We start from the raw sequence: 112,147 nt of genomic DNA on the forward strand, positions 1-112,147 counted from the left end.
GACCACTTCGTCGCCTCCCACAACGAGAACTGCCAGCCCTTTCGCTGGACCGCGACCGCCGACTCGATCCTCGAGAAGCTGCATCGACTTTGTTCACGTATTACTGGGACAGAACACTAGCCCGCCCATCGCCATGCCCCACGACATTCCCTACATCAAGCTCAGCATCGTCGCGGCCTTCGTCGCGAGCACGGTCTATGTGCACTTCCGGGGTCGGGTGCGCCTGGGATTCTGGCGCCAGCTGACGGACCACTCGACCTTCATGGCGCCGATCAACTGCCTGATGTATCTGTTCTCGAAGCTGCCGGCCAAGCCCTATCTGCCGGTGGCCGGCTTCCCTGAGCTGAAGCTGCTGCAGGACCACTGGCAGGACATCCGCGCCGAGGCCTTTCAACTGGCCGAGGCCGGCGAAATCAAGAAGAGCGACAGGTACGACGACGCCGGCTTCAACAGCTTCTTCAAGACCGGCTGGACGCGCTTCCACCTGAAGTGGTACGGCGACGCCCACCCGTCGGCGCGCGAGCTCTGCCCGGTGACGACCGGGCTGCTGCAGCGCATCCCGAGCGTGAAGGCCGCGATGTTCGCGGCGCTGCCGCCGGGCGGGCGCCTCGTGACCCACCGCGACCCCTTCGCCGGCTCGGTGCGCTACCACCTCGGCCTCGTCACCCCCAACGACGACCGCTGCTATATCTCGGTCGACGGCGAGCGCTATTCCTGGCGCGACGGCCAGGGCGTCATCTTCGACGAGACCTATCTGCACTATGCCGAGAACCAGTCCGGGCAGATGCGCATCATCCTGTTCTGCGACGTCGAGCGGCCGCTGAACAATCCGGTGGCACGCTGGTTCAACCACGTCATCAGCCACACGCTGATCCGCGCCGCGGCGGCGCCCAACGCCGACACCGACAAGACCGGCGGCATCAACAAGGCCTTCGCCTATGTGCAGCAGGTGCGTCTGTTCGGCAAGCGCATCAAGGCCAGGAGCCGCTTCGCCTACTACGGCCTGCAGTGGCTGATCTTCGGCGGCCTGTTCGCCTGGTGGTTGCTCGCGTAAACCCGATGTGACGAACGGGGCCGGCCGGCGGGCTGGCTACCCTCGGCGGTTTTGGCTCAACTCCAGAACCTTCCATGCTCCGTCCGATCGCCGCCCCTGCCCTGCTGCTGGCCGCCGCCCTGGCCGCCAATGCGCAAGACGCCGCCAAGCCCCCCGACTGGAACGTCAACACGCCGCCCGGCGTGGCCAGGACGGCGCAGATCGACGTGAAGACCGGCACCTGGATGAGCGTGGACGTCAGCCCCGACGGCAAGACCCTCGTCTTCGACCTGCTCGGCGACCTCTACACCCTGCCCATCGCCGGCGGCGAGGCCAAGGCGCTGACGCATTCCATCGCCTGGGAGCAGCAGGCGCGCTTCTCGCCGGACGGCAAGCAGATCGCCTTCCTCAGCGATGCCGGCGGCGCCGACAACCTGTGGGTCATGAACGCCGACGGCAGCCAGCCGCATGCGGTCACTCAGGAGGATTTCCGGCTGCTGAACAACCCGGTCTGGCACCCGAGCGGCCGCTTCCTGCTCGCGCGCAAGCACTACACCGGCACGCGCAGCGCCGGCTCGGGCGAGATCTGGCTCTATGCCGTCGACGCCGACGCAGCCAAGAACAAGGGCGTGCAGCTCAACGAGAAGCCTAATTGGCAGAAGGACCTGGGCGAGCCGGCCGTGTCGCCCGACGGCAAATACCTCTACTACAGCCAGGACACCACGCCCGGCCGCTTCTTCGAATACAACAAGGACGGCACGGGCGGCATCTACACCATCTTCCGCCAGGACCTGGCGGACGGCTCGGTCGAGCCTTTCGTGCAGGGCCCCGGCGGCGCGGTGCGGCCCACGCCCTCGCCCGACGGCAAATACCTGGCCTTCGTGCGCCGCGTGCGCAACCAGAGCACGCTGTTCCTGAAGGACCTCGCCACCGGCGCCGAGCGCCCGGCCTGGAGTGGCCTGTCGCGCGATCTGCAGGAAATCTGGGCAATGTGGGGCGTCTACCCCAGCTTCGCCTGGCTGCCCGGCAGCAAGGAGATGGTCGTCTGGGCCGAGGGCAGGATCTGGCGCGTCGACCCCTTCAAGGGCAGCGCCGCCGAGATCCCCTTCCATGTGAAGGACAGCCGCGAGCTGCGCGAGCCGATGCGCTTTGCGCAGAACGTGGCGCCCGACAAGTTCGCCGTGCACCAGCTGCGCGACGCCCAGGTGTCGCCGGACGGCCGCCGCGTCGTCTACTCGGCGCTGGGTTCGCTCTATGTGAAGGATCTGCAGGACGGCGCTCAGGGCCAGCCGCGCCGGCTGACGAAGCAGGACGAAGCCTTCGAGTTCGCGCCGAGCTGGGCGCGCGACGGCAAGTCCCTCGTCTACGCGACCTGGCGCGACGATACCCAGGGCACGGTCCGCCGCCTGGACATCGCGTCGGGCAAGGAGACCGTGCTCGTCAAGGAGCCGGGCAAATACCTGGAGCCGCGCCTGTCGCCGGACGGCCGGCAGCTCGTCTACCGCAAGATTCGCGGCGGCGGCCTGACCAGCCCCTGGCACGGCCTGGACACCGGCCTCTACCTCGCGCCGGCCGACGGCTCGGGCAAGCCCGAGCGCATCAGCAAGGACGGCAGCGGCGCGCAGTTCGGCGCCCGCAGCGACGAGCTCTTCTTCACGAAGGCCAGCAGCCCCAGCGAGGTCGACCAGCGCTTCTCGCTGATGCGCCTGAACCTGCGTGACCACGCCGAGACCGAAGTCGCGCGCAGCGATTTCGCCAGCGAGTACAGCGTGTCGCCCGACGGCCGGTGGCTGGGCTTCGTCGAGCGCTTCCACGCCTATGTGACGCCGCTGCCCAACGTGCAGGGCCAGTCCGGCAAGGCCATCAGCGTCGGCGCGAAGATGGACGCGCTGCCGGTGCGCCAGCTCGACATGGACGCCGGTTCCGCGCTGCACTGGAGCGGCGACAGCCGGCAGCTGCATTTCACGCTGGGCGACGAGCTGTTCACGGCCGGCGCCGAGGGCAAGGCCAAGGCGACGAGCCAGAAGATCGGCTTCGAGCAGGCCAGCGACAAGCCGAGCGGCCGGATCGCGCTGACCGGCGCGCGCATCGTCACGATGAAGGGCGATGAAGTCATCGACGGCGGCACCATCCTCATCGACGGCAACCGCATCGCCGCCGTCGGCAAGGACGTGGCCGTGCCCGCCGACGCCAGGCGCATCGACGCCAGCGGCAAGACCATCGTGCCCGGCTTCATCGACGCGCACTGGCATGGCTCGATGAGCGATTCGGGCCTGATCCCGCAGCAGAGCTGGGTCAACCTCGCGTCGCTGGCCTTCGGCGTGACGACGCTGCACGACCCGTCCAATGTCAACGCCACCGTCTTCACGCAAAGCGAGATGCAGCGCGCCGGCCTCGTGCTCGGCCCGCGCATCTACTCCACCGGCACCATCCTCTACGGCGCCCGCACGCCCTTCACGGCCGTCGTCAACAACCTCGACGACGCGCTGACCCATCTGCACCGCCAGAAGGCGGAGGGCGCCATCAGCGTGAAGAGCTACCAGCAGCCGCGCCGCGAGCAGCGCCAGCAGGTGCTGGAGGCCGCACGCCAGAGCGGCATGATGGTCGTGCCCGAGGGCGGCGCGCTGTTCCAGATGAACATGAGCATGGTCGTCGACGGCCACACCACCGTCGAGCATGCGCTGCCCATCGCCGAGGTCTGGGACGACGTCAAGCAGCTCTGGGGCCAGCAGGCCACCGGCTACACGCCGACGCTCAACGTCGGCTACGGCGGCCTGGACGGCGAGCACTACTGGTATGCCCGCACCGAGGTCTGGAAGCACCCGCTGCTGAGCCGCTATGTGCCGCGCAGCGTGCTCGAACCGCGCTCGGTGCGCCGCGAGACCGCACCCGAGGAGGACTACAACATCCTGCGCGTGGCCCGCACCGCCACGCAGCTGTCGCGCGCCGGCGTCAACACGATGATCGGCGCCCACGGCCAGCGCGAGGGCCTGGGCGCGCACTGGGAGATGTGGATGTTCGTGCTCGGCGGCATGACGCCGATGGAAGCCCTGCGCACGGCCACCATCAACCCGGCGCGCAACTTCGGCTTCGACAAGGACCTGGGCTCGCTGGAGCCCGGCAAGCTGGCCGACCTCGTCGTCATCGACGGCAACCCGCTGGCCGACATCCGCCAGAGCGACCGCATCGTGCAGGTCATGCAGAACGGTCGCCTCTACGACGCCGCGACGATGAACCAGCTCGCCCCGGCCGCCAAGGCCCGCAAGCCGCTGTTCTTCGAAGGCGCGGACGGCCGCAGCATGCCGGTGGAGCTGGAAAACGCGCACGGCGACGACTGAAACCGTCGCGACGCACGGGCGCGCTTGCAGCGCCCGGCTGGCGGCTAGAATGCCGCCCGTCAGGAGAGCGCCCCGTTGCAGTTGGGGGCCGCCGAAGGCGCAGGGTCCCGCGACTCGAACGCTCAGGCAAAAGGACTGACAAAACGTCATCGGTGGCAGACACTGGCGGCGTTCCTCACTGGAGAGAGGCCGGTCCCGAACCGGCCCACCGAAGGGGCAAGCCCGTGGCAAATCGTTGCGGGTCAATCTCTCAGGTACCAGGGACAGCGAGGACATCCAAACCCGAATTCCGTCGGAGCCCTTGATGTCCTCTCTGCTGCAAACACCCCTCCACGCCCTCCACGTCGAACTCGGCGCCAAGATGGTGCCCTTCGCCGGCTACGACATGCCGGTGCAATACCCCACCGGCGTGATGGCCGAGCACAAGCACACGCGCGCCAGCGCGGGCCTGTTCGACGTGTCGCACATGGGCCAGGTCCGCCTGGTCGGCGCCGATGCCGCCGCCGCGCTGGAAACCCTGGTGCCGGTCGACATCGTCGACCTGGGCGTGTTCAAGCAGCGCTATGCGCTGTTCACGAACGAGCAGGGCGGTCTGCTGGACGACCTGATGGTCTGCAAGCGGCCCGACGACCTGTTCGTCGTCGTCAACGCCGGCTGCAAGGACCAGGACATCGCCCACATGCAGAAGCATCTGGCCGGCCGTTGTGAGGTCATCCCCGTGCCCGAGCGCGCGCTGCTGGCCCTGCAGGGCCCCGAGGCCGTGACCGTGCTGAGCCGCCTGAACCCCGAGGTCGCCAAGCTGACCTTCATGACCGGCGGCTTCTTCAAGCTCGACGGCATCGACACCTTCCTGACCCGCTCCGGCTACACCGGCGAAGACGGCTACGAGATCTCCGTGCACGAGGACGACGCGGTCGCGCTGGCCCGCAAGCTGCTGGGCCACGCCGAGGTCAAGCCCATCGGCCTGGGTGCGCGCGACTCGCTGCGCCTGGAAGCCGGCCTGTGCCTGTACGGCCACGACATCAACGAGACGACCACGCCGGTCGCCGCGTCCATCACCTGGGCCATCCAGAAGATCCGCCGTGCGGGCGGCAGGCGTGCCGGCGGCTACCCGGGAGCGACCGTCATCGACGACCAGCTCGCCAACGGCGTCAAGCGCAAGCGCGTCGGCCTCGTCGGCAAGGAGCGCATGCCGGTGCGTGAAGGCGCCAAGATCGTGGCCGCCGATGGCGCCGAGATCGGCGTCGTCACCAGCGGCACGCTGGGCCCCACGGTCAACCAGCCGGTGGCCCTGGCCTATGTCGACACGGCCCATGCCGCCGTCGGCACCGAAGTCTTCGCCGTCGTGCGCGACAAGCGCACGCCGATGGTGGTCTCCTCCACCCCCTTCACCCCCAACCGCTACTACCGAGGTTAAGCATGTCCATCAAGTACACCCCCGACCACGAATGGATCGAAGTCCACGGCGACGGCACCGCCACGGTCGGCATCACCGTGCACGCCCAGGACGCACTCGGTGACGTGGTCTTCGTGGACCTGCCCGAAGTGGGCAAGACCTATGCCGAGAAGGACGTGGCCGGCGTCGTCGAATCCGTCAAGGCCGCGGCCGACGTCTATATGCCCGTGGACGGCGAGATCACCGAGGTCAACGAGGCGCTGCGCGACGACCCGGCGCTGGCCAACACCGATCCGCTGAAGGCCGGCTGGTTCTTCAAGGTCAAGCTGGCCAACCCGGCCCAGCTCGACCCGCTGATGGACGCCACCGCCTACGACGCTCTGCTCAAGACCCTGTAATCCCCGAAGCCAGACCTGCCATGCCGACGCCGCTCGCCATCCTCGAAGACGCATCCGAGTTCCATGCCCGCCACATCGGGCCCGATGCCGTCGATGAATCCCTGATGTGCGCGGCGGTCGGCGTGGCCAGCCGCAGCGCGCTGATCGACGCGGTCGTGCCCGCGTCCATCCGCCGCTCGGCAGGCATGCAGCTGCCCGCGCCCATCACCGAGGCCGGCGCGCTGGCCGAGCTGAAGGCCATCGCCGGCAAGAACAAGGTCTACAAGAGCTTCATCGGCCAGGGCTACTCCGGCACGCACACGCCGGGCGTCATCCTGCGCAACATCCTCGAGAACCCCGCCTGGTACACGGCCTACACGCCCTACCAGGCCGAGATCTCGCAGGGCCGCATGGAAGCCCTCGTGAACTTCCAGACCATGGTGGCCGACCTGACCGGCATGGACATCGCCAACGGCTCCATGCTGGACGAGGCCACCTCGGCCGCCGAGGCCGTCACGCTGACCAAGCGCTCGGTCAAGAGCAAGAGCAACACGCTGATCGTCGCCAGCGACGTGCACCCGCAGACCATCGAGGTCATCCAGACGCGCTGCGCGCCGCTGGGCATCTCGGTGCTGGTCGGCATGGCGCCCGCGCTGATGGCCGAGCACGACTACTTCGCGGTCGTCTGCCAGTACCCCAGCACCACCGGCCTCATCCACGACCTGAAGGCCTTCACCGAGCAGGCCCACGCCAAACAGGCCGCCTTCATCGTCTGCGCCGACCTGCTGGCGCTGACGCTGCTGGTCTCGCCCGGCGAGTTCGGCGCCGACATCGTCGTCGGCAACACGCAGCGCTTCGGCATGCCCATGGGCGCCGGCGGCCCGCACGCCGCCTTCCTGGCCTGCCGCGACGAGTTCAAGCGCTCCATGCCGGGCCGCCTCGTCGGCGTGTCCAAGGACGCGCAAGGCCACCCCGCCTACCGGCTGGCGCTGCAGACCCGCGAGCAGCACATCCGCCGCGAGAAGGCCACGTCCAACATCTGCACGGCCCAGGTGCTGCCGGCCGTCGTCGCCAGCATGTACGCCGTCTACCACGGCCCGCAGGGCCTCAAGCGCATCGCCGAGCGCGTGGCCAGCTACACGGCCATCCTGCACGCCGGCCTGGTGCGCATGGGCGTCAAGGTCGTCACGCCGCATGTGTTCGACACGCTGATGGTCGAGTGCGATGCGTCCCGGGTCATGACCAGGGCCGTGGCCGAACAGGCCAATCTGCGCCGGCATGGCGACAAGCACGTCGGCGTCGCGCTGGACGAGACCACGTCGCGCGCCGACATCGAGGCGCTGTGGCGCTGGTTCGCGCCCGCCGGCGCCGCGGTGCCGACGGTCGCCGAGTTCGCGGCCGGCGTCGAGAGCCTGATCCCGGCGCCGCTGCGCCGCACGAGCGCCTTCCTGACCCACCCGGTCTTCAACACGCATCACAGCGAAACCGAGATGCTGCGCTACATCCGCAGCCTGTCGGACAAGGACCTGGCGCTGGACCGCAGCATGATCCCACTCGGCTCCTGCACGATGAAGCTGAACGCCACGGCCGAGATGATCCCCATCACCTGGCCGGAGTTCGCGGGCGTCCACCCCTTCGCGCCGCAGGACCAGCTGGCCGGCTACGCCGAGCTGGACCAGCTGCTGCAGAACTGGCTGAGCGAGTGCACCGGCTACGCCGGCATCAGCCTGCAGCCCAACGCCGGTTCGCAGGGCGAATACGCGGGCCTGCTGGCCATCAAGGCCTGGCATGAGTCGCGCGGCGATGCGCAGCGCAATATCTGCCTGATCCCCGAGAGCGCCCACGGCACCAATCCCGCCTCGGCCGGCATGGTGGGCATGCAGGTCGTCGTGACCAAGTGCGACAAGGAAGGCAATATCGACCTCGTCGACCTGAAGGCCAAGTGCGAGCAGCATGCCGCCAGGCTGGCCGCGATCATGATCACCTACCCCTCCACCTATGGCGTGTTCGACACCCATGTGAAGGAGATCTGCGCCATGGTCAAGGCACACGGCGGCCGCGTCTACGTGGACGGCGCCAACATGAACGCGCTGGTCGGCGTGGCCGCGCCGGGCCAGTTCGGCGGCGACGTGAGCCACCTGAACCTGCACAAGACCTTCTGCATCCCGCACGGCGGTGGCGGCCCGGGCGTCGGCCCGGTCTGCGTCGTCGAAGACCTCGTGCCCTTCCTGCCGGCGCACCGCACGGCGGGCCTGGGCCAGGCCAGCAACATCGGCGCCGTGTCCGCCGCGCCGCTGGGCAATGCGGCCGTGCTGCCGATCTCGTGGATGTACATCCGCCTGATGGGCGCCGACGGCCTGAAGAAGGCCACCGAGATGGCCATCCTGAACGCCAACTACGTGGCGGCCCGCCTCAGCGACCACTACGACATCCACTTCAGCGGCGGCATTGCCGGCGTGAAGGGCGGCGGCGTGGCCCACGAGTGCATCCTGGACCTGCGCCCGCTGAAGGACAGCTCCGGCGTCGCCGCCGAAGACGTGGCCAAGCGCCTGATCGACTACGGCTTTCACGCGCCGACGCTGAGCTTCCCGGTCGCCGGCACGCTGATGGTCGAGCCGACCGAGAGCGAGAGCCGCGCCGAACTGGACCGCTTCATCGACGCGATGATCCAGATCCGCCACGAGATCGCCGACGTCGAGGCCGGCAAGCTCAGCCGTGAGGACAACCCGCTGGTGAATGCGCCGCACACGGCGATGGTGGCCAGCGCCACCGAGTGGGCGCACGGCTACAGCCGCGAGGTCGCCGTGTTCCCGCTGCCCAGCCTGCGCCGCCAGAAATACTGGTCGCCGGTGGGCCGCGTGGACAACGTCTATGGCGACCGCAATCTGTTCTGCTCCTGCGTGCCGCTGTCCGAATACGAGGAGGCCTGAGCCATGGCCGTGTCGGTCTTCGACCTCTTCAAGATCGGCATCGGCCCGAGCAGCTCGCACACGGTCGGGCCGATGCGCGCCGCGCGGCTGTTCGGCCTGCGGCTGCAGCATGAGGGCCTGCTCGACAAGGTGGCCCGCGTGCAGGTTGTGCTGTACGGCTCGCTCGGCGCCACCGGCAAGGGCCACGGCAGCGACAAGGCCGTGCTGCTGGGCCTGGCCGGGCATGAGCCGGACACGGTGGACGTGGAGGCCATCCCGGCGCTGCTCGACGGCATCCGGGCCGGCGACCTGAACCTCGTCGGCCAGCACCGCATCGCCTTCGACGAGGCCAAGGACCTGGTCTTCAAGCGCCGCGAGACGCTGCCCTTCCACACCAACGGGATGCGCTGCTTCGCCTTCGATGCCGAGGGCGGCGAGCTGGCGAACCGCATCTACTACTCCGTCGGCGGCGGCTTCATCGTCAGCGACGAGGTGGCGGCCGACGGCAGCAAGCAGAAGGTCATCGCACCCGATGTGACCGTGCTGCCCTACCCCTTCAAGACCGGCGACGAACTGCTGGCGCAGACGAAAAAATACGGCCTGTCCATCGCCGAGATCATGCGCCGCAACGAGGGCCATTGGCGGCCCGACGCCGAGACGCGCACCGGCCTCTTGAAGATCTGGGGCGTCATGCAGGCCTGCGTGCAGCGCGGTTGCAGGACGGAGGGCATCCTGCCCGGCGGCTTCAAGGTCAAGCGCCGAGCGCCCAGCCTGTACGCCAGCCTGACGTCCAACCCCGAGCAGGCGCTGCGCGACCCGCTGCAGGTGATGGACTGGGTCAACCTCTACGCGCTGGCCGTCAACGAGGAGAACGCCGCCGGCGGGCGCGTCGTCACGGCCCCCACCAACGGCGCGGCCGGCATCGTGCCGGCGGTGCTGCACTACTACAGCCGCTTCGTGCACGGCGCCAACGAGGACGGCGTCGTCGACTTCCTGCTCACGGCCGCGGCCATCGGCATCCTCTACAAGGAGAACGCCTCCATCTCCGGCGCCGAGGTCGGCTGCCAGGGCGAGGTCGGCGTGGCCTGCTCGATGGCCGCCGGGGCGCTGTGCGCCGTCATGGGCGGCACGCCCGAGCAGGTCGAGAACGCGGCCGAGATCGGCATGGAGCACCACCTGGGCCTGACCTGCGATCCCGTAGGCGGCCTCGTGCAGATTCCCTGCATCGAGCGCAACGCGATCGCGTCGGTCAAGGCCATCAACGCGGCGCGCATGGCGCTGCGCGGCGACGGCACCCACTTCGTCAGCCTGGACAAGGTCATCAAGACCATGCGCGACACCGGCGCCGACATGATGACCAAGTACAAGGAAACGGCCCGCGGCGGCCTGGCGGTCAATATCGTGGAGTGCTGAACCCTCTCGCGGCTGGGCACGCCGCCGAATGCGGCGTGCATCCGGTCGGCCTCGTTCAGCGCGGCGGGATGTCCTGCGGCAGCCAGCGCTTGTAGATGGCCTGGAAACTGCCGTCGCGCTTCATCGCATCGACCTCGCGCTGCCAGGCCGCCACCACGTGACGCGGCGTGCCCGGCGAGAAGGCGATATAGCCGTCGCTGCTGGCATAGGTGTAGACCTCCTCCAGCGCGCTCGGTTCGATGCCTGCGGCCGCGAGCGTTCCCGGCATGCTGATGCGCTCCGAGGCCAACAGCGGTGCACGGCCTGCCAGCAGCATGCGCAGCCCCTGCACGGGGTCGTTGACGTAGCGCAGGTTGCGAAAGCCCTCCGAGGCCAGTTGCTGGGCCGTATACCAGTCGCGCACGACCAGAACGTCGGCGGCGCGGCGCGCGTCGTCGAAGCGCTTGAGCCGGTCAGCACCGGCACGGGCGTAGAAGCTGCTGTAGAAGGTCACGATCGGGCCGACCCACTGGAACAGCCGCTCCCGCTCGGGAATGCGTGCGGCCGAGAACAATGCGACCGGCTCAGCGCCCTGCGCCTCGCGGTAGGCCCGTGCCCAGGGCAGGAATTCGACGGGCAGCGTCTGGCCCAGGCGGCGCAGCACGGCTTGCACGACTTCCACGGCCAGCCCGCTGGGACGGCCTTCCTCCGTGAAATTGATGGGCGGGAACTCCTCGCTGAGCAGCCTCAGCGTCGGCGGTTCTGCTGCCGATGCGCCCGACGCCGGCGCGCCGGCGAAGGACTTCAACGTCCAAGCAAGCCCCAACAGCCCGAGATGACGTCGCTGCACTGTGTTCTCCAGTGTCGTTGCCACGATGATAGGCGGCCGCCCCGCCTGTTGGCCGGCGGGCACCTCCCGAAAGACCCGAATCCACCATGTGCCTGGCCGCCTTCGCGCTGAACGCCCACCCGCGCTTCCCGCTGGTCATCGCCGCCAACCGCGACGAGTTCTTCAGCCGGCCTGCCGAGGCCATGGCCTGGTGGTCGGCCGACAGCGCCGAACTGCTGGCAGGCCGCGACCTCGATGCCGGCGGCACCTGGTTCGGCCTGACGCGTGCCGGGCGGCTTGCGCTGCTGACCAATGTGCGCGAACCGCAGCGCCACGTCGCCGACGCGCCGTCGCGCGGCACCCTCGTCGTGGACTGGCTGGCCAGCGGCCGGGATGCGCCCGGCTTTGTCGCCGGCCTGACCGCGGGCTACAACGGCTTCAACCTCGTCACCGCCGATCTGCGCCGCGGTGCCTGGCACTGGTTCAGCAACCGCGCTCCCGGCCCGGTGGCACTCGCATCCGGCATCCACGCGCTGTCCAACGCGGCGCTGGACACACCCTGGCCCAAGGCCCGCGGCCTGCAGGCGGCGATGGCGACGGCGCTGGACGCCGCGCGCTCATCGCGGCAACTGGCCGACGACCTCTTCGCCGCCCTCGCGGACACCTCGCCCGCGCCCGACGCCGAGCTGCCCGACACCGGCGTCGGCCTGGCGCGCGAGCGCCTGCTGTCGCCGCGCTTCGTGCGCATGCCCGACCCGGCACGGCCCGGCCTGGCCGGCTATGGCACGCGCTGCTCGACGCTGCTGATCCGCGAGGCCTCGGGCGCCACCCGCGTCATCGAGCGCAGCGTCACGGCCGACGGCCGCTGGCTGGCGCCGGTCCTGCACGAGCTGCCCGCATGGCCCTGACAATGCGCGCCGTGAAACCCACCGCCCACCTGCTCGCCATCGCCGGCCTGGCCTGGCTGCCCGGCCCCGCCCAGGCCGCCGCAGCGCCGGCCACGCCGCCCCCGGCACCCGCAAGCGCGGCCAGCGCCCCGGACCACCCGCACCGCGCCCGCGCCATCGAGATCCGTGCCGCCCGCGTTCGCGGCCTCGCCGAGCAGATGAACCAGCCGGCCGCCGACCTGAAGCAGGCCTGCCGCTTCGAGTCCGACATCACGACGCCCCCGCCGCCGGGCCTCGTCAGCCTCAGCTTCGACGACGGCCCGGAGCCCGGCGCCACCGAGGCCATCCTCGCGCTGCTCGACAAGCACCAGATCCCGGCCAGCTTCTTCCTCATCGCCGCCAAGGCCCAGCGCCATCCCGAGCTCGCCGCCCTCGTGAAGGCGCACCCGCTGGCGCTGGTGGGCAACCATTCCTGGTCCCACCCCAATTTCCACGACATCCCGGCGGCGAAGCAGTCCAGCGAGGTCGACCGCAGCGACACGGCGCTGGCCGCGCTGGAGGCGCCCAAGCTGTTCCGCTACCCCTACGGCAACTCCAGCTGCGAGACCAATGCCGAGCTTCAGCGGCGCGGTTACCGCATCGTCGGCTGGCATGTGGACAGCTGCGACTGGGCCTTCGACAAGACCGGCAGCATCGACGCCCACGAGGCCAAGATCTGCGGCGTGGACAAGGCCAACCGCGAGCACTTCGTCGACCACGTCGTGTCCGCCGTGAAGGCGCGCAAGGGCGGCATCGTGCTGATGCACGAGATCCACCCGAACACGCTGGCCAAGCTGGACACGCTGATCGAGCGCCTGCTGGCCGAGGGCTTCAGGTTCGCGCCGCTGACCGATCCGGCGTTCGAGGCCTCGCTGCGCTAGACCTCGAACCGGTTCAGCCCAGCTTGCCCTTCAGGAAGGAGACCAGGAAGGGCGTCGCAGCGGCGGCAATCGTCGCGGCCGCCGACGAATCCACGCCGGCCTTGTTGGCCACCGCTTCCGCGACGCGGGCCGAGATCACGCCCTCGCCGCCGTCCTCCAGCGAACCGAAGAAGCCGTCGCCCCGCACCAGCCCCGCGGCGAAGGCGGCAAAAAAGCTCTTGCCCGGGTGCGAGCCCAACAGGCCGGCATGCTGTTCCTCGACATGGGCCTGTGCGGCCTCCGTCGCATGGCCGAGCAGCTGCTGGGCGTCGGCGTCGGAATAGCCCTGGGCCGTCAACGCCTGCATGGCCTGGGCGCCATGTTCCGTGGAAAGAAATTCGGAGAGCAGTTCTTGGGCGTCCATCGTCGGGCTCCGTGTGAAGGAAGCCCGACTTTAAGGGCGTGCCCATGACGGCCGAATTGCAGGCCCGAGTCGGGCGCCGAGGCCGCACCGCACGACAGGCCAGCACGGCCGAGACACAATCCGGCCGCCGTGTCCGCCGCCGCCATCGCCGCCCTTCCCCGCCGCCCGCCGCCCGACCCCCGCCTGCTGCGGCGCTGCCTGCTGCTGGCCGTGCTGCTGCATGTCTGGCTGGTGCTGGTGTTCGGCAACGCGACGGGCAGCGCCGCGCCCGGCCTGGGCGTCTGGGGCAGCCTGACCGTCAAGCTGCTGGGCCGCAGCGGCGACGAGGCCGGCGCGCCGCCCGGCGACGGTGCCGCCGCCGGCGAGCGCAGCCCGGGCGAATCCGCCGGTGCCGCCCGGCAGGGCCGCTGGAACCCGCGCGAGCTGCCACCCGAGGCGGCAGCCACCGACGCGCCGCCGGACCGCACAACACTGGACCTGCCCGAGGGCTTCCGCCCGGTCGAGCGCGAGAACCTCTCGCCGCCACCGGCGCGCATCGCGCCGGCCGAGTCCACCGTGCTGCCGATGCAACGGGCCGACCTCGCCCGCGCCACCCCGGCTGCCGGGCTGCAGCCCCCCGGGGCGGAATTGCCCACCCCCGTCGGGCGGCTGGAAGCCAGGCCCGAGGCCGCCGCCACGGTGCTGGCCCCGGTCACGCGGCTGCGCCCGCCGGCCCCTGCCGTCGAGGCGCCGCCACTGTCCAGCGACCTGCCTGCGCCGGTGCAGCGGCTGGAACCCGCATCGCCGGCGGCCGCCGAAGCCGCCGCCGCATTGCCACGCCCGGCCGAGTTGCGCGCCGCGCCGGCGCCCGCCGCCGTCGCGCCAAGCACCGAACTGCCGCCACCCGTGCGCCGCCTCGAAGCGGCGGCCGAAAGCGGCGCCGCCCCGGCCCTGCCCCGTGCGACGGAACTGCGCCCGGCCGGCGCCGCACCGCCGCCGGCGATGGCCCTGCCCAACGCCCAGGATCTGCCCGCGGCCGTGCGCCGGCTGGAGTCGACCGAAGGCGCCGGCGCCGTCGCGCCGATGCAGCCCCCGGCCAATGCCCGCATGGACGCGGCGGCGCCGGCCGCCGCGCCGCTGTCCGACCTGTCAGGCGCCCTGCCCGGCCAGGTGTCGGCTCCGGCCGGCCCGGCCCGCGGCGATCCGAATACCAGCCCCTTTGCCGCGCCCAGGGCCTTGCCGGGTTCGCCCGACGGCGGCCCGCGCGCCGGCGCAGAGGCCGCCTTGCCGCCGGACGCCGCCGCCAGCGCGGCGCGGGCGCCGCTGAACCTGTCGCTGCCGCGCGGCGACATCGGTGCCCGCCGCGGCCCCGGCCTCGTCGAGCTGCTGCCGCAGCCGCCGGAGCGCAAGTCCAGGCTGGAGCAGTCCATCGAAGACGCCGCCAACAAGGACTGCCGCAAGGCCTACAGCAATGCCGGCATCCTGGCCGCCGTGCCCCTCGCCATCGATGCGGCGCGCGGCAAGGGCTGCAGGTGGTAGCCGGAATCCCGGCGCCGGACCCCAGTAAAAAGGGCCGGCCACTCGACGCGGCCGGCCCAAGCGCGGGAACCGCGCTCGAGGGGAACCCTTACTCCTTGTCCGCCGGCATCGCACCGGGCATGCCGTGCAGCGGCAGCGTCGTCGCCGCGCCCTGCTCGGCGGGCTTGGCGGCGGGCTTCCGGTCGCGCACGAGATAGCTGTAGAGCACCGGCACCACGACCAGCGTCAGCATCGTGGACGTGATGACGCCGCCGATGATGGCCCGGCCCATCGGCGCCTGGATCTCGCCGCCGTCGTTCAGCGCGATGGCCATCGGCAGCATGCCGAAGACCATGGCCGCCGTCGTCATGATGATGGGGCGCATGCGGATCAGCCCGGCCTCGCGCAGCGCCTCGGCCACCGTCGCGCCGGCCTTGCGAGCGTGGTTGGCGAAGTCGACGAGCAGGATCGCGTTCTTCGTCACGAGGCCCATCAGCATGACGAGGCCGATCATCGAGAACACGTTCAGCGTGGACCGCCACAGCAGCAGGGCCAGCATCACGCCGATGAGGGCCAGCGGCAGCGAGGCCATGATGGCGATGGGCTGCAGGAAGCTGCCGAACTGGCTGGCCAGCACGATGTAGATGAAGATGACCGCCAGGCCCATCGCGGCCAGCAGGCCGTTGAAGGCCTCGGCCTGCTGCTTGCCGGCGCCGTCCACCTTGAAGCTGACGCCCGGCGGCAGCTGGATGGTCTTGACGAGCTTCTGCACGTCGGCATTCACGTCGCCGCCCGGGCGGCCCTGCACGCCGGCGAACACGGCCTCGCGGCGCTGCAGGTTCTCGCGGCGGATGACCTCGGGGTTGAAGACCGGCTCGATGGTGGCGACCTGGTCCAGCGTGATCGGCGCGCCGTCCTTCGAGAACGCGACGGGCAGCTTGGCCATCTGCTCGATGCGCTCGCGCTGTTCGCGCGGCAGGCGCAGCAGCACCTCGACCTGGTTGCCGTCCGGCGTCGTCCAGTAGGTGGCGATGTCGCCGTTGACATAGGCGCGCAGGCTGGACGCCACCTGCGGCGCGGTCAGGCCGAGTTCGCGGATGGCCGAGTCCTTCAGGCGCACGGCGAAGGCCGGCAGGCCGGGCTTGACGGTCGTGTCGACGTCCACGGCGCCGGGCACCTTCTTGATCTTCTCGACCAGGTCCTTGGCGGTCTGGGTCAGCACCTCCGGGTCGGTGCCGAGGATGGTGATCCAGATCGGCCGGTCAAAGCCCACGCTGACCTCCACGCCAGGAATCTTCGCGATGTCGGCGCGGATCGCGTCCTCGATCTCCTTCTGCGTGCGCTTGCGCTCGCTGCGGTCGACGAGGGAGATGTTCAGCGCCGCCTGGTTGCGGCCCGTGGCCAGGCCCTCGCCGGTGCTGCCGATGACGGCCGAGACGGTCTTGATCTCGGGATAGTTCTTCAGGATCTCCTCGATCTGAGAGACCTTGGCGCTGCCGCGCTCGACGCTGGAGGCCACCGGCATGCGCAAATTGACCTGCGTGAAGCCGTTGTCCGTCTGCGGCACGAACTCGCTGCCGACCAGGGGCGCCAGCATCAGCGCCGCGACGAAGCTCGCGAACGCGCCCCACATGACCAGGCCGCGCGGCGTCAGCGTCGCGAAGCGCAGCACGCGCCTGGCGGCCTTGTCGCGCCTGCCGTCGGCGTCGAAGGGGTGGCCGTAGGCGGGGATGGGCGGCACGAAGACGCGGTAGCGGCGGCCGGAGAAGGCCCAGTCGATCAGGCGCGCATAGCGGTCGTGCAGATGCTCCATGCACCAGTCGGTCGCGCGGATCGCGTGGCCGACGACGGGCAGGCGCTTCACGCGCTCGTTGACCGGGTCGTGCCAGACCGAGGACAGCATCGGGTCGAGCGTGAAGCTGACGAAGAGGCTGACCAGCACCGCGACGGCGACGGTGATGCCGAAGGGGTAGAAGAACTTGCCGATGATGCCGCCCATGAAGGCGACGGGCACGAAGACCGCGCAGATCGCGAAGGTCGTGGCCATCACGGCCAGGCCGATCTCGTTGGTGCCGTCCGCGGCCGCCTGGTAATGGCTCTTGCCCATGCCGACGTGGCGCACGATGTTCTCGCGCACGACGATGGCGTCGTCGATCAGCAGGCCGATGCACAGGCTCAGCGCCATCATCGTCATGAAGTTCAGCGTGAAGCCGAAGGCATGCACGGCGATGAAGCTGGAGATGACGGCGATGGGCAGCGTCAGCCCGGTGATGATGGTCGAGCGCCAGCTGTGCAGGAACAGGAAGACGATGGCGACGGTCAGCAGCGCGCCTTCGATCAGCGTATGCCTGAGGCCGGTGAGGGAGCCCTTCACGAAGTCGCTGTTGGCATAGATCAGGCGCAGCTCGACGTCTTTGGGCAGCACCTTGCGCAGTTCCTCCATCGCGTCCTTCACGGCCTCGCCGGTCTGCACGATGTTGGCGTCCTGCTGCTTGAAGACGTTGAAGCTGACGGCCGGCTGGCCGTTGATGCGCGCGATGCTGTCGCGCTCGCGCTCACGCTCGACCAGGGTGCCCAGGTCGCTCAGCGTCAGCGCCAGGTTGCCGCGGCGCGCGACGACCATCTGGCCGAAGGCCTTGGGATCCTTCGCGCGGCCTTCGACGCGCAGGATGGCGTCGGCGTTGGCGTCGGTCAGCAGGCCCACCGGCTGGTCGGAGTTGGCGTCGGCCAGCGCCTTGGAGATCTCGGCCGGCGTCACGCCGTAGGCGCGCAGCCGCATCGGGTCGAGGTCGATGCGCACCTCGCGGGTCGTCATGCCGCCCACGTCGACCTTGGCCACGCCCTCCACGCGGCCCAGCCGCTTGGAGACGATGAGGTCGGCCATCATCGACAGCTCGCGCGAGCCGCGCGTGGAACTCAGCAGCGCCAGCACGACGATGGGCTGGGCGTTGTCGCCCTGGAAGCGCGACATCGACGGCGGCTTCACGTCCTTGGGGAAGGCCGCCTGGGCCGCGGCGACGCGGTCGCGCAGGTCCTGCATCGCGCGGTTCATGTCGGTGTCCAGCGTGAACTCGACGCTGGCCTGCACGCGGCCCTCGAAGCTGCGCGACTGGATGCGGTCGACGCCGGCGATGCTGTTCAGCGCCTCTTCCAGCGGCTTGGCGACCTCACGCTCCACGGCCTCGGGCGAGGCGCCGGGGTAGCGGATGTCGATCCAGGCGCCGGGCAGCGAGATGTCGGGCATCTGCTCGACGCCGAGCTTGGCATAGGAGAACAGGCCCAGCACGCACAGGGCCACCATCACCATGGTCGCGAAGACCGGGTTCTGGATGGAAACGCGGGTCATCCACATGGCCTGGCCCTCACTGCTGGATGGTGGCGGCGGAGGCGGCCGAGCTGGCCACCTTGGCCTTGGCGGCCACGACGCTGGCCTTGTCGCCTTCGCGCAGGTTGTCGAAGCGCGCGGCCAGCACCTGGGCCTCGGGCTTGAGCCCGTTCAGGATCTCGACGCGGCCTTCCAGCGCATCGCTGCGGCCCGTGGTCACGATGCGGCGCACCAGGGCGCCGTTCTCGATCATCCAGACCTGCTCCTGGCCCGAGTTGCGGCTGATCGCGGCCATGGGGACGGTCAGGCGCTGGGTGTCGTCCTGCAGCACGACCTTGGCGACCGCGTACTGGCCGGCCCGGTAGAGCTCCTTGGGGTTGTCCAGCACCAGGGTCACGCCGATGGAGCGCGTGCCCGGCTCGGCGGCCGGCGCGATGCGGGCGATCTTGGCCTGCACCGGCTGGTCCACACCCTCGACCTGCACCTGCACGCTCATGCCCGGCGACAGGCGGCTGACCTCGTGCGTGCCGACCAGGCCGGCCAGCTCCAGCCTGGACAGGTCGACGATGGTCAGGATCTGCTGCTCGGCCGCCAGCTTCTCGCCCGGCAGCGCGTGGCGCTTGGCGACGATGCCGTTGATCGGCGCGACGAGGGCGGCCTGGCGCATCGTCACCTGGCTGGTGTCGAGCTGGGCCTTGGCGGCGTTCCAGTTCGCGCGGGCCGACTCGTAGGCGGCGCGCGAGTTGTCCAGCGCCGTCTGCGCGATGAAGTTCTTCGCCGCCAGGCCCTCGTTGGCCTTGTAGCTGCGCTCGGCCTGCTCCATCTGCGCACGCATGGCCTCGACGCTGGCGCCGCGCTCAGCGATGCGATAGCGCAGCTCTTCCAGGTCGACCTGGCCGAGAGCCTGGCCCGCCCGCACGCGGCTGCCTTCGCCAACGGCGAGGTTGAGCAGCGTGCCGTTGGACTTGGCGCGCACGACGACCGTGCCCGGCGCCACCAGCGGGCCGCTGAACTCGATCTGGGCCGGCATGGCGGCCAGCGCCGGCTTGACGACTTCGCTGGGCACGAACTCCAGCACGGTCTGGGCTTTGTCCTCGCCCGGCTTCTTCGGGCCGTCGCCCTTGCTGGCCATCACGGCCACGCCGGCCCCGCCCACCAGCAGCACCACGGCCGCGATACCGCCCAACTTCCAAGACTTGCGCATGGTTCCCCCAGGACACTTTCCGATTCCGACCTTTGCAGTCTAGGAACCAGCGCGCCGGTGCGCAGCGGGCTTGTGACGAAACGCGGTTTGCGGGGGCTGAGCTGCACCCGCCGCAGACCAGGCCGGGCGCTCGGCCCGGCCCCGGGGTGGTCAGGGGTGACGGGCGCCGGCGATGGGGGCGATCGGCAGCACGACGTCCCCGCACTGTGCCCGGTGCCGCAGCGCGTGGTCCATCAGCACCAGGGCCAGCATGGCCTCGGCGATGGGCGTGGCGCGGATGCCCACGCAGGGGTCGTGGCGGCCGAAGGTCTCCACCGTGGCCGGGTTGCCGGCGCGGTCGATGCTGGCCTTGGGCGCGCGGATGGAGCTGGTGGGCTTGATCGCGATGCTGGCGACGATGTCCTGGCCGGTGGAGATGCCGCCCAGCATGCCGCCCGAGTTGTTGCTGGCGAAGCCCAGCGGCGTCAGCTCGTCGCCGTGCTCGGTGCCCCTCTGCGCGACGACGCCGAAGCCGGCGCCGATCTCGACGCCCTTGACCGCATTGATGCCCATCAGCGCGTAGGCGATGTCGGCATCCAGCTTGTCGAACAGCGGCTCGCCCAGGCCGACCGGCACGCCGGTCGCTTCCACGCGGATGCGCGCGCCGACCGAGTCGCCGGCGCGGCGCAGTTCGTCCATATAGACCTCCAGCGCGGCGATCTGGCTGAGGTTGGCGGCGAAGAAGGGGTTGTCGCCGACGTGCTGCCAGCCCTCGAACGGGATCTCGATCTCGCCGAGCTGGGTCATGCAGCCGCGGAACTCCGTGCCGTAGGCCTGCTTCAGCCATTTGCGGGCGACCGCGCCGGCGCCGACCATGGGCGCGGTCAGCCGCGCCGACGAGCGGCCGCCGCCGCGCGGGTCGCGCACGCCGTATTTGCGCCAGTAGGTGTAGTCGGCATGGCCGGGGCGGAAGGTGTCGAGGATGTTGCCGTAGTCCTTGCTGCGCTGGTCGGTGTTCTCGATCAGCAGGCAGATGGGCGTGCCGGTCGTGACGCCGTCGTAGACGCCGGACAGGATCCGAACCGCGTCGGGCTCGTTGCGCTGGGTGACGTGGCGGCTGGTGCCGGGGCGGCGGCGGTCCAGCTCGGGCTGGATGTCGGCCTCGCTGAGTTGCAGGCCCGGCGGGCAGCCGTCGATGACGCAGCCGATGGCCGGCCCGTGGCTTTCGCCGAAGTTGGTGACGCGGAAGAGTTCGCCGAAGGTGCTGCCTGACATATCGGCAAATTCTAGGCGGCCCTCCAAAGCAAAGGCGGCCTGTCAAGGCCGCCTTGCCGGGATGCGAACTTCAGAGTTTCGGCTCGGGCTCGGCCGCGTTCTCTTCCACCGGCCAGTCGCGGATATAGGCCTTGAGCATGCGGTTCTCGAAGTCCTGGCTGTCCACCACGGCCTTGGCCACGTCGTAGAAGGAGATCACGCCCATCAGCGTGCGGCCGTTCATGACGGGCATGTAGCGCGCGTGGCGGCCCAGCATCATGCGGCGCACCTCGTCGATCTCGGTCTCGGGCGTGCAGGTCAGCGGATGGTCGTCCATGACCGTGCGGACGATGGTGGCGCCGACCTCGCCGCCGTTCTTGACGACGGCCTGGATGACCTCGCGGAAGGTCAGCATGCCGACCAGTTCGCCATGCTCCATGACGACCAGGGAGCCGATGTCGCGCTCGGCCATGATGGCCAGCGACTCCTTCAGCGGCTCGTCCGGCGAAACGGTGAACAGGGTGCCGCCTTTGACACGCAGGATATCGACGACTTTCATAGGGGCCTCCGAGGGAAATACGCGTGGGCAACATAGCACACAATCCCCGCGCATCCACACCATAGAAAACACCATGCCAGGCTTCGACACCCTCGCCCTGCATGCCGGCGCCGAGCCCGATCCGGGCACCGGCGCGCGGGCCACGCCGCTGCACCTGTCCACGTCCTTCGTCTTCGAATCCAGCGAGCACGCGGCCTCGCTGTTCAACATGGAACGCTCCGGCCACGTCTACAGCCGGCTCTCCAACCCGACCACGGCCGTGTTCGAGGAACGCATGGCGGCCCTGGACGGCGGCATCGGCGCGATCGCGACGGCCAGCGGCCAGGCCGCCCTGCACCTGGCGATCGGCACGCTGATGGGCGCGGGCGGCCATGTCGTGGCCAGCACCGCGCTGTATGGCGGCAGCCACAACCTGTTGCACTACACGCTGCGCCGTTTCGGCATCGAGACGAGTTTCGTGAACCCGCGCGACCTGGATGCCTGGCGCGCGGCCATCCGGCCCGAGACGCGGCTGCTGTTCGGCGAGAGCCTGGGCAACCCGGGGCTGGACGTGCTGGACATCCCGGCCGTGAGCTCGATCGCCCACGAGGCCGGCCTGCCGCTGCTGGTGGACGCGACCTTCACGACGCCCTGGCTGCAGCGCCCGGCCGAGCTGGGCGCCGACCTCGTCTACCACTCGGCCACCAAGTTCCTGTGCGGCCACGGCACCGTCGTCGGCGGCGTGCTGGTGGACGCCGGCTCGTTCGATTGGCAGGCCGCCCACGACCGCCACGGCAGGTTCGCGACCTTGTGCGAGCCGTACGACGGCTTCCACGGCATGGTGTTCAGCGAGGAGAGCACCGTCGGCGCCTTCCTGCTGCGCGCCCGCCGCGAGGGCCTGCGCGACTTCGGCGCCTGCATGAGCCCGCACACGGCCTGGCTGATGCTGCAGGGGCTCGAAACGCTGCCGCTGCGCATGCAAAGGCATGTGGCCAACGCACAGGCCGTGGCCGAGTTCCTGGCCGCCCAGCCGCTGGTCGACAAGGTCGGCTACCCCGGCCTCGCGAGCCACCCCGACCACGCCCTCGCGCAGCAGCTGCTGCCGCGCGGCGCCGGCGCCGTGTTCTCCTTCGACCTGAAGGGCACGCGGGAGCAGGGCCGCACCTTCATCGAGGCGCTGAAGCTGTTCTCCCACCTCGCCAACGTCGGCGACGCCAAGTCCCTCGTCATCCACCCGGCCAGCACGACGCATTTCCGCATGGACGACGCCGCGCTGCGCCAGGCCGGCATCGGCCCCGGCACGATCCGCCTGTCCATCGGCCTGGAAGACCCGGCCGACCTCATCGACGACCTCAAGCGGGCACTCAAGGCAGCGGGCAAGGCATGAAGTTCCTCATCGACTCCCACGAGGCCTATGCCTACACCGGCGGCAAGGCCTTCGACCCCACCCTGCCCTGCGTCGTCTTCATCCACGGCGCGCTGAACGACCACAGCGTCTGGACTTTGCTCGCCCGCTGGTGCGCCCACCACGGTTATGCGGCGCTGGCGCCCGACCTGCCCGGCCACGGCCGCAGCGCTGGCCTGCCGCTGACCAGCGTCGAGGCCATCGCCGCCTGGCTGCACCGGCTGCTGGACGCGGCCGGCGTGGCCAAGGCCGCGCTGGTGGGTCACAGCATGGGCTCGCTGATCGCGCTGCAGGCCGCCGAGCGGGCCAGCACGCTGGTCATGGTCGGCACGGCCTACCCGATGAAGGTGTCCGAAGCCCTGCTGACGACGGCGCGCGACCAGCCCGAGGCCGCGATGGCCATGGTCAACGCGTTCTCGCATTCGCTGGCCAGCGCCAAGCCCGGCTACCCGGGCCCCGGCGCCTGGCTGCGCGGCGGCTCGCTGGCGCTGATGCGCCGGCTGCAGTCGCGTCAGACCGCGGTCAACCTGTTCGAGAACGATTTCCAGGTCTGCGACCGCTATGCCGGCGGCGAGGCGGCGGCGGCGCGCGTCGACTGCCCGGTGCACTTCATCCTCGGCGCGCTGGACCAGATGACGTCGCCGAAGCAGAACGCCGTGCTCGGCGGCCTGCTCAAGCCGCGCATCCACACCGTGCCGGCGGGCCATGCGCTGATGGCCGAGGCGCCGGATGCCGTGCTGGCGGCGCTGCGCGCGGCGCTTCAGCCCAGCTCGTAGGCGGCAGTGCTTATGGGGTTCATGTTGCCGAGGGCAAGTCCGGTTGCCGCCCTGGCCGGGCTTGCGCTCAAATGACCGCCATGAGCACCTCGCGCTACACCCGCTTCGCCGACTTCTATCCCTTCTACCTGGCCGAGCACAGCAACACCACCTGCCGGCGCCTGCACTTCGTCGGCTCGACGCTGGTGCTGGCCTGCCTGTTCAAGCTCGCGACGACGGGCTCCCTCGCCTGGCTGCTGTACGGCCTGCTGTGCGGTTATGGCTTTGCGTGGGTGGGGCATTTCTTTTTCGAGAAGAACCGGCCGGCGACCTTCAAATACCCGCTCTACAGCCTGATGGGCGACTGGGTCATGTACGCCGACATCTGGCGCGGCCGCATCAAGCTTTAGGAGGCTGTCGGGCTTGGGGCCGGGTGCACTCGGCCCCAAGCCCGACAGCCTCCTAATTCCGCCAGGCCAGGCCGATGGCGGCATGGCTGCCGTCGCGCTTCTCGACCAGCGGGCTGCGCGCCGCCGGGCCGAGCAGGCGGCTGGCACCGGCCGAGCCGAACACGAACCACTGCCTGGCGAAGGGGCGCGTGAAGCCGACGCCGACATGCAGGTCGCGCAGGCCCGCGCCGGGCGCATAGGCCGGCTTGCCGCTCGCCGCGACGGCCGATTCGGGCACGCCGAAATAGCTGCGCATGTTCTGCGCGTCGGCGGCGGAGATGCCGATGCCGCCGGTCCATTCCAGCGTCGCGCTGCGGTAGAAGCGCCAGCCCAGGTCGACGCCCGCGTTCAGGCCGCCCCCGTGGCCCAACAGATCCCGGGACAGCGCGGCGCCGAGGTTGAGGTCGGGCGCCAGGCTGTAGTTGGCGTAGAGGCGGGCGCGCAGCGTGCGCTTCACGTCGGGCAGGCCGCGCGTCGTGCTCGCGTCGTTGCTGCTGCGTCCGCCGTCCACGCGCAGCGCGAGGCCGAGGCGCAGCTTGTCGCTGTCGATGAGCTGGGTGCTGGCGCCCGCCCCCGCGCCTTCACGGCCGAAGCCGAGCAGCGCGCTGCCGCTCGCGGTGCTGAAGCGCCAGCGGCCGATCTTCAGCGCCCAAAGTGCGCTGAGCCGGGTCTGGCGCGCGCTGGCGCCGTCGTATTCGGGGTGGCTTGCGACCGAAGCACCGAGCAGATAGCGCACCGGCTGGCTCTCCTGATCCTGCTGCTGGGCCTGGGCGGGCGCGGCCATCGCGCACGCGGTCAGCATGAGGGAAGCGGCTTTCATGCCGCGAGCCTAGCAGCGCCCTGGGTCACCCAAGCTTCAGTTCGCGTGTCAGATTCAACAGCATGTCGTCGACCATCGCGTCGAGGTCGTAGCGCAGCCGCCAGCCCCAGTCGGCCTGGGCGGCGCCGTCGTCGATGCGCTGCGGCCAGCTGGCGGCGATGGCCTGGCGGAAGTCGGGCACGCAGTCCATCGTGAACCCGGGCAGACGGCGGCGGATGGAGGCGGCGATGCCTTCGGGCGTGAAGCTGACGCCGGCGAGGTTGTAGCTGCCACGCTGCTTGATCCCGTCGGCCGGCGCGTTCATCAGCTCGATGGTCGCGCGCAGCGCATCGGGCATATACATCATCGGCAGGGCCTGGCCGGCTTCGAGGAAGCAGGTGTAGCGGCCGTGTTGGAGCGCCGAGTGGAAGATCTCGACGGCGTAGTCCGTCGTGCCGCCGCCGGGCGGCGTCTTCCAGCTGATGAGGCCGGGGTAGCGCAGGCTGCGCACGTCGACGCCGTGCTTGGCGTGATACCAGTGGCACCAGCGTTCGCCGGCGAGCTTGGAGATGCCGTAGACGGTGGTCGGGTCCATCACGGTGGTCTGCGGCGTGTCGACGGCCGGCGTGCCGGGGCCGAAGGCGGCGATGGAGCTGGGCCAGAAGATCTTGTCCAGCTTCTCGTGCCGGGCCAGCTCCAGCACGTTGAGCAGGCCCTTCATGTTCAGGTCCCAGGCCCACATCGGATGCTTCTCGCCATTGGCCGACAGCGCGGCGGCGAGGTGGTAGATCTGCGTGATCTTGTGGCGCTTGACGATGGTGGTCAGCGCGCCGGCGTCGGTCACGTCCAGCATCTCGTGCTTGAGCGTGGGCACGCGGCCCTGCGGGCTCAGGTCGCTGGTGATGACGGCATCGTTGCCGTGCAGCTTGGCGAGTTCGCTGGCCAGTTCGGTGCCGATCTGGCCGTTGGCGCCAATGATGAGGATGCGAGGGGTGCTCATTTCAGGATGCCCAGTTCCTTGCCGGCTTGCGTGAAGGCGGCGACGGCCTTCTCCAGGTGCTCGCGCTCGTGCACAGCCGAAACCTGCACGCGGATTCGGGCCTGGCCCTTGGGCACGACGGGGAAGAAGAAGCCGACGGCGTAGATGCCCAGCTCCAGGATGCGCTTGGACAGCTCCTGCGCCTTCACCGCGTCGTAGACCATGATGGGCACGATGGGGTGGGTGCCGGGCTTGATCTCGAAGCCGGCGGCCTGGATGGCTTCACGGAACCAGGCGGTGTTGGCTTCCAGCTTGTCGCGCAGTGCCGTGGAGCCTTCCAGCAGGTCCAGCACGGCCAGCGACGCGCCGGCGATGGCCGGGGCCAGCGTGTTGCTGAACAGATAGGGGCGCGAGCGCTGGCGCAGCAGCTCGACGACTTCCTTGCGTGCGGCCGTGAAGCCGCCGCTCGCGCCACCCAGAGCCTTGCCGAAGGTGCCGGTGATGATGTCGATCTTGCCGAACACGCCGCGGTGCTCGGCCGTGCCGCGGCCGGTCTTGCCCATGAAGCCGCTGGCATGGCATTCGTCGATGCCGAGCAGCGCGTCGTAGCGGTCGCAGAGCGCGCGGATCTTGTCGAGCTGGGCAATGGTGCCGTCCATGCTGAACACACCATCGGTGAAGACCAGCGTGAAGCGGCCCCCCTTCTCCGTGGCTTCCTTCAGGCAGCGCTCCAGGTCTTCGAGGTTGTTGTGTTCGTAGCGCCAGCGCTGGGCCTTGCACAGGCGGATGCCGTCGATGATGGAAGCGTGGTTCAACGCGTCACTGATGATGGCGTCCTGCTCGCCCAGCAGCGGCTCGAACAGGCCGCCGTTGGCGTCGAAGGCGGCGGCGTAGAGGATGGCGTCCTCACAGCCGACGAAGCGGGCGATGCGCTGTTCGAGCTGCTTGTGCAGATCCTGCGTGCCGCAGATGAAGCGCACCGACGACAGGCCGAAGCCATGCGTGCGCAGCGCCTCCTGGGCCGCTTCGATCACCTGGGGGTGGGACGACAGCCCCAGGTAGTTGTTGGCGCAGAGGTTGATGACCTCGCGGCCATCGGTCGTCTTCACGACGGCGCCCTGGGGTGTCGTGATGATGCGCTCGGCCTTGAAGAGGCCGGCGGCGCGGATGCCGTCGAGTTCGGACTGCAGGTGTTGGTAGAAGGCTTGGCTCATGGCGCCGCTCCTGGTGCACAATTCAGTAAATTGAACTTGTTCGATATATCGAACTTTCGTGCAGTATCTGAAAAACGTCTATCCGCGTCAAGCATGACCATGGAAACCGAACCGCCCCGCGTGGGCGCTGCACTGCAGGCGCTGCGCGCAAGCCGCGGCCTGTCGCTGGATGACCTGTCCAAGCGGGCCGGCGTCAGCAAGTCGATGTTGTCGCAGATCGAGCGCAACCAGGCCAACCCCACGGTTGCCGTGGTCTGGCGGCTGGCGAATGCGCTGGGCGTGGACATGGGCGAACTGCTCGGCGGCGAGCGCAGCGCGGCGCCGGCCATCGAGACGGTGCCGGCCCACGCGACGCCGGGTCTGACCAGCCCGGACGGGCTGTGCAAGCTGCGCATCCTCGGCCCCATCGAGCTGGCCGGCCAGTTCGAGTGGTACGAGCTCAGCGTGCAGCCCGGCGGCGTGCTGGACAGTCAGGCCCACGAGCCCGGCTCGCGCGAGCACCTCAGCGTGCTGAGCGGCAGCGTCGAGGTCACGGCCCAGGGCGTGACGAGCCGGATCAAGGCCGGCGAGACGGCGCGTTATGCGGTCGACGGGCCGCATGCCATCCGCAATGCAGGCAAGTCGGCAGCGACGGCGCTGCTGGTCGTCCTTCATCCTTAGACTGCAGCCTCCGATCAAGGAGGCATGCATGCAGATCACCCGTCGCGCGACCCTGGCCGGCCTGGCCGCCCTGCCCTTCGCGGCCCAGGCCCAGGACAACAAGCCCATCCGCCTGCTCGTCGGCTTCCCCGCGGGCGGCGGCACCGACGCCATCGCACGGCTGCTGGCCGAGGCGCTGCAGGCCTCGCTCGGCACGACGGTCATCGTCGAGAACAAGGCCGGCGCCGGCGGCCAGATCGCGGCCCAGGCGCTGAAGGTGGCGGCGCCCGACGGCACGAGCTTCTTCGTCAGCCATGACCACACCATCTCCATCCTGCCGCTGGTGCTGAAGAACCCGGGCTTCGACCCGGCCAGGGACTTCGTGCCGGTGGCCGGCTTCGCGACCTTTGCGAATGCGCTGGCGCTGTCGGGCGGCACGCCGGCCACCAGCCTGCCGGAGTACGTGGCCTGGGTGAAGAAACAAGGCGGCCAGGGCAGCGTCGGCGTGCCGGCGCCGGCCTCGGTGCCGGAGTTCCTCGTCAGGCTGCTCGGCGAGCACAACGGGCTGAACCTGCTCAGCGTGCCCTACCGCGGCAGCGCGCCGATGATGGCCGACATGCTGGGCAACCAGATTGCCGCGGGCATCGGCTCGGTGCCCGACCTCATCGCCAACCACCAGCAGAAGAAGCTGCGCATCGTGGCCGTCATGGGCCAGCAGCGCCAGGGCCTGCTGCCCGAGGTGCCGACCTTCGCGGAGCTGGGCATCGCCGGCTTCGAGGACCTGCCCTACTACGGCGTGTTCGCGCCGGCCGGCACGCCGCGCGCGGCGCTGGAGCGCTTCTCGAACGCGCTGGCCGGCGTCATCGCCCAGGCTGACATGAAGGCGCGCCTGACCGAACTGGGGCTGTCGGTCGGCATGATGAGTTCCGCCCAGCTCGCGACCCGCGAGCGCGCCTACTCGGCGGCCTGGGCTCGCATCATCAAGGCCGGGGGCTTCCAGCCCCAGTAGTGAGCAGGCGGTCCAGCGTCAGCCGGGCCCAGTCGCCCTGGGTCCACAGATTGGCCAGCAGCCCCTGGCGCCGGGCCAGGAAGGCGGCGATCAAGGGCTCCGCAGAGACCTTCTCCGGCGCGCACAGCAGCACCAGGCGCTGGGCGCCCTCTTCTTCCAGCAGCCCGACCCAGTCCATGGCCTGCAGCTTGTCGAGCACGGGGCTGAGCTGCAGCGGGTCCACGCGCAGCACGGTCGCCAGCCCGAGGTGAGTCAGCCCGCTCTGACCCGCCTCGCGCACGCGCCACAGCTCGCGCAGCACCTCCAGCGCCAGGGCCGTGGGCTGGCCCGGCATGTCGGGGCGCAGGTGCAGGCGGCCGGTCAGCGCGGGCGCGTTGGCAGCCAGGATGGCGCCCAGCAGCACGATGACCCAGCCGAGGTAGACCCAGATCAGGAACACCGGCACGGTCGCGAAGGCGCCGTACAGCGTCGAATAGGTCGGCACCTGCTTCACATACCAGGCCAGCATGGACTTCGCGAGCGAGAAGCCGATGGACACGAAGGCGCCGCCGAGCAGCGCGTGGCGCCAGCGCACATGGGTGTTGGGCACATAGTGGAAGAGCCCGGCCATCGCGAGGCCGAACAGCAGCACGTCGGCGCTGCCCAGCGCCGCGGAGATGCTGGCCGGCATCGCGGTCAGCAAGCCCTGGCCGGCGCTGACGGCATAGCTCGTCAGCGTCAGGCTGCCGCCCAGCAGCAGCGGGCCCAGCGTCATCGCGGCCCAGTAGACGAGCACGCGCTGGGCCATGGGCCGCGGGCGCTGCACGCGCCAGATGGCGTTGAGCGTGCGGTCGATGGTCAGCATCAGCGTCAAGGCCGTAACGCCCAGGGCCACCAGGCCGACCGCGCCGAGCTTGCTGGCCTTGGCCGCGAACTGCGTCAGCGCGCCCAGCACCGGCTTGGCGATATTGGGCGGGATCAGGCTCTTCAGGAAATACTGCTCCAGCGCAGCCTGGAAGCTGGAGAAGATCGGGAAGGCCGTGAAGATGGCCAGCATCACCGTCAGCAGCGGCACCAGCGAGATCAGCGTCGTGAAGGTCAGGCTGCCGGCCGTGAGGCCGAGCTTCTCTTCGCGGAAACGCTGGCGGAAGGTGTGCAGGGTCTGCAGCCATGGCCAGGCCAGCAGCTCGGTGATGAAGTTGCCCGCGAAGGCGATGGGGTTGCGGGCGAGCGGCGCGTCGGGGTTGTCGGTTGGCGGGGGCGTCGTGGGCATGGCTTCTATGATGCCGCAGCTATGTCCCCTGCCCCCCAAAGAACCCAAGCGACGGCGTCGGAACGCCTGTCGCGCAACCTCGCGCTGGCGTCCGTGCTGGCCCTGATCCTGCTGTGCCTGGCCTGGGAGCTGTGGCTGGCGCCGACGGGCCGCGGCACGCTGGCCCTGAAGGTGCTGCCCCTGCTGCCCGCGCCGCTGGGCCTGTGGCGCTACCGCATGTACACCTACCGCTGGGTGGCGCTCTTCGTCTGGCTCTATGTGCTCGAAGGCCTGGTTCGCGCGACCAGCGAGGCCGGGCGCGGCCAATGGCTGGCGCTGGCCGAGGTGGGCCTGAGCCTCGTCGTCTTCACGGCCTGCACGGCCCAGATCCGCCAGCGCCTGGCGGCGGCGAAGGCGGCATGACGGCCTTTCTGTCGGCCCTGGGCGAGCGGCTGGGCGCGGCCGGGCTGCTGGTCGGCGGCGACCTGTCGGCCTACGAGCGCGACTGGCGCAAGCGCTACCCCGGTCGCGCGCTGGCCGTGGCCCGGCCGGCCTCGACCGACGAAGTGGCCGAGGTGCTCAGGCTCTGCCGGCAGCACCGCGTGCCCGTCGTGCCCCAGGGCGGCAACACCGGCCTGGTGGGCGGCTCGACGCCCGACGACAGCGGCACGCAGCTGGTGCTGAGCCTCGCGCGCATGAAGCGCGTGCGCGGCGTCGACGTCGCCAACGTCAGCCTCAGCGCCGAGGCCGGCTGCGCGCTGGCCGACGTGCAGGCGGCGGCCGCCGCGGCCGGCCTGCTGTTCCCGCTCAGCCTCGCGTCCGAGGGTTCGTGCACGCTCGGCGGCAACCTGGCGACGAATGCCGGCGGCACGCAGGTGCTGCGTTATGGCAATGCGCGCGAACTCTGCCTGGGGCTGGAGGTGGTCACCGCCGCCGGCGAGATCTGGCACGGGCTCTCGGGCCTGCGCAAGGACAACACGGGCTATGACCTGCGCGACCTCTTCATCGGCAGCGAGGGGACGCTCGGCGTCATCACCGCCGCGACGATGAAGCTCTACCCGCAGCCCAGGGACCGTCTGACCGCGCTGGCGGCCTGCGCGTCGCTGGACGCCGCCGTCGCGCTGCTGGGCCTGGCGCGCGAGCGCGCTGGCGATGCGCTGACCGGCTTCGAAGTCATGAGCCATGCCGCGCTGGCCCTGCTGGCGCGCGAGCTGCCCCAGCTGCAGCAGCCCACGGGCGCGGCGGCCTGGACCGTGCTGCTGGAGATCTCGGACGCCGAAAGCGAAGCGCATGCGCGCGCGGTCTTCGAGGGCCTGCTGGAGGCGGCCATCGAGCGCGGCTGCGTGCAGGATGCGGCCATCGCGCAGAACCTGCAGCAGGCACTGGCCTTCTGGCATCTGCGCGAATCCATCCCGCTGGCCCAGGCCCAGGCGGGCCTGAACATCAAGCACGACATCGCGCTGCCGGTGTCGGCCATCGCTCCCTTCGTCGCCGAGATGGACGCGGCGCTGATGGCCTATCTGCCCGGCATCGCGGTCATCAACTTCGGCCATCTGGGCGACGGCAATCTGCACTACAACGTGCAGGCGCCGGCCGGCGTCGCGCCGGCCGCGTTCCTGGCCGCCCACGAGACGGCCATCAATGAATTGGTCTACGACGCCGTGCAGCGGCGCGGCGGCTCGATCTCGGCCGAGCACGGCATCGGCCGGCTCAAGCGCGACGAGCTGGCCGCGCGCAAGGACCCGGTCGCGCTGGGCCTGATGCGGGCCATCAAAAAGGCCCTGGATCCCCAGGGCCTGCTCAATCCGGGCCGCTTGCTTTAGGAGCCCGCGGCCGCCCCGCCGACCTGCACCCGGCCGCCACGGCGGCCGATCCAGCGCAGCAGCGCGCGCAGCAGGCGGAACAGGAAGCGCAGCAGCGTCAGGAAGGCCAGCACCTCCAGGAAGCACAGCACGCCCGACACCAGCGAGCCCCAGCGCGCGGCGCGGCGCTGGAACTTCTGGCCCAGGTGGTCGCGCATGATCTCGATGCTGTCGTAGAAGCTGGGCACCATCAGCAGCGTCAGGAAGGTCGACGTGATCGTGCCGCCGATGATGGCCACGGCCATCGGGCGGTAGAACTCGCCGCCCTCGCCGATGCCGATGGCCACCGGCAGCATGCCGGCGATCAGCGCGAAGGTCGTCATCAGGATGGGCCGGAAGCGCTTGCGGCCCGCATGCATCAGCGCCTCCTCGCGCGGCACGCCGTTGGCCTCCTCCTGGCGCGCGGCGTCCAGCAGCAGGATGGCGTTCTTGGCCACAAGGCCGGCCAGCATGATGATGCCGATGAAGCTCATCAGGTTCAGCGTGCCCTTGGTCAGCAGCAGCGCGACGACGACGCCGATCAGCGACAGCGGCTGCGACAGCATGACGCCCAGCGGCGCCGTGAAGGAGTTGAACTGGATGACGAGGATCAGATACATCAGGCCGATGCCCGACACCAGCGCAATGCCCATCGCGCCGAACACTTCCTGCTGGCTCTTGGACGCGCCGGCCAGCTTGATGCCGTAGCCGGGCGGGAAGTTCATGCTCTGGGCCAGCTTCATCGCGTCGGACGAGACCTCGCCCGAGGAACGCCCCTGGGCATTGGCCGACACGGTGACGACGCGCTTGCCGTCCACGTGCTGGATGCTGGCCGGGCCCTTGCCCATGGTCACCGTGGCGATCTGCTCCAGCGGCACCATCTGGCCGGTGCCCGACACGGCGATGGGCAGGCGCTCGATGTTGCCGGCGTCGACGCGGTCCTCGGGATGCAGGCGCACCGACACGTCGCGGGTCTGGCCGGTCGGGTCGATCCAGTCGCCGACCTGGATGCCGGCGAAAGCGATGCGCAGCGCATTGGCCGCGTCGCCCACCGAGATGCCCATCGCATTGGCCAGGCCGCGGTGCAGCTCGATCTGCAGCTCGTCCTGCGTGTCCTGCTGCGACAGGCCGACGTCCACCGCGCCGGGCACCTTGCGCAACCGGGCCATGTAGTCCGCGGTCATCGCCATCAGCTGGCGCGTGTCGCTGCCGTAGAAGCGGATCTGCACCGGCTTCTGCGCGCCGTTGGCGAGGTCGTCGAGCACGACGTACTCGGCGCCGGTCAGCACCTTGAGGCGCTCGCGCAGATCGACCGCGACCTGCTGGGCACTGCGCTTGCGCTTCGTGCTCTTGCCGAGGTCGATGTAGAGCTTGCCGCCGGTCGTCTGCACGAAGCTGTCGGTGGCCTGGGTCTCGGGCAGCTGCTTGGCGATCAGCGCGACGGCCGCGAGCTTGCGCCGCGCGTATTCGAGGCTGGCGCTGGGCGGCGTGCGCACCTCGACCGCGATGGTGCCGAAGTCGGAATTGGGCAGGAAGCTGCTGCCGCCGACCGTGGCCTGCAGCGCGATCGCCGCGGCGAAGCTCAGGAAGGCGATGCCCGCCATCCAGCGGCGGTGGTGCAGCGCCCAGGCGATGACGAGGCCGTAGCGGTCGGCCTGGTGGTCGAACCAGACATTGAACTTCTGCAGCAGCTTGGAGATGCCGGTCTTGGGCGCCTCGTGGTGGCCCGGCGGGTCGCCCCAGAAGGCCGACAGCATCGGGTCGAGCGTGAACGAGATCAGCAGGCTCACCAACACCGAGGCGACGACGGTCAGCGCGAAGGGCCGGAACCATTCGCCGGCAACGCCCGCGATGAAGGCCACGGGCACGAAGACGGCGACGATGGAGAAGGTCGTCGCCGCGACGGCCAGGCCGATCTCGGCCGTGCCACGGAAGGCGGCCGTGCGCCGGTCGGCACCGCGCTCCATGTGCCGCACGATGTTCTCGCGCACGACGATGGCGTCGTCGATGAGCACACCGATGGCCAGCGACAGGCCCAGGAGGCTCATGAAGTTCAGCGAGAAGCCGAACAGCCAGACCGCGATGAAGGCCGCGATGACCGAGGTCGGCAGCGAGGTCGCGGTGATCAGCGTCGAGCGCCAGGAGTTCAGGAAGGCGTAGACGACGAAGATGGTCAGGCCGGCGCCGAACACCAGCGCGTGGATGACGTTGTCCAGGCTGTCCTGCGCGTCCTTGCCGCCGTCCTGGGTGACGGTGAGCTTGGTCCCCTCGGGCAGCATCTTGTTGGCCTCGTCGACGATCTTGCGCACCTCCGTGGCGACGCTGACCGTGGACGCGTCGCGCGCGCGGGTGATGGACAGGCCGACGTTGTTGCGGCCGTTGCGCACGCTCAGCGTCGTGCGCTCGGCGAAGCCGTCCGCCACGCTGGCCACCTGGGCCAGGCGCACCAGCTCGCCGCCGGTGCGCTTGACGACGATGCGGTCGAAGTCCGCCGGCGACGCGATGCGGCCGATCAGGCGGATGCTCTGGTCCTCGTACTCGCCACGCACCTTGCCGACCGGGGCCGACATGTTCTGGTTGCGCAGCGCGTTGACGACGTCGCTGACCGACACATTGAACTCGCGCAGCTTCTGGCCGTGCAGCAGCACGGAGAGTTCGCGGTTCAGCGAGCCGAACACCTCCACCTTGCCGACGCCGGGAACGGCGCGGAACTTGTCGGCGAGCTGGTCCTCGGCGATGCGCGACAGCTCGGCGTGGCTTAGCGTCTCGGACGCCAGCGACACCTGCATGATCGGCTGGGCCGACGGGTCGACCCGCTGCAGGATGGGCTCGCGCATCTCCTGCGGCAGGTTGTAGCGCACCGACGCGATCGCGTTGCGCACGTCGTCGGCGGCCTCGATGAGGTTCTTCTTGAAGTCGAACTCCATCACGAAGGTGGCCTGGCCCTCGCCGGCCGTGGCGCGCACCTCGGTGACCCCGGCGACGGCCAGCAGCGGGCGCTCGACGCGGTTGACGATCTCGCGCTCCGTGGTCTCGGGCGACGCTCCCGGGTAGGGAATGCTGACGACGAGGACCGGGATCTCGACGTCCGGGTTCTGGTTGACCTTGAGCTTGGACAGGGCCAGCAGGCCCATGGCCATGATGCCGATGATGCAGACGATGGTCGCGATCGGCTTCTTGATGGCGAAGTCTGAGATCAGCACATCAGCCTCCCGCGCTCGCCGACGAGGCGGGCTTGGCGGCCGGCGCGGCGGCCGCCATCTGCACGGCCGTGCCCTCGACCAGCGTGCGGCTGGGGTTGCGGATGATGACGTCGCCCGCGTTCAGCCCGGTCTTGACGACGTATTCGCCGCTGCGCTGGTCGCGCTCGCCCAGCACGATGGGCTGGCGCAGCAGCTTGCCGCCCTTGACGACCCAGGCGTAGGCGCGGTCGCCGTCGCGCTGCAGGTCGGCGTCGCCCAGCATCAGCGCGGTGACCGTCGACGTGCGCACATGGCCTTCCCCGTAAAGGCCGGCGACAGCGGCCTGCCTGGGGTCGACGAAGTCCACCAGCAGCGCGACCTGGCGCGTTACCGGGTCGGCCGCCACGTCGATGCGGCGGATACGCCCTTCGGCACGCGGGTTGGCGGCGCCATTGATGCGCAGGTCCACGGCCTGGCCCAGCTTCAGCTCGGCGCGCCGGTCGGCCGACACATAGCCCTCGAAGCGCATGCTGCTCGGGTCGATGACCTTGAGCAGGGCCTTGCCGACCTGGGCCGTGTCGCCGGGCGACACCTGGCGCTCGCTGACGACGCCATCGAAGGGCGCGCGCACCTCGGTGCGGCCCATCTGCTGGCGGGCGGCCACGAGGCGGGCCTCGGCCGCGACCTTCTCGCTCAGCGCGGCGGTGCGGCGGTTCTGCGCGTCCTCCAGTGCCTGCATCGACACCATGCCCTGGGCCTGCAACGTCTTCTGGCGCTGCATCTGGCGGTCGGACTGCTCGAAGGCCTCGGCCGCGGCGCGCGCGGCCTCCTGGGCCGAGGTCAGGCTGTCGCGGATGGAGGTGGGGTCGAGCCGCACCAGCACATCGCCCTTGTGCACGACCTCGCCGTTCTCCTTGACGACCTGCTGCACGATGGCCGAGACCTCGGCACGCAGGTCGGCGCGGCGCTCGGGCTGCACCGCACCGGTGATCAGCGGGCCGCTGCTGTGCTCGCTCCGGCCCAGGACCAGGCTGTCCTCCGCGCTGAGCTGCAGCGTCGGCGGCGTCTTGGCCTCGGCGGCGGCGCCTGGCTTCTGGCAGCCGGACAGCGCCAGCATTGCCGCCAGCGCGGCCAGGGACAGGAGACCGCGGGCGGTCGGAGTCTGCGAGTGGGGACGGTGAGTCATCCTGGGGACGGCTGGCGCCGGAAAATCGGTGGAGTGGTGGAGGGACACGGAGGGCGCCCCCCGGGAGGGCGCTGGCAGCGTTGTCGCCGCCCCGCCGGCAGCGCAGGCCACCGGCGATCCGTACACGGTACGAACCCAAAAACGGGCGAAGCATAACGACATCGCCCCAGGGTGCTGGAAGTCCTGCGACGGGCTGCGGATGACGGCGCTGAAGTGCGCCTGGGGCCGACGGGCGGCGGCCCCGTTAGCCGGCGCTCAGCGCGGCGCCTGCCAGGCCAGCGGCCAGGCGCCCTGGCGCCAGCGCTGCAGCCACAGCAGGCCGATCAGCGTCTTCGCATCGGTCAGTTCGCCGCGGGCGGCCAGCGCATCCAGCTCGGCCACCGTGTGCGTGACGAGTTCGAGGAACTCGCCTTCGTCGAGCTTCTGCTGGCCTTTCGTCAGGCCACGGGCGAAGTAGATGTGGATGCCCTCGTCCGAATAGGCGATGGCGTTGTGCAGCACGCCGGCGTAGGCCCATTCGGCCGCGTCGTAGCCGGTTTCCTCGAGCAGCTCGCGCCGGCCGCAGGCCAGCGGATCCTCGCCGGCATCGAGCTTGCCGGCCGGGAACTCCAGCATCACGCGGCCCATCGGGTAGCGGTACTGGCGCTCCATCAGCAGGCGTTCGCCGTCCAGCAGCGGCACGACCATCACGGCGCCCGGGTGGCGGATGTATTCGCGGTGGGCCGTGCCGCCGTCGGGCAGCGCGACGCGGTCGCGGCGCACGTCGAGGAAATGGCCGCGGTAGACCTGGGTGCTGTCGAGCGGCAGCTCGACGAGGTGATCGTCAGCCTCGGCCACGGCGCAGATACCTCCAGACGAAGCCGGGGAAGCCCAGCGTGATGAAGAGGCAGACCGCCGCGGCGTAGAACTGCCAGTCCTGCTGATGGCGCTGGCCGAGGCGGGCCTCCAGCATCGAGCCGAGGCCGAAGACGAGCACGGCCATCAGCGCCAGCTCCAGCAGCCGCCACCCGGCGGCCTTGGGCGCGCGGCGCGGGCCGACGAGCAGCAGGCGTTCGCTGAAATAAGGCAGGTTGGCCGCGACGACGGCCGCGGCCAGGACCAGCCAGACGGCCAGGGACTGGTCCATCGCAGCCGCGCCCTCAGGTCGTCAGCGCCTGGCGGATGGCGATCTTGCAGAGGTCGAGCAGGCCGCCGGGCAGCAGACCGAACACCAGCACCGCCGCGCCGTTCAGCGTCATCACGAGGCGCACATCCGTCGGCGCGGCGATGGCGGCCGCGTCGGTCGGTTCGTCGAAGAACATGACCTTGACGACGCGCAGGTAGTAGAACGCGCCGACCAGGGACACGACCACGGCGAACACGGCCAGCCAGAGGTAGAAAGGCACGTTCGTCGACACCAGGGCCTGCAGCACGGCCAGCTTGGCGTGGAAGCCCACCATCGGCGGCACGCCGGCCAGCGAGAACATGAACATCGTCATGACCAGTGCGAACCAGGGGCTGCGCTTGGCCAGGCCGGCCAGGTCCTTGATCTCCTCGGCCTCATGGCCCTGGCGCGACAGCAGGATGACCATGCCGAAGGTGCCCAGCGTCGTCAGCACATAGGTGACGGTGTAGAACATCGCCGAGCTGTAGGCGTTGGCGGCGGACAGCGTGTTGTTGTTGACGACGCCGGCCGTCATGCCCAGCAGCATGAAGCCCATGTTGGCGATGGTCGAGTAGGCCAGCATGCGCTTGAGGTTGCTCTGCGCGATGGCGGCGAGGTTGCCGATCAGCAGCGACAGCACGGACAGCACCACCAGCATCTGCTGCCAGTCCACGGCGAGGCCGATCATGCCTTCGACGAGCAGGCGCACCGTGATCGCGAACGCGGCGAGCTTGGGTGCCGCGCCGATCAGGAGCGTGACGGCCGTGGGCGCGCCCTGGTAGACGTCGGGCACCCACATGTGGAAAGGCGCGGCGCCGAGCTTGAAGGCCAGGCCGGCGACGACGAAGACGACGCCGAAGACCAGCACCGAGGCGTTGGGTACGCCCTGCGAGATCACGTCGAAGACCTGCGGGATGGAGAGCGAACCGGTCGCGCCGTACATCATCGACAGGCCGTAGAGCAGGAAGCCGCTGGCCAGCGCGCCGAGGACGAAATACTTCATCGCGGCCTCGGTGGCGATGGCGTTGTCGCGGCGCAGCGCGACCAGCGCGTACAGCGACAGGCTCATCAGCTCCAGGCCGAGGTAGACCACCAGGAAGTTGTTGGCCGACAGCATCACGTTGATGCCGAGCAGCGCGAACAGGCTGAGGATGAAGAGCTCGCCCTTCAGCATCTCGCGCACGCCGGCATAGGGGCGCGCATAGACCAGCGTGACCAGCGTGGCGATGCAGGCGAAGCCGGCCAGCAGATGGCCCATCGGGTCGGCGACGACCATGCCCTGCATGGCATAGGTGGTCAGGCCGGCATCGAAATAGCTGAAGTGCAGCCCGGCGACGATGGCCAGGGTCAGCTGGGTCAGCCAGTAGGTCGGGCGGCGCTGCTCATCGGTGACCCACAGGTCCACCAGGGCGACGACGCAGCCCATCGCCAGCAGCAGGATTTCGGGGTAGATCGCGAGCCAGTTCATGTCGTTCATTGTTTTGCCTTTGGCTCGTCGTCAACCCGGGATCTTGCTGAGCGCGACGTGCTGCAGCAGTTCGGTGACCGAGGCGTGCATCACGTCGGTGAAGGGCTTGGGATAGACGCCCATGTAGAGCGTGGCAATGGCCAGCAGGGCCAGCATGACGAACTCGCGGCGGTTGATGTCGCTCAGAGCGCGCACGTCGTCGTTGGCGATGTCGCCGAAGTAGACGCGCTTGACCATCCACAGCGTGTAGGCCGCGCCGAAGACCAGGGCCGTCGCCGCGATGCCGCCCACCCAGAAGTTGGCCTTCACGGTGCCGAGGATGACCATCCACTCGCCGACGAAGCCGGCCGTGGCGGGCAGGCCGCAGTTGGCCATGCCGAAGAAGACGGCGAAGGCGGCGAACTTGGGCATGGTGTTGACGACGCCGCCGTAGGACGCGATCTCGCGCGAGTGCACGCGGTCGTAGAGCACGCCGATGCTCAGGAACATCGCGCCCGACACGAAGCCGTGCGAAATCATCTGCACGAGTCCGCCGGACACGCCGAGCTCGTTGAAGATGAAGAAGCCCAGCGTGACGAAGCCCATGTGGGCGATGGACGAATAGGCCACCAGCTTCTTCATGTCCTTCTGCACCAGCGCGACGAGGCCGATGTAGACGACGGCGATCAGCGACATCGCGATGATGAGCCAGGACCACTGGTGGGCGGCGTCGGGCGTGATCGGCAACGAGAAACGCAGGAAGCCGTAGCAGCCCAGCTTCAGCATGATGGCCGCCAGCACGACGGAGCCGCCGGTGGGGGCCTCGACGTGGGCGTCCGGCAGCCAGGTGTGCACCGGCCACATCGGCACCTTGACCGAGAAGGCGGCCAGGAAGGCGAAGAACAGCCAGGTCTGGGCGCTGCCGGTGAGGGGCAGCTTGTGCCAGGTCAGGATGTCGAAGCTGCCGGCCGACTGGTAGTACAGATAGAGCAGCGCGACCAGCATCAGCAGCGAGCCGGCCAGCGTGTACAGGAAGAACTTGAAGGCCGCGTAGACGCGGTTCGGGCCGCCCCAGACGCCGATGATGATGTACATCGGGATCAGCGTGGCCTCGAAGAACACGTAGAACAGCATGCCGTCCAGCGCGCTGAACACGCCGACCATCAGGCCCGACAGGATCAGGAACGCGCCCATGTACTGGTTCACGCGGGTCTCGACGACCTCCCAGGCCGAGATGACGACGATGACCGTTATGAAGGCCGTCAGCGGTACGAACCACATCGAAATGCCGTCCACGCCGAGGTGGTAGCGGATGTTGAAGCGCTCGATCCAGGCCAGGTTCTCGACGAACTGCATCGCAGCCGTCGACGTGTCGAAACCGGTGACCAGCGGCAGCGTGACGAGGAAGCTCGCCAGCGCCGCGACGAGCGCCATCCAGCGCACCGCATTGGCCTGTTCGTCGCGCCCGAGCGCCAGCAGCAGTGCGCCGCAGACGATGGGCAGAAAAATCGCAAGACTCAGCATCATTCTTGTTCTCCGCCGTCTCGATCAGGCCCCGAGCAGGGACTTGAACTGGGGCTCGATAAAGGGCCAGAGCTTCCAGGTCATCAGACCCATGACGCCGAGGATCATGACGAGGGCGTACCAGTACAGATAGCCCGTCTGCACGCGCCGCACCAGGCCGGCGACGGCGCCGACCGTGCGGGCCGAGCCGTTGATGATCAGGCCGTCGATCAGGCCGGCGTCGCCGCCCTTCCACAGGCCGACGCCGATGGCGCGGGCCAGGCGGGCCAGCACGTTCTCGTTGAACCAGTCCATGAAGTACTTGTTCTCGAGGATGACCACGACGGGGCGCAGCAGCTTGGCGAGCGTCGCCGGGATGCTGGGCGCGACCATGTAGAACACATAGGCCGTGACGACACCGGACAGGGCCAGCCAGAACGGCAGCGAGCTCAGGCCGTGCAGGGCCATCGCGGCGGCGCCGTGGAACTCGTGAGCCAGCTCCTCCATGGCCGGATGGGCGTGCTCGTTGACGAAGATCGCGTCCTTGAAGAACTCGCCGAACAGCATCGGTTGGATGGTCATGAAGCCGATGACGACGGACGGGATGGCCAGCAGCACCAGCGGCGCGGTGACGACCCAGGGCGACTCGTGCGGCGTGTGATCCTCGTCGTGAGCGTGATGCGCGTCGTGCTCGGCCGCGTCCTCCTGCGGGAAGGGCTTGTGATGGAAGTTCTCCTTGCCGTGGAAGACGAGGAAGTACATCCGGAACGAGTAGAAGGCGGTCACGAACACGCCGATGATGACGGCTGCGTAGGCGAAATCCGCCGCCGGCAGATGGCTGGCGTGCACGGCCTCGATGATCGAGTCCTTGGAGTAGAAGCCCGCGAACAGCGGCGTGCCGATCAGCGCCAGCGAGCCCAGCAGCGATGTGATCCACGTGACGGGCATGTACTTGCGCAGGCCGCCCATGTTGCGGATGTCCTGGTCGTGGTGCATGCCGATGATGACGGAGCCCGCGCCGAGGAAGAGCAGCGCCTTGAAGAAGGCATGCGTCATCAGGTGGAAGACGGCGACCGAGTAGGCCGAGGCGCCCAGGGCCACGGTCATATAGCCGAGCTGGGACAGCGTCGAGTAGGCCACCACGCGCTTGATGTCGTTCTGGATGATGCCCAGGAAGCCCATGAACAGCGCCGTGATCGCGCCGATCACCATGACGAAGTTCAGCGCCGTGTCGGACAGCTCGAACAGCGGCGACATGCGCGCCACCATGAAGATGCCGGCCGTCACCATCGTCGCGGCGTGGATCAGCGCGGAGATGGGGGTCGGGCCTTCCATCGAGTCCGGCAGCCAGACGTGCAGCGGGAACTGGGCCGACTTGCCCATTGCGCCGATGAACAGGCAGATGCAGGCCACGGTCAGCAGCATCCAGTCGGTGCCGGGGAAGACCATCTTGGACAGGAGGTCCGCCTTGGCGAAGGTCTCGGCGTAGTTCAGCGAACCGCCGAAGGCCACCAGCAGGCCGATGCCGAGGATGAAGCCGAAGTCGCCGACCCGGTTCACCAGGAAGGCCTTCATGTTGGCGAAGATGGCCGTCGGTTTCTTGTACCAGAAGCCGATCAGCAGATAGGACACCAGGCCGACCGCTTCCCAGCCGAAGAACAGCTGGAGCATGTTGTTGCTCATGACCAGCATCAGCATGCTGAACGTGAACAGCGAGATGTAGGAGAAGAAGCGCTGGTAGCCGTCGTCCTCTTCCATGTAGCCGATGGTGTAGATGTGCACCATCAGCGACACGAAGCTCACGACGCACATCATCATGGCCGTCAGGCCGTCGATGAGGAAGCCGACCTCCATCTTCAGCGAGCCGAGCGTCATCCACTCGTAGACGGTGGCATTGAAGCGGGCACCGTCGACGGCGACGCTGTACAGCGTCATCGCCGAGATGATGAAGGCGACCAGGACGCCGAGGATGGTGACCGTGTGCGAGCCGCGGCGGCCCACCGTCTTGCCGAAGAAGCCGGCCACGATGGCCCCCGCGAGCGGCGCCAGCGGCACCGTCAGCAGCAGGTTCTGGGAGAGTTGTGCAGACATCTTTTTCGCCTGTGTCCTGTTTCGGTCAGCCCTTCAGCGCGTCGAGTTCCTCGACGTTGATGCTGGCGCGGTTGCGGAACAGCACGACCAGGATGGCCAGGCCGATGGCCGACTCGGCCGCCGCGACGGTCAGGATGAAGAACACGAAGACCTGGCCGCCCATGTCGCCGAGGTAGTGCGAGAAGGCGACGAAGTTCAGGTTGACCGCCAGCAGCATCAGCTCGATGGCCATCAGCAGCACGATCAGGTTCTTGCGGTTCAGGAAGATGCCGATCACCGACAGCGCGAACAGCATCGCGCCCAGCGTCAGGAAATGGCCCAGGGTCAGTCCAGCGGCGCCGATCATGCCTGGCCTCCTTCGGTGGGTGCAGCGGGTTGCGCAGGGTCGGCGACGGTCGGGGCCATCTTCACGATCTTCAGGCGCTGGGCCTTGGTGACCTTGACCTGCTCGGACGCGTCCATCGCGCGCGAGTCCTTGCGGCGGCGCAGCGTCAGCGCGATGGCCGCGACGATGGCGACCAGCAGCAGCACGGCCGCGATCTGCAGCGGGTAGAGATAGCTCGTGTAGATCTCGATGCCCAGCAGCTTGGTGTTGCCCTGCTGCAGTTGGGCGGCCGTGGCGGCCGGCGCGTCGGACAGCTGGAAGCCGCCCATCAGCACGATGCCCATCTCGAAGGCGATCAGCGCGCCGACCACGGCCGCCAGGGGCAGATGCTTCCAGAAGCCCTCACGCAGGCTGTCCGTGTTCAGGTCGAGCATCATGACGACGAACAGGAACAGCACCATGACGGCGCCGATATAGACGAGCACCAGCGCGATGGCCAGGAACTCGGCCTTCAGCAGCATCCAGATGCAGGATGCCGTGAAGAAGGACAGGATCAGGAACAGCGCGGCATGCACGGTGCTGCGCGCCGTGATGACACGGAACGACGACACCAGCAGGATGCCGGAAAAGACGTAGAAGAGGATGGTCGTGATGTCCATACGTATCCAGGCCAGCTGAGCTGGACCGCGGCGGCCGGTGGCCGGCCGGCGATCAGCGGTACTTGGCGTCCGCCTCCTTTTGCGCAGCGATTTGCGGCTCGTACTTGTCACCGACGGCCAGCAGCATGTCCTTCGTGAAGTACAGGTCGCCGCGCTTCTCGCCGTGGTATTCGAAGATGCTCGTCTCGACGATGGAGTCCACCGGGCAGCTCTCTTCGCAGAAGCCGCAGAAGATGCACTTGGTCAGGTCGATGTCGTAGCGCGTCGTGCGGCGGCTGCCGTCGGCGCGCACGTCGCTCTCGATGGTGATGGCCATCGCGGGGCAGACGGCCTCGCAGAGCTTGCAGGCGATGCAGCGCTCTTCGCCGTTCTCGTAGCGGCGCAGTGCGTGCAGGCCGCGGAAGCGCGGGCTCAGCGGCGTCTTTTCCTCGGGGAACTGCACCGTGATGTTGCGCGACAGGAAATGGCGGCCGGTGAGCTTCATCCCCTTGAGCAGTTCCCAGAGGAAGAAGGTCTTAGCGAAATTCGTGATTGCAGTCATGAGCGCCGCCTCACTTCCAGATGTTGAACGGGGTCTGCATCCAGGCACCGACAACGACCAGCCAGATCAGCGTGATGGGAATGAAGATCTTCCAGCCCAGACGCATGATCTGGTCGTAGCGGAAGCGGGGGAAGGTGGCGCGCACCCACAGGAACATCGTGACGACGACGAAGGTCTTGGCGAACAGCCAGAACCAGTTCCAGAAGGCCATCGTGTGCTGGATGAAGCCCGGCGTGTCCATGCCGAGCAGGTGCCAGGACACCGGCGCGCTCCAGCCGCCCAGGAACATGACGACGGCCAGGGCCGACACCAGGATCATGTTGGCGTATTCGGCCAGGAAGAACATCGCGAACGACATGCCCGAATACTCGATCATGTGGCCGGCGACGATTTCCGATTCGCCTTCGACGACGTCGAAGGGGTGGCGGTTGGTTTCGGCCAGGCCCGAGATGAAGTAGACGATGAAGATCGGGAACAGCGGCAGCCAGTTCCAGGACAGGAAGTTCACGCCGTAGCTGGCAAAGATGCCCTTTTCCTGCACCTGCACGACGGTGGTCATGTTCAGGCTGCCCGTCACCATCAGCACGACGACGAGGGCGAAGCCCATCGCGATCTCGTAGGAGACCATCTGGGCCGAGGCGCGCAGCGCACCCAGGAAGGCGTACTTCGAGTTGGACGCCCAGCCGGCGATGATGACGCCGTAGACCTCCAGCGACGTGATCGCCATCAGGAACAGCAGGCCGGCGTTGACGTTGGCCACGGCGGCGTCCGGGCCGAAGGGCACGACGGCCCAGGCGGCCAGCGCCGGCATGATGGTCATGACGGGGCCGAGGAAGAACAGGCCCTTGTTCGCGGCGGTCGGCTTGATGATCTCCTTGAAGATCAGCTTGACCGCGTCGGCGATGGGCGTCAGCAGGCCGTAGGGGCCGACGCGGTTCGGGCCCGGGCGGATCTGCGACCAGCCGATGGCCTTGCGCTCCCACAGCGTCAGATAGGCGACGCAGCCGAGCAGCGGCAGCAGGACCGCGACGATCTTCAGCAGGCTCCACACCAGGGGCCACAGGGCCCCCAGCAGCGTGGCGCCGTTTTGGTAGAGGGTGTCGATCATTCTGTGAGGCTCCCTCAGACCTTGCTGATGCTCAGCGTGCCGAAGGCGGCGCCGAGGCTGGCGGTTTGCGCGAGGCCGGCCGGCACGCGGGCCATGCCTTGCGGCAGGCCGGCTTCGAGGCGGGCGGGCAGCTGCGCGGCACCGCCGTCCTGCACGATGCGGACCTGGTCGCCGTCGGCGAGGCCGAGCTGTTGCCACAGGCCGCTGGGCAGGCCGACCGTGGCGGCTTCGCGGCCGTCGGTGCTCAGCTGCAGCGACGTGGCGTTGCGCACCAGCGCGTCGGTCGCGTAGATCGGCAGGTTGGCGAAGCGCTCGACGCCCTCGGCCTCGGCCGCGACTTGCGGCGTGGCCGAAGTGGCGTTGGACAGGCGGGCGCTGAAGTCGCCACCCAGGGCCTGTTCGCGGACCTGCTCGGAGCTGTCCTGGTCGAAGCCCGGCAGGCCCAGCAGATTGCCCAGCACGCGCAGCACCTTCCAGGCCGGGCGCGTCTCGGCCAGCGGGCGCACGACGCCCACGAAGCTCTGCAGCCGGCCCTCGGCGTTGACGAAGCTGCCCGAGGTCTCGGTGAAGGGGGAGATGGGCAGGACCACATCGGCGTATTCGAGGCCGCTCTTGAACGGGCTCAGCACGACGACCATCTCGGCCGCGTCCAGCGCCTTGGCGGCGGCGGCGGCGTTGGCGGAGTCCAGCACCGGGTCGGTGTTCAGCAGCAGTGCGGCCTTCAGCGACGTGCCATTCAGCATCTGGCCGGCGTTCAGGCCGTCGACCTGGGGCTGGGCCTTCACGAGCTGGGCGCCGACGGTGTTGGCGGCGGCCGTCAGGTAGCCGACGCTGGCGCCGGTCTGCTGGGCGATCCACTGCGCCAGCGCCAGCAGGCCGGCGGCCTGCGGGTGTTCGGCGGCGGCATTGCCGAGCAGGATGGCCTTGCGCTGGCCCGACTGCAGACTGGCGGCGATGGCCTTGGCTTCGTCGGTGGCCGTGCCGGACAGCGGTGCGCCGGCACCGAAGGCCGCGGTCACGTCAGCCAGGGCTTGCACCCAGCCCGACGGCGCGACGGACTGCGATGCGGCGAGGGGCATCAGCCAGTCGTCGCCGTTCACGCCGATGCGGTGCACGGCGGCGCCGCGGCGCGCCGCGTGGCGCAGGCGGGCGGCGAACAGCGGGTGGTCCTTGCGCAGGTTGGAGCCGATCACCAGCGCGCGGTCCAGTTCTGACAGGCTCGCGACGCTCGTGCCCAGCCAGCGGGCCTGGCCGGCCGAGGCAGCGTTGCCGAAGTCGCTGTGGCGCAGGCGGTGGTCGATGTTGTCGCTGCCGAGGCCGCGCACGACCTGCGCGAGCAGATGCAGTTCCTCGACGGTGCTGTGGGCCGAGCCCAGCGCGCCGATGGAGGCAGCACCATGGTCCGCCTTGATGGACTTCAGGCCGTTGGCGATGTATTCCAGCGCCACGGTCCAATCGACCTGCTTCCAGGCGCCGCCCTGCTTGATCATGGGCGCGGTCAGGCGCTGGTCGCCGTTCAGCGCTTCATAGCTGAAGCGGTCGCGGTCGGCGATCCAGCATTCGTTGACGTCTTCGTTCTCGAGCGGAACGACGCGCAGCACCTGGTGGTTCTTGACCTGCACGACGAGGTTGGCACCGGTCGAATCGTGCGGGCTGACGCTCTTGCGGCGCGACAGCTCCCAGGTTCGGGCGCTGTAGCGGAAGGGCTTGCTGGTGAGCGCGCCGACCGGGCAGATGTCGATCATGTTGCCCGACAGCTCGGAGTCCACGGTGCGGCCGACGAAGGTCTGGATCTCGCTGTGCTCGCCGCGGTGGGCCATGCCCAGCTCCATGACGCCGGCGATCTCCTGGCCGAAGCGCACGCAGCGGGTGCAGTGGATGCAGCGGCTCATCTCCTCCATCGAGATCAGCGGGCCGACGTTCTTGTGGAAGACGACGCGCTTCTCTTCGGTGTAGCGGCTCTTGCCGGCGCCGTAGCCGACGGCCAGATCCTGCAGCTGGCATTCGCCGCCCTGATCGCAGATGGGACAGTCCAGCGGGTGGTTGATCAGCAGGAATTCCATGACGCCCTGCTGGGCCTTGACCGCCTTGTCGCTCTTGGTGCGGACGATCATGCCCTGCGTGACCGGGGTCGCGCAGGCGGGCATGGGCTTGGGCGCCTTCTCCACGTCCACCAGGCACATGCGGCAGTTGGCCGCGATGCTGAGCTTCTTGTGGTAGCAGAAGTGCGGGATGTAGGTGCCGGCCTTCTCGGCGGCATGCATGACCATGCTGCCTTCCTGGACCGAGACCTTCTGACCGTCGAGTTCGATTTCAACCATGATGGTGTTTCCCTAGGCAGCTCAGGTCGGAGCCACCAGGGGCTTCTTGTGTTCAATCAGGTGCACGAACTCGTGCTTGAAGTGCTTGATCATGGCGCGCACGGGCATCGCGGCGGCGTCGCCCAGCGCGCAGATCGTGCGGCCCTGGATGTTGTCGGCCACCGAGTTCAGCAGGTCGATGTCTTCCGCCCTGCCCTCGCCGTGGTAGATGCGCTCCAGCACGCGGTGCATCCAGCCCGTGCCTTCGCGGCAGGGCGTGCACTGGCCGCAGGACTCGTGGGCATAGAAATAGGACAGGCGCAGCAGGCTCTGCACCATGCAGCGCGAGTCGTCGATGACGATGACGGCGCCCGAGCCCAGCATGGAGCCGGCCTTGGCGATGGAGTCATAGTCCATCGTGCAGTTCATCATCACCTCGGCCGGCAGCACCGGGGCGGACGAGCCGCCCGGGATGACGGCCTTGAGCTTGCGGCCCTTGCGGACACCGCCCGCCATCTCGAGCAGTACCGGGAACGGCGTGCCCAGCGGGATCTCGAAGTTGCCGGGCTTCTCGACGTCGCCCGACACCGAGAACAGCTTGGTGCCGCCGTTGTTGGGCTTGCCGATCTCGAGGTAGGCCTGGCCGCCGTTGCGGATGATCCAGGGCACCGCGGCGAAGGTCTCGGTGTTGTTGATGGTCGTCGGCTTGCCGTAGAGGCCGAAGCTGGCCGGGAACGGCGGCTTGAAGCGCGGCTGGCCCTTCTTGCCCTCCAGCGATTCCAGCAACGCGGTTTCCTCGCCGCAGATGTAGGCGCCGAAGCCATGGTGGGCATGCAGCTGGAAGCTGTAGCTGCTGCCCATGATGTTGTCGCCGAGGTAGCCGGCGGCGCGGGCTTCTTCCAGGGCCGCCTCGAAGCGCTCGTAGACCTCGAAGATCTCGCCGTGGATGTAGTTGTAGCCGACCGTGATGCCCATCGCGTAGGCGGCGATGGCCATGCCCTCGATGACCTGATGCGGGTTGAACATCAGGATGTCGCGGTCCTTGCAGGTGCCCGGCTCGCCTTCGTCGGAGTTGCAGACGAGGTATTTCTGGCCCGGGAACTGGCGCGGCATGAAGCTCCACTTCAGGCCGGTCGGGAAGCCGGCGCCGCCGCGACCGCGCAGGGCCGAGGTCTTGACCTCGGCGATGACCTGGTCGGGCGTCAGGCCTCCTTCGTTAGCAGGAATGCCGTCCTTGCCCAGGATCTTGCGCAGGGCCGCGTAGCCGCCACGGGCTTCGTAGTCCTTGATCGACCAGTTCCTGCCGTCCAGGTCCGCATAGATCTGCGGGCTGATGTGGCGGCCGTGGAAGCAGGTCTCGGCGCCGGTGCTTTGGAATTTGGAGAGGTCCAGCATCGTCTTTCTCAGGCCTTGGCAGCGTCAGCGCGCAGCACGTCGACGAGTTCGTCCAGGCGCTCGGTCGTCATGAAGCTGCACATCTGGCGGTCGTTGACGAGCATCACCGGCGAGTCGGCGCAGGCGCCCAGGCACTCGCTCTTCTGCACGGTGAACAGGCCGTCGGCAGTCGTGCCGCCCTGCTCGATGCCGAGCTTGTGGCACAGATGATCCAGCGCCTTCTGGCCGTCGCGCAGCTGGCAGGGCAGGTTGGCGCAGACGTTCAGCTTGAACTTGCCCACCGGCTTCTGGTTGTACATGTTGTAGAAGGTCGTCACCTCGTACACGGCGATGGGCGCCATGCCGAGGTGGGCGGCGATCGCGTCTTCCGCGCCGCGGGACACATGGCCCTCTTCCTGCTGCACGATGGCCAGACAGGCCATGACGGCGGACTGGCGCAGTTCGTAGGGGTACTTGGCGACCTCGCGGTCGAAGCGAGCGCGGGTGGCGTCAGAGAGTTGGTAGCTCATCGGTCGATCTCACCGAAAACAATGTCCATCGTGCCGATGATGGCCACGGCGTCCGCGATCATGTGGCCGCGGCCCATCTCGTCGAGGGCCGCGAGGTGGGGGAAGCCCGGCGCGCGGATCTTCAGGCGATAGGGCTTGTTCGCGCCATCGCTGACCATGTAGATGCCGAACTCGCCCTTGGGGTGCTCGACACCTGCATAGGCCTCGCCCTCGGGCACGTGGAAGCCTTCGGTGAAGAGCTTGAAATGGTGGATCAGCTCTTCCATGTTGGACTTCATGTCCACGCGTGCCGGCGGCGCCACCTTGTGGTTGTCGGTGATGACAGGGCCGGGGTTGGCCTTGAGCCAGGCCACGCACTGCTGAACGATGCGATTGGACTGACGCATTTCCTCGACGCGCACGCAATAGCGGTCGTAGGTGTCGCCATTCGTGCCGACCGGCACGTCGAAGTCCATCTTGGCGTAGACGTCGTAGGGCTGCTTCTTGCGCAGATCCCAGGCAATACCCGAGCCCCGCAGCATCGGGCCGCTGAAGCCGAGGTTGAGCGCGCGCTCGGGCGGCACGACGCCGATGCCGACCGTGCGCTGCTTCCAGATGCGGTTGTCGGTCAGCAGCGTCTCGTAGTCGTCGACGTTCTTCGGGAAGCGGCGGCAGAAGTCCTCGATGAAGTCCAGCAGCGAGCCCTGGCGGTTCTCGTTGAGCTGGGCGATGGTCTTCGCGTTCTTGATCTTGCTGACCTGGTACTGGGGCATGCTGTCCGGCAGGTCGCGGTAGACGCCGCCCGGACGGAAGTAGGCCGCGTGCATGCGCGCGCCCGACACCGCCTCGTACATGTCGAAGATGTCCTCACGCTCCCGGAAGCAGTAGATGAGGATGTTCATCGCACCGCAGTCGATGCCGTGCGCGCCCAGCCACAGCAGGTGGTTCAGGATGCGGGTCAGCTCGTCGAACATCACGCGGATGTACTGCGCGCGGATGGGCACCTCGATGCCCAGCATCTTCTCGATGGCCAGGCAGTAGGCGTGCTCGTTGGCCATCATCGACACGTAGTCGAGGCGGTCCATATAGGGCAGCGACTGGATGAAGGTCTTGCTCTCGGCCAGCTTCTCGGTCGCGCGGTGCAGCAGGCCGATGTGCGGGTCGGCGCGCTGGATGACTTCGCCGTCCAGTTCCAGCACCAGGCGCAGCACGCCGTGGGCGGCCGGGTGCTGGGGGCCGAAGTTCAGCGTGTAGTTCTTGATTTCTGCCATTACAGACCGCCGTACTTGTCTTCGCGGATGATGCGCGGCGTGATCTCGCGCGGCTCGATGGTCACCGGCTGGTAGACCACGCGCTTCTGCTCGGCGTCGTAGCGCATCTCGACATGGCCCGACACCGGGAAGTCCTTGCGCATCGGATGGCCGATGAAGCCGTAGTCCGTCAGGATGCGGCGCAGGTCGTCGTGGCCGTCGAAGATGACGCCATACATGTCGAAGGCCTCGCGCTCGAACCAGTTGGCCGAGTTCCACACCGGCGTGACCGAGGCCACGCAGGGGAAGTCGTCATCGGCGGCGAAGACCTTCAGGCGCAGGCGCCAGTTCTTCGTGATCGACAGCAGGTGGCTGACGGCCGCGTAGCGCGGGCCTTCGTGAGTGCCGTCGCGGTAGCTGCTGTAGTCGACGCCGCAAAGGTCGATCAGCTGCTCGAACTTGAGCTCGGGGTGGTCGCGCAGCGTGGTCGCGACATCGAGGTAGTCGGCAGCGCGCACGGTCAGCGTCAGCTCGCCGAGGGCGTGCTTCAGTTCGACGACGCGCTCGCCGAGGATGGCGCCAATCTGCTGGGCCAGGGTTTCCAGATTCAGGCTCATACCTTGGCGCTCAGCGGGCAATGGTGTTTTCGCGGCGGATCTTGGCCTGCAACTGCAGGATGCCGTAGAGCAGCGCCTCGGCCGTCGGCGGGCAGCCGGGCACATAGACATCCACCGGCACGATGCGGTCGCAGCCGCGCACGACGGAATAGCTGTAGTGGTAGTAGCCGCCGCCGTTGGCGCAGGAGCCCATCGAGAGCACCCAGCGCGGCTCGGCCATCTGGTCGTAGACCTTGCGCAGGGCCGGCGCCATCTTGTTGCACAGCGTGCCGGCCACGATCATCAGGTCGGACTGGCGCGGGCTGGGGCGGAACAGCATGCCGAAGCGGTCGATGTCGTAGCGCGCCGCACCGGCGTGCATCATCTCGACGGCGCAACAGGCCAGGCCGAACGTCATCGGCCACAGCGAGCCCGTCTTGGACCAGTTGATGAGCTTGTCGACCGACGTGGTGACGAAGCCCTCTTTCAAGACGCCTTCAATACCCATTTGGAATTCCCAGCTTGTGTCGGCAGACGCTTATTCCCAATCCAGGGCGCCTTTTTTCCATTCGTAGGCGAAGCCGACGACCAGAATGCCGAGGAAGATCATCATCGCCCAGAAGCCCGTCGCACCGATTTCCTTGAGCGCCACGGCCCAGGGGAACAGGAAGGCAATTTCCAGGTCGAAAAGAATGAACAGAATGGCGACGAGGTAGTAGCGCACGTCGAATTTCATGCGCGCGTCTTCAAACGCCTCGAAGCCGCATTCGTAGGGGGAGTTCTTGGCCTGATCCGGCCGATTGGGACCCAGCAGCGCGCCAAGCACCTGGGGTGCGATCCCGACCACTGCGCCGACCAAGATGAAGAGGATGACGGGCAGGTATTGGTCGAGATTCATTTGGGCCTTCTCGGGTCGTGTCTTCGTCCACAGGGCCTGCGCGAAGCCGGCCACAAAAGCAAACAGGCGCGCCACCAGCGAATCGAATGATTTCGCTCGCGGATCGCGCCCGCCTTGAACCTTGCATTGCTCGCCCCAACTCTGGATCGGGCCGACCTCTGCGACAGGCCGCTCCGGCCGACTCCCGCGCCAAGCGCAGCGGGAATGCTAGCCTATGTTCTGGTGCCGTCGGCGAGACTCGAACTCGCACAGCTTTCGCCACTACCCCCTCAAGATAGCGTGTCTACCAATTTCACCACGACGGCTGGTACTCGAATATGCCTGGCAACCGGGGAGGGTTTGCTTGCCAGACAGCCTCGCATTCTATACCGGATTCAAGTGACATCCGGCGAAGAAGCGCGGCTTTTGGTCGGGCCTCAGTTCGCGGCAGCCGAAGCTGCAGCGGATGCCGCCGGCGCAACGATGGCACCGGGAATCGCGGCGGCACCCGAAGCGGCCGGGGTCGGTGCGACGACCGCGGCGCGGTCCAGCACGCTGTCGGCACCATTCGATGCCGAGCTGCGGCCGTTGGACAGGAAGGCCAGGCCCAGCGTGCAGCCGAAGAACAGCGTGGCCGCGACGGCCGTGCTGCGCGACAGGAAGTTGGCGCTGCCGGTGGCGCCGAACAGGCTGCCCGAGGCGCCGCTGCCGAAGGAGGCACCCATGTCGGCGCCCTTGCCGTGCTGCACCAGCACCAGACCGATGATCGCCAGGGCCGAGAGCAACTGAACGATCAGCACCAGATTCGCGAAGAACTGCATTCCAAACACTCCATCAATACTCGGTGGCGCCCCGCCCCGCTGGCAGGCGCCGGGAAAACTCAGTGGGCCGCAGCCCGGCAGATCGCGGCGAAGTCGGCCGCCTTCAGCGAGGCGCCGCCGATCAGGCCGCCGTCGATGTCGGGCTGGCCGAACAGCTCGGCCGCGTTGTCGGCCTTGACGCTGCCGCCGTATAGGAGGCGCATGACGGCCGAGCGGTCGGTCGCCGCATGCAGCTGGGCGCGCAGCACCGCGTGCACGGCCTGCGCCTCGGCCGGCGTGGCGGTCAGGCCGGTGCCGATGGCCCAGACGGGCTCGTAGGCCACGACCATCTCGCCGCAGCAGTGGCCCAGCGTGTGGATGACGGCGGCCAGCTGGCGCTTGACGACGGCTTCGGTCTGGCCGGCCTCGCGCTCGGCGCGGGTCTCGCCCACGCAGACGATGGGCGTCACGCCATGGGCCAGCGCGGCCTTGGCCTTGTCGGCGACGAGCTGGTCGCTCTCCGCGTGATAGGCCCGGCGCTCGGAGTGGCCGACGATGGCGTAGCGGCAGCCGATGTCGTGCAGCATGGCCGACGACACCTCGCCCGTGTAGGCCCCCTGCTCGTGCGCGGAGCAGTCCTGCGAGCCGTAGGCGATGGCCGTGCCGGTCAGCGCGAGGGCCGTCTCGGCGATGTAGGGGAAAGGCACGCAGACGGCGACGTCGGCATTCCAGGGGCCGGCCTCCTTCAGGCCGGCGAGCAGTTGGGCATTGGCAGCGCGGCTGCCGTGCATCTTCCAGTTGCCCACGACGAGTTTCTTTCTCATCTCGACTCCGTCACCAGGTCAGCACGATCTTGCCGATGTGCTGGTTGGATTCCATCAGTGCGTGCGCCTCGGCCGCGTTGGCGGCGGGCAGCTCGCGGTAAATGACCGGCTTGATCCGGCCGGCCTCGATCAGCGGCCAGACCTTGTCGCGCAGCGACTGCGCCACGGCGGCCTTGAAGGCCGTCGAGCGCGGGCGCAGCGTCGAGCCGGTGATCGTCAGCCGCTTGCGCAGCACGAGGCCGGCATCGACCTCCGACTTCACGCCGCCCTGCACGGCGATCAGCGCCAGGCGGCCATCCTCGGCCAGCACCTGCACGCCGCGGCCGATGTAGTCGCCGGCCACCATGTCCAGGATCACGTCGACACCGCGCCCGCCCGTGGCGGCCTTGGCCTCGGCGACGAAATCCTGTTCGCGGTAGTTGATCGCGACATCGGCGCCCAGCGCCTTGCAGGCCTCGGCCTTGTCGGCGCCGCCCACCGTCACCAGCACGCGGGCACCCATCGCCCTGGCCATCTGGATGGCCGTCACGCCGATGCCGCTGGAGCCGCCGTGGATCAGCAGCGTCTCGCCGGCCTTCAGGCCGACGCGGTCGAACACATTGGCCCAGACGGTGAAGCAGGTTTCCGGCAGCGTGGCCGCCTGCGTCAGGGTCCAGCCCTTGGGCACCGGCAGGCATTGGCCGATGGGCGCCGTGCACAGCTCGGCATAGCCGCCGCCGTTGACCAGCGCGCAGACCTCGTCGCCCAGCTTGAAACCATGCGCAGCCAGGGCCTGGTCATCACCGGCGACGATTTCGCCGGCGACCTCCAGCCCGGGCAGCTCACTCGCACCCGGCGGCGGCGGGTAGGCGCCCTTGCGTTGCAGCACGTCCGGCCGGTTGATGCCGGACGCTGCAACACGGATCAGGCACTCACCCGGGCCCGTGACCGGATCCGGCCGCTCGGCCAGTTCCAGCACTTCGGGCCCGCCGGGGCGGGTGATCGCGACGGCTTTCATCGCCTGGCCGATTACTCCGCGGCGGGCGCCGTCGTCTCGGCGGCAGGCGCCGGGGCGGCTTCGCGAGGCTGCTGCTCAGGGCGGTCGATCAGCGCCTTCATGGACAGCTTGATGCGGCCCTTCTCATCGGTCTCGAGCACCTTGACCTTGACGACCTGACCTTCCTGCAGGAAGTCGGTCACCTTCTCGACGCGCTGGTGGGCGATCTGGCTGATGTGCAGCAGGCCGTCCTTGCCGGGCAGCAGGTTCACCAGGGCACCGAAGTCCAGGATCTTGACGATCGGGCCTTCGTAGATCTTGCCGACCTCGACCTCGGCCGTGATCTCGGCGATGCGCTTCTTGGCCATCTCGGCCTTCTCGGCATCGGTCGACGCGATGGTGATGGTGCCGTCTTCGCCGATGTCGATGGTCGTGCCGGTCTCTTCGGTCAGTGCGCGGATGGTGGCGCCGCCCTTGCCGATGACGTCGCGGATCTTCTCCGGGTTGATCTTCATCGTGTACAGGCGCGGGGCGAACTGCGACACCTCGGTGTTGGCACCGCTCATGGCCTCGACCATCTTGCCCAGGATGTGCAGGCGGGCTTCCTTGGCCTGCGCCAGCGCGACCTGCATGATTTCCTTGGTGATGCCCTGGATCTTGATGTCCATCTGCAGGGCGGTGATGCCGGTCGTCGTGCCGGCCACCTTGAAGTCCATGTCGCCAAGGTGGTCCTCGTCACCCAGGATGTCGGTCAGCACGGCGAAGCGGTTGGCGTCCTTGATCAGGCCCATGGCGATGCCGGCCACGTGGGCCTTCATCGGCACGCCGGCATCCATCAGCGCCAGGCAGCCGCCGCAGACCGAAGCCATCGACGAGGAGCCGTTGGACTCGGTGATCTCGGAGACGACGCGCAGCGAGTAGGGGAAGTCTTCCTTGCTCGGCAGTGCGGCGATCAGCGCGCGCTTGGCCAGGCGGCCATGGCCGATTTCGCGGCGCTTCGGCGAGCCCACACGACCCGTCTCGCCGGTGGCGAAGGGGGGCATGTTGTAGTGCATCATGAAGCGGTCTTCGAACTCGCCGTCCAGCGCGTCGATGCGCTGCGCGTCGCGGTCCGTGCCCAGCGTCGCGACGACCAGGGCCTGGGTCTCGCCGCGCGTGAACAGCGCCGAGCCGTGGGTGCGCGGCAGGATGCCGTTGCGGATCTCGATGGGGCGCACGGTGCGGGTGTCGCGGCCGTCGATGCGCGGCTCGCCGGCCAGGATCTGGCTGCGGACGATGCGGGCTTCGATCTCGAACAGCAGACCTTCGACCTCGACCTTGTCGAACGACAGGCCTTCGGCGGTCAGTGCGGCAAAGACGTTCGCGGAAGCGGCGCGGCAGGCCTGCGTGCGGGCCTGCTTGGAACGGATCTGGTAGGCGGAGCGCAGAGCCGGCTCGGCCAGGCCGTTGACCTTGGCGATGAAGGCCTCGTCCTTGGCGGGCGCGGTCCAGTTCCAGGCCGGCTTGCCTGCTTGCTTGACCAGCTCGTTGATCGCGGCGATGGCGACATTGCCCTGCTCATGGCCGTAGACCACGGCGCCCAGCATGACCTCTTCCGACAGGCCCGAGGCCTCGGACTCGACCATCAGCACGGCGGCTTGCGTGCCGGCGACGACCAGGTCCATCTGGCTGTTGGCCAGCTCGGACTTGCTCGGGTTCAGCAGGTACTCGCCGTTGACATAGCCCACGCGAGCGGCGCCGATCGGGCCATTGAACGGGATGCCGGACACGGCCAGCGCGGCGGACGTGCCGATCATGGCGGCGATGTCGGCCTGCACCTCGGGGTTCAGGCTGACGACGTGCACGACGACCTGGACTTCGTTGAAGAAGCCTTCGGGGAACAGCGGGCGGATCGGGCGGTCGATCAGGCGGCTGGTCAGCGTCTCGTGCTCGCTCGGGCGGCCTTCACGCTTGAAGAAGCTGCCGGGGATCTTGCCGGCGGCATAGGTCTTCTCGAGGTAGTCGACGGTCAGCGGGAAGAAGTCCTGGCCGGCCTTGGCCTCGGTCTTGGCGACCACGGTGGCCAGCACGACGGTGCCTTCGATGTTGACGAGGACGGCGCCGCTGGACTGGCGGGCGATCTCGCCCGTTTCCAGCACGACGTTGTGGCGGCCCCATTGGAAGGACTGGGTGACCTTGTTGAACATGGACATGCTCATCTCCTGGTTGTTGTGGACGCGCTCATCGGCGTCCGGGGGAACCGGGAACGAGGCTGGGTTTGGTCCAGATGCCATTCCAGGGCGGCTCGGCGAGGAGCCGTCTTGGAATGATCCGCGACCACGTCAGCTTGGTTCCTGGGTAGAAAGACAAAGAGCCTGTGCTGGGCTTGATGGACCAGACAGGCTCCTTGCGGGATTCAGCTGCTTACTTGCGCAGGCCGAGCTTCTGGATCAGCGCGACGTAGCGGGCCGAGTCCACGCGCTTCAGGTAGGCCAGCAGGCTCTTGCGGGTGTTGACCATCTTCAGCAGACCGCGGCGGCCGTGGTGGTCCTTGGCGTGCAGCTTGAAGTGGGGGGTCAGCTCGTTGATGCGAGCGGTCAGCAGGGCGACTTGGACTTCCGGGCTGCCGGTGTCGTTGGCGCTGCGGGCATTGGCCTTGACGATTTCGGCCTTGTTCAGATCGGCGACGGACATTTTGTTTTCCAAAAAGGTTTCGGAAGTCCGGCCGGGCGAGCACAACTGCTGGTGCCGCCGCAGACGGTTTCCGGGGTTGACTTGCGGACACGAGGGAAACCACCCCGAGCCGTGCTATGCGTTCTGCACCGTGAAGCGCAAAACCTCCGGATTCTAGCCGAAAGCAGGAATGCGACCCAACCAGCCCAGGCCAAGCGGGCGGACATGCGGCCGGTCACCCGGGCTTTCAAGGGCCGCAGGCGCCCTGCCCTGCAAATGCGTGACTTCTCTTCATCGGCGCGCAAACAGCTCTTGAAGCGCCCCGGCGCCGCCCTATTTCCCGGTCATCGGGTGCTGCTCCCGACTGGTTCAGCAGCGCAAACCAACGGAGTTCCATCATGTTCTACCTGACCCACCCCCGCCATGTCGCCCGCGTGCTGCGCCAGTTCGATGCCGACAGCGATGCGGCCCGCACGCCCGCGCTGGACGTCAGCGAGGACGACAAGGGCTACCACGTCACCGTGGACATGCCGGGCGTCGCCAAGGAGGCCGTCAAGGTCCGCGTCGAAGGCCGCCGCGTGCACATCGAGACCGCCGCCGAAGAAGCCGCCGCGCCGACCGACGGCTCGCGCCTGCTTTACCGCGAACGCCGCGCGGCGCGCTACGCCCGCAGCTTCTCACTGCCCGTCGAGATCGACCCGGGGCAATCGCAGGCCCGCTTCGAGAACGGCGTGCTGACGCTGGACCTGGGCAAGCGCGTCGCCGACAACGGCGGCCAGCTGACCGTCAACTAAGCGGCGGTCAAGTCCCAGCGCGGGCGGACCTCGAAGCCGCCGTCCTGCCGCGGCCGGGCCATGCCGCGCTGCAGGCGCAGCGCGGCGGCCATCGCGATCATGGCGCCGTTGTCGGTGCACAGCGACAGCTCCGGATAGTGCACGCGCACGCCCCGCTTGGCGCAGACGGCGTTCAGCTGCTCGCGCAGCCTGGCGTTCGCGCCCACGCCGCCGGCGACGACGAGGCGCTTCAGGCCCGTTTCCTTCAACGCCAGCAGCGACTTCTTCACCAGCACGTCGACGATGGCCGCCTGCGTCGACGCGGCCAGGTCAGCCTTGGTCTGCTCGCAGGGAGATTCGCCGATCTTCTTCACCTGCGTCAGCACAGCCGTCTTCAGGCCGGCGAAGCTGAAGTCCGGCTTGCCGCTGTGCAGCAGCGGGCGCGGCAGCTCGAAGGCCTCCGGGTTGCCGAACTCGGCCATGCGCGCCAGATGTGGGCCGCCCGGGTAAGGCAGGCCCAGCAGCTTGGCGCTCTTGTCGAAGGCCTCGCCGGCCGCGTCGTCGATGGTCTCGCCGAGGATCTCGTAACGGCCCATGTCGTCCACGCGCATCAGCTGCGTGTGGCCGCCGCTGACCAGCAGCGCGACGAAGGGAAACTGCGGCGGGTCGACCGACAGGAAGGGCGACAGCAGATGCCCTTCGAGGTGATGGATGGGCAGCGCCGGCACGTCCAGCGCGGCGGCCAGCGACACGGCCACGCCGGCGCCCACGAGCAGCGCGCCCGCGAGGCCGGGGCCTTGCGTGTAGGCGACGAGGTTCACGTCATGCAGCGCCAGGCCTGCCTGCGACAGCACCTCGCGCGTCAGCGGCAACACGCGGCGCACATGGTCGCGCGAGGCCAGCTCGGGCACGACGCCGCCGTAGGCCTGATGCATGCTGATCTGGCTGTGCAGCGCCTGGGCCACCAGCCTCGGCGGCTGGTCGCCGTCGACCTCGACGAGCGCAACCCCGGTCTCGTCGCAGGACGACTCGAAACCGAAGACACGCTGGATGGCACTCACTTGCCTTCCTTGGCGTGATTGATCGAGTACTTGGGAATCTCGATCGTCACGTCCTGCTGGCGCAGCAGCGCTTGGCAGGACAGCCGCGAATCCGGCTCCAGGCCCCAGGCGCGGTCCAGCATGTCCTCCTCGTCCTCCTCCATCTCGGACAGGGAGCGGCCGCCCTGGCGCACGATGACGTGGCAGGTCGTGCAGGCGCAGACCTGGTCGCAGGCGTGCTCGATGTCGACATGGTTGGCCAGCAGCGCCTCGCAAATCGACGTGCCGGGTTCGGCGGTCACCGTCCTGCCCTCGGGGCAGTATTCGGCGTGCGGGAGGATGGTGATGACGGGCATGGTGTGAGTCTCAGAGCTGGCTGACATCGCGGCCCGTCAGGGCGCGGGCGATGGAGCGGTTCATGCGTTCGGCGGCGAAGCCTTCGGTGGCCTCGGCCAGCGCTTTCACGGCGGCGTCGATGGCGTCGGCATCGCCGTCCATCCGCGCCAGCGCCGCCAGCCGGGCTTCGAGCGCTTCGCGCTCGGCCTCGGGCAGCAGGTCGCCATCGGCCGCGAGCGCGCTGTGGGTCGCGAGGACCATGCGCTCGGCCTCCACCTTGGCCTCGCGCAGCTTGCGCGCGGCCATGTCGGCGTCGGCACTGGCGAAACCATCCTTCAGCATGCCGGCGATCTGGTCGTCGGACAGGCCGTAGCTGGGCTTGACGGTGATGGCCGCCTGCGCGCCGGAGGTCAGCTCCTCGGCGGACACGCTGAGCAGCCCGTCCGCATCGACCTGGAAGCTGACACGGATGCGCGCCGCGCCGGCGGCCATCGGCGGGATGCCGCGCAGCTCGAAGCGCGCCAGCGAACGGCATTCGCTGACCAGCTCGCGCTCGCCCTGCACGACGTGGATGGCCATGGCGGTCTGGCCGTCCTTGAAGGTCGTGAAGTCCTGGGCCTTGGCGACGGGGATGGTCGAGTTGCGCTCGATGACGCGCTCGACCAGGCCGCCCATGGTTTCCAGACCCAGTGACAGCGGGATCACGTCCAGCAACAGGATCTCGCCATCGGCGGCGTTGCCGGCGAGCTGGTTGGCCTGGATGGCGGCGCCGAGAGCGACGACCTCGTCCGGGTTCAGATTGGTCAAGACCTCGCGGCCGAACAGCTCACCGACGGCGCGGCGCACGATGGGCATGCGCGTCGAGCCGCCGACCATGACCGTGCCCTGCACGTCCGCAGCCTTGACCTTGGCGTCGCGCAGCACGCGCTTCACGGACGACAGCGTCTTGGCGATCAGAGGCTGGGCCAGTGCCTCGAATTGCGCACGCGTGACCGTCACGCGCAGTTCGCCGGCATCCAGCGCGGCGACGAGTTCGGCCGCATCGGCGTCCGACAGCGCCTCCTTGGCCGCACGCGCGGCGACGAGCACGGCACGTTTGTCGTGAGCGGACTCGACGGCGCGGCAGCCCAGCGCCCAGTCGGCCAGCGCACGGTCGAAGTCGTCGCCACCCAGGGCCGCATCGCCGCCGGTCGCCACGACCTCGAAGACGCCGCGCGTCAGGCGCAGCAGCGAGATGTCGAAGGTGCCGCCGCCCAGGTCGTAGACCGCATAGAGGCCTTCGCTGGCGTTGTCCAGGCCGTAGGCAATGGCCGCGGCCGTGGGCTCGTTGATGAGGCGCAGCACCTTCAGGCCGGCCAGCTCGGCGGCATCCTTGGTGGCCTGACGCTGGGCGTCGTCGAAATAGGCCGGCACGGTGATGACGGCGCCGAACAGGTCGTCGACGAAGCTGTCCTCGGCGCGGAAGCGCAGCGTCGCCAGGATCTCGGCCGACACCTCGACGGGGCTCTTCGCGCCGTCACGCGTCGCGAGGGCCAGCATGCCGGGGCGGTCCTCGAAGCGGTAGGGCAGGCGCTCGCGGTTGGCCACGTCGGCCACGGCGCGGCCCATGAAGCGCTTGACCGAGACGATGGTGTTCTCGGGGTCTTCGGCCTGGGCTGCCAGAGCGTCGGCGCCGATCTGGCGGCGGCCTTCGGGCAGATAGCGCACGGCCGACGGCAGGATCACGCGCCCCAGCCCGTCGGGCAGGCATTCGGCCACGCCGTGGCGCACGGCGGCGACGAGGGAATGCGTCGTGCCGAGGTCGATGCCGACGGCGATGCGGCGCTGGTGCGGGTCGGGCGACGCGCCGGGTTCGGAAATCTGGAGAAGTGCCATGGTCAGGCGTCGAGCGCGGCGAGGCGCTGGTCGATATCGGTGCGGAAACGCTGGATGAACATCAGCGCCCTCACCTGCGCGGCGGCGGCCGGCGCGTCGTGGTTGTCATCGAGCAGGCGCTGGGCCTGGGCCAGCGCGGCGGCCTCGGCCTGTGCCGCATCGTCGTCGAGAGCTTCGAGCGCGGACTCGTCGCCCGCGTCGTCCAGCGCCTCGCGCCATTCCATCTGCTGCATCAGGAAGGCTGCGGGCATGGCCGTGTTGTTCTCGGCCTGCACCGGCGCGCCGCGCAGCCCGCACAGATAGGCCGCCCGCTTGAGCGGATCCTTCAGGCGCTGGTAGGCCTCGTTGACGCGCATGGCCCATTGCATGGCCACGCGCTGGGCGGCGGCGCCTTCAGCGGCGAAGCGGTCGGGATGGACCTCGGCCTGCAGCGCCTTCCAGCGCGCGTCGATGTCGGCGCGCGACTGTGCCTGGGTTTCAGGCAGGCCGAAGAGCTGGAAGTCGTTGTCGGTCAGTCGCATGCTGCGGCGAGAAAGTAAAAAGCGCGGCCAATGCCGCGCTCAGCCAGAACCCTGCCCTTGTCAGACACGGAAGGATTCGCCGCAGCCGCAGCGATCCTTCTCGCGCGGGTTGCGGAACTTGAAGCCTTCGTTCAGGCCTTCGCGCACGAAGTCCAGCTCGGTGCCGTCGAGGTAGGGCAGGCTCTTGGGGTCGATCAGGATCTTGACCTCGTGGCCCTCGAAGACGACGTCCTCGGGCGCGACCTCGTCGGCGTATTCGAGCTTGTAGGCCAGGCCCGAGCAGCCCGTCGTCTTGACGCCCAGGCGCACGCCGACGCCCTTGCCGCGCTTGGCGATGTAGCGCTTCACATGGCGGGCAGCAGCCTCGGTCAGGGTCACCGACATATCAATTCGCGTGCTTGGCGCGGTAGTCGTCCACGGCGGCCTTGATGGCGTCCTCGGCCAGGATGGAGCAGTGGATCTTGACCGGCGGCAGCGCCAGTTCCTCGGCGATCTGCGTGTTCTTGATCGTCAGCGCTTCGTCCAGGCTCTTGCCCTTGACCCATTCGGTCACGAGGGAGCTGGAGGCGATGGCCGAGCCGCAGCCATAGGTCTTGAACTTGGCGTCCTCGATGAGGCCGGTCGCCGGGTTGACCTTGATCTGCAGCTTCATCACGTCGCCGCAGGCCGGGGCGCCGACCATGCCGGTGCCGACGTCCTCGTCGCCGTTTTCAAACTTGCCGACGTTGCGGGGGTTCTCGTAGTGGTCGACGACCTTTTCGCTGTATGCCATGGTGTTCTCCTCAGTGGGCGGCCCACTGGATGGTGCTCAGGTCCACGCCGTCCTTGTACATGTCCCACAGCGGGGACAGCTCGCGCAGCTTGGCGACGCGGTCGGTCAGCACGCTGACGGCGTAGGCTATCTCTTCCTCGGTCGTGAAGCGGCCGATGGTCATGCGCAGCGAGCTGTGGGCCAGTTCGTCGCTGCGGCCCAGTGCGCGCAGCACATAGCTGGGCTCCAGGCTGGCCGAGGTGCAGGCCGAGCCGGACGACACCGCCAGGCCCTTCACGCCCATGATGAGCGACTCGCCCTCGACGTAGTTGAACGAGATGTTCAGGTTGTGCGGCACGCGCTGTTCGAGGTCGCCGTTGATGAAGGTCTGCTCGATGCCCGACAGGCCCTGGATCAGCCGGTTGTGCAGCACGCGAATGCGCTCGTTCTCGGTGCCCATCTCCTCGCGGGCGATGCGGAAGGCCTCGCCCATGCCGACGATCTGGTGCACGGGCAGCGTGCCCGAGCGCATGCCGCGCTCATGGCCGCCACCGTGCATCTGCGCCTCCAGGCGCACGCGCGGCTTGCGGCGCACGTAGAGCGCGCCGATGCCCTTGGGGCCATAGGTCTTGTGCGAGGCCAGGCTCATCAGGTCGATGGGCAGTTGGGCCATGTCGATCTCGACCTTGCCGGTGGCCTGGGCCGCGTCGACGTGGAAGATGATGCCGCGCTCGCGGCAGATATTGCCCAGCGCGACCACGTCCTGGATGACGCCGATCTCGTTGTTGACGTACATGACCGAGGCCAGGATGGTGTCCGGGCGCAACGCGGCCTTGAAGGCTTCCAGGTCGACGAGGCCGTTCTCCAGCACATCGAGATAGCTCACGTCGAAGCCCTGGCGCTCCAGCTCGCGCATCGTGTCGAGCACGGCCTTGTGCTCGGTCTTCACGGTGATGAGGTGCTTGCCGCGGGTCTTGTAGAACTGGGCGGCGCCCTTCAGTGCCAAGTTATTGGACTCGGTGGCGCCCGAGGTCCAGACGATCTCGCGCGGGTCGGCGCCGATCAGCTCGGCCACCTGCGTGCGCGCCTTCTCGACCGCCTCTTCCGCCTCCCAGCCCCAGGCGTGGCTGCGCGACGCCGGGTTGCCGAAGTGCTCGCGCAGCCAGGGGATCATCGCGTCCACCACGCGGGGGTCGCACGGCGTCGTCGCGCCGTAGTCGAGGTAGATCGGGAAATGCGGGGTCATGTCCATGGAACGACTACTTTTGAGTTCTGTTACTTGCTGAACGCGCCGCTGAGATTTCCACCCAGGGCGAACACGGAGTTCGGCGCCGTCACGCGGATGGGCTTGAGCACCGGCTGGCTGGAGATGGCGCGCTTGACCGGCGCCGCCTCGACCTCGAAGCCCTTGGCCAGCTGCTCGTCGGCGAGCTTGCGCAGGGACACGGAGTCGAGGTACTCGATCATCTTGGCGTTCAGATTGGTCCAGAGTTCATGGGTGATGCAGCGGCCGCTGTCCTCGCCCATGCAGTTTTCCTTGCCGCCGCAGCCGGTGGCGTCCAGCGCCTCGTCCACGGCGACGATGATGTCGGCGACGGTGATGTTCTCGGCCTTGCGGCCGAGGGAGTAGCCACCGCCCGGGCCACGGGTACTTTCCACCAATTCGTGGCGGCGCAGCTTGCCGAACAGCTGCTCCAGGTAGGAGAGCGAAATCTGCTGCCTTTGGCTGATCGCCGCCAGGGCCACGGGGCCGGTATTCTCGCGCAGCGCCAGGTCCAACATCGCGGTGACGGCAAACCGGCCTTTGGTGGTGAGACGCATACAAAACTCCTTTGCGAGATGCCCGGACACGATTTGTCCAGGCCAAATGATTTGGGGTTAACCCGGGATGACCGGGACAATAGCCGACTGAATCATTTCCGATTATTTTACTCGACTAATCGCGCGAGTCCCAGGGGCGCCGGGTAGCCCCAGGCATCGGCGGGTTTTAGCTGCGGCGCTGCAGCATCAGCGCGCTGCCCCGCCCTTGCGGGCGCTGTCCAGCGGCACGATGTTGTCATGCACGCGCGCACCGAAGGCCTGCTCGCGCAGCTGCGCCAACTGGTCGCGCAGCCGGGCCGCCTGCTCGAACTCCAGGTTGCGGGCGTGTTCCAGCATCTGCTTTTCGAGCTGGGCCATGCGCTTGGCCAGATCCTTCTCCGACAGGTCCTCGACCTGGGCGGCGGCCAGCAGCTTCGCGTCGTCGCGGCCGGCCTCTTCGGAATAGACGCCGTCGATGAGGTCCTTGATGCGCTTTTGCACGCTGCGCGGCGTGATGCCGTGCTCCTCGTTGAAGGCGATCTGCCTGGCGCGGCGGCGCTCGGTCTCGCCGATGGCCTTGCGCATGGATTCGGTGATGCGGTCCGCATACAGGATGGCCTTGCCGTTCAGGTTGCGGGCCGCCCGGCCGATGGTCTGGATCAGGCTGCGCTCGGCGCGCAGAAAGCCTTCCTTGTCGGCGTCCAGGATCGCGACCAGCGACACCTCGGGGATATCCAGGCCTTCGCGCAGCAGGTTGATGCCCACCAGCACGTCGAACGCGCCCAGGCGCAGGTCGCGCAGGATCTCCACGCGCTCGACCGTGTCCACGTCGGAGTGCAGGTAGCGCACCTTGGCGCCGTTGTCGCTGAGGTAGTCGGTCAGCTGCTCGGCCATGCGCTTGGTCAGCGTCGTGATCAGCACGCGCTCGTTGGCCTCGACGCGCAGGCGGATCTCCTGCAGCACGTCGTCGACCTGGTGGGTGGCGGGGCGCACCTCCACGATGGGGTCGACCAGACCCGTCGGCCGCACGACCTGCTCGACCACCTGGCCGGCGTTGTCCTGCTCGTACTGGGCCGGCGTGGCCGACACGAAGATGGCCTGGCGCATCTTGCGTTCGAACTCGGCGAACTTCAGCGGCCGGTTGTCCAGCGCCGATGGCAGCCGGAAGCCGTACTCGACCAGCGTCGTCTTGCGCGCCCGGTCGCCGTTGTACATGCCGCCGAACTGGCCGATCAGCACATGGCTCTCGTCCAGGAACATGAGGGCGTCCTTGGGCAGGTAGTCCACCAGCGTCGGCGGCGGGTCGCCCGGCTCGGCGCCGGACAGGTGGCGCGTGTAGTTCTCGATGCCCTTGCAGTGGCCCACCTCCTGCAGCATCTCCAGGTCGAAGCGCGTGCGCTGCTCGATGCGCTGGGCCTCGACGAGCTTGCCCTCCTTGACGAAGAAGCCGACGCGCTCGCGCAGCTCTTCCTTGATCGCCTCGGCGGCGGCCAGCACGCGGTCGCGCGGCGTGACGTAATGGCTGCTGGGGTAGACCGTGAAGCGCGGGATCTTCTGGCGGATCTGGCCGGTCAGCGGGTCGAACAGGGCCAGGCCGTCGATCTCGTCGTCGAACAGCTCGATGCGGATGGCCAGCTCGGAGTGCTCGGCCGGGAACACGTCGATGGTGTCGCCGCGCACGCGGAAATGCCCACGCACGAACTCCATCTCGTTGCGCGTGTACTGCATGCGGATCAGGTGGGCGATGACGTCGCGCTGGCCCATCTTGTCGCCCACGCGCAGCGTCATCACCATCTGGTGGTAGTCGCTGGGGTTGCCGATGCCGTAGATGGCCGAGACCGACGCGACGATGACCACGTCGCGCCGCTCCAGCAGGCTCTTGGTGCAGGACAGGCGCAGCTGCTCGATGTGCTCGTTGATGGCGCTGTCCTTCTCGATGAAGAGGTCGCGCTGCGGCACATAGGCCTCAGGCTGGTAGTAGTCGTAGTAGCTGACGAAATACTCGACCGCGTTGTTCGGGAAGAAATCGCGGAACTCGCTGTAGAGCTGCGCGGCCAGCGTCTTGTTGGGCGCAAAGACGATGGCCGGCCGGCCCAGGCGGGCGATGACATTGGCCATCGTGAAGGTCTTGCCCGAGCCGGTCACGCCCAGCAGCGTCTGGTAGCTCAGGCCGTCGTTGACGCCTTCCACCAGTTGGGCGATGGCCGTCGGCTGATCCCCCGCCGGCGGGAAAGGCTGGAACAGCTGGAACGGCGAGCCTTCGAAGCTGACGAATTCGCCCTTGCGCTCCTCAATGTCGCCCACGGGGGCTGGAATGGCGTTCAAGGCTTCTTGCATGGGGGATTCCCTGGGTTCACGGGCAAAATTGCTGCCCTGCGCAATCCGTCAGCTTAAGCGCACCGCCCAGCTGACCGCGTTCCCCTGCTGCCAACGCCCTTTCAGGAATCCCGCCATGTCCCAGTCGCTTTTCGCCGATGTCGCCCTTGCTCCCCGTGATCCCATCCTCGGCCTGAACGAGCAGTTCAATGCCGACACCCGCCCGGGCAAGGTCAACCTCGGCGTCGGCGTCTACTACGACGAGAACGGCAAGCTGCCGCTGCTGAAATGCGTGCGCGAAGCCGAAGCCGCGATGGCCGCCGCCCCCAAGCCGCGCGGCTACCTGCCCATCGACGGCATCGCCGCCTACGACAAGGCCGTGCAGAAGCTGGTCTTCGGCGCCGAGCTGAAGAACGTGGCCACCGTGCAGGCCCTGGGCGGTACCGGCGCGCTGAAGATCGGCGCCGACTTCCTGAAGCATGTCAGCCCCGGTGCCAAGGTACTGATCTCCGACCCGAGCTGGGAAAACCACCGCGCGCTGTTCACGCAGGCCGGCTTCACGGTCGAGACCTACCCCTACTACGACGCCGCCAACAAGGGCGTCAACTTCGACGGCATGCTGGCCGCGCTGAACGCCGCCCCGGCCGGCACCGTCGTCGTGCTACACGCCTGCTGCCACAACCCGACCGGCTACGACATCTCGGCCGCGCAATGGGCCCAGGTCGTCGCCACGGTCAAGGCCAAAGGCCTGACGCCCTTCCTGGACATGGCCTACCAGGGCTTCGGCTTCGGCCTGAAGGAGGACGGCGAGGCGGTGCGCCAGTTCCTCGCCGCCGGCCTGGGCTTCTTCGTGTCCACCAGCTTCTCCAAGAGCTTCTCGCTGTACGGCGAACGCGTCGGCGCGCTGAGCGTCGTCTGCACCGGCGACGAAGAAGCCGTGCGCGTGCTGTCGCAGCTGAAGATCATGATCCGCACCAACTACTCCAACCCGCCGACGCATGGCGCCCAGGTCGTCGCCCAGGTGCTGGCCGACGACGGGCTGCGCGGCCTGTGGGAAGAGGAACTGGCCGGCATGCGCGTGCGCATCAAGGCCATGCGCTCGGCGCTGGTCGCCGCGCTGAAGGCCGCCGGCGTCACGCAGGACCTCGGCTTCGTGACCGAGCAGCTCGGCATGTTCAGCTACTCGGGCCTGTCGGCCACGCAGATGCAGCGGCTGCGCAGCGAGTTCGGCGTCTACGGCGTGGACTCGGGCCGCATCTGCGTGGCGGCGTTGAACGAAGGCAATCTGCCCACCGTCGCCGCGGCGATGGCGGCCGTCATCAAGGGCTGAAACGCGGCTTTGAAGTGCGCAGGATTGGCGGTTTGACCGCCAATCCCATGCTGCGCCGCACAACCAAGAAAGCGTTTTCTGGCACCATCGCCGCATCCCGGTCCCCAGTACAAGGCTTGCCATGCTGTATCAGTTCTTCGAAACCCAGCGCGCACTGCTCAGCCCCTTCTCCGAGTTCGCCGCCGCATCGGCCAAGCTCTACAGCCATCCGCTGTCGCCGTTCGCGCACACGCCGATGTCGCAGCGCCTGTCCGCCGGCCTGGACCTGATGCACCGCCTGGCCAAGGACTACGAGAAGCCCGAGTTCGAGATCAAGTCGGTCGAGGTCGACGGCGTCGACGTCGCCGTGCAGGAACTGGTGGCGCTTGAAAAACCCTTCTGCCGGCTGCTGCGCTTCAAGCGCTACACCGACGACTCCAAGGTGCTGGCCAAGATGAAGGACCAGCCCACCGTGCTGGTCGTGGCGCCGCTGTCCGGCCACCACAGCACGCTGCTGCGCGAGACCGTCAAGCAGCTGCTGAAGGACCACAAGGTCTACGTCACCGACTGGACCGACGCCCGCATGGTGCCGCTTGAAGTGGGCCCCTTCCACCTGGACGACTACATCCACTACGTGCAGGAGTTCATCCGCCACGTCGGCGGCGCGGACTGCCATGTGATGTCCGTCTGCCAGCCCACGGTGCCCGTGCTGGCCGCCATCTCGCTGATGGCCAGCGCCGGCGAGCCCACGCCGCGCAGCATGACGATGATGGGCGGCCCCATCGACGCCCGCAAGAGCCCGACGGCCGTCAACAACCTGGCGATGAACCGCAGCTTCAACTGGTTCGAGAACAACGTCATCTACCGTGTGCCGACCAACTTCCCCGGCGCCGGCCGCGAGGTCTACCCGGGCTTCCTGCAGCACACCGGCTTCGTCGCGATGAACCCGGACCGCCACCTGTCCTCGCACTACGACTACTTCCTCGACCTGGTGCGCGGCGACGACGACAGTGCCGAGGCCCACCGCCGCTTCTACGACGAATACAACGCCGTGCTGGACATGCCGGCCGAGTATTACCTCGACACCATCAAGACGGTGTTCCAGGACTTCGCGCTGGTGAACGGCACCTGGCAAGTGGACGGCGCCTTCGTGCGCCCGCAGGACATCACGACGACGGCCCTGCTGACCGTCGAGGGCGAGCTGGACGACATCTCCGGCGCCGGCCAGACCCGCGCCGCCCACGACCTCTGCGCCGGCGTGCCCAAGGCCCACCAGTACCACTACGACGCCATCGGCGCGGGCCATTACGGCATCTTCTCGGGTCGCCGCTGGCGCGAGAAGGTCTACCCCGAGGTGCGCGACTTCATCGCCAAATACGAGGCCGCGCCGCTGAAGAAGACGCCCAAGGCCGCGCCGCTCAAGGCCGTCGCCAAGCCTGCCGCCAGGCGCAGCCGACGCGCCGCGTGAACCTCGCGGCCCGCATCGACGCCGCGCTGCCGCAGACCCAATGCACCCGCTGCGGCTACCCGGACTGCCGCCGCTACGCCGACGCCATTGCGGCCGGTGAGGCCGACATCAACCAATGCCCGCCCGGCGGCGCCGAGGGCGTGGCCCGCCTGGCCGCCCTCACCGGCCGGCCCGCGCTGCCGCTGAACCCCGCCAATGGCGTCGAAGCCACGCGCGGCGTCGCCGTCATCGACGAGGCCTGGTGCATCGGCTGCACGCTGTGCATCAAGGCCTGCCCGGCGGACTGTATCGTCGGTGCGCCGAAGGCCATGCACGTCGTCGTCGCGGCCCAGTGCACCGGCTGCGAGCTCTGCGTGCCGGCCTGCCCGATCGACTGCATCTCCATGCCCGAGGTCACGACGACCACCGGCTGGGCCGCCTGGAGCCTGCCCCAGGCCGACGAGGCCCGCGAGCGCTACGCCTTCCGCCAGTTCCGCCGCCACCGCGAGGCCGAGGAAAACGAGGCCCGGCTGATGGCCAAGGCCGAAGCCAAGCTGGCCGACCTGCCCGCGGCGTCGGCCATCACCGACCCGGCCCAGCTCTCCGCCAAGCGCGCCGTCATCGAGGCCGCGCTCGCCCGCGCGCGGGCCAAACGGACATGACAATGCCGGCATGAACGCCGCGCAGATCGAACGCTTCTTCGCCACTCTGAAGGCCGCCAACCCGGCGCCGCAGACCGAGCTGGAGTTTTCCAGCGTCTTCGAGTTGTTGACGGCCGTGCTGCTGTCGGCCCAGGCCACCGACGTCGGCGTGAACAAGGCGACGAAGCGCCTGTTCGCCGTCGCCAACACGCCGGCGCAGATCCTGGCGCTCGGCACCGAGGGGCTGGAGAGCCACATCAAGACCATCGGCCTGTATCGCAGCAAGGCCAGGCATCTGCTGCAGACCTGCCGGATCCTGATCGACCGGCATGGCGGCGAGGTGCCGCGCTCGCGCGAGGCGCTGGAGGCCCTGCCCGGCGTCGGCCGCAAGACCGCCAACGTCGTGCTCAACGTCGCCTTCGGCGAGCCGACGATGGCCGTCGACACCCACATCTTCCGCGTCGGCAACCGCACCGGCCTCGCGCCGGGCAAGACGCCGTTGGCCGTCGAACTCGGGCTGCTCAAGCGCGTGCCGGCGGCTTATCTCGTCGATGCCCACCACTGGCTGATCCTGCACGGCCGCTATGTCTGCCAGGCGCGCAAGCCGCTGTGCAGCGCCTGCGCCGTCGCCGACGAGTGCGACCACGGCCGGCAACTAAAATCGGCGGCCGCCTGACCCCGAGCCCATCCATGGCCAGCCTGACCGACCTGACCGACCGCGTGGAGCGCCTGCTCCTTCGCCACGACGAAATCCTGCGCACCAACCTGCTGCTGCAGGTGCAGCTCACCGCCATCACGCAGGAGCGCGACAGCCTGCGCTCGCGCCTGAACGCCGCGCGCGCCCGCGTCGAGGCGCTGCTGGAGCGCCTGCCGGCCGAGACGCCGAAGGAAGAAGAACAGCCATGAAGCAGATGGAAGTGACCATCATGGGCCAGAGCTATCTGCTCGGCTGCCCGGAAGGCGGCGAGGCCGCCCTGACCGCGGCCGTGGGCCAGGTGGACCGCGAAATGAGCGCCATCCGCGACGCCGGCAAGGTCAAGGCGCGCGAGCGCATCGCCGTGCTGGCCGCACTGAACCTGGCCTACCAGCTCGCCGAGGCGCCGCGCGAGGCCCCGGCGCTGCCGGCCATGGGCGGCCCCGACATGGATGCCCTCATCAAGCGCCTGGACGAAGCCCTCGGGCACGACGGGCAGCTGCTCTGAAACCGTAGAATCCGCCCGTCCATCGCTTTCCTCTGGGGCTTTAATTTCCTTCATCCGATGCTCTATGAGCAAGGGCTTGGAAAATTCCGGACGGGCGTGATCGTCTCGCGTCAGATGAACCCGAAGTCCGGCTGACCTCGCCCACCTGATTACCCCTGGGTGTTCAGGATCTCGGCCCCCAGGATTGCGGTGGACACCTCCTTTAGCATCAGGCCATGAACTACTGGCTGATGAAGTCCGAGCCCGGCGAGGCCTCCATCCTCGACCTGCAGCGCGCCGGCACCCTGCCCTGGACGGGCGTTCGCAACTACCAGGCGCGCAACTTCATGCGCGACGACATGCAGATGGGCGACGGCGTGCTTTTCTATCACTCGTCCTGCCCTGAGCCCGGCATTGCCGGCCTCGCCGAGGTCTGCAGCCCGGCTTACCCGGATGCGACGCAGTTCGACCCGGCCAGCCACTACTTCGATGCCAAGTCCAGGCCGGAGGCGCCGCGCTGGCTGCATGTCGACGTGCGCTGGCGCGAGACCACGCGGCTGCTGGGCCTGAAGGAGATGCGCGAGGCGCCGGAACTCGCGTCCATGCGGGTGCTGGAGAAGGGCAGCCGGCTGTCGATCACGCCGGTCACGCCGGCAGAATGGCAGGCGGTGCTGAAGCGGCTGCACGCCGCCTGACAACTTTCAGCCGAAGGCGATCGACGCCAGCACGACCTGGTTGCCGCCGCGGCGCTGGGCCTCGTGCACGGCGCTTTCACTGGCCGTCATCAGCTCGTCCTGGCGCGAGGCCGTGTGCGGGAAGCTGGACACGCCCATCGAGATCGACAGGCCCAGGTCCTGGCCGTTCAGCACGACAATCTGCGCCGCGCACTGCCGGCGTAATTGCTCCATGCGCGCATGCGCCGTCGCCAGGCCGACGCCCGACAGCAGCACGGCGAAGCGCTGCGGCCCGATACGGCAGGCCGAGTCCATCGCCCGCGTGTTGGCACGCAGCATGCGGCCCATGCCTTCGAGCAGGCGCTGCTGGGCTTCGTCGCCCAGGCCGGTGACGGACTGGGTCACATCCAGCGCGATGACGACGAGGGCGAACTCGCGGTGCTCGCGCGTGGACAGGTCGATCTCGCGCAGCAGCTGGTCGTCGAACTGCGGGCGCATATAGAGGCCGGAGGCGTCGTCGCGGCCCGAGCCCTGCTGCAGTTCGCGGCGGATTTGCTCGATGGCGTTCTGCTGCTGCTCGATCTGCGCCAGCGCGCGCTGCAGATGGGCCTCGCGGTGGCGCTCCTCGGTGCGCTCATGCCAGACCGACAGCAGGAAATCCTGGCCCAGGGCCAGGCGCGTCACGCCGAACTCGCGGCGGCGGCCGTTGATCTCCAGCTTGTGCTCGCTGACGACCGGATGGCGCTGGGCCATGACGGTCTGCTCGACACGGCGCAGCGCGGTCGTCTCGTCGGCCCTCAGCAACTCGGCATCCGTGTGACCGACAACGGCCGCGCACTCGAACATCTCCGCCAGTCCAGCGCTCGCAAACAGATAGCGGCCGCTGGATACCGCCTTGATCGCCGCCTGGCTGCCCAGGGGCTCGATCAGCGCCACCAGGCCTTCGAGCGTCTCTCCTCCGAGTTCTGCATGAGCGGCCAGCCATTGGGCCAGGCTGCCGGGCTGCGGCTGCATCGCGGTCGGGGCGACAGTCATGGGCATGAAATCGTTTTGATCGGGACGCAAGGCACGAGCCGCGAAGCCGGCGCACTTTCGAGGGTATCGAGGGGGACTGTAGTGGGGCGCCGACGGGCCCAGCAAGGCCGCGCCACCCCATGAATCGGGCCTCCCCCCTAGAAGGCCCGCCAGCCGGGACGAATGCATCGTACCGAGTTTCGACCGAGCCCCCGCGACAATGCCGCCCGATTCAAGGGAGGTTTATGCAGGCTTTCGATGCGGTGGTGGTGGGCGCGGGCGCGGCGGGGCTGTTCTGCGCCGGGCAGGCCGGGCAACGGGGCCTGCGGGTGCTGCTGATCGACCACGCCGCCAGGCTGGCTGAAAAAATCCGTATCTCCGGCGGCGGGCGTTGCAATTTCACGAATCGCGAGGCCGGCCCGGCGAACTTCCTGTCCGAGAACCCGGCCTTCTGCCGCTCTGCGCTGGCCCGCTACACGCCGCAGGACTTCATCAAGCTGGTGCGGAGCCACGGCATCGCCTTCCACGAGAAGCACAAGGGCCAGCTGTTCTGCGACGGCTCCAGCGAGCAGGTCATCCAGATGCTGGTCAGCGAGTGCGAGGCCGGCGGCGTCACGCGCTGGCAGCCCTGCACCGCGGCGGACGTGAGGCCGCTGCCCGACGGCGGCTTCGAGCTGGACACGGGCCATGGCCCGGTGCGCACCCCGCGCGTCGTCGTCGCGACCGGCGGCCTGCCGGTGCCCAAGATCGGCGCCAGCGACTGGGGCCTGCGCCTGGCCAGGCGCCTCGATCACGCCATCGTCGAGCCGCGCCCCGCGCTGGTGCCGCTGACCTTCGATGCCGACGCCTGGGCGCCGTTCGCCGCGTTGGCGGGGTTGTCGCTGCCGGTCGAGGTGTCGGTCGGCAGCGGCAAGGCCCGCGGGCGCTTCCTGGAAGACCTGCTGTTCACCCACCGCGGCCTCAGCGGCCCGGCCGTCCTGCAGATCTCCAGCTACCGCACGGCCGCCGACCAGCCTTTGCAGATCAATCTCGCACCCGAGCTGCAACTGGACAGGGAGCTCGTCGAAGCCAAGTCCGCATCGCGCCGCCAGCTCGGCAACGAGTTCGCCACCCGCCTGCCGCAACGCCTGGCCGCGGCCTGGCTGGAGCGCGCCGGGCTGGACGCCGCCCGCCCGCTGGCCGAATGCCGCGACGCCGACCTGCAGCGCCTGGGCCGCAGCGTGCACGACTGGCAGCTGATGCCCAGCGGCGACGAGGGCTGGCGCAAGGCCGAGGTCATGCGCGGTGGCGTGTCGACCCGGGACCTGAGCTCGCAGACGCTGGAGAGCAAGCGTGTGCCGGGCCTGTACTTCATCGGTGAAGTGGTCGACGTGACCGGGTGGCTGGGGGGCTACAACTTCCAGTGGGCCTGGGCCAGTGCGGCCGCCTGCGCGCAGGCCATGGCTCTGGCTTCAGCGCCGGCCTGAGCAAATCTTGGCAAGTCCTTGATTTCCCGGCTACAATCCTCGGCTTTGCTGGCAAACCCGCGCGTCGATTCGCTGTGCCTATCCAAGGTAAGGCAGTCATCCGGAACCTGCTGCTGAGCCCCAGCCGCGAACACCGAGCGCAATTTGAAGGAAATACATGACCACCATCCGCGTCAAGGAAAACGAGCCGTTCGACGTCGCCCTGCGCCGCTTCAAGCGCACCATCGAAAAGCTGGGCCTGCTGACCGAACTCCGCGCCCGCGAGTTCTACGAGAAGCCCACCGCCGAAAGGAAGCGCAAGAAGGCCGCCGCCGTCAAGCGCCACTACAAGCGCGTGCGCAGCATGCAGCTGCCCAAGAAGCTGTACTGATCGTCTCTGACGCGACCCGGAGCCTGTTTCGAGACGGACAGCTCCGGTGAACTCCGAAACCCGCCACAGGACGCTGTCGCGGGTTTTTGTCTTTTTGAACCGGACCTCCCCATGAGCCTGAAAGACCGCATCACCGAAGACATGAAGGCCGCCATGCGCGCCAAGGAAAGCGACCGTCTGCTGACCATCCGCATGCTGCTGGCCGCCGTCAAGCAGAAGGAAGTGGACGAGCGCATCACCGTGGACGACGCCGGCCTCGTGGCCATCGTCGACAAGCTGATCAAGCAGCGCAAGGACTCGATCCGCCAGTTCGGCGCCGCGGGCCGCGACGACCTCGTCGCCAAGGAAACGGCCGAGCTCGCCGTGCTGCAGGCCTATCTGCCCGAGCGCCTGAGCGCCGAGGCCGTGGCCGAGAAGGTCGCCGCCATCGTCGCCGAACTGGGCGCCAGCGGCCCCGGCGACATGGGCAAGGTCATGGCCGCCGCCAAGGCGGCTCTGGGCGGCGTGGCCGAGATGAGCACGGTGTCGGCCGCGGTCAAGGCCGCGCTGGCCAAGTAAGGAGCCCCCAATGAGCCTGCCCCTGCAAGCCATCGCACCCGATATCTGCGCCGCCCCGCAGCTGACGCCTGAAGCCATGGCCGAGGCCGCGGCCATGGGCTTCAAGAGCGTCATCAACAACCGCCCGGACTTCGAGCACGGCCCGGACCAGCCGACCTCCGCCGCCATCCAGGCCGCGGCCGAGGCCGCCGGCCTGCAATACCGCCATCTGCCGGTGGCCGGCGGCTACCAGTCGCCGGAAGAGATCGCCGCCTTCGCGAAGCTGCTCGAAGAACTGCCGCGGCCGCTGCTGGTCTTCTGCCGTTCCGGCGCCCGCTCGACCCGCCTGTTCGTGCAGGCGCAGCAGCTCGGCTGATTCAGTGGCCCAGGTAGGCGGCCTGCACGCGCGGGTCGCCGAGCAGTTCGCCGCCGCTGCCCTGCAGCACGATGCGGCCGTTCTCGATCACGTAGGCATGCTGCGCGAGCTTGAGCGCCTGCTTCACGTTCTGCTCGACGAGGAAGATGGTCAGCCCCTCGGCGTTGATGCGCTGCAGCGTGCGGAAGATGTCCTGCACGATGATGGGCGCCAGACCCATCGACGGCTCGTCCAGCAGCAGCAGGCGCGGCCTGGCCATCAGCGCGCGGCCGATGGCCAGCATCTGCTGCTCGCCGCCCGACAGGCTGCCGGCCAGCTGCGCGGCCCGCTCGGCCAGGCGCGGGAACAGCGAGTAGACATGGTCGATGTCGCGCGCGCGGGCAGCGGCGCCGTCGCGGCGCGTGTAGGCGCCGAGCTCCAGGTTCTCGCGCACGCTCAGCGTCGTCAGCGTGGCGCGGCCCTCGGCCACCTGCACGAGGCCGCCGGCCACGATGCGGTGCGGCGCCATCGCGGAGATGTCCCGGCCGTCGAAGCTCACCCTGCCCGCCGCCTTCTTCACGAGGCCGGACAGGGCCATCAGCGTCGTCGACTTGCCGGCACCGTTGGCGCCCACCAGCGTCGTGATCTCGCCGGCGTGCAGGTCGAGATCGATGCCGCGCACCGCCTCGACGTGACCGTAGTTGACGGCCAGGCCGCGCACGCTCAGCAGAGGCTCATTCATCGTCGTCGCGCCCCAGATAGGCCTCGATGACCTGCGGATCGTTGCGCACGGCATCCGGCCCGCCCTCGGCAATGATGCGGCCGAAGTTCAGCACGGCGATGTGCTCGCACAGGCCCATCACGAAGCGCATGTCGTGCTCGATCATGAAGATGGTGTAGCCGCGCGCCTGGATGTTGCGGATCTCGGCCATCAGCTCGGCCTTCTCGGTGCCGTTCATGCCAGCCACGGGCTCGTCCAGCAGCAGCAGCCTGGGCTCGGTGGCCAGCGCGCGCGCCAGTTCGAGCTTGCGCTGCTCGCCGTAGCTGAGCTTGTCGGCGATGTCGTCGGCCTTGTGGTCCAGCTTCATCCACGACAGCAGCTCGCGGGCGCGGTCACGCGCGGCGCGCTCGGCGGCACGAAAGGCCGGCAGGCGCAGCAGCAGGGCGGCCGCACCATAGCCCAGGCGGCCGTGCATGCCGACGATGACGTTCTCCAGCAGCGTCATCTCCTTGAAGACGCGGATGTTCTGGAAGGTGCGCGCGATGCCGCCCGTCGTGATGCGGTGCGGCTTGCGGCCGACGAGGCTCGCGCCGTTGAAGAGGATGTCTCCCGACGTGGGCGGCAGCAGGCCGGTGACGAGGTTGACCACCGTGGTCTTGCCCGCGCCGTTGGGGCCGATCAGGCCGAAGATGCCGCCCTGCGGCACCTCGAAGCTGACGTCCTGCAGCACCTTGAGGCCGCCGAAATGACGCGAGACCGATTGCAGCTTCAGCATCGTCGTCAACCCCGCCGTGCCAGCAGCGCGCGCACGCGCGCCGGGTCCCACAACCCGCGCGGCAGGAAGAGCACGATGCCGACCAGGATCAGCCCGTTCACGACGTTGCGGAAGTCGGCCAGGCCGCGCAGCAGCTCGGGCAGCAGCGTCAGGATGACGGCGCCGGAAATCGGCCCCATCAGGCCATTGATGCCGCCGAGGATGGTCATGGTCATGATCTCCACGCCGCGGTCGAAGCCGTATTCGTTGGGGCCGATGAAGAAGGTCAGGTGGGCGTTCAGCGCGCCGGCCAGGCCCGCGAGCATGGCGCCCAGCACGAAGGCCAGCATCTTGTGGGCGTTGACGGCTATGCCCATCAGCCCGGCGGCCGTCTCGTCGAGCTTGATGGCCTCGAAGGCGCGCCCGACCTTGGAGCGGCGCAGCAGGGCCAGCACGGAGCAGGCCAGGGCCAGGGCGAGGGCGACATGCCACCACTCGGTCTGCGGCGGGATGCCGTTCAGGCCCAGCGCGCCGCCGGTCCAGCCCTCGGTGTTCAGCACGAAGATGCGCACCACCTCGCCGAAGGCCAGCGTCGCCATCGCCAGGTAGACGCCCGACAGCCGCAGCGTCGGCCCGCCGATCAGCAGCGCCACCACGGCGGGCGCGACCATGCCGCCGGCCAGCGCGACCGGGAAGGGCATACCGGCGTTCATCGTCAGCAGCGCGGCCGTGTAGGCGCCGATGCCCATGAAGGCCGCGTTCGCCATGGCCAGCATGCCGCAGGACAGGGTCAGGTAGATGGACAGGGCCAGCAGCGAGTTGGTGCCCAGCGTCAGCACCAGGTTGCTGTAGACGGCCCAGAAGCTGTCGAAGGCTTCCATCAGACTTTCCGCTCGTTGGTGGTGCCGAACAGGCCCTTGGGCCGCAGCAGCAGCACGGCGAACAGCAGGCCGAAGCCGACGGCGTCGCGCATCGTCGAGCCGATATAGGCCACCGACAGCACCTCGGCAAAGCCCAGGAAGAGGCCGGCCAGCATCGCACCGCGGATGTCGCCCATGCCGCCCAGGATGATGACGGCGATGCCCTTGTGCAGGATGGGCTGGCCCATCAGCGGGAACAGCGCGTTCGAGTACAGGCCGATCAGCACGCCGGCCACGCCGCCCAGGCCGGCGGCGAAGAAGCTGGTCAGCATGAACAGCCCGCCGACGTTGATGCCCAGCAGCGCCGCCGCCCTGGGCGACTCGGCGATCGCGCGCAGCGCCCGGCCGAGCTGGGTGCCGCGCAGCACCAGCAGCAGCACGGCCATCAGGCCGAAGGACAGCGCGATGATGCCCAGCTCCAGCAGGGTCACGTGCAGGCCACCGAGGGTCAGCGTCTGCTGCGGCAGCACCTCGGCCGGGAAGCGCAGGTTCTCGGCGCCGAAGAGGCCCTGTGCCAGGCTGTTCAGCGCGATGGCGAGACCGATGGTGGCGATCATCGGGATCAGATGCGGCGCATTGCGCGCCCGCAGCGGCCGCAGCACGAGCAGGTCGATGAGCAGCCCCAGCAGGCCCGACGCGAGGAAGGCCACGGCCAGCGCCCCGGCCAGCGGCAGGTTCAGCCGCGTGACGGCCTGCAGCGCCGCGTAGGCGCCGACCATGAAGACGGCGCCATGCGACAGGTTGACGACGCCCAGCACACCGAAGACCAGCGTGAAGCCGAGCGCGAACAGCGCGTAGACGCTGCCGAGCGAGAGGGCATTGAAGAGCTGCTGTTCGAGCACGTCGTGAGCTTGAAAAAAGGAGGCCCGCGGTGCAGGCCGCGGGCCGCTGCGGCGGGGCGCGCTTATTTCTCGATGGCGTAGCGGCCGTTCTTGGTCACGCTGACGATGGCGGTCTGCTCGGCGTCGTAGCCGGCCGGCTTGCCGGCCCTGTCCAGCGCGCGGCGGAAGCTGAAGCCGCCGGTGGCACCGGCCCACTTCACGGCGGGTAGCGCGTCGCGCAGCGCGGCACGGTCCTTGGCGAGGTCGCCGCTGAGCTTGACCTTCTTCAGCGCCTGGGCCGCGATGTACATCGCGTCATAGGCCTGGGCCGCGAACTGGTCGGGCGCGGCCTTGTGCTGCTTGGTGTAGGCGACGATGAAGGCGCCGTTCTCCTTGGTCTGGTTCTCTATGGACCAGGGGCTGCCGATCCACAGGCCGTCGGAGGCGCCCTTGGCGAGATCGAAGACCTTGACCGAGTTCATGCCATTGCCGCCGATGACCGGCAGGTTCAGCCCCAGCTGGCGGGCCTGCACCATGATGGGCGCGCCCTCGGCGATCAGCGCCGACAGCACCAGCGCGTCCGGCGCGCTGGCCTTGATCTTGGTCAGCTGGGCCTTGAAGTCGACGTCGCCCTTGGCGAAGGTCTCGGTCGTCGTGACGGCGATCTTCTGCGCCTCAAGCGCCTTCTTGAAGTTGTCGTAGCCGCTCTTCGTGAAGACGTCGTCGTTGCCGTAGAGCACCGCGACCTTCCTGATGCCCAGCTTCTTCACCGCGGTGGACAGCGTGACCGGCAGCACGTCGGCCTCGGTGACGGAGTTGCGGAAGACGTGGTCGCCGATGGCGGTGATGCCGTCGGCCGTGTTGGAGGTGCCGAAGACCACGGTCTTGGCGGCCTGCGCGATCGGGTCGGCGGCCTGCGCGGAATTGGACAGCGTGGGGCCGAACAGCATCAGCACCCTGTCCTGGAAGATCAGCTTCTTGAAGGCGTTGATCGCCTCTTCCTTCTTGCCCTGCTCGTCCTCGACGACCAGCACCAGCTTGCTGCCGTTGATGCCGCCGGCCGCGTTGATCTCGTCGGCCGCGAGCTGGAAGCCGTTGCGGATGCTCTGGCCGTACTGCGCGGCACCGCCCGACAAGGCCTCGGCCACACCCAGCCTGATGTCGGCGGCCTGGGCCACGCCGGCCAGCGCCATGAACGCGGCGACGGCGAGCGGCTTGAAGGTGCGAGTGATCATCTCCGGGGTCTCCTGCTTCGGTTCGGTGGAATCGGTTTTCGATGATAGGGCGGCTGCTTCAGTTGCCGGCCAGCTTCATGCCCGTGACGAGCACGGAGCCGACGGTCTTGGTGCCCATCGTGTACTCGTCGGCGCCGATGCCGACGATGTTGTGCAGCATGTCCTTCAGGTTGCCGGCGATGGTCACCTCGTGGACCGGGTAGGCGATCTCGCCGTTCTCGACCCAGTAGCCGCTGGCGCCGCGCGAGTAGTCGCCGGTCACGTAGTTGACGCCCTGCCCCATCAGCTCGGTGACGAGCAGGCCGCGGCCCAGGCGCCGCACCATCGTCGCGAGGTCGTCGCCGGGCGCCGTCGCGCGGCTGATCATGCGCAGGTTGTGCGAGCCGCCGGCGTGCCCGGTCGTCTGCATGCCGAGCTTGCGCGCCGAGTAGCTGGACAGGAAATAGCCCTGCAGCACACCGCCCTGCACGACCGAGCGGACGCGCGTGACGACGCCCTCGTCGTCGAAAGGCGAGCTGCCCTTGCCCTTTTTCACGTGCGGATCCTCGGCGATGTCGATATGCGGCGCCATGACGGGCTTGCCCAGGCTGTCGAGCAGGAAGGTCGTGCGGCGGTACAGTGCGCCGCCACTGGTGGCCTGCACCAGCGCGCCGAGCAGGCCGATGGCGACCGTGCTCTCGAACAGCACCGGCACCTCGGCCGTCGCGACCTTGCGCGCCTTCAGCCTGGAGAGAGCACGCTCCGACGCATAGCGGCCCACGGCCTCGGCCGAGGCCAGCTCGGCCGCGTCGCGCATGGAGCTGTACCAGGCGTCGCGCTGCATGCCGGCGCCGCGGCCGGCAATCGGCGCCACCGACAGCGAATGCCGCGAGCTCGCGTAGCCGCCGCGGAAGCCGCGCGTATTGCCCATCCAGAAGTGGGACTGCTGGGCCGACACGGCCGCGCCTTCGCTGTTGGTGATGCGCTTGTCCACGGCCAGCGCCGCGGCCTCGCAGCGCAGCGCGATCTCGGCGGCCTGGGCCGCGTCGAGGGCCCAGGGGTGGAAGAGATCGAGCTCGGGCCGCCCGGCCGGGTCGAGCGCGAGGTCGGCCGCGTCGGGCAGGCCGGCAAACTCGTCCTCGGCCGTGAAGCGGGCGATGTCGTAGGCCGCGCGCACCGTGTCGCGGATGGCCTGGGGCGAGAAGTCCGACGTGCTGGCATTGCCGCGGCGCTGGCCCAGGTAGACCGAGATGCCGAGGGACTTGTCGCGGTTGCGCTCGACGTTCTCGAGCTGGCCTAGGCGCGCCGACACCGACAGGCCGCAGCCCTCGGAGACCTCGGCGCCGGCGTCGCTGGCACCGAGCTTGCCCGCCTCCGCGAGGGCGTCCTCGATCCACTGCTGGAACTGCTCGGGGCTGTAGGCGAAACCGTCTTGGGCTTGGGACATGAAGGGCGCTGAATTCGAGTGGGCGACAATGATAGGCCCGCGCCCAAGCTGCTTCCGATGCAAGAGAACACGCCCGAATTCGAAGACGACGACGACTTCGACCGCCCCAGCAAGTCCCAGATGAAGCGCGACATGACCGCGCTGCAGAAGCTGGGCGAGGAGCTGCTGGCCCTGCCCGAGAGCCGCTGGGAGCCGCTGGCGCTGCCCGAGATCCTCTACGACGCGCTGCGCGCGGCCAAGAAGATCACCAACTTCGAGGGCCGGCGCCGCCAGATGCAGTACATCGGCAAACTGATGCGCAAGATCGACGCCGAGCCGGTGCGCGAGGCGGTCGCCGCCTTCAAGCTCGGCCACGCGCAGGACAGCCTGAAGCTGCACCAGTCCGAGCGCTGGCGCGAGCGCCTGCTGGCCAGCGACGACGCGCTGCAGGAGTTCCTGAACGCGCACGCCGACATCGACATCCAGCAGCTGCGCAACCTCGTGCGCGCCGCGCGCAAGGACGCCGCCAATGCACCGGAAAAGCGCAGCGGCCGCGCCTTCCGCGAGCTGTTCCAGTTCATCAAGGCCTCCGAGGGCGTTGGCGATGAGTGACCCGGTCCGCATCGGCATCGTCTCCATCAGCGACCGCGCCTCCAGCGGCGTCTACGAGGACAAGGGCCTGCCCGCGCTGAAGGACTGGCTGGGCGCCGCGCTGCTCAACCCCGTCGAGTTCCTGCCCCGCCTGATCCCCGACGAGCAGGCCGGCATCTCGCAGGCGCTCATCGACCTCGTCGATGCCGAGCACTGCGACCTCGTGCTGACCACCGGCGGCACCGGCCCCGCGCCGCGCGACGTGACGCCCGAGGCGACGCTGGCCGTCGCCGACCGCGTGATGCCGGGCTTCGGCGAGCAGATGCGCCAGATCTCGCTGCGCTTCGTGCCGACGGCCATCCTGTCGTGCCAGGTGGCCGTCATCCGCGGCCGGGCCCTCATCATCAACCTGCCGGGCCAGCCCAAGGCGATCGCCGAGACGCTGGCCGGCCACGAGAAGGCCGGCGGCATCTTCGCCGCCGTGCCCTATTGCCTCGACCTGATCGGCGGCCCCTACCTCGAGACCCGCGACGAGGTCTGCAAGGCCTTCAGGCCCAAGAGCGCGCAGCGGCCGCCGGCCGCGGGCTGACTCAGTCGGACGCCAGCACGGCGCCCGGCGCCGCCGGTGAGCGCATCGCGGCGGCCACGGCCTCCAGTGCGCGGTTGCTGGTCACGCAGAACTCGCCCACCTCGCGCCGCCCCGGCGCGCAGGGGCCGGCATGCACGCCGACCCAGGCATTGCGGCCCGAACGCTTGGCCGCGTAGAGGCCGAGGTCGGCAATGTTGACGACCTGCTGCCAGCTGCGTCCCAGCGGGCGCTCGAACTCGAAGGGCATGCAGGCGAAACCGATGGAGCAGCTCACGGCCAGCCTGCTGCCGTCGTCCAGCACGAAGGGCGTGTCGGCGATGACGGCGCGCATGCGCTCGGCCAGCTCCTCGGCGCGCACGCGGTCGGTGTCGCGGGCGACGGCCAGGAACTCCTCGCCGCCCCAGCGCACCAGGTAGTCGGACTCGCGCAGCACGCTGCGCAGCCGCGCGCCGAACTGCACCAGCACCGCGTCGCCGACCGCATGGCCGCGGCGGTCGTTGATGCGCTTGAATGCGTCGATGTCCAGCAGCAGGAAGACGCTGTCCGTGTCCAGCGGCTGGCCGCCCGCGGCACGGGCCTCCTGGGCACGGCGCAGGCTGGCGGCCAGGTCGTGCTCGATGTGCTCGCTCAGGAAGCGGCGGTTGTGCAGGCCGGTCAGCGGGTCGGTCACGCTGCTCATCTGCAGCTGGGCCGACTTCTCCTCCAGCGCGTGATGCAGGGCCTCCAGCTCGGCCGTGCGCTGGCGCACCTTGAGTTCGAGCTCGCGCTGGCGGCGCTGCAGCAGCCGGGTGCGCGCCCGCACGGCGGCCAGCATCAGCAGGCCCAGGGCCAGCACGACGGCGGCTCGGAACCACCAGGTCTGGTGCCAGGCCGGCAGCACGCGGACGGGCAGGGCCAGATCCTGCTCGCCCCATTGGCCGTCGCGGTTGGAGGCGCGCAGGCGCAGGCGGTAGTCGCCCGGCGGCAGGTTGGCATAGGCCGCGAGGCGGCGCGTCGGGTCGGTCGCCACCCAATCGGCGTCATAGCCTTCGAGCTTGAAGGCGTAGCGGTTGCGCTCGGGGGCCGAGAAGTCGGTCGAGGCGAACTCGACGGCCAGGCTGTTGGCTCCGGGCGCCACCGTCAGCGACGCGTCGCCGGCCGGGGCGGGCACGGCCCGGCCTCCCAGCTTGACGTCGGTGACCAGCACATGGGGGCGGTAGTTCCAGGCCCGCAGCTTGTCGGGCCGCACGACGGTCATGCCACCGCTGCCGCCGAAGAGCAGTTCGCCCTGCGCGGTGCGCGCGGCCGAGGCCGTCCAGTAGGTCTGGAAGGCGACGCCCTCGGCGCGGCGCAGCGCCGTGACGGCCAGCGTGTTGGCGTCGACGCGGGCCAGACCGTTGTCGGTGCTGGCCCAGACATGCCCCTGCCGGTCGTCCAGCAGCGTGTTGATGGTGCCGTCGGGCAGGCCCTGGGCCAGGCCCAGGCGCTGCGGCAGCGCGTCGGCGCCCTGCCCCGGCGCCGGCAGCACGTCGATGCCGCCGCCGTAGCTGCCGACCCAGAGCCGGCCCCGCGCGTCGGTCAGCAACGCGGTGATGAAGCCGGCCGACAGCGAGCCCATCTGCACCGGCCCCGGCAGCCAGCGCGTGACGGTGCGCCGGACGATGTCGACGCGGTTCAGGCCGTGCCGGGTGCCGACCCAGAGCCGGCCCGGTTCCTGCCCGTCGCGCGCCAGCACGGTCACGCGCCGGTCGCTCAGGCCCGGCGCGGGCAGCGCGACGGCCTCGGCCCTGCCGCGCCTCAGGTCCAGCCGCCACAGGCCGTCGGCCTGGCCGCCGATCCACAGCTCGTCGCCGTCCGCCAGCAGCGCCCAGACCGAGGCGGCCGGGTCGCGGCCGGCCAGCGCGACGCGCGCGACGCGCCGCCCCGCGGCGTCCGCGCGGTAGAGGCCGCGCTTGGTGGCGATGAAGACGCCGCCGTCGGGTGCCGGCGCCATCGCCAGCACGATGTCGGGCGGCAGCGCGGCCTCGGGCCGGCCCGCGTCGGGCCGCAGTGCGCCGACGCGCACGCCCGCCGCGTCGAGGATGTCGACGCCGCCGCTGTGCGTGCCCAGCCAGATGCGGCCGTCGGACATGGGCTGTATCCAGCTGATCTCGGTGCCGACGAAGCGGCCGTCGAAGGCATTGCCGCCGTCGGGCACGACGCCGAAGCGCGTCAGCACGCCGGTCTGGTGCGGGTCGTAGCGGCTCAGGCCGCGGTTGGTGGCCACCCAGATCAGGCCGGCGCGATCGCGGTAGAGGGCGCGCAGCGCGTTGTCGGCCAGGCTCATCGGCCAGGCCGGCACATGGCGGATGCGCCGCGTCTGCCCCTGCGCGAAGTCCACCGCGACGAGGCCCTGGGTCTGCGTCGCCACCCACATCTCGCCCGGCGCGACCTCGGCCAGGCCGACGATCTGGCTCGCGTCCAGCAGGTCCAGGCCGTCCGGCGAGCTGCTCTCGTGCAGAGGCAGGGCGGGTGCGAGGCCGTCGTCCGGCAGCACGAAAACGCCGTGGCGCAGGCTGCCGACCCAGATGCGCCCGGCGCCATCCTGGCCGAGCACCTCGGGCTGGATCGTGGCACCCGGGCTCAGCGACACCGGCTGCAGCGGGCCGCCGCCGGGCTCGCGCCTGAACAGGCCGGCCGCACTGCCCAGCCAGAGCGCGCCGCGGCGGTCGCGCAGCAGCACGCTCACCTGGGCTCCGGCGGCCGCGGCCCAGCCCTGGCTGGCATGCTCGACGCGCCCGTCGGTGAGGTTCAGCCGGTCCAGGCCGCCGTCGGTGACGACCCAGAGCCCGCCGTCGCCGTCGTCCAGCATCTGGCGCACGCTGACGTGGCTGAGCCCGCCCTCGCCGCCCACCGGATAGCGCACGAAACCATCCGTGGCCGGGTCGTAGCGCAGCAGCCCGGCCGAGGTCGTGCCCACCCAGAGTCGGCCGCGGGCATCGCCGTGCAGGGCCTGCACATAGTTGTCGGGCAGGGCATCCGCGCGCTTCGAGTCGGCCTGGTAGACGCGGAAGCGGTAGCCGTCCCAGCGCGACAGGCCGCCGGGGCTGCCTATCCACAGAAAGCCCTGGCCGTCCTGCGCCAGCGCCGCCGCGATGGCGTTGGGCATGCCCTGGTCCTGCGTGATGTGCTGGAAGCTGATGTCGGCCAGGCGCTCCTGCATGGGCTGCGGTGCCGCCACGGTCGCCGCGACCAGTGCCAGGCCCAGCGCGAGGCCGCACGCCAGGCGCCAGCCCTTGGAAAGCCGCAGTCTGAACTCGCTAGGAAACACGACGGTCGTGAGAGGCGGGCCTTGCGGCCTGGAGCTCACGATTCTGAGGCACGGCAGCGTCCAGGCACCCGACTTGGCCGGCCAAAACGGTCATTTCACCGCCGGCGCGGCCCGTTTGCGCCAAAGCGCAACGCCGCGGGCGGGCTGCGGCTCACTTCACGAGCCGGTTCATCTCGGCCGCGTCGAAGGCCTCGCTGCGCTGGGCGTCGTCGGGCACGCAGTCGCCGACCGGCTTGCCCATCTGCGTGGACAGCTTGCAGACCGCGCTCCACAGCAGCGCGATCTGGTGCTCATGCCCCGAGGCGCTGTCGATCAGGCCGCGCATGGCCAGGGCCACCGGGTCGTCGCCCTGGGTCACGCCATAGGCCGAGAAGCCCATCTTGGCGGCGGCCTCCTCGCGGGCCTGGTCGCTGGCGGCCTCGATGATGCGGGCCGGGTTGCCCACGGCCGTCGCGCCCGCGGGCACCGGCTTGGTCACGACCGCGCCCGAGCCGATGCGCGCGCCGGCGCCCACCGTGAAGCCGCCCAGCACGCTGGCATTGGCGCCGACGATGACGCCCGGGCCCAGCGTCGGGTGGCGCTTGGCGCCCTTGACGAGGGAGGTGCCGCCCAGCGTCACGCCCTGGTAGATGGTGCAGCCCTCGCCGATCTCGGCCATTTCGCCGATGACGATGCCCATGCCGTGGTCGATGAAGACCTTGCGGCCGATCTTGGCGCCGGGGTGGATCTCGATGCCGGTCAGGAAGCGCCCCCAGTGCGAGACCCAGCGGCCCAGCCACAGCAAGCCGTGCGTCCAGAGCCAGTGCGCGCGGCGATGCAGCCACAGCGCATGCAGGCCCGGGTAACAGGTCAGCACCTCCCAGGCCGAGCGGGCGGCCGGGTCGCGTTCGAGGATCAGGGCGATGTCTTCGCGCAGGCGCTGGAACATGGTGCTGCCAGAGGGAGAAAGGCCAGCCAGTGTAGGCGGCCTAGCTTGGGCTTGCCGGGTTTGCGGTCTTGCTCATCTGGCGGGCGATGCCGCGCAGGATGTGCACTTCCTCGTTCGTGAGGCCGGCGCGGTTGAAGAGCTGGTTGAGCCGCGGCATCAGCTTCTTCGGCGCGGCGGGGTCGAGGTAGCCGATGTCGGTCAGCGCCGCCTGCAGGTGGTCGAGCAGGCCCTGCACGGCACGGGCATCGGCCAGCTCGGGGTCGGGCGTGCGGGCCTGCACGCCGAAGCCGCCGAGCGCCTGGCGCAGGTCGTAGGCCAGCAGCTGCACGGCCTGGGCGAGGTTGAGCGAGCCGTAGTCGGGGTTCGTCGGGATGCTCAGCACCGCATGGCAGCGGTAGACGTCTTCGTTGGCCATGCCGTAGCGCTCCGAGCCGAACACCAGGGCCAGGCGCGGCGCGGCCTCGCGCGCGGCCAGCCCGGCGAACAGCGCACGCGGCTCGTGCGTCGGCGGGCCGAAGTCGCGCGGCGTCATCGCGGTGGCGCAGGCGAAGTCCACGCCGTCCAGCGCCTCGGCCAGCGTCGGCACGACGCTGGCGCGTGCCAGGATGTCGGCCGCGCCGCTGGCCATGGCCACGGCCTCCTCGTGGCAGAGCACGTCGGCAAAGCGCGGCGCCACCAGCACGAGGTCGCCGAAGCCCATCACCTTCATCGCCCGCGCTGCTGAGCCGACGTTGCCGGCATGGCTGGTGTTGATCAGGACGAAGCGTGTGGATTCCACGGGTTTGTACGGGGTCAGCGGTTAGAATCGCCGATTATCCCGGCCCAGCCTTCGTATGCTGGCCGTCGCTCTTTCCCTCCGCCAGCCCCTTCCTCTCTTTTGCGAGTGCCCGCATGCTGCAGACGTCCCTCCATCCCATGCTCAATGTCGCCATCAAGGCGGCGCGCGCGGCCGGCGCCCTCATCAACCGCGCCTCGCTGGACCTGGAGGCGCTGCGGATCAACACCAAGAGCCCGAACGACTTCGTGACCGAGGTCGATCACGCGGCGGAAGGGGTCATCATCGAGACGCTGCTGGGCGCCTACCCCGACCACGGCATCCTGGCCGAAGAGTCGGGACGCACCCACGGCGCCAAGCATTCCGAATACGTCTGGATCATCGATCCGCTGGACGGCACCACCAACTTCATCCACGGCCTGCCGGTCTACTGCGTGTCCATCGCGCTGGCCCACCGTGGCGTCGTGCAGCAGGCCGTCGTCTACGACCCGACGCGCAACGACCTCTTCTACGCGACCAAGGGCCGCGGCGCCTTCCTGAACGACCGCCGCCTGCGCGTGTCCAAGCGCACCCGCATGAGCGACGCGCTGATCGGCACCGGCTTTCCCTTCCGCCGCGGCGACAACTTCAAGCGCTACGTGAAGATGTTCGAGGAAGTCATGCAGCACTGCGCCGGCCTGCGCCGTCCGGGCGCCGCGGCCCTGGACCTCTGCTACGTCGCCGCCGGCCACTACGACGCCTTCTTCGAGACCGGCCTGCAGCCCTGGGACATCGCGGCCGGCTCGCTCATCATCACCGAGGCCGGCGGCCTGATCGGCAACTTCACCGGCGAGGCCGACTTCCTGCACCAGCGCGAAGTCGTGGCCGGCAACCCCAAGATCTACGCCCAGCTCGTCACCCTCCTGTCGCCCTACAGCCGCGTCATCAAGGAAGACGAGGCGCCGGCCGCTGCGCCCCTGGTCGAAGTCGCCGCACCCGCTCCGGCGCCGAAGAAGCGCGGCCCGGTGCGCCTCAAGAAGGACGAGAGCGGCAGCGACGCACCGCTCTGACCGGCCCGCAGCGCCCTCACCAAGCCCTCCCCGCGGAGGGCTTCGTCGGTTTCGGCCGTGACGGAATTGGCGACTCGGGCGCCCACGCCCCAGGCCGGCCCGCCGCCCGTGACTTGTGCACGGCCCTCCCCCTTACCCGAGGGGGATGCGCTGGCCAGAATGCGAGCTTCAGCGCGGCCACAAGCCGCAACCGCAACAGACCCAAAGCCCGAAAGACCCGTCCGATGTTCGCCCGCTCCGCTATCGCCCTCGCCCTCGTCGCCGCTGCTTCCCTGGCCCACGCCGATGCCAAGGTCCTGAAGAAGGTGGCGCCCGAGTACCCCAACGAGGCCGTGAAGAAGAGCATCACCGCCGGCAGCGTGCGCGCCAAGATGACCATTGCCGGCGACGGCAAGGTCTCGGGCGTCGAAGTCGTCGAAGCCGAACCCAAGCGCGTGTTCGACCGCGCTGCCGTGGACGCGCTGAGCCAGTGGCGCTTCGAAGGCACGGGCGCCCCGCAGACCCACGAAGTCAAGCTGGTGTTCAAGTCCGAGGACTGAGTGAGCACCGAAGACAGGCCCTGCGGCCTGTCTGACGGCTCACGAAGGACAGTGCCATGCAGGGCGCTGGCATGATCAGCCTCACGGCTCCCGACCCAAGCCCGAAGGCCCGCGCAAGCGGGCCTTTCGCTTTTCCAGCCCAGCTCATCGTGGGCGACGGCCCGACCGCGACCAAGGCGCCGCTTAAACTTCCGTCCATTCTGAAGCCCTCCGCCGAGGGCTTTTCCATTCCCGAACGCCGCCGATGACCCAGCCCGCTGACTTCAGCGCCCACACGCCCATGATGGCCCAGTATCTGGGCCTGAAAGCCGACTTCCCGGACACGCTGCTGCTGTACCGGATGGGTGATTTCTACGAGGTCTTCTACGACGATGCACGCAAGTGCAATGCGCTGCTGGACATCACGCTGACCCAGCGCGGCACAAGCGCCGGCCAGCCCGTCGTCATGGCCGGCGTGCCGGTGCATGCGCTGGAGAGCTATCTCGCCAAGCTCATCAAGCTGGGCGAGGCGGTCGCGATTGCCGAGCAGGTCGGCGAGGTCGGCGCCGGCAAGGGGCCGGTGGAGCGCAAGGTCGTGCGCGTCGTCACGCCCGGCACCATCACCGACACCGAGCTGCTGGCCGACAAGCAGGATGCCGTGCTGCTCAGCGTCAGCGGTCACGGCCGCCGGCATGGCCTGGCGTGGCTGTCGTTGACACAGGGCGAGATCGGCTTGGCCGAGTGCAGCGACGCGGAGCTGCCGGGCTGGCTGGCGCGGCTGATGCCGGCGGAGATCCTCGTCAACCGCGAGCATCAACCCGCAGGCGTCATGCGGGCGCGCTTCCCGGTCACGAACCGGCCGGGCTGGCAGTTCGACGGCGCTTTAGGCCAGCGCAAACTGTGCGAGCAGCTGGGCGTGGCCAATCTGCAGGGCTTCAACGCCCACGAGCTGACGCTGGCCCACGCCGCCGCGAGCGCGCTGCTGGCGTTCGCCGAGCACACCCAGGGCCGCGCGCTGGCCCATGTGCGCTCGCTGCGCGTGCAGCGCGCCAGCGACCTGATGGACCTGCCGCCGGCCACGCAGCGCAACCTGGAACTGGTGCAGACGCTGCGCGGCGAATCCAGCCCCACCCTCTTCTCGCTGATCGATACCTGCAAAAGCGGCATGGGCAGCCGCATGCTGCGCCAGTGGCTGCTGCATCCCAGGCGCGAGCGCGGCGAGGCGATGGCCCGCCACAACGCCATCGCCGCGCTGCACGCCGAAGGCTTCGAGCCGCTGCGAGACGCGCTGAAGTCGGTCAGCGACGTGGAGCGCATCGCCGCCCGCATCGCGCTGCGTCAGGTGCGCCCGCGCGAGCTGACCGGCCTGCGCGCGACGCTGCGGGTGCTGCCGCAGCTGCGCGCCGTGACGCCTGCCGCGCTGCGCGACGCCACGCTGAACCCGCCGGGCGACATCCTCGAACTGCTGGAACGCGCCGTCGCCGAGGAGCCCGCGCTGCTGCCGCGCGACGGCGGCGTCATCGCCAACGGCTTCGACGCCGAGCTGGACGAGCTGCGCGGCATCCAGCAGAACTGCGACGGCTTCCTGCTGGACCTGGAGACACGCGAGCGCGCCCGCACCGGCATCGCCAACCTGCGCGTGCAGTTCAACCGCGTGCATGGCTTCTACATCGAGGTCACGCAGGGCCAGGTCGACAAGGTGCCGATGGACTACCAGCGCCGCCAGACGCTGAAGAACGCCGAGCGCTACATCACGCCGGAGCTGAAGGCCTTCGAGGACAAGGCGCTGTCCGCCCAGGAGCGAGCGCTGGCGCGCGAGAAGCTGCTGTACGAGCAGGTCATCGACGCCCTCATCACCCGGCTGGAGCCGCTGACCGCGCTGGGCCGCACGCTGGCCGGCCTGGATGCGCTGGCCGCGCTGGCCGAGCGCGCGGTCACACTGAACTGGTGCCGGCCGGAGTTCGTCTCGCAGCCCTGCCTGGAGATCGAGGCCGGCCGCCATCCGGTCGTGCAGGCGCGCCTGGCCGAGACCGGTGGTGCCGAGTTCATGCCCAACGACTGCCGGCTCGATGCGCGCACGAAGCTGCTGGTCATCACCGGCCCCAATATGGGCGGCAAGAGCACCTTCATGCGCCAGGTCGCGCTGATCGCGCTGCTGGCCGCCATCGGCAGCTATGTGCCCGCGACGAGCTGCCGGCTCGGGCCGATGGACGCCATCCACACCCGCATCGGCGCGGCGGACGACCTCGCCAACGCGCAATCCACCTTCATGCTGGAGATGACCGAGGGCGCGGCCATCCTGCACTCGGCGACCGACCAGTCGCTGGTGCTGATGGACGAGATCGGGCGCGGCACGTCGACCTTCGACGGCCTGGCCCTGGCCTCGGCCATCGCCACCCACCTGCACGACAAGACCCGCGCCTTCACGCTGTTCGCGACGCACTACTTCGAGCTGACCGAGTTCCCGGCCAAGCACCCGCTGGCGCAGAACTGGCATGTGTCGGCCGTCGAGAGCGGCGAGGACATCGTCTTCCTGCACGAGCTGCAGGCCGGCCCGGCCAGCCGCAGCTACGGCGTGCAGGTCGCCAGGCTGGCCGGCATGCCCGCCAGCCTGGTGCGCCAGGCGCGCGCGACGCTGGAGGCGCTGGAGGCGCGCTCGAATGCCGAGGACGACCAGTTCGACCTCTTCGCCGCGCCCCCCGCCCCACCGCCGCCGCCCGAACCGAGCGAACTGGTCACGGCGCTGGACGGCATCGACCCCGACGCGCTGTCGCCGCGCGAGGCGCTGGAAGCGCTCTACAAGCTGAAGCGCTTGGCCAAGGCATGAGTCAGAAAACGATCGTCTTCTCCCACGCCAACAGCTACCCCGCCGGCTGCTACCGCCTGCTGTTCGAGCGCTGGCGCGCGGCCGGCTGGCGCGTCGAGGCGCTGGACCGCCTGGGCCACGACCCGCGCTTCCCCGTCACCGGCGACTGGCGCAAGCTGCGCGACCAGTTGCTGCACTTCATCGACACCGAGGTGAAGCCCGAAGGCCAGGTGGCGCTGGTGGGCCACTCGCTGGGCGGCATGGTCAGCCTGCTGGCCGCCTGCCGCCGGCCGGAACTGGTCAGCCGCCTCGTCATGCTGGACTCGCCGGTCGTCTCCGGCTGGAAGGCCGCCGCCATCGCCGTCGCCAAGACGACGGGGCTGATCCACCGCTACGGCCCGTCCAAGATCGCCCGCGAGCGCCGCCATGTGTGGCCGGACCGCGAGGCCGTCCACAAGCATTTCGCCGCCAAGAAGCTCTTCGCCCGCTGGGACCCGCGCGTGCTGGCCGACTACATCGCCGCCGGCTTCGAGGAGGCGGAAGACGGCCAGGTGAGGCTGCGCTTCACGCGCGAGGTCGAGGCCCACATCTACCGCACGCTGCCCCACCACCTGCCGCTGCTGCTGCGCCTGCGCCCGCCGCAATGCCCGGTCGCCTTCGTCGGCGGCACGCGTTCCAGCGAGCTGCGCCAGGCCGGCGCCGCGGCGTCCAGGCAGCTGGCCGGCGACAACTGGCGCTGGATGGAGGGCTCGCACCTCTACCCCTTTGAAAAGCCCGACGAAACGGCGGATCTGGTACTGGAACTCCTGGGCTGAATAGGCCGTCCCGTACAATCAGAATTTCCCACCACAGCAGCCTGTTCTGGGCTGCTGCAAGACATGACCAAATACGTCTTCGTCACCGGCGGTGTGGTGTCCTCCTTGGGCAAGGGCATCGCGTCGGCCTCCCTGGCTGCCATCCTCGAATCGCGCGGCCTCAAAGTCACCCTCATCAAGCTGGACCCGTACATCAACGTCGACCCCGGCACGATGTCGCCCTTCCAGCACGGTGAGGTCTTCGTCACCGATGACGGCGCCGAAACCGACCTGGACCTGGGCCACTACGAGCGCTTCATCACGACGAGGATGAAGAAGGCCAACAACTTCACCACCGGCCAGATCTACAAGACGGTGCTGGAGAAGGAACGCCGCGGCGACTACCTCGGCAAGACGGTGCAGGTCATCCCGCACATCACCAACGAGATCCAGGAATACATCAAGCGCGGCGCCGAGGGCGTCGACGTGGCCATCGTGGAAATCGGCGGCACGGTGGGCGACATCGAGTCCCTGCCCTTCCTCGAAGCCGTGCGCCAGATGAGCCTGCGCGCCGGCCCGACCAACACGGCCTTCGTGCACCTGACCTACGTGCCCTGGATCGCCGCCGCCGGCGAGCTGAAGACCAAGCCCACCCAGCACACCGTGCAGAAGCTGCGCGAGATCGGCATCCAGCCCGACGCGCTGCTGTGCCGCGCCGACCGCCGCATCCCCGACGACGAGCGCGAGAAGATCTCCCTCTTCACGAACGTGCCCGAGTACGGCGTGATCTCGATGTGGGACGTGAACACCATCTACAAGGTGCCACGCGTGCTGCACGAGCAGGGCCTGGACCAGCTCATCTGCACCAAGCTCCAGCTCAACACCAAGAGCACCGACCTGAAGCGCTGGGACAACCTCGTGTTCGAAGTCGAGAACCCCAAGGAGCAGGTCACCATCGCCATGTGCGGCAAGTACACCGATCTGTCGGACTCCTACAAGTCGCTCAACGAGGCGCTGCGCCACGCCGGCATCCACAACCACGCCGGCGTGAAGATCGAATACGTCGACAGCGAGACGCTGACGCCCGAGACGGTCGGTGAGCTTGGCAAGTTCGACGCCATCCTCGTGCCCGGCGGCTTCGGCAAGCGCGGCGTGGAAGGCAAGATCCTGGCCGCGCAGTACGCCCGCGAGCACAAGCTGCCCTACCTGGGCATCTGCCTGGGCATGCAGGTCGCGACCATCGAGTACGCCCGCCACATGGCCGGCCTCGCCAACGCCAACTCCACCGAGTTCGACCCCGCCACGCCCCACCCCGTCATCGCTTTGATCGACGAATGGCAGGACGCCGACGGCAGCATCCAGAAGCGCGACGCCAGCTCCGACCTCGGCGGCACGATGCGCCTGGGCGCGCAGAGTTCCGACGTCAAGTCCGGCACGCTGGCCCACAACATCTACGGTGATGTCGTCAACGAGCGCCACCGTCACCGCTACGAGGCCAACGAGCACTACCTCGACCGCCTGACCCAGGCCGGCCTCGTCATCTCGGCCATCACCCAGCGCGAGAAGCTGACCGAGATGGTCGAGCTGCCGCGCGAGGTTCACCCCTGGTTCGTCGGCGTGCAGTTCCACCCCGAGTTCAAGTCCACGCCCTGGGGCGGCCATCCGCTGTTCACGGCCTTCATCAAGGCCGCGCTGGACCACAAGCACGAGGGCCACTGACATGGAACTCTGCGGCTTCCAGGTCGGCATCGACCGCCCGTTCTTCCTGATCGCCGGCACCTGCTCCATCGAAGGCCTGCAGATGTCGCTCGATGTCGCCGGCCTGCTCAAGGAGGCCTGCACGACGCTTGGCATCCCGCTGATCTACAAGGGATCGTTCGACAAGGCCAACCGCTCGTCGGGCACCACCAAGCGTGGCCTCGGCATGGAAGCCGGCCTGAAGATCCTCGCCGAGGTGCGCCGCCAGACCGGCCTGCCCGTGCTCACCGACGTGCACGACGCGGCCCAGGTGGACGAGGTCGCCAGCGTCGTCGACGTGCTGCAGACGCCGGCCTTCCTGTGCCGCCAGACCGACTTCATCCGCGCCGTCGCGCAGTCCGGCAAGCCGGTCAACATCAAGAAGGGCCAGTTCCTCGCGCCCTGGGACATGAAGAACGTCATCGACAAGGCGCGGGCGGCAGCACGCGAGAAGAGCCTTCCCGAAGACAGCTTCCTCGCCTGCGAGCGCGGCGTCAGCTTCGGCTACAACAACCTCGTGGCCGACATGACCAGCCTGGCCGAGATGCGCAACAGCGGCGCGCCGGTGGTGTTCGACGTGACCCACTCGGTGCAGAAGCCCGGCGGCCTCGGCGGCTCCAGCGGCGGTGCGCGCGAGATGGTGCCGGTGCTTGCCCGTGCCGGCGTCGGCGTCGGCGTGGCGGGCCTGTTCATGGAGACGCACCCCAACCCGGCCGAAGCCTTCAGCGACGGCCCCAACGCCGTGCCGCTCAAGCACATGAAGACGCTGCTGGAGCAGCTCGTCGCGCTGGACCGCGTCGTCAAGCAGCAGCCTCTTCTCGAAAATGATTTCTCCTGCTAAGGGGAAATCATTTCGACGAACTGACTTGTATTGACTTGGCCCTTCGTCAAAACGATTTTTCCTGCTGACCCCCGCATGGCCGCCTACATCATTGCCGACGTCACCGTCACCAACCCCGAGCAGATGGCCAAGTACCGCGAATGGAGTACCAAGGCCATGCAGGAGCACGGCGCCCAGGTGCTGGTGCGCGGCGGCGAGTTCGAGGTGCTCGAAGGGTCCTGGACGCCTTCGCGGCTGATCGTGCTGGGGTTCCAGGATCGCGCAGCGGCCAAGGCCTTCTACGACTCGCAAACCTATCAGGACGCCAAGTCCCTGCGCCTGGACGCGGGCGTCATGCGCATGGTGGTGGTCGACGGCGTGAGCTGATCTTGTTCAGCGCCGGTAACGAATCCACGCCACCATTTGCCCCCTCGAATTGATTCAACTCCCTGGAGACTACTGAATGAGCGCCATCGTTGACATCGTCGGCCGAGAAATCCTCGACAGCCGCGGCAACCCCACCGTCGAGTGCGACGTGCTGCTGGAATCCGGCGTCATGGGCCGCGCGGCCGTGCCCTCGGGCGCGTCCACCGGTTCGCGCGAGGCCATCGAGCTGCGCGACGGCGACAAGGCCCGCTACCTGGGCAAGGGCGTGTTGAAGGCGGTCGAACACATCAACACCGAGATCAGCGAAGCCGTGCTGGGCCTGGATGCCTCCGAGCAGGCCTTCCTGGACAAGACGCTGATCGACCTGGACGGCACCGAGAACAAAAGCCGCCTGGGCGCCAACGCGATGCTGGCCGTGTCCATGGCCGTGGCCCGCGCCGCGGCCGAGGAGTCCGGCCTGCCGCTGTACCGCTACTTCGGCGGCATGAACGGCAACCAGCTGCCGGTGCCGATGATGAACGTCATCAACGGCGGCGCCCACGCCAACAACTCGCTGGACCTGCAGGAGCTGATGATCGTCCCCGTGGGCGCACCGAGCTTCCGCGAGGCCCTGCGCTGGGGCGCCGAGGTCTTCCACGCGCTGAAGAAGATCCTGCACGACAAGCACATCTCCACCGCCGTCGGCGACGAGGGCGGCTTCGCGCCCAGCGTCGAGAGCCATGAGGCCGCCATCCAGCTGATCCTGCAGGCCATCGACAAGGCCGGCTACCGCGCCGGCGACCAGATCGCGCTGGCCCTGGACTGCGCCGCCAGCGAGTTCTACAAGGATGGCAAATACGTGCTGGAAGGCGAAGGCGGCATCCAGCTGACCGCGCAGGAATGGACCAGCATGCTGGCCACCTGGGTCGACAAGTACCCCATCATCTCCATCGAAGACGGCATGGCCGAAGGCGACTGGGACGGCTGGAAGCACATCACCGAAGTGCTGGGCCAGAAGGTGCAGCTGGTGGGCGACGACCTCTTCGTCACCAACACCAAGATCCTGCAGGAAGGCATCGACAAGGGCATCGCCAACTCCATCCTGATCAAGATCAACCAGATCGGCACGCTGACCGAGACCTTCGCCGCCATCGAGATGGCCAAGCGCGCGGGCTACACGGCCGTCATCTCGCACCGCTCGGGCGAGACCGAGGACAACACGATCTCCGACATCGCCGTCGGCCTGAACGCCGGCCAGATCAAGACGGGTTCGCTGTCGCGCTCGGACCGCATGGCCAAGTACAACCAGCTGCTGCGCATCGAAGAGGACCTGGGCGATGTGGCCGTCTACCCCGGCCGCGCTGCCTTCTACAACCTCAAGTAAGCGTTGAAGGCGCTCACCCTGGTCCTGGCCGTATTTCTCGCGGTCATCCAAGCCCAGCTCTGGGTGGGCCGGGGCAGCATTCCTCATGTGGCCCAGCTCCGGGAGGAGCTGGGCAAGGCCCAGGCCGACAACGACAAGGCCCGGGCCCGCAACGCCCAGCTGCAGGCCGAACTGCGCGACCTGCGCGAAGGCCTGGAGATGGTCGAGGAGAAGGCTCGCTTCGAGCTGGGCATGATCAAGTCCGACGAGGTCTTCGTGCCCGTCGCGACGGCCGCCGCCGCGTCGTCGCCGGCCAAACGCTGATGCTCGCCGCAGCCTGGGCGGCGCTGCTGGCGCCGGCCTTCACCGCTTTCGGCAGCCCCATCTCCTGGCTGGAGCTGGTCGCCTTCGTGCTGGCCGTCTGGATGGTGGTCTGCAATATGCGCGTCCATCTGCTGGCCTGGCCGCTGGCCCTGGTCAGCTCGCTGATGTACTTCGCCCTCTTCTGGGACGGCCAGCTCTACGGCGAGGCCTCGCTGCAGCTGCTGTTTGCCGCGCTGGCGCTGTGGGGCTGGTGGCAATGGCGCTTCGGCCGCACCCGCGAGGGCGACGCGCTCACCGTGCGGCGCCTGGGCCTGCGCGGCCTCGTGAAGCCCGCGCTGCTGACGCTGGCCGCCTGGCCGCTGCTGGGCCTCTTCCTCGCCAGGTTCACCGACAGCCCCCTGCCCTACTGGGACGCCTTCCCCACCGTCGCCAGCCTGCTCGGCCAGTGGCTGCTGGCGCGCAAGTACGAGGAGAACTGGCCGACCTGGATCGTCGTCAACGCGGTCAGCGTCGTGCTGTTCGGCATCAAGGGCTATTGGCTGACCGTCATCCTCTATGGCGGCTTCATCCCGCTGAGCGTCGTCGGCTGGCGGGCTTGGAGACAGGTTTGAGCCGACTCGTCACCTTGCTCGGTGCGGAATGCACCGGCAAGTCCACGCTGGCCAAGGCGCTGGCCCGCGACCTCGGCGCCGGCCTCGTCACCGAATACCTGCGCGAATGGTGCGCCGCGCATGGCCGCACGCCGCAGCGGCAGGAGCAGGCCCACATCGCCGCCGAGCAGGCCGCGCGCATCGAGGCCGCGGCGCTCCGGCACGAGCTGGTGGTCTGCGACACCACGCCGCTGATCACGGCCCTGTGCAGCGAGCACTATTTTGGCGACGACTCGCTGACCGCCGCCGCCCTCGCCTTCCAGCGCCGCTGCGACCTGACGCTGCTGTGCGGGCCGGACCTGCCCTGGCAGGCCGACGGCTTCATGCGCGACGGCCCGGCCGTGCGCGCCGCCTTCGACGCGCGGCTGCGCGGCGTCATGCAGGCCCATGGCCTGGGCTGGATCGACATCACCGGCAATGACGCCGAGCGCCGCACCGCGGCCATCGCCGCGCTTCAGCGCCCCAGCAGCAGATAGTCGAACAGCTGCGTGCCGCCGGCGCCGCCCAGCGGCACCAGCACGGCCTTCAGCAGCGGCTGCTCGAAGAAGGGCGCGAAGGCGCCGCGCTGCTCGTTCTCGACCTGGGCGATCAGCCGCTTGAAGGGCTCCTGCAGGCCCGACAGCGGCGCCGCGCTGCCGGCCAGCCAGCGCAGGTCGGCCTGCATGGACTCCAGCGCGCGTCGGCGTGCGTTCTCGGCCGCCTGCTTCAGCAGCAAGGTCAGGCCGACCAGCGCCGCGACGTAGAAGCTCACGCCGGCGGCGATGGCCGGCGTCAGCGACCAGTTGTCGAACAGCCGGCTGCGCGCGACGACGAGCAGGGCCAGCACGACGAAGGGCCCGATGACGAGGCGTGCGACCGGCGCGCTGCGGCGCGCCACGACCTGCACGTCGATCCAGTCGTCCAGCAGCGTGTGCCTCGTGAAGCCGCCGCCGTCCGCAACGCGCTCCTCGGGGCGGGCGCAGAAGCGCTGCGCCCACAGCCCCTTGTGCTCGCTGCCGAGCGCCTGGGCGAAGCCTTCGATGGTCGGGTCGGGGTAGAAGCTGCGCCCGACGTTCATGTGACGCACGAATCGGGTCAGCAGCACGGTCGCGTCGGCGACGGCCACGACCAGCAGCGGCAGCAGCAGCAGGGCCGCGTAGAGGGTCACGCGCACGAGGCCGCGGTGCTCGCTGCCGCGCGCCGGCACCTCGGGGATCTGGCCGTCGTTCAGGCCGAGGAAGAGCAGTGTCACGACGCCCAGCGTCAGCGCATACCAGAACAGCGTGCGCGCCGCGCGCGGCGTGGCCTCGCCGCGCTCGCCGTATTCGATCCACAGCTGCCTGAAATCGCAGCTGTAGCCCACGCCCGGCTTCCAGAACAGCACGCTGACCTGCGAGAACCAGCCGCGCAGCACCGCCACCACGCTGGGGTGCTCGGGCGGCCGTGGCAGGCACAGCCAGTCGGAATCGCGGCACAGCTGCTCCTGGGTGTCGGCCCAGGCCCAGTCCAGAGTCCACAGCAGCGTGAACAGGGCCAGCAGATGCAGCAGATGCGAGGGCCAGGAACTCACGCCCTCCAGCCAGACCGTGGGCTCGCAGGTCCGGCAGACGCCGCCCGGCCGCCAGCCGCCTTCCGGCCAGGCCAGGGCCAGCCACGCGGCGCCCAGCAGCGCCAGCCCCGTGGCGAGCAGCAGCGTCGGCCGGCGGGCCTGCCCGGTCTTGAGGCCCGCCAGCCCGACGAGCAGCGCCGCGCCGACAGCCAGCGCGGCCAGCATCGGCGTGCGGTTGAACTGCATGCGGCCCGGCAGCACGAACTCGACGAGGCTGACCACGCCGTAGGACAGCAGCAGCGCATGCATGCTCACGAGCACGATGGCCGTCGGCTCCATGCGCAGGGCCGCCTCGCCGGGGCTACGCGGCAGCAGCACACGCCGGGCCTGGCGCATCGCGGGCGTGGACGGCCAGCCGAACAGCAGGCAGCCGAACACCGCCGCCATCAGCAGCGCGACGAAGATGCGCCCCGCCGCGCTCTGCGGCGGGCGCTCGTCCAGCGTGTAGCCCGACAGCGCCACCGTGCCGGAGCGCCCGATCTCGTAGACCGAGGTGTTCTTCAGCACCGCGTCCAGCGCCCGGCCCTCGCGCTGCTTGCAGGCCTCGCTGCGGCAGCCGGCGCGGCGGGCGGCGGCATAGGTGCTGGTCTGGTAGATGTCGCGCAGCGGCGGCGTGCCGGCCTGCAGGTCCACGGCGCTGCCGGCCTTCTCGGGCGGCACCGGGTAGAAGGCCAGCGGCAGGCTGCTGGCGACGACGAGGTTGCGCGTGAAGGCCTGGGTGCGCGGGTGCAGATAGCGCGCGTCCATGTCGGTCGTGAAGAACACGCGGTCGGAGAAGTCCTCGTGCAGGGCCTGCAGCACCAGCAGCTTGTCGTGCACGTCGTTGGCGAAGATGCCGACGGCGCCGATGGGCAGGCTGCCGCTGCTGCTTTCGCTGCGCTTGAGCTCGGCGCCCAGCCGGCGCAGATAGTCCAGCTGGTCGCGGCTCTCGGGCCATTCCAGCGGCGGTACCTTGGCCGCGGCCGTGGCCAGCGCGGCGGCGGCGCTGGCCTCGGTCGTCGTCACGCCGTCGATGCCGCGGAAAAAGTAGATGACGCGCAGGCTCTCCTTCAGCCCGGCGGGCAACTGGTCGCGGAACTGCTCCACCAGCGCCTGCGCGTAGATGGAATCGCGCTCGGCCACGATGACGACGCGGCGGTGCCGCTGCGGCAGGCGCAGCTTCAGCTCCGCCACCAGCTTGGCGATCAGGTCGGCATCGCTGCCCACGGTGCGCACCATATGCACCGGCGGCGGCCTGCCCTGCGTGCCGGTGAGGCGGCTGAAGTGCTGGGTCAGGAAGGCGTCGATGCCGTCGTCCAGGCCGGTCACGGCGCGGGTGTAGCCCTGCAGCTCGGGCAGCATGCGCTCGGGCGCGGTGGACGAGGGGTTGTAGAACTCGGCGCGGGCCAGCAGCTGGTAGCCGGCCAGCACGTCGGCCGGCAGGCCGGCTCGGACGTCCTCGCCGCGGCGCAGGCAGCGCGCCGCGTCGCTCTCGGCCAGCGGGCTGCTGCCGATGCCGGCGGTGTTGTTCAGTTCGGCGGCGCAGCGCAGGTCGCGCAGCGCGGTGCGCAACGCATCGGTGGACGAGGGCCCGATGACGGCCAGCCGCGGCAGTGCGTCCTGGGCATCGAGCTTGAAGCGCAGATGCGCGCGGTCGCGCGCCTCGCGGCCCATCAGCTGCTCGGCCAGCCGCGCCACGGCGTCCAGCTTGCGCAGCGGCAGCGCCGTCTCGTCCACCCACAGCAGCGCCACCTGGGCATAGCGCGACGGCGACTGCTCGCTGCCCGGGCGGCGCAGCGACAGCAGCTCGTAGGGCACCATATAGCCCGGGCTGCCGGTATCGGCCTTGGCGTCCAGCAGCCGGAACTCCAGCAGGCTCAGCCGCTCGGCGTTGTCGGGCACATAGTCCTGGGCCAGCAGGCCGGCCAGCGTCGCATAGCGGATGCGCCGGCGCGCCTCCTCGGCGCCGACGAAATCCGCGCCCGGCATCAGGCCCAGGATGACGAGGGTGTCGTCGAAGCGCTTGTTCTGGTCGGCGTCCAGCCGCGCCAGCAGGTTGCGCGGGTCGCGCAGCCGGGGCATCTGCTGGCCGCAGTCGCCGTCCACCGGCTGTGCGGCCTTGCGCTGACGCTCGCAGCGCTCGGATCGCTCCAGCTGGTAGCGGCGCAGCGCCGCAAAGGGGTCTTCCCAGAGCCGGGCGTTGATCTCGAGGTCGGGGTCCAGCGGCGCCTGGGCCCGCGCCTTCTCGGCCGGGCGCAGCGCGTCGAAGGCATGCGGCACGAGCTGGGTGCTGGCCACGAAGGCCATCAGCACCGCCAGGCTCGCCCACGGAAAGCTGCCGAGCACGCCGCCCTTGGAATCCGCCATCGCTGCCGCCTCCCGGCCCTTGCGAAAACAGGCCAGGCAGCAAAGCTCTCAGCTCGGCTCGTGGCCGTCAATCACCAGACCGGCGGACATCCTCAGAAGTCGGGATGCCCCGTTGCCGCGCGGCTACTGCAGCGTCGCGCTGGCGCCTTGCGGCTGGTCGTTGCCGGCGGTGAACAGCGCGCCGACGTCGACCGCGTCGAAGCGGTAGTGCCGGCCGCAGAAGTCGCAGCCGATCTCGATCTCGCCGCGCTCGGCCAGCACGCCGTCGGCCTCCTCACGGCCCAGGCCGCGCAGCATCTGCGCGACGCGCTCGCGCGAGCAGGTGCAGGCGAAGCGCGTCCGCAGGGGCTCGAAGCGCGTCACCGTCTCCTCCCAGAACAGGCGGCGCAGGACGGTGTCGGCGTCCAGCGTCAGCAGTTCCTCGGAGGTCAGCGTGGACGCGAGCATGGCGATGCGGTTGAAGGCGTCGGACAGCCCGATGTCGTCTTCATTCCTTTTGCCTTCGAGGTTGCCCTCGCCCTCGACCGGCAGGCGCTGTATCAGCAGGCCAGCGGCGATGTCGCCGCTGGCGGCCAGCACCAGCCGGGTGTCGAGCTGCTCGGACTGCAGCATGTAGTGCTCCAGCACCTCGCTCATCTTCTGCAGCGGCTCACGCTGGTCGCCGTGCAGCGGCACGACGCCCTGGTAGGGTTGCTGGCCGGGCAGCTTGTCGCGCGGGTCCAGCGTGATCGCGCAGCGGCCCTTGCCGTGCACGTTCAGCATGCCCTCCAGCGTCGCGCCGGCCGGGATCTCGCCGACGCATTTGGCCGTGGTCCGGAAGCTCAGGTCGTGCTGGGCCTCGGCCACGGCGAGCTTGACCGGGCCGTCGCCGAAGACCTGCAGCACCAGCGCGCCGTTGAACTTGATGTTGGCCTGCATCAGCACGGCCGCGGCGCTCATCTGGCCGAGCAGGTCGCGCAGCTCGGGCGGGTATTCATGGCCGGCCTCGCGGCGGCTCAGCAGCTCGCGCCAGGACTCCGTCAGGCGCACCAGCATGCCGCGCACGGGCAGGCCTTCGAACAGAAATTTGTGCAGTTCACTCATCGGTCTTCTTCAGGCCCGCACGGTAGCGGCGGGCGTTCTCCACGTAATGGGCCGCGCTGGCGCGCAGGCCTTCGATCTGGGCGGGCTCCAGCGGGCGCGCCACCTTGGCCGGGCTGCCGATGATCAGCGAGCCGTCCGGGAACTCCTTGCCTTCGGTGACCAGGGCCCCGGCGCCGACCACGCAGTTGCGGCCGATGCGGGCGCCATTCAAGACCACCGCGCCAATGCCGATCAAGGAGTTGTCGCCCACCGTGCAGCCATGCAGCATGACCTGGTGGCCCACCGTCACGCCCTCGCCCAGCACGAGGGGGAAGCCATGGTCGGCATGCAGCACCGAGCCGTCCTGGATGTTGCTGCCGCGGCCGATGTGCAGCGTCGAGCTGTCGCCGCGCAGCACGGCCTGGAACCAGACGCTGGTGTCGGCCTCCAGCGTCACGCGGCCGATGACCTCGGCGCTGCCCGCCACCCAGGCGCTGTCGTCGACCTCGGGCTGCCAGTCGCCCAGCTGATAGATGGCCATTGCATGTACTCCCGCACGCTGCGGCCGGCAAGGCACGCAAAGCCCGGATTTTAGGAGGGGCACTCCTGCTAGGCTGGCCCGCCTATGCCCGTGAGCCGCCATCGCAGGCACTGCCTGTCCGCCCTCGGCCTGCTGCCCGCCCTGGCGGCGGGGGCGCCGCCGGCCGCGCCGCTGATCCGCCATTCCCTGGTGCAGCTGCCCGAAGGCGTGCCCAACTACGAGCTGGCCGTGCTGCGCCTGCTGCTGGACCGCACCCAGGCCAGCCACGGCCCCTGCCGCCTCGAGGCCGCGCCGGCGATGACGCAAAGCCGCGCCTTCCTGCAGCTAGGCAGCGGCGAACTCGACATCGCCTCCTCGGTCACGACCACCGAGCACGAGGCCCAGACCCTGGCCGTGCGCGTCTGCCTCTACCGCGGCCTGCTGGGCATCCGCCTGCCCATCGCACTGAAGCGCCGCCGCGCCGAGCTGCAGGCCGTCACCGGCCTGCAGCAGGCGCGCCGGCTGCGCCTGGCCCAGGTCGAGAGCTGGCCCGACACCCAGATCCTGAAGGCCAACGGCTGGCCGGTGCAGGCCATCGCCAGGCGCGACAGCTTCCCCGCCCTGCTGGAGCGCGAACGCATCGACCTGTTCGCCCTCGGCGCCATCGAGGTCTATCCCCTGGTCGACGCCCTGCCCGCCCTGTGCGTGCTGGACGGCTGGCTGATCGCCTACCCGGCGCCGCTGTACTTCTTCGCCAGCCCGCGCCGGCCCGAACTGGCCGCGCGCCTGCGCCGCGGCTGGGAACTGGCCCTGGCCGACGGCGGCTTCGCCGCGCTGTTCGAGCAGTGGGTCGGCCCGCAGCTGCAGCGCGCGGGCCTCAACGACAGGCGCTGGCTCAAGCTGCGCAACCCCGACCTGCCGCCCGACACGCCGCTGCGGGACGAGAGGCTCTGGCACCCGCTGGTGGCGGCCCGGCTGCGGGCTTAGCCGCCGGGATAATCCCGGGCATGGAAGCCCGTGCCCGCGCCCTGCAGATCCTCGCCCTGACCGACCCGCTGGCCAAGGCGGCGGCCGCCCGGGCGCTGGACGAGGCGGCGCCTCTCGATCCCGATGCCATCCTGGCCGAGCCCGCCGGCATTCCGGGCCGGCCCGAGCGGCCGCTGCTGGTCGGGCACCTCCAGCTCAAGCCGCCGTCGATGCGCACGCCGGCCGGCATCGCGGCCCTGGTGCATGCCATCGCCCACATCGAGTTCAACGCCATCAAGACCAGTTTAATGATTGACAAAAGGGCACTTCTCGAAACCTCCCTCACGCCTGACAGGCTGATCGGGCACGATGTGGGCCATGAACACGCCGCGCATCAAGCCCTCGACGTTCTGGCGCCGCCAGCCCTCGACGGACCTGTTCGTGCAGGAGCAGCGCCAGGACAAGATGGGCGGCTTCATCGCCAACCTGGCGGCGATGGACGAGTTGATCGACTTCGCGGCCATTGCGGCCCAGGTGGACAGCGCCTGCCCGCGGCCCGATCGCAGCAAGGGCGGTCGCCCGCCGTACCCCACCGAGATCATGGTGCGGCTGCTGTTCATCCAGTCGCTGTACAACCTCTCGGACGAATACTGCGAGTACCAGGTGCTGGACCGCATGAGCTTCCAGCACTTCTGCCGGCTCGATGGGATGCTGCACATCCCGGATGCGCGCACGCTGTGGCACTTCAAGCAGCACCTGGCCCAAGGCGGGCTGGGCGGGCGGGCCATCTTCGATGCGGTGAGCCAACAGCTCCAGGCCCACGGCTACATCCCGCGTGGCGGGCAGATCGTGGACGCCAGCATCGTGCAGGCGCCGGTCACCCAGGCCAAGAGCGAAGAGCGGGAAGCCCTCAACGAGGGGAAGCCTCCCGAAGGCTGGTCATCCAAGCGGGTGCGCCACACCGACCGCGATGCGCGCTGGACCAAGAAGCACGGCAAGAGCTACTACGGCTACAAGGTCCATGCCAACAGCGACGCGCGCTACAAGCTGATCCGCAAGCTCAAGGTGACGCCAGCCAACGTGGACGACGGCCAGACCTTGGCGGACGTGCTGGACGCGAGCAACACCGGCAAACGCGCGCGGGGCGAGCATGTGTTCGCGGGGCTGGAACAACTGGGTGGCAAGTGCGTGCGGGCACTGACGCTGGCCAGGAACGAACTGGCGATCCTGCTCAAGTGCTCGGCCTACAACGTCAAGCGACTGGTCTGGCTGGTGGGCAACGACCCACTGCCCTGGGCGCGCTGAGGGGCGAGGTGCGTCCGCGGAGCCCGAAAACGGGGTTGTGCAGGGCTCTGGCCACCGACGAAGACCGCCCCGGCGCGCTTGTGGTGCTGCCGAAACCCCTGAACCGGCCACTGCGGGCGGTCTCACGTCGGATCAGCCGGAGAAAACGGGGGTTATGCGAAGTGCCCAAAAGGGTCACCGGGATTAACGTGAGCAAACTGGCATAGAGGGAGCTGCGATGGATTTCCTGGCAATGGCGTTTGGAAGTGCGCTTGCTGAGTCTGCGATCTTCTTTCCGATCACATATCTCGCGCTCGCCAAGCAGCTCAACCTTGAACCGCTGCGCGCAGCGTGGCGCCCGTGGGGCTCCTACGTCGTGGTGCGCACCATCGTTGTGATGCTATTCGGCGTGCCCACGACTAACTCCGTCTCGGGAGTCGTGTCGGTATTCTTTGTCCCAATTTTTGTCGCCTCCCTCGTCCTTCTCGTTTGGTCGCGGTTGGGTCAAGTCTCTGGGTCAACAAAACCTAAACCAGCGTCTTCGCCAGAAAGGTCGGCTGACCACCAGGGCGACTTTGTCGTGGATGCAGAGCAGCGGAAGCTCAATGTGAAGCGAGGGCTGTTGCGCCTCTGGCTCGTTGGGGCGGTGACCTGGATAGTGGGTCTCGCCGCGATTGATGGTGTCCCCGAAAAGATCGTATACGCGCGGCGATACCACGCTAACTATGCGGCCCTAAAGGCAGAACAAGACGGCCTCGATAGTCTGGCGGCGACAACCCGCCCGCCAACTCTCGCGGAAGCGCAGTGCGAGCAGCAAGAGCGGGCTCGAAGCGCCAAGAGTCCAGCTTTGCCCAGCAGCGACTCAAATCCCTACGCCGCGTTCGCCGCTGACTACGTAATCGAACAAAAGTGCAGAGTGATCGTTCATCACAAACCTGCCCTCCCGGACTGGTCATGGCTAGTGCCCGTGTTCGTCCCTCCAACGATTGGAGTTCTCGCCATGTTCATCGCCGGCTGGTTCGTTGCGCGTATATCGCGATGGGTTTGGCGTGGCTTTTCGAGCTAGGAAGTGCCGGTTCCGTTAGGGTGCACTGGCATGGCAGGCCGGTTGTGATCAAGTCCGTCAAAATTTTAGAAATGGAACTCAGACATGGCTGCCTGCAGGCCTTAGCCCTGCCCGGCACGAGCGACAAGCTGGCCGCCGTGGCAGCCCTGTGGGCGGCGCGCGAGACGCTCGCGACCCATGCCGATGCCCGGCTCGCAGCCCAGCCCGATTTGCCCGCCCTGCCCGGCCGCCCACCCCTGCCGCGGCTGGTGGACCCAAGCGCAGTACCACAGCGCTCGCCCTTCACAGACGAAGGCCGCGCCGCGCTGCTGCACGCCATCGCGCACATCGAGTTCAATGCGATCAACCTGGCCCTGGACGTCGCCTGGCGCTTCGCCGGCATGCCGGCCGCCTTCTACCGCGACTGGCTGCGCATCGCCGCCGAGGAGGCCCTGCACTTCACGCTGCTGCGCGAGCATCTGCTGACCCTGGGCTTCGACTACGGCGACTTCGACGCCCACAACGCGCTGTGGGACATGGCCGAGCGCACGCGCCACGACCTGCTGGCCCGCATCGCCCTGGTGCCGCGCACGCTGGAGGCCCGCGGCCTGGACGCCTCGCCGGCCGTCAAGCGCAAGCTGGTCGGCGCCGGCGACCTGCGCGCCGGCGAGATCCTGGACCTCATCCTGCGCGACGAGATCGGCCATGTGGCGGCCGGCAACCGCTGGTACCGCTTCGTCTGCGGGCAGCGCGGCCTGGACCCCGTCGCCACCTATGCCGAGCTGGCCGCCCGCTACCAGGCGCCCAAGCTGCGCGCCCCCTTCAACCTCGAAGCCCGCCGCGCCGCCGGTTTCGACGAGGCCGAACTGGCCGCCTTGCAGCGGGCCTGCTGAGGCGGCGGGTCCGGTGTCCGGCTCTGGTGGGAACCCTGAGATGCCGGCAAATTCTGACCATCCCGTCAAATTGACTCTAGACTTTGCCGTCCCTTGCCGAGGAGCCCCGCATGAGCGCAGACGTTTCCAAGCTTGACGCCTACTGGATGCCCTTCACTGCCAACCGGCAGTTCAAGCAGTCGCCGCGGCTGCTGACGAAGGCCGATGGCATGTTCTTCCGCGACGACAAGGGCCGCGAGGTGCTCGACGGCATCGCCGGCCTGTGGTGCGTCAACGCCGGCCACAACCGGCCCCGCATCGTCCAGGCCATCCAGCAGCAGGCGGCCGAGCTGGACTTCGCGCCGCCCTTCCAGATGGGCCATCCCAAGGCCTTCGAGCTGGCCGAGCGCCTGGCCGCCATCGCGCCGGCGGGCATGAACCGCGTGTTCTTCACGAACTCCGGCTCCGAGTCCGTCGAGACCGCGCTGAAGATGGCCATCGCCTACCACCGCGTGCGCGGCGAAGGCGCGCGCACCCGCCTCATCGGCCGCGAGCGCGGCTACCACGGCGTCAACTTCGGCGGCATCTCGGTGGGCGGCATGGTGGCCAACCGCAAGATGTTCGGCAGCCTGCTGGCCGGCGTCGACCACATCCGCCACACGCACGACCCGGCGCGCAATGCCTTCTCGGTCGGCATCCCCCGGCACGGCGCCGAGTTCGCCGACGACCTGGAGCGCCTGGTCGCGCTGCACGACGCGTCGACCATCGCCGCCGTCATCGTCGAGCCGGTGGCCGGCTCCACCGGCGTGCTGATCCCGCCCCAAGGCTATCTGCAGCGCCTGCGCGAGATCTGCGACAGGCACGGCATCCTCTTGATCTTCGACGAGGTCATCACCGGCTTCGGCCGCACCGGCAAGCCCTTCGGCGCCCAGACCTTCGGCGTCACGCCCGACCTGATGACGGTGGCCAAGGGCCTGACGAACGGCTGCGTGCCGATGGGCGCCGTCTTCGCCCAGCAGAAGATCCACGACGCCTTCATGACCGGGCCCGAGCACCTGATCGAGTTCTTCCACGGCTACACCTACTCGGCCCACCCGCTGGCCTGCGCCGCCGGCCTGGCCACGCTGGACACCTATGCCGACGACGACCTGCTGACGCGCGCCGCGCGCATGCAGGACGAGTTCGCGAAGGCGCTGCACTCGCTGCGCGACGAGCCCAATGTCATCGACGTGCGCAGCATCGGCCTGGTCGGCGGCGTCGAGCTCAAGCCCCTGCCCGGCGAGCCGGCCAAGCGCGCCTTCAATGTCTTCCTGGACTGCTGGGACAAGGGCCTGCTGATCCGCACGACCGGCGACACCATCGCGCTGTCGCCGCCGCTGATCATCGAGAGCAGCCACATCGAACGCATCATCGACACGCTGCGCGGCGCCTTGCGCCGGGCGGCCTGAGGGGCTGACCGGTCCCCATGCATCCCGTTCCCTGGCGCGCCTATGCGCTGCTGGCCGCCAGCACCAGCCTGGTCGGCAGCTATGTCGGCCTGTCGAAGCTGCTGGTCGCGGCCTTTCCGGTCTTCCTGCTCGCCGGCCTGCGCTTCGGCATCGCGGCGCTGCTGATGCTGCCCTGGCTGAAGAAGCCGGCCGCCGAGGCGCCGCTGGACGCGCACTCGCGCTGGCTGCTCTTCCTCGAATCCTTCCTCGGCAACTTCCTGTTCTCCATCTGCATGCTGTTCGGCCTGCGGCAGAGCTCGGCCGTCGTGGCCGGCGTCATCATGGCCGGCATCCCGGCGGCGGTGGCGCTGCTGAGCCGGGTCTTGCTGCGCGAGCAGCTCAGCCGCCGCGTGCTGGCCGGCATCGCCTGCGCGGTGGGCGGCATTGCGCTGGTCGCCAGCGGCCGGCAGGGCGGCGCCGCGACGACGCCCGCCGGCGCGTTGCTGCTGCTCGCCGCGGTGTTCTGCGAGGCCTGCTATGTCGTCATCGGCAAGAAGCTGACCGCCGGCCTGGGGCCCAGGCGCATCAGCGCGCTGATCAACCTCTGGGGCCTGGTGCTCGTCGCGCCGCTGGCCGTCTGGCAGGCCTTGAGCTTCGACTTCGCCGCGCCACGCGCGCTGGACTGGGGCCTGCTGGCCTATTACGCGGCGACCGCCAGCGTCGTCACCGTCTGGCTGTGGATGGCCGGCCTGCGCCGCCTGCCGGCCGCCAAGGCGGGCGTGTTCATGGTCTTCCTGCCCATCAGCACGGCGCTGGTCGGCCTGCTGCTCGGCGAGAGCCTGTCCACCGCCCAGGCCCTGGCCTATGGCCTGGCGCTATTGGGCGTGCTGCTGGCGACATGGCCGGCCAAGCCCGCGCCTCGTTAGCATCTCGTCCTGCCGCGCCTGCGCCGGCCCCGACTTCCGCCCCGTTTCAAGCCATGACTCCCACGACCCACCTCCGCGTCCACCAGTTCGCCGGCCTGCAGCCCGGCCCCCGCCTGCTCGTGACCGGCGCGGTCCATGGCAACGAGATCCACGGCACCCAGGCCATGGCCGAGATCATTCGCCAGCTCGATGCCGGCGAGCTGACGCTGCTGCGCGGCACGCTGACCCTCGTGCCCATCGTCAACCCGCTCGCGAACCAGCTCAACCGCCGCGAGGGCGACCGCAACCTGAACCGCAACCTGCGCCCGCCCGTCATCGCCCACGACTACGAGGACCGCATCGCGCGCGTGCTGTGCCCGCTGATCGCCCGGCACGACGGCCTGCTGGACCTGCACAGCTTCCAGGGCCAGGGCCCCGCCTTCGCGATGATCGGCCCGCGCAACAACGCCGGCGAGCTGGAGCCCTTCGCGCAGGAGGCCACCGAGTCCGCGCTGGCCGCGCGCCTGGGCGTGGGCCGCATCGTCGAGGGCTGGCTGTCCACCTATGCGCTCGGCCTGCAGCGCCGCCGGCAGCGCGAGCACGACGGCTCGCGCCGCGCCGCGCTGATCTCCGACCCGCACTACGGCGTCGGCACGACCGAATACATGCGCTCCACCGGCGGCTGGGCCATCACGCTGGAATGCGGCCAGCACCTGGACCCGAACGGCCCCGAGGTGGCCCGCCTGGCCATCCTGCGCGCGCTGGTCTTCCTCGGCATGCTGGACGAGGGCGCCGTCGAGCCCCACCGCCCGGCGCAGGCGCCGGAGCTGCTGCAGCTCTACGACGTCATCGACCGCGAGGACATGGGCGACAGCTTCGAGCGCGAATGGGCCAGCTTCGACGCCATCGAGAAGGGCCAGAAGATCGGCACCCGCGCCAGCGGCGCGGCCGTGCTGGCGCCGGGCGAGGGACGCATCGTGTTCCCGAACGTGAAGTCGCAGCCGGGGACGGAATGGTTCTACCTGGCGCGGCCGAGCGACCGCAGCCTCGGTTGACGGCGGCAACGCGCCGGCGGTCGCGCATGACCCGCATCCCCCTGCTGCTGACGGCGCTGCGGGCGGCGCTGGCGCCCGTCGTCGCGCTGCTGGCCCTGCGCTTCCCCTCGGGCCTCGCCTTCGCCCTCTGCCTGGCCGGTGCATTCCTGTCCGACGTCTTCGACGGCATCCTCGCGCGACGCTGGGGCGTGGCCACGCAGACGCTGCGCCGCCTGGACAGCGCCGCGGACAGCCTGTTCTACGTGGCCGCCACCTTCGCCGTCTGGCATCTCCATCCCGCCACGCTGCAAAGCCGCTGGCCGTGGCTGGCCGTCCTGCTGGCGCTGGAACTGTCCCGCTACGCCTTCGACCTGCTGAAGTTCCGGCGCGAGGCCTCGTACCACATGTGGTCCTCGAAGGCCTGGGGCCTGGCCCTGTTCATCGGCTTCCTGTCCATCCTCGGTTTCGGCCACGATGGCGCCGCGGTCGATGCGGCCATCGGCCTCGGGATCGCGGCGGACCTGGAGGGCCTGGCCATTTCCATCGTGCTGCAGCGCTGGCAGAGCGACGTCCCCAGCCTCTACCACGCACTCCGGCAGCGGCGCGCACGCCTGAGCGGCCCGGCGGACGGTGCCCCTGCAAACGTCAACCGATCATGATCGCGCCGGACTTGCAAGCCGTGGGGACATGCCTTTGCCGCGGACAATCTCCGTCATGCGCATAGATTTCATCTCCGACGTCGTCTGCCCCTGGTGCGCGATCGGCCTGTACTCGCTGGAGGCCGCCGCCGCCCGCATCCCCGGGCTGACGCTGGACCTGCACTTCCACCCCTTCGAACTCAACCCCGGCATGGGGCCCGAGGGCCAGGACATCGAGGAGCACCTGGCCGAGAAATACGGCGCCGGCCCCGAAGCGCTGGCCGGCACGCGCCAGGCCATCCGCGAGCGCGGCGCGGCCCTGGGCTTCGACTTCCGCATGGAAGCGCGCAGCCGCATCTACAACACCCGCAGCGCCCACCGCCTGCTGCACTGGGCCGGCGAGGCCTTGGGCGGCACCGTGCAGCGCCGCCTCAAGGTCGCGCTGCTGACGGCCTATTTCACCGAGGGCCGCAATGTGTCCGACCCGGCCGTGCTGCTGGCCGTGGCCAGCGCCGCCGGCCTGCCCGAGGCCGAGGCGCGCGAGCTGCTGGCCGGCGACCGCTACGCCGACGACGTGGCCGCGGCCGAGGCCGAGGTGCAGGCCCAGGGCATCCACGCGGTGCCCGCCATCGTCGTCAACCAGCGCCACCTGA

104 protein-coding genes, 1 tRNA gene, 3 pseudogenes and 2 riboswitches (1 of these 110 cut by a window edge) are annotated in these 112,147 nt (G+C 69.1%); of the genes and pseudogenes, 52 read left to right on the forward strand and 56 right to left on the reverse strand.

All coding sequences use genetic code 11. From position 1 onward, the window contains the following. The 7 genes and pseudogenes from NYP07_RS11015 to NYP07_RS11045 all read left to right on the forward strand — a co-directional run. Positions 1-120: pseudogene (locus NYP07_RS11015) on the forward strand (IS630 family transposase); the annotation flags it as partial. A gap of 34 nt (positions 121-154) precedes the next feature. Continuing rightward, a complete protein-coding gene (locus NYP07_RS11020; protein ID WP_268150745.1) occupies positions 155-1,054 on the forward strand; it encodes an aspartyl/asparaginyl beta-hydroxylase domain-containing protein in 900 nt (299 codons plus the stop codon). Between the two features lie 74 nt (positions 1,055-1,128). Then, positions 1,129-4,371, forward strand: a complete 3,243-nt coding sequence (locus NYP07_RS23945; protein ID WP_276597219.1) for an amidohydrolase family protein — start codon at positions 1,129-1,131, stop codon at positions 4,369-4,371. Positions 4,372-4,421: 50 nt separating this feature from the next. Continuing rightward, positions 4,422-4,519: riboswitch (glycine riboswitch) on the forward strand. 20 nt (positions 4,520-4,539) lie between these two features. After that, a riboswitch (glycine riboswitch) is annotated at positions 4,540-4,648 on the forward strand. Positions 4,649-4,675: 27 nt separating this feature from the next. Next, a complete protein-coding gene (gene gcvT / locus NYP07_RS11030) occupies positions 4,676-5,788 on the forward strand; it encodes a glycine cleavage system aminomethyltransferase GcvT (RefSeq protein ID WP_268150319.1) in 1,113 nt (370 codons plus the stop codon). A 2-nt stretch (positions 5,789-5,790) separates the two neighbouring features. After that, entirely contained in the window at positions 5,791-6,165 is a 375-nt protein-coding gene (gcvH, locus tag NYP07_RS11035; protein ID WP_268150321.1) for a glycine cleavage system protein GcvH, read from the forward strand. Between the two features lie 20 nt (positions 6,166-6,185). After that, the gene (gene gcvP / locus NYP07_RS11040; RefSeq protein WP_268150323.1) at positions 6,186-9,074 is read left to right on the forward strand and encodes an aminomethyl-transferring glycine dehydrogenase; all 2,889 of its coding nucleotides are present in this window, start codon (positions 6,186-6,188) and stop codon (positions 9,072-9,074) included. A gap of 3 nt (positions 9,075-9,077) precedes the next feature. Then, positions 9,078-10,466 (forward strand): L-serine ammonia-lyase, encoded by a 1,389-nt coding sequence (locus NYP07_RS11045; protein ID WP_268150325.1) that lies wholly within the window; start codon positions 9,078-9,080, stop codon positions 10,464-10,466. Between the two features lie 55 nt (positions 10,467-10,521). Here NYP07_RS11045 and NYP07_RS11050 read toward each other — a convergent pair whose 3' ends face one another. Continuing rightward, positions 10,522-11,253 carry a substrate-binding periplasmic protein gene (locus NYP07_RS11050; RefSeq protein ID WP_268150327.1) on the reverse strand — a complete coding sequence of 244 codons (732 nt, stop codon included), beginning with the start codon at positions 11,251-11,253 and terminating at the stop codon, positions 10,522-10,524. Positions 11,254-11,381: 128 nt separating this feature from the next. Here NYP07_RS11050 and NYP07_RS11055 point away from each other — a divergent pair, with 128 nt between their 5' ends. Both NYP07_RS11055 and NYP07_RS11060 read left to right on the forward strand, forming a co-directional pair. Further along, positions 11,382-12,182, forward strand: a complete 801-nt coding sequence (locus NYP07_RS11055; protein ID WP_268150329.1) for an NRDE family protein — start codon at positions 11,382-11,384, stop codon at positions 12,180-12,182. An 11-nt stretch (positions 12,183-12,193) separates the two neighbouring features. Further along, positions 12,194-13,081: a polysaccharide deacetylase family protein gene (locus NYP07_RS11060; RefSeq protein ID WP_268150331.1), complete on the forward strand. Its 888-nt coding sequence runs from the start codon at positions 12,194-12,196 to the stop codon at positions 13,079-13,081. 13 nt (positions 13,082-13,094) lie between these two features. Here NYP07_RS11060 and NYP07_RS11065 read toward each other — a convergent pair whose 3' ends face one another. Next, on the reverse strand, positions 13,095-13,484 hold the full coding sequence (locus NYP07_RS11065) for a hypothetical protein (RefSeq protein WP_268150333.1): 390 nt from the start codon (positions 13,482-13,484) through the stop codon (positions 13,095-13,097). Positions 13,485-13,613: 129 nt separating this feature from the next. Between NYP07_RS11065 and NYP07_RS11070 the strand changes: the two genes are divergently transcribed. Next, positions 13,614-15,002, forward strand: a complete 1,389-nt coding sequence (locus NYP07_RS11070; protein WP_268150335.1) for a hypothetical protein — start codon at positions 13,614-13,616, stop codon at positions 15,000-15,002. Positions 15,003-15,090: 88 nt separating this feature from the next. On the opposite strand, the gene NYP07_RS11075 is transcribed toward NYP07_RS11070, so the two are convergent. From NYP07_RS11075 to NYP07_RS11090, 4 genes are all read right to left on the reverse strand, one after another. Further along, on the reverse strand, positions 15,091-18,327 hold the full coding sequence (locus NYP07_RS11075) for an efflux RND transporter permease subunit (protein ID WP_268150337.1): 3,237 nt from the start codon (positions 18,325-18,327) through the stop codon (positions 15,091-15,093). 16 nt (positions 18,328-18,343) lie between these two features. After that, entirely contained in the window at positions 18,344-19,510 is a 1,167-nt protein-coding gene (locus tag NYP07_RS11080) for an efflux RND transporter periplasmic adaptor subunit (protein ID WP_268150339.1), read from the reverse strand. 150 nt (positions 19,511-19,660) lie between these two features. After that, positions 19,661-20,764: a chorismate synthase gene (gene aroC / locus NYP07_RS11085; protein WP_268150341.1), complete on the reverse strand. Its 1,104-nt coding sequence runs from the start codon at positions 20,762-20,764 to the stop codon at positions 19,661-19,663. Positions 20,765-20,834: 70 nt separating this feature from the next. Beyond that, on the reverse strand, positions 20,835-21,302 hold the full coding sequence (locus NYP07_RS11090) for a CBS domain-containing protein (protein ID WP_268150343.1): 468 nt from the start codon (positions 21,300-21,302) through the stop codon (positions 20,835-20,837). A gap of 73 nt (positions 21,303-21,375) precedes the next feature. Between NYP07_RS11090 and NYP07_RS11095 the strand changes: the two genes are divergently transcribed. The 3 genes from NYP07_RS11095 to NYP07_RS11105 all read left to right on the forward strand — a co-directional run bounded on the left by NYP07_RS11095 (position 21,376) and on the right by NYP07_RS11105 (position 23,851). After that, positions 21,376-22,668 carry an O-acetylhomoserine aminocarboxypropyltransferase gene (locus NYP07_RS11095; RefSeq protein ID WP_268150345.1) on the forward strand — a complete coding sequence of 431 codons (1,293 nt, stop codon included), beginning with the start codon at positions 21,376-21,378 and terminating at the stop codon, positions 22,666-22,668. Further along, entirely contained in the window at positions 22,665-23,462 is a 798-nt protein-coding gene (locus tag NYP07_RS11100; protein ID WP_268150347.1) for an alpha/beta fold hydrolase, read from the forward strand. The genes NYP07_RS11095 and NYP07_RS11100 overlap by 4 nt, the downstream gene beginning before the upstream one ends. A gap of 80 nt (positions 23,463-23,542) precedes the next feature. Continuing rightward, positions 23,543-23,851 (forward strand): Mpo1-like protein, encoded by a 309-nt coding sequence (locus NYP07_RS11105; protein ID WP_268150349.1) that lies wholly within the window; start codon positions 23,543-23,545, stop codon positions 23,849-23,851. A gap of 52 nt (positions 23,852-23,903) precedes the next feature. Here the strand turns inward: NYP07_RS11105 and NYP07_RS11110 are convergent, their stop codons facing one another. The 3 genes from NYP07_RS11110 to kbl are packed head-to-tail and all read right to left on the reverse strand — an operon-like array spanning position 23,904 to position 26,882. Further along, positions 23,904-24,710: a MipA/OmpV family protein gene (locus NYP07_RS11110; RefSeq protein ID WP_268150351.1), complete on the reverse strand. Its 807-nt coding sequence runs from the start codon at positions 24,708-24,710 to the stop codon at positions 23,904-23,906. A gap of 25 nt (positions 24,711-24,735) precedes the next feature. Next, a complete protein-coding gene (locus tag NYP07_RS11115; RefSeq protein WP_268150353.1) occupies positions 24,736-25,689 on the reverse strand; it encodes an NAD-dependent epimerase/dehydratase family protein in 954 nt (317 codons plus the stop codon). Then, positions 25,686-26,882, reverse strand: a complete 1,197-nt coding sequence (gene kbl, locus NYP07_RS11120; RefSeq protein WP_268150355.1) for a glycine C-acetyltransferase — start codon at positions 26,880-26,882, stop codon at positions 25,686-25,688. The genes NYP07_RS11115 and kbl overlap by 4 nt, the downstream gene beginning before the upstream one ends. 93 nt (positions 26,883-26,975) lie before the next feature. On the opposite strand from kbl, the gene NYP07_RS11125 reads away from it, so the two are divergent. Both NYP07_RS11125 and NYP07_RS11130 read left to right on the forward strand, forming a co-directional pair. Beyond that, entirely contained in the window at positions 26,976-27,542 is a 567-nt protein-coding gene (locus tag NYP07_RS11125; RefSeq protein WP_268150357.1) for a helix-turn-helix domain-containing protein, read from the forward strand. A gap of 28 nt (positions 27,543-27,570) precedes the next feature. Next, positions 27,571-28,530 carry a Bug family tripartite tricarboxylate transporter substrate binding protein gene (locus tag NYP07_RS11130; protein WP_268150359.1) on the forward strand — a complete coding sequence of 320 codons (960 nt, stop codon included), beginning with the start codon at positions 27,571-27,573 and terminating at the stop codon, positions 28,528-28,530. Here NYP07_RS11130 and NYP07_RS11135 read toward each other — a convergent pair. After that, entirely contained in the window at positions 28,502-29,782 is a 1,281-nt protein-coding gene (locus tag NYP07_RS11135) for a YihY family inner membrane protein (protein WP_268150361.1), read from the reverse strand. The two genes, NYP07_RS11130 and NYP07_RS11135, sit on opposite strands and share 29 nt — an antisense overlap. A 21-nt stretch (positions 29,783-29,803) precedes the next feature. Between NYP07_RS11135 and NYP07_RS11140 the strand changes: the two genes are divergently transcribed. Together NYP07_RS11140 and NYP07_RS11145 are read left to right on the forward strand one after the other, a co-directional pair. After that, positions 29,804-30,184: a DUF2069 domain-containing protein gene (locus NYP07_RS11140; RefSeq protein WP_268150363.1), complete on the forward strand. Its 381-nt coding sequence runs from the start codon at positions 29,804-29,806 to the stop codon at positions 30,182-30,184. Next, positions 30,181-31,584: an FAD-binding oxidoreductase gene (locus NYP07_RS11145; protein ID WP_268150365.1), complete on the forward strand. Its 1,404-nt coding sequence runs from the start codon at positions 30,181-30,183 to the stop codon at positions 31,582-31,584. Before NYP07_RS11140 ends, NYP07_RS11145 begins: the two co-directional genes overlap by 4 nt. Here NYP07_RS11145 and NYP07_RS11150 read toward each other — a convergent pair. The 24 genes and pseudogenes from NYP07_RS11150 to rpsO form a co-directional block, all read right to left on the reverse strand. Continuing rightward, positions 31,581-34,805 (reverse strand): efflux RND transporter permease subunit, encoded by a 3,225-nt coding sequence (locus NYP07_RS11150; protein ID WP_268150367.1) that lies wholly within the window; start codon positions 34,803-34,805, stop codon positions 31,581-31,583. The genes NYP07_RS11145 and NYP07_RS11150 overlap by 4 nt on opposite strands. A gap of 1 nt (position 34,806) precedes the next feature. Further along, complete coding sequence (locus NYP07_RS11155) at positions 34,807-35,970, reverse strand: efflux RND transporter periplasmic adaptor subunit (protein ID WP_268150369.1); 1,164 nt, start codon at positions 35,968-35,970, stop codon at positions 34,807-34,809. 255 nt (positions 35,971-36,225) lie between these two features. Beyond that, positions 36,226-36,807, reverse strand: a complete 582-nt coding sequence (locus NYP07_RS11160) for an NUDIX domain-containing protein (protein ID WP_268150371.1) — start codon at positions 36,805-36,807, stop codon at positions 36,226-36,228. Further along, positions 36,794-37,096, reverse strand: coding sequence for a DUF2818 family protein (locus tag NYP07_RS11165; protein WP_268150373.1), 303 nt, complete (start codon positions 37,094-37,096; stop codon positions 36,794-36,796). Before NYP07_RS11165 ends, NYP07_RS11160 begins: the two co-directional genes overlap by 14 nt. Positions 37,097-37,109: 13 nt before the next feature. Next, positions 37,110-38,591: an NADH-quinone oxidoreductase subunit NuoN gene (gene nuoN, locus NYP07_RS11170; protein ID WP_268150375.1), complete on the reverse strand. Its 1,482-nt coding sequence runs from the start codon at positions 38,589-38,591 to the stop codon at positions 37,110-37,112. A gap of 21 nt (positions 38,592-38,612) precedes the next feature. Next, the gene (locus tag NYP07_RS11175; RefSeq protein ID WP_268150749.1) at positions 38,613-40,085 is read right to left on the reverse strand and encodes an NADH-quinone oxidoreductase subunit M; all 1,473 of its coding nucleotides are present in this window, start codon (positions 40,083-40,085) and stop codon (positions 38,613-38,615) included. Positions 40,086-40,109: 24 nt separating this feature from the next. After that, positions 40,110-42,155 carry an NADH-quinone oxidoreductase subunit L gene (gene nuoL / locus NYP07_RS11180; RefSeq protein ID WP_268150377.1) on the reverse strand — a complete coding sequence of 682 codons (2,046 nt, stop codon included), beginning with the start codon at positions 42,153-42,155 and terminating at the stop codon, positions 40,110-40,112. Between the two features lie 25 nt (positions 42,156-42,180). After that, positions 42,181-42,501 (reverse strand): NADH-quinone oxidoreductase subunit NuoK, encoded by a 321-nt coding sequence (gene nuoK, locus NYP07_RS11185; protein ID WP_088481271.1) that lies wholly within the window; start codon positions 42,499-42,501, stop codon positions 42,181-42,183. Continuing rightward, positions 42,498-43,139 (reverse strand): NADH-quinone oxidoreductase subunit J, encoded by a 642-nt coding sequence (locus NYP07_RS11190; protein ID WP_268150380.1) that lies wholly within the window; start codon positions 43,137-43,139, stop codon positions 42,498-42,500. Before NYP07_RS11190 ends, nuoK begins: the two co-directional genes overlap by 4 nt. Before the next feature lie 52 nt (positions 43,140-43,191). Further along, on the reverse strand, positions 43,192-43,680 hold the full coding sequence (gene nuoI, locus NYP07_RS11195; RefSeq protein WP_056876568.1) for an NADH-quinone oxidoreductase subunit NuoI: 489 nt from the start codon (positions 43,678-43,680) through the stop codon (positions 43,192-43,194). Positions 43,681-43,690: 10 nt separating this feature from the next. Beyond that, positions 43,691-44,788, reverse strand: a complete 1,098-nt coding sequence (gene nuoH / locus NYP07_RS11200) for an NADH-quinone oxidoreductase subunit NuoH (RefSeq protein WP_268150383.1) — start codon at positions 44,786-44,788, stop codon at positions 43,691-43,693. A 14-nt stretch (positions 44,789-44,802) separates the two neighbouring features. Further along, positions 44,803-47,109 (reverse strand): NADH-quinone oxidoreductase subunit NuoG, encoded by a 2,307-nt coding sequence (nuoG, locus tag NYP07_RS11205; protein WP_268150385.1) that lies wholly within the window; start codon positions 47,107-47,109, stop codon positions 44,803-44,805. A gap of 21 nt (positions 47,110-47,130) precedes the next feature. Beyond that, entirely contained in the window at positions 47,131-48,483 is a 1,353-nt protein-coding gene (gene nuoF, locus NYP07_RS11210) for an NADH-quinone oxidoreductase subunit NuoF (RefSeq protein ID WP_268150387.1), read from the reverse strand. Positions 48,484-48,491: 8 nt separating this feature from the next. Next, complete coding sequence (locus NYP07_RS11215; RefSeq protein WP_268150389.1) at positions 48,492-48,992, reverse strand: NADH-quinone oxidoreductase subunit NuoE family protein; 501 nt, start codon at positions 48,990-48,992, stop codon at positions 48,492-48,494. Next, positions 48,989-50,242, reverse strand: coding sequence for an NADH-quinone oxidoreductase subunit D (locus NYP07_RS11220; RefSeq protein WP_268150391.1), 1,254 nt, complete (start codon positions 50,240-50,242; stop codon positions 48,989-48,991). Before NYP07_RS11220 ends, NYP07_RS11215 begins: the two co-directional genes overlap by 4 nt. Continuing rightward, the gene (locus tag NYP07_RS11225; protein WP_268150393.1) at positions 50,242-50,838 is read right to left on the reverse strand and encodes an NADH-quinone oxidoreductase subunit C; all 597 of its coding nucleotides are present in this window, start codon (positions 50,836-50,838) and stop codon (positions 50,242-50,244) included. The genes NYP07_RS11220 and NYP07_RS11225 overlap by 1 nt, the downstream gene beginning before the upstream one ends. Positions 50,839-50,848: 10 nt before the next feature. Next, complete coding sequence (locus NYP07_RS11230) at positions 50,849-51,325, reverse strand: NuoB/complex I 20 kDa subunit family protein (RefSeq protein WP_046113908.1); 477 nt, start codon at positions 51,323-51,325, stop codon at positions 50,849-50,851. 30 nt (positions 51,326-51,355) lie between these two features. Further along, the gene (locus NYP07_RS11235) at positions 51,356-51,715 is read right to left on the reverse strand and encodes an NADH-quinone oxidoreductase subunit A (RefSeq protein WP_268150751.1); all 360 of its coding nucleotides are present in this window, start codon (positions 51,713-51,715) and stop codon (positions 51,356-51,358) included. Between the two features lie 220 nt (positions 51,716-51,935). Then, positions 51,936-52,020, reverse strand: a tRNA-Leu gene (locus NYP07_RS11240). A 111-nt stretch (positions 52,021-52,131) separates the two neighbouring features. Further along, the gene (secG, locus tag NYP07_RS11245) at positions 52,132-52,515 is read right to left on the reverse strand and encodes a preprotein translocase subunit SecG (RefSeq protein ID WP_268150401.1); all 384 of its coding nucleotides are present in this window, start codon (positions 52,513-52,515) and stop codon (positions 52,132-52,134) included. A gap of 59 nt (positions 52,516-52,574) precedes the next feature. Then, positions 52,575-53,318, reverse strand: a complete 744-nt coding sequence (gene tpiA, locus NYP07_RS11250) for a triose-phosphate isomerase (protein WP_268150403.1) — start codon at positions 53,316-53,318, stop codon at positions 52,575-52,577. 10 nt (positions 53,319-53,328) lie between these two features. Then, positions 53,329-54,315 carry an NAD(P)H-quinone oxidoreductase gene (locus tag NYP07_RS11255; protein ID WP_268150405.1) on the reverse strand — a complete coding sequence of 329 codons (987 nt, stop codon included), beginning with the start codon at positions 54,313-54,315 and terminating at the stop codon, positions 53,329-53,331. Next, a pseudogene (gene pnp, locus NYP07_RS11260) lies at positions 54,230-56,486 on the reverse strand (polyribonucleotide nucleotidyltransferase). The gene NYP07_RS11255 and the pseudogene pnp overlap by 86 nt, the downstream one beginning before the upstream one ends. A 211-nt stretch (positions 56,487-56,697) precedes the next feature. After that, complete coding sequence (gene rpsO, locus NYP07_RS11265; protein WP_268150409.1) at positions 56,698-56,967, reverse strand: 30S ribosomal protein S15; 270 nt, start codon at positions 56,965-56,967, stop codon at positions 56,698-56,700. Between the two features lie 377 nt (positions 56,968-57,344). Between rpsO and NYP07_RS11270 the strand changes: the two genes are divergently transcribed. Further along, entirely contained in the window at positions 57,345-57,740 is a 396-nt protein-coding gene (locus tag NYP07_RS11270; RefSeq protein ID WP_268150411.1) for an Hsp20/alpha crystallin family protein, read from the forward strand. Here NYP07_RS11270 and tsaD read toward each other — a convergent pair. The 9 genes from tsaD to uvrB all read right to left on the reverse strand — a co-directional run bounded on the left by tsaD (position 57,737) and on the right by uvrB (position 66,379). After that, positions 57,737-58,771, reverse strand: a complete 1,035-nt coding sequence (gene tsaD / locus NYP07_RS11275; protein ID WP_268150753.1) for a tRNA (adenosine(37)-N6)-threonylcarbamoyltransferase complex transferase subunit TsaD — start codon at positions 58,769-58,771, stop codon at positions 57,737-57,739. The genes NYP07_RS11270 and tsaD overlap by 4 nt on opposite strands. A gap of 5 nt (positions 58,772-58,776) precedes the next feature. Then, positions 58,777-59,115 (reverse strand): ISC system 2Fe-2S type ferredoxin, encoded by a 339-nt coding sequence (fdx, locus tag NYP07_RS11280; RefSeq protein ID WP_268150413.1) that lies wholly within the window; start codon positions 59,113-59,115, stop codon positions 58,777-58,779. Positions 59,116-59,125: 10 nt separating this feature from the next. After that, the gene (gene hscA / locus NYP07_RS11285) at positions 59,126-60,970 is read right to left on the reverse strand and encodes a Fe-S protein assembly chaperone HscA (protein WP_268150415.1); all 1,845 of its coding nucleotides are present in this window, start codon (positions 60,968-60,970) and stop codon (positions 59,126-59,128) included. A gap of 2 nt (positions 60,971-60,972) precedes the next feature. Then, positions 60,973-61,491, reverse strand: coding sequence for a Fe-S protein assembly co-chaperone HscB (gene hscB, locus NYP07_RS11290; RefSeq protein ID WP_268150417.1), 519 nt, complete (start codon positions 61,489-61,491; stop codon positions 60,973-60,975). 60 nt (positions 61,492-61,551) lie between these two features. Beyond that, positions 61,552-61,875 carry an iron-sulfur cluster assembly protein IscA gene (iscA, locus tag NYP07_RS11295; RefSeq protein WP_088481289.1) on the reverse strand — a complete coding sequence of 108 codons (324 nt, stop codon included), beginning with the start codon at positions 61,873-61,875 and terminating at the stop codon, positions 61,552-61,554. Position 61,876: 1 nt separating this feature from the next. Further along, entirely contained in the window at positions 61,877-62,263 is a 387-nt protein-coding gene (gene iscU, locus NYP07_RS11300; protein WP_268150419.1) for a Fe-S cluster assembly scaffold IscU, read from the reverse strand. A 10-nt stretch (positions 62,264-62,273) separates the two neighbouring features. Then, positions 62,274-63,494 (reverse strand): IscS subfamily cysteine desulfurase, encoded by a 1,221-nt coding sequence (locus NYP07_RS11305; RefSeq protein WP_268150421.1) that lies wholly within the window; start codon positions 63,492-63,494, stop codon positions 62,274-62,276. 23 nt (positions 63,495-63,517) lie between these two features. Continuing rightward, on the reverse strand, positions 63,518-64,063 hold the full coding sequence (gene iscR / locus NYP07_RS11310; protein WP_268150423.1) for a Fe-S cluster assembly transcriptional regulator IscR: 546 nt from the start codon (positions 64,061-64,063) through the stop codon (positions 63,518-63,520). A gap of 186 nt (positions 64,064-64,249) precedes the next feature. After that, a complete protein-coding gene (gene uvrB, locus NYP07_RS11315; RefSeq protein WP_268150425.1) occupies positions 64,250-66,379 on the reverse strand; it encodes an excinuclease ABC subunit UvrB in 2,130 nt (709 codons plus the stop codon). Positions 66,380-66,494: 115 nt separating this feature from the next. Between uvrB and NYP07_RS11320 the strand changes: the two genes are divergently transcribed. The 7 genes from NYP07_RS11320 to NYP07_RS11350 all read left to right on the forward strand — a co-directional run bounded on the left by NYP07_RS11320 (position 66,495) and on the right by NYP07_RS11350 (position 71,631). Then, a complete protein-coding gene (locus NYP07_RS11320; RefSeq protein WP_268150427.1) occupies positions 66,495-67,688 on the forward strand; it encodes an amino acid aminotransferase in 1,194 nt (397 codons plus the stop codon). A 121-nt stretch (positions 67,689-67,809) separates the two neighbouring features. Then, positions 67,810-69,135 (forward strand): polyhydroxyalkanoate depolymerase, encoded by a 1,326-nt coding sequence (locus NYP07_RS11325; protein ID WP_268150429.1) that lies wholly within the window; start codon positions 67,810-67,812, stop codon positions 69,133-69,135. Further along, positions 69,132-69,776 carry an electron transport complex subunit RsxB gene (rsxB, locus tag NYP07_RS11330; RefSeq protein WP_268150431.1) on the forward strand — a complete coding sequence of 215 codons (645 nt, stop codon included), beginning with the start codon at positions 69,132-69,134 and terminating at the stop codon, positions 69,774-69,776. The genes NYP07_RS11325 and rsxB overlap by 4 nt, the downstream gene beginning before the upstream one ends. A gap of 10 nt (positions 69,777-69,786) precedes the next feature. Further along, positions 69,787-70,431, forward strand: coding sequence for an endonuclease III (nth, locus tag NYP07_RS11335; protein ID WP_268150432.1), 645 nt, complete (start codon positions 69,787-69,789; stop codon positions 70,429-70,431). Positions 70,432-70,445: 14 nt separating this feature from the next. After that, positions 70,446-70,661: a DUF904 domain-containing protein gene (locus tag NYP07_RS11340; protein WP_132570269.1), complete on the forward strand. Its 216-nt coding sequence runs from the start codon at positions 70,446-70,448 to the stop codon at positions 70,659-70,661. Further along, on the forward strand, positions 70,658-70,957 hold the full coding sequence (locus NYP07_RS11345; protein ID WP_268150433.1) for a cell division protein ZapA: 300 nt from the start codon (positions 70,658-70,660) through the stop codon (positions 70,955-70,957). Before NYP07_RS11340 ends, NYP07_RS11345 begins: the two co-directional genes overlap by 4 nt. Positions 70,958-71,172: 215 nt before the next feature. Continuing rightward, positions 71,173-71,631 carry an EVE domain-containing protein gene (locus tag NYP07_RS11350; protein ID WP_268150434.1) on the forward strand — a complete coding sequence of 153 codons (459 nt, stop codon included), beginning with the start codon at positions 71,173-71,175 and terminating at the stop codon, positions 71,629-71,631. Positions 71,632-71,637: 6 nt separating this feature from the next. Here NYP07_RS11350 and NYP07_RS11355 read toward each other — a convergent pair whose 3' ends face one another. Next, positions 71,638-72,645, reverse strand: a complete 1,008-nt coding sequence (locus NYP07_RS11355; RefSeq protein WP_268150435.1) for a GGDEF domain-containing protein — start codon at positions 72,643-72,645, stop codon at positions 71,638-71,640. Between the two features lie 224 nt (positions 72,646-72,869). Here NYP07_RS11355 and NYP07_RS11360 point away from each other — a divergent pair, with 224 nt between their 5' ends. The 4 genes from NYP07_RS11360 to NYP07_RS11375 all read left to right on the forward strand — a co-directional run bounded on the left by NYP07_RS11360 (position 72,870) and on the right by NYP07_RS11375 (position 75,373). After that, positions 72,870-74,090 (forward strand): BaiN/RdsA family NAD(P)/FAD-dependent oxidoreductase, encoded by a 1,221-nt coding sequence (locus tag NYP07_RS11360; protein ID WP_268150436.1) that lies wholly within the window; start codon positions 72,870-72,872, stop codon positions 74,088-74,090. Between the two features lie 157 nt (positions 74,091-74,247). Next, on the forward strand, positions 74,248-74,460 hold the full coding sequence (rpsU, locus tag NYP07_RS11365; RefSeq protein ID WP_012346814.1) for a 30S ribosomal protein S21: 213 nt from the start codon (positions 74,248-74,250) through the stop codon (positions 74,458-74,460). A 111-nt stretch (positions 74,461-74,571) separates the two neighbouring features. Then, the gene (locus tag NYP07_RS11370; protein WP_268150456.1) at positions 74,572-75,018 is read left to right on the forward strand and encodes a GatB/YqeY domain-containing protein; all 447 of its coding nucleotides are present in this window, start codon (positions 74,572-74,574) and stop codon (positions 75,016-75,018) included. A 10-nt stretch (positions 75,019-75,028) separates the two neighbouring features. Beyond that, on the forward strand, positions 75,029-75,373 hold the full coding sequence (locus tag NYP07_RS11375; RefSeq protein WP_268150458.1) for a TIGR01244 family sulfur transferase: 345 nt from the start codon (positions 75,029-75,031) through the stop codon (positions 75,371-75,373). 1 nt (position 75,374) lies between these two features. Here NYP07_RS11375 and NYP07_RS11380 read toward each other — a convergent pair whose 3' ends face one another. The 6 genes from NYP07_RS11380 to pmbA all read right to left on the reverse strand — a co-directional run bounded on the left by NYP07_RS11380 (position 75,375) and on the right by pmbA (position 81,229). Continuing rightward, complete coding sequence (locus tag NYP07_RS11380) at positions 75,375-76,094, reverse strand: ABC transporter ATP-binding protein (protein WP_268150460.1); 720 nt, start codon at positions 76,092-76,094, stop codon at positions 75,375-75,377. Further along, positions 76,087-76,848 (reverse strand): ABC transporter ATP-binding protein, encoded by a 762-nt coding sequence (locus NYP07_RS11385; protein WP_268150461.1) that lies wholly within the window; start codon positions 76,846-76,848, stop codon positions 76,087-76,089. Before NYP07_RS11385 ends, NYP07_RS11380 begins: the two co-directional genes overlap by 8 nt. A gap of 5 nt (positions 76,849-76,853) precedes the next feature. After that, a complete protein-coding gene (locus NYP07_RS11390) occupies positions 76,854-77,708 on the reverse strand; it encodes a branched-chain amino acid ABC transporter permease (RefSeq protein WP_268150463.1) in 855 nt (284 codons plus the stop codon). Next, complete coding sequence (locus NYP07_RS11395) at positions 77,708-78,589, reverse strand: branched-chain amino acid ABC transporter permease (RefSeq protein ID WP_268150465.1); 882 nt, start codon at positions 78,587-78,589, stop codon at positions 77,708-77,710. The genes NYP07_RS11390 and NYP07_RS11395 overlap by 1 nt, the downstream gene beginning before the upstream one ends. Positions 78,590-78,651: 62 nt before the next feature. Continuing rightward, positions 78,652-79,803 (reverse strand): ABC transporter substrate-binding protein, encoded by a 1,152-nt coding sequence (locus tag NYP07_RS11400; RefSeq protein WP_378989890.1) that lies wholly within the window; start codon positions 79,801-79,803, stop codon positions 78,652-78,654. A 58-nt stretch (positions 79,804-79,861) separates the two neighbouring features. Then, the gene (pmbA, locus tag NYP07_RS11405) at positions 79,862-81,229 is read right to left on the reverse strand and encodes a metalloprotease PmbA (RefSeq protein WP_268150467.1); all 1,368 of its coding nucleotides are present in this window, start codon (positions 81,227-81,229) and stop codon (positions 79,862-79,864) included. 57 nt (positions 81,230-81,286) lie between these two features. On the opposite strand from pmbA, the gene yjgA reads away from it, so the two are divergent. Both yjgA and mog read left to right on the forward strand, forming a co-directional pair. Then, positions 81,287-81,820, forward strand: coding sequence for a ribosome biogenesis factor YjgA (gene yjgA / locus NYP07_RS11410; protein ID WP_268150469.1), 534 nt, complete (start codon positions 81,287-81,289; stop codon positions 81,818-81,820). Then, on the forward strand, positions 81,813-82,388 hold the full coding sequence (mog, locus tag NYP07_RS11415; RefSeq protein WP_268150471.1) for a molybdopterin adenylyltransferase: 576 nt from the start codon (positions 81,813-81,815) through the stop codon (positions 82,386-82,388). The genes yjgA and mog overlap by 8 nt, the downstream gene beginning before the upstream one ends. 1 nt (position 82,389) lies before the next feature. Here mog and NYP07_RS11420 read toward each other — a convergent pair whose 3' ends face one another. From NYP07_RS11420 to NYP07_RS11430, 3 genes are all read right to left on the reverse strand, one after another. Continuing rightward, positions 82,390-85,677 (reverse strand): two-component regulator propeller domain-containing protein, encoded by a 3,288-nt coding sequence (locus tag NYP07_RS11420; RefSeq protein ID WP_268150473.1) that lies wholly within the window; start codon positions 85,675-85,677, stop codon positions 82,390-82,392. Positions 85,678-85,828: 151 nt separating this feature from the next. After that, entirely contained in the window at positions 85,829-86,605 is a 777-nt protein-coding gene (cysE, locus tag NYP07_RS11425; RefSeq protein WP_268150475.1) for a serine O-acetyltransferase, read from the reverse strand. A 40-nt stretch (positions 86,606-86,645) separates the two neighbouring features. Next, positions 86,646-87,383, reverse strand: a complete 738-nt coding sequence (locus NYP07_RS11430) for an RNA methyltransferase (protein ID WP_268150477.1) — start codon at positions 87,381-87,383, stop codon at positions 86,646-86,648. 113 nt (positions 87,384-87,496) lie between these two features. Here NYP07_RS11430 and NYP07_RS11435 point away from each other — a divergent pair, with 113 nt between their 5' ends. The 11 genes from NYP07_RS11435 to NYP07_RS11485 all read left to right on the forward strand — a co-directional run bounded on the left by NYP07_RS11435 (position 87,497) and on the right by NYP07_RS11485 (position 98,283). Beyond that, entirely contained in the window at positions 87,497-88,429 is a 933-nt protein-coding gene (locus tag NYP07_RS11435; RefSeq protein WP_268150479.1) for an inositol monophosphatase family protein, read from the forward strand. A 224-nt stretch (positions 88,430-88,653) separates the two neighbouring features. Further along, positions 88,654-88,968, forward strand: coding sequence for an energy transducer TonB (locus tag NYP07_RS11440; RefSeq protein ID WP_268150481.1), 315 nt, complete (start codon positions 88,654-88,656; stop codon positions 88,966-88,968). A gap of 244 nt (positions 88,969-89,212) precedes the next feature. Further along, the gene (gene mutS / locus NYP07_RS11445) at positions 89,213-91,774 is read left to right on the forward strand and encodes a DNA mismatch repair protein MutS (RefSeq protein WP_268150483.1); all 2,562 of its coding nucleotides are present in this window, start codon (positions 89,213-89,215) and stop codon (positions 91,772-91,774) included. After that, the gene (locus tag NYP07_RS11450) at positions 91,771-92,568 is read left to right on the forward strand and encodes an alpha/beta fold hydrolase (protein ID WP_268150485.1); all 798 of its coding nucleotides are present in this window, start codon (positions 91,771-91,773) and stop codon (positions 92,566-92,568) included. Before mutS ends, NYP07_RS11450 begins: the two co-directional genes overlap by 4 nt. Before the next feature lie 63 nt (positions 92,569-92,631). Continuing rightward, the gene (locus tag NYP07_RS11455) at positions 92,632-94,266 is read left to right on the forward strand and encodes a CTP synthase (RefSeq protein WP_268150487.1); all 1,635 of its coding nucleotides are present in this window, start codon (positions 92,632-92,634) and stop codon (positions 94,264-94,266) included. Between the two features lies 1 nt (position 94,267). Further along, the gene (kdsA, locus tag NYP07_RS11460) at positions 94,268-95,125 is read left to right on the forward strand and encodes a 3-deoxy-8-phosphooctulonate synthase (RefSeq protein ID WP_268150489.1); all 858 of its coding nucleotides are present in this window, start codon (positions 94,268-94,270) and stop codon (positions 95,123-95,125) included. A 75-nt stretch (positions 95,126-95,200) separates the two neighbouring features. After that, positions 95,201-95,491, forward strand: a complete 291-nt coding sequence (locus tag NYP07_RS11465; RefSeq protein WP_268150491.1) for a DUF1330 domain-containing protein — start codon at positions 95,201-95,203, stop codon at positions 95,489-95,491. Between the two features lie 76 nt (positions 95,492-95,567). Then, entirely contained in the window at positions 95,568-96,854 is a 1,287-nt protein-coding gene (gene eno, locus NYP07_RS11470) for a phosphopyruvate hydratase (RefSeq protein ID WP_268150493.1), read from the forward strand. A gap of 3 nt (positions 96,855-96,857) precedes the next feature. Next, positions 96,858-97,157: a cell division protein FtsB gene (gene ftsB, locus NYP07_RS11475; RefSeq protein ID WP_268150495.1), complete on the forward strand. Its 300-nt coding sequence runs from the start codon at positions 96,858-96,860 to the stop codon at positions 97,155-97,157. Further along, positions 97,157-97,768: a nicotinamide riboside transporter PnuC gene (gene pnuC, locus NYP07_RS11480; RefSeq protein WP_268150497.1), complete on the forward strand. Its 612-nt coding sequence runs from the start codon at positions 97,157-97,159 to the stop codon at positions 97,766-97,768. The genes ftsB and pnuC overlap by 1 nt, the downstream gene beginning before the upstream one ends. Beyond that, on the forward strand, positions 97,765-98,283 hold the full coding sequence (locus NYP07_RS11485; RefSeq protein ID WP_268150499.1) for an ATP-binding protein: 519 nt from the start codon (positions 97,765-97,767) through the stop codon (positions 98,281-98,283). The genes pnuC and NYP07_RS11485 overlap by 4 nt, the downstream gene beginning before the upstream one ends. On the opposite strand, the gene NYP07_RS11490 is transcribed toward NYP07_RS11485, so the two are convergent. The 3 genes from NYP07_RS11490 to NYP07_RS11500 form a co-directional block, all read right to left on the reverse strand. After that, complete coding sequence (locus NYP07_RS11490; RefSeq protein WP_268150501.1) at positions 98,262-101,741, reverse strand: hypothetical protein; 3,480 nt, start codon at positions 101,739-101,741, stop codon at positions 98,262-98,264. The genes NYP07_RS11485 and NYP07_RS11490 overlap by 22 nt on opposite strands. A 123-nt stretch (positions 101,742-101,864) precedes the next feature. Next, the gene (gene hslO, locus NYP07_RS11495; RefSeq protein ID WP_268150503.1) at positions 101,865-102,824 is read right to left on the reverse strand and encodes an Hsp33 family molecular chaperone HslO; all 960 of its coding nucleotides are present in this window, start codon (positions 102,822-102,824) and stop codon (positions 101,865-101,867) included. Then, a complete protein-coding gene (locus tag NYP07_RS11500) occupies positions 102,817-103,344 on the reverse strand; it encodes a gamma carbonic anhydrase family protein (RefSeq protein ID WP_268150505.1) in 528 nt (175 codons plus the stop codon). Before NYP07_RS11500 ends, hslO begins: the two co-directional genes overlap by 8 nt. A gap of 90 nt (positions 103,345-103,434) precedes the next feature. On the opposite strand from NYP07_RS11500, the gene NYP07_RS11505 reads away from it, so the two are divergent. From NYP07_RS11505 to NYP07_RS11550, 10 genes and pseudogenes are all read left to right on the forward strand, one after another. Further along, positions 103,435-104,310: a hypothetical protein gene (locus NYP07_RS11505; protein ID WP_268150507.1), complete on the forward strand. Its 876-nt coding sequence runs from the start codon at positions 103,435-103,437 to the stop codon at positions 104,308-104,310. A 20-nt stretch (positions 104,311-104,330) separates the two neighbouring features. Next, a pseudogene (locus tag NYP07_RS24055) lies at positions 104,331-104,543 on the forward strand (DUF455 domain-containing protein); the annotation flags it as partial. A gap of 124 nt (positions 104,544-104,667) precedes the next feature. Then, the gene (locus tag NYP07_RS11515; RefSeq protein ID WP_268150511.1) at positions 104,668-105,594 is read left to right on the forward strand and encodes an IS5 family transposase; all 927 of its coding nucleotides are present in this window, start codon (positions 104,668-104,670) and stop codon (positions 105,592-105,594) included. A 217-nt stretch (positions 105,595-105,811) separates the two neighbouring features. After that, positions 105,812-106,639 (forward strand): hypothetical protein, encoded by an 828-nt coding sequence (locus NYP07_RS11520; protein WP_268150513.1) that lies wholly within the window; start codon positions 105,812-105,814, stop codon positions 106,637-106,639. 71 nt (positions 106,640-106,710) lie between these two features. Beyond that, positions 106,711-107,511 carry a ferritin-like domain-containing protein gene (locus NYP07_RS11525; RefSeq protein WP_268150515.1) on the forward strand — a complete coding sequence of 267 codons (801 nt, stop codon included), beginning with the start codon at positions 106,711-106,713 and terminating at the stop codon, positions 107,509-107,511. 110 nt (positions 107,512-107,621) lie between these two features. Next, the gene (aptA, locus tag NYP07_RS11530; RefSeq protein WP_268150517.1) at positions 107,622-108,938 is read left to right on the forward strand and encodes an omega-aminotransferase AptA; all 1,317 of its coding nucleotides are present in this window, start codon (positions 107,622-107,624) and stop codon (positions 108,936-108,938) included. A gap of 17 nt (positions 108,939-108,955) precedes the next feature. After that, on the forward strand, positions 108,956-109,843 hold the full coding sequence (locus tag NYP07_RS11535; RefSeq protein WP_268150519.1) for a DMT family transporter: 888 nt from the start codon (positions 108,956-108,958) through the stop codon (positions 109,841-109,843). A gap of 53 nt (positions 109,844-109,896) precedes the next feature. Continuing rightward, complete coding sequence (locus tag NYP07_RS11540; protein ID WP_268150521.1) at positions 109,897-110,877, forward strand: succinylglutamate desuccinylase/aspartoacylase family protein; 981 nt, start codon at positions 109,897-109,899, stop codon at positions 110,875-110,877. Positions 110,878-110,903: 26 nt separating this feature from the next. Then, a complete protein-coding gene (locus NYP07_RS11545; protein ID WP_268150523.1) occupies positions 110,904-111,515 on the forward strand; it encodes a CDP-alcohol phosphatidyltransferase family protein in 612 nt (203 codons plus the stop codon). Positions 111,516-111,570: 55 nt separating this feature from the next. Then, positions 111,571-112,147, forward strand: partial view of a DsbA family oxidoreductase gene (locus NYP07_RS11550; RefSeq protein ID WP_268150525.1) — the 5' portion only. The gene runs 74 nt beyond the window's last position; only the first 577 of its 651 coding nucleotides appear in the window; its start codon is at positions 111,571-111,573; its stop codon lies beyond the right edge, outside the window.

Origin of the sequence: Pelomonas aquatica, from assembly GCF_026712205.1 — a bacterium.
GTDB lineage: Bacteria > Pseudomonadota > Gammaproteobacteria > Burkholderiales > Burkholderiaceae_C > Pelomonas > Pelomonas aquatica.

Excerpts from the sequence above, each read along its gene's own strand:
- NYP07_RS11255 (WP_268150405.1), bottom strand. The coding sequence starts at position 54,315 with ATGAAAGCCGTCGCGATCACCCGCCCCGGCGGGCCCGAAGTGCTGGAA.
- NYP07_RS11305 (WP_268150421.1), bottom strand. The coding sequence starts at position 63,494 with ATGGACATGACCCCGCATTTCCCGATCTACCTCGACTACGGCGCGACG.
- nuoK (WP_088481271.1), bottom strand. The coding sequence starts at position 42,501 with ATGATCGGCGCCGCTGGACTGACCCTGGGCCATTTCCTGACGCTGGGC.
- NYP07_RS11325 (WP_268150429.1), top strand. The coding sequence starts at position 67,810 with ATGCTGTATCAGTTCTTCGAAACCCAGCGCGCACTGCTCAGCCCCTTC.
- rpsO (WP_268150409.1), bottom strand. The coding sequence starts at position 56,967 with ATGTCCGTCGCCGATCTGAACAAGGCCGAAATCGTCAAGGCCAATGCC.
- nuoI (WP_056876568.1), bottom strand. The coding sequence starts at position 43,680 with ATGACTGCAATCACGAATTTCGCTAAGACCTTCTTCCTCTGGGAACTG.
- NYP07_RS11320 (WP_268150427.1), top strand. The coding sequence starts at position 66,495 with ATGTCCCAGTCGCTTTTCGCCGATGTCGCCCTTGCTCCCCGTGATCCC.
- NYP07_RS11355 (WP_268150435.1), bottom strand. The coding sequence starts at position 72,645 with ATGACTGTCGCCCCGACCGCGATGCAGCCGCAGCCCGGCAGCCTGGCC.
- hscB (WP_268150417.1), bottom strand. The coding sequence starts at position 61,491 with ATGCGACTGACCGACAACGACTTCCAGCTCTTCGGCCTGCCTGAAACC.
- nuoL (WP_268150377.1), bottom strand. The coding sequence starts at position 42,155 with ATGTCTGCACAACTCTCCCAGAACCTGCTGCTGACGGTGCCGCTGGCG.
- NYP07_RS11385 (WP_268150461.1), bottom strand. The coding sequence starts at position 76,848 with ATGCTGAAGCTGCAATCGGTCTCGCGTCATTTCGGCGGCCTCAAGGTG.
- NYP07_RS11455 (WP_268150487.1), top strand. The coding sequence starts at position 92,632 with ATGACCAAATACGTCTTCGTCACCGGCGGTGTGGTGTCCTCCTTGGGC.
- mog (WP_268150471.1), top strand. The coding sequence starts at position 81,813 with ATGAGTGACCCGGTCCGCATCGGCATCGTCTCCATCAGCGACCGCGCC.
- kbl (WP_268150355.1), bottom strand. The coding sequence starts at position 26,882 with ATGAGCCAAGCCTTCTACCAACACCTGCAGTCCGAACTCGACGGCATC.
- aptA (WP_268150517.1), top strand. The coding sequence starts at position 107,622 with ATGAGCGCAGACGTTTCCAAGCTTGACGCCTACTGGATGCCCTTCACT.
- iscR (WP_268150423.1), bottom strand. The coding sequence starts at position 64,063 with ATGCGTCTCACCACCAAAGGCCGGTTTGCCGTCACCGCGATGTTGGAC.
- NYP07_RS11190 (WP_268150380.1), bottom strand. The coding sequence starts at position 43,139 with ATGGACATCACGACCATCCTCTTCTACGTCTTTTCCGGCATCCTGCTG.
- nuoG (WP_268150385.1), bottom strand. The coding sequence starts at position 47,109 with ATGGTTGAAATCGAACTCGACGGTCAGAAGGTCTCGGTCCAGGAAGGC.
- NYP07_RS11110 (WP_268150351.1), bottom strand. The coding sequence starts at position 24,710 with ATGAAAGCCGCTTCCCTCATGCTGACCGCGTGCGCGATGGCCGCGCCC.
- NYP07_RS11230 (WP_046113908.1), bottom strand. The coding sequence starts at position 51,325 with ATGGGTATTGAAGGCGTCTTGAAAGAGGGCTTCGTCACCACGTCGGTC.
- NYP07_RS11100 (WP_268150347.1), top strand. The coding sequence starts at position 22,665 with ATGAAGTTCCTCATCGACTCCCACGAGGCCTATGCCTACACCGGCGGC.
- NYP07_RS11065 (WP_268150333.1), bottom strand. The coding sequence starts at position 13,484 with ATGGACGCCCAAGAACTGCTCTCCGAATTTCTTTCCACGGAACATGGC.
- NYP07_RS11525 (WP_268150515.1), top strand. The coding sequence starts at position 106,711 with ATGGAACTCAGACATGGCTGCCTGCAGGCCTTAGCCCTGCCCGGCACG.
- NYP07_RS11520 (WP_268150513.1), top strand. The coding sequence starts at position 105,812 with ATGGATTTCCTGGCAATGGCGTTTGGAAGTGCGCTTGCTGAGTCTGCG.
- NYP07_RS11215 (WP_268150389.1), bottom strand. The coding sequence starts at position 48,992 with ATGAGCTACCAACTCTCTGACGCCACCCGCGCTCGCTTCGACCGCGAG.
- nth (WP_268150432.1), top strand. The coding sequence starts at position 69,787 with ATGAACGCCGCGCAGATCGAACGCTTCTTCGCCACTCTGAAGGCCGCC.
- NYP07_RS11165 (WP_268150373.1), bottom strand. The coding sequence starts at position 37,096 with ATGGACCAGTCCCTGGCCGTCTGGCTGGTCCTGGCCGCGGCCGTCGTC.
- uvrB (WP_268150425.1), bottom strand. The coding sequence starts at position 66,379 with ATGCAAGAAGCCTTGAACGCCATTCCAGCCCCCGTGGGCGACATTGAG.
- NYP07_RS11440 (WP_268150481.1), top strand. The coding sequence starts at position 88,654 with ATGTTCGCCCGCTCCGCTATCGCCCTCGCCCTCGTCGCCGCTGCTTCC.
- gcvT (WP_268150319.1), top strand. The coding sequence starts at position 4,676 with ATGTCCTCTCTGCTGCAAACACCCCTCCACGCCCTCCACGTCGAACTC.
- NYP07_RS11465 (WP_268150491.1), top strand. The coding sequence starts at position 95,201 with ATGGCCGCCTACATCATTGCCGACGTCACCGTCACCAACCCCGAGCAG.
- nuoF (WP_268150387.1), bottom strand. The coding sequence starts at position 48,483 with ATGCTGGACCTCTCCAAATTCCAAAGCACCGGCGCCGAGACCTGCTTC.
- aroC (WP_268150341.1), bottom strand. The coding sequence starts at position 20,764 with ATGTCAGGCAGCACCTTCGGCGAACTCTTCCGCGTCACCAACTTCGGC.
- NYP07_RS11140 (WP_268150363.1), top strand. The coding sequence starts at position 29,804 with ATGTCCCCTGCCCCCCAAAGAACCCAAGCGACGGCGTCGGAACGCCTG.
- cysE (WP_268150475.1), bottom strand. The coding sequence starts at position 86,605 with ATGTTCCAGCGCCTGCGCGAAGACATCGCCCTGATCCTCGAACGCGAC.
- NYP07_RS11360 (WP_268150436.1), top strand. The coding sequence starts at position 72,870 with ATGCAGGCTTTCGATGCGGTGGTGGTGGGCGCGGGCGCGGCGGGGCTG.
- pnuC (WP_268150497.1), top strand. The coding sequence starts at position 97,157 with ATGCTCGCCGCAGCCTGGGCGGCGCTGCTGGCGCCGGCCTTCACCGCT.
- fdx (WP_268150413.1), bottom strand. The coding sequence starts at position 59,115 with ATGCCCGTCATCACCATCCTCCCGCACGCCGAATACTGCCCCGAGGGC.
- NYP07_RS11490 (WP_268150501.1), bottom strand. The coding sequence starts at position 101,741 with ATGGCGGATTCCAAGGGCGGCGTGCTCGGCAGCTTTCCGTGGGCGAGC.
- gcvH (WP_268150321.1), top strand. The coding sequence starts at position 5,791 with ATGTCCATCAAGTACACCCCCGACCACGAATGGATCGAAGTCCACGGC.
- kdsA (WP_268150489.1), top strand. The coding sequence starts at position 94,268 with ATGGAACTCTGCGGCTTCCAGGTCGGCATCGACCGCCCGTTCTTCCTG.
- NYP07_RS11500 (WP_268150505.1), bottom strand. The coding sequence starts at position 103,344 with ATGGCCATCTATCAGCTGGGCGACTGGCAGCCCGAGGTCGACGACAGC.
- eno (WP_268150493.1), top strand. The coding sequence starts at position 95,568 with ATGAGCGCCATCGTTGACATCGTCGGCCGAGAAATCCTCGACAGCCGC.
- NYP07_RS11095 (WP_268150345.1), top strand. The coding sequence starts at position 21,376 with ATGCCAGGCTTCGACACCCTCGCCCTGCATGCCGGCGCCGAGCCCGAT.
- NYP07_RS11135 (WP_268150361.1), bottom strand. The coding sequence starts at position 29,782 with ATGCCCACGACGCCCCCGCCAACCGACAACCCCGACGCGCCGCTCGCC.
- NYP07_RS11080 (WP_268150339.1), bottom strand. The coding sequence starts at position 19,510 with ATGCGCAAGTCTTGGAAGTTGGGCGGTATCGCGGCCGTGGTGCTGCTG.
- NYP07_RS11535 (WP_268150519.1), top strand. The coding sequence starts at position 108,956 with ATGCATCCCGTTCCCTGGCGCGCCTATGCGCTGCTGGCCGCCAGCACC.
- nuoH (WP_268150383.1), bottom strand. The coding sequence starts at position 44,788 with ATGATCGACACCCTCTACCAAAACGGCGCCACGCTGCTGGGGGCCCTG.
- NYP07_RS11130 (WP_268150359.1), top strand. The coding sequence starts at position 27,571 with ATGCAGATCACCCGTCGCGCGACCCTGGCCGGCCTGGCCGCCCTGCCC.
- nuoN (WP_268150375.1), bottom strand. The coding sequence starts at position 38,591 with ATGAACGACATGAACTGGCTCGCGATCTACCCCGAAATCCTGCTGCTG.
- NYP07_RS11450 (WP_268150485.1), top strand. The coding sequence starts at position 91,771 with ATGAGTCAGAAAACGATCGTCTTCTCCCACGCCAACAGCTACCCCGCC.
- yjgA (WP_268150469.1), top strand. The coding sequence starts at position 81,287 with ATGCAAGAGAACACGCCCGAATTCGAAGACGACGACGACTTCGACCGC.
- NYP07_RS11075 (WP_268150337.1), bottom strand. The coding sequence starts at position 18,327 with ATGACCCGCGTTTCCATCCAGAACCCGGTCTTCGCGACCATGGTGATG.
- NYP07_RS11155 (WP_268150369.1), bottom strand. The coding sequence starts at position 35,970 with ATGACTCACCGTCCCCACTCGCAGACTCCGACCGCCCGCGGTCTCCTG.
- iscA (WP_088481289.1), bottom strand. The coding sequence starts at position 61,875 with ATGTCGGTGACCCTGACCGAGGCTGCTGCCCGCCATGTGAAGCGCTAC.
- NYP07_RS11105 (WP_268150349.1), top strand. The coding sequence starts at position 23,543 with ATGAGCACCTCGCGCTACACCCGCTTCGCCGACTTCTATCCCTTCTAC.
- hslO (WP_268150503.1), bottom strand. The coding sequence starts at position 102,824 with ATGAGTGAACTGCACAAATTTCTGTTCGAAGGCCTGCCCGTGCGCGGC.
- hscA (WP_268150415.1), bottom strand. The coding sequence starts at position 60,970 with ATGGCACTTCTCCAGATTTCCGAACCCGGCGCGTCGCCCGACCCGCAC.
- NYP07_RS11055 (WP_268150329.1), top strand. The coding sequence starts at position 11,382 with ATGTGCCTGGCCGCCTTCGCGCTGAACGCCCACCCGCGCTTCCCGCTG.
- NYP07_RS11435 (WP_268150479.1), top strand. The coding sequence starts at position 87,497 with ATGCTGCAGACGTCCCTCCATCCCATGCTCAATGTCGCCATCAAGGCG.
- tpiA (WP_268150403.1), bottom strand. The coding sequence starts at position 53,318 with ATGAGAAAGAAACTCGTCGTGGGCAACTGGAAGATGCACGGCAGCCGC.
- NYP07_RS23945 (WP_276597219.1), top strand. The coding sequence starts at position 1,129 with ATGCTCCGTCCGATCGCCGCCCCTGCCCTGCTGCTGGCCGCCGCCCTG.
- NYP07_RS11390 (WP_268150463.1), bottom strand. The coding sequence starts at position 77,708 with ATGGAAGCCTTCGACAGCTTCTGGGCCGTCTACAGCAACCTGGTGCTG.
- NYP07_RS11350 (WP_268150434.1), top strand. The coding sequence starts at position 71,173 with ATGAACTACTGGCTGATGAAGTCCGAGCCCGGCGAGGCCTCCATCCTC.
- NYP07_RS11345 (WP_268150433.1), top strand. The coding sequence starts at position 70,658 with ATGAAGCAGATGGAAGTGACCATCATGGGCCAGAGCTATCTGCTCGGC.
- NYP07_RS11045 (WP_268150325.1), top strand. The coding sequence starts at position 9,078 with ATGGCCGTGTCGGTCTTCGACCTCTTCAAGATCGGCATCGGCCCGAGC.
- NYP07_RS11225 (WP_268150393.1), bottom strand. The coding sequence starts at position 50,838 with ATGAGCCTGAATCTGGAAACCCTGGCCCAGCAGATTGGCGCCATCCTC.
- NYP07_RS11220 (WP_268150391.1), bottom strand. The coding sequence starts at position 50,242 with ATGGCAGAAATCAAGAACTACACGCTGAACTTCGGCCCCCAGCACCCG.
- iscU (WP_268150419.1), bottom strand. The coding sequence starts at position 62,263 with ATGGCATACAGCGAAAAGGTCGTCGACCACTACGAGAACCCCCGCAAC.
- NYP07_RS11175 (WP_268150749.1), bottom strand. The coding sequence starts at position 40,085 with ATGCTGAGTCTTGCGATTTTTCTGCCCATCGTCTGCGGCGCACTGCTG.
- mutS (WP_268150483.1), top strand. The coding sequence starts at position 89,213 with ATGACCCAGCCCGCTGACTTCAGCGCCCACACGCCCATGATGGCCCAG.
- NYP07_RS11145 (WP_268150365.1), top strand. The coding sequence starts at position 30,181 with ATGACGGCCTTTCTGTCGGCCCTGGGCGAGCGGCTGGGCGCGGCCGGG.
- NYP07_RS11540 (WP_268150521.1), top strand. The coding sequence starts at position 109,897 with ATGACTCCCACGACCCACCTCCGCGTCCACCAGTTCGCCGGCCTGCAG.
- NYP07_RS11375 (WP_268150458.1), top strand. The coding sequence starts at position 75,029 with ATGAGCCTGCCCCTGCAAGCCATCGCACCCGATATCTGCGCCGCCCCG.
- NYP07_RS11235 (WP_268150751.1), bottom strand. The coding sequence starts at position 51,715 with ATGAATCTCGACCAATACCTGCCCGTCATCCTCTTCATCTTGGTCGGC.
- NYP07_RS11125 (WP_268150357.1), top strand. The coding sequence starts at position 26,976 with ATGACCATGGAAACCGAACCGCCCCGCGTGGGCGCTGCACTGCAGGCG.
- NYP07_RS11545 (WP_268150523.1), top strand. The coding sequence starts at position 110,904 with ATGACCCGCATCCCCCTGCTGCTGACGGCGCTGCGGGCGGCGCTGGCG.
- secG (WP_268150401.1), bottom strand. The coding sequence starts at position 52,515 with ATGCAGTTCTTCGCGAATCTGGTGCTGATCGTTCAGTTGCTCTCGGCC.
- pmbA (WP_268150467.1), bottom strand. The coding sequence starts at position 81,229 with ATGTCCCAAGCCCAAGACGGTTTCGCCTACAGCCCCGAGCAGTTCCAG.
- rpsU (WP_012346814.1), top strand. The coding sequence starts at position 74,248 with ATGACCACCATCCGCGTCAAGGAAAACGAGCCGTTCGACGTCGCCCTG.
- NYP07_RS11515 (WP_268150511.1), top strand. The coding sequence starts at position 104,668 with ATGAACACGCCGCGCATCAAGCCCTCGACGTTCTGGCGCCGCCAGCCC.
- NYP07_RS11370 (WP_268150456.1), top strand. The coding sequence starts at position 74,572 with ATGAGCCTGAAAGACCGCATCACCGAAGACATGAAGGCCGCCATGCGC.
- NYP07_RS11400 (WP_378989890.1), bottom strand. The coding sequence starts at position 79,803 with ATGATCACTCGCACCTTCAAGCCGCTCGCCGTCGCCGCGTTCATGGCG.
- NYP07_RS11380 (WP_268150460.1), bottom strand. The coding sequence starts at position 76,094 with ATGAATGAGCCTCTGCTGAGCGTGCGCGGCCTGGCCGTCAACTACGGT.
- gcvP (WP_268150323.1), top strand. The coding sequence starts at position 6,186 with ATGCCGACGCCGCTCGCCATCCTCGAAGACGCATCCGAGTTCCATGCC.
- NYP07_RS11270 (WP_268150411.1), top strand. The coding sequence starts at position 57,345 with ATGTTCTACCTGACCCACCCCCGCCATGTCGCCCGCGTGCTGCGCCAG.
- NYP07_RS11115 (WP_268150353.1), bottom strand. The coding sequence starts at position 25,689 with ATGAGCACCCCTCGCATCCTCATCATTGGCGCCAACGGCCAGATCGGC.
- NYP07_RS11340 (WP_132570269.1), top strand. The coding sequence starts at position 70,446 with ATGGCCAGCCTGACCGACCTGACCGACCGCGTGGAGCGCCTGCTCCTT.
- NYP07_RS11090 (WP_268150343.1), bottom strand. The coding sequence starts at position 21,302 with ATGAAAGTCGTCGATATCCTGCGTGTCAAAGGCGGCACCCTGTTCACC.